The sequence below is a fragment of the Phaeobacter sp. NW0010-22 genome, from assembly GCF_040365955.1.
In the GTDB taxonomy this organism is placed as follows: Bacteria; Pseudomonadota; Alphaproteobacteria; order Rhodobacterales; family Rhodobacteraceae; genus OMPR01.
The window spans coordinates 1-109938 of record NZ_BAABWT010000011.1 but is presented as its reverse complement, the minus strand read 5'-3'; the positions used below and the strand labels follow the sequence as shown (position 1 = coordinate 109938).

Here is a 109938-nt window from a genome sequence, read left to right as displayed (position 1 = left end):
GAAGAGCTGCAAGGCGTCGCTGATTTCGCCAAACGACACGATCTGATTCTGTTGTCTGATGAGATCCACCACGATCTCGTGTACCCCGGCAACACACACTTTCCGATGCCAAATGTTGATCCCTCGATCATCGACCGGCTGCTGATGCTCACCGCGCCGTCCAAGACCTTTAACATTGCGGGTTTGCACACTGGCCAAGTGATCATCCCCGACCCTAAGCTGCGCGCCCGCTTTGCCGCGCGCATGGCTGCACTGAGCGTCGCCCCCAACTCCGTTGGCCAAGCGGCAACTGCAGCGGCCTATTCCCCCGAAGGCGCAGAATGGGTCGATGCGCAATTGGCCTATTTGGATGCGAACCGTCAGGTTTTTGATGCCGCGATCGCCAAAATTCCCGGTCTTTCGTCCATGAAACTCGAATCCACATATCTTGCGTGGGTCGATTTCACTGACACCGGGATGGAGCGCGCTGAGTTTACAGATCGCGTAGAACAAACCGCACAAGTTGCGGCCAACCACGGCACCACTTTTGGCACCGGGGGCGAAAACTTCCTGCGGTTTAACCTTGGCACGCAACGCGCTCGAATCGAGGAGGCTTGTGAACGTTTGACTGCAGCCTTTGGCGACCTGCAATAACCCGATGCTCCGGTTATTTTTCTTGGGTGTGGCACTGATCCTCGGGATTGGTGCCACATTTGCTTTGTGGGACCGTTTTGGCCCACGCCCTGCACCCCCACTCCCGGTTGATGTCAGCCAGCAGATCGATCACATCCTGATCGAAAAATCCGCACGCCGCCTGACCGCAAGCCGCAAAGGTAAACCGGTCATGTCCCTACAGATTGCGTTGGGGTTCGCTCCAAAAGGTGACAAATCGCAAGAAGGTGATGGAAAAACACCCGAAGGGATGTTCACTATAAACCGTCGCAACCCCAACAGTGCATTCCATCTGTCCTTGGGGCTGGACTACCCCTTACCCCACGACATTGCCCACGCCAAAGCGGCTGGCGTCGACCCGGGTGGCGACATTTTCATCCATGGTCAGCCCAATGTTGTTGTTGGCCTGACCTTGCCGGGGGATTGGACCGCCGGTTGCATCGCCATCAGCAATCAAGAAATGAAAACACTCTGGCAAATTACGCCCATCGGAACGGCGGTCGAGATTCTCCCCTAGCCTTCGCCAATCAACGCCACAGGCGCCATTGGATCGCGATAAAAATCCGCAGGCGCTTCGGCGGTGGCAAGTGTGCTGCGCTTGAATTCATAGCTGGTTTCGCCGCCATCTTCTTCGGAAACAACCACCAGACACTGATACAAGTGCTCTAACCCATCATAGATGTCGACCAATCCCCGCAAACGCGGTGTCTGTTCCGTTTCAACAGAGAACCCGCCGCGCCAACTGCGCAGCACAGGATATTCCCCATCCGGGGTCACCACCCGCAAACGGCTGATCTTTTTCATATTGGTCAGCCGCGCTGCATCCAAGGCATCACGAATATCTTGCGAGATATAGGTACTCATCTTTTATTCTCCGTTCGCAGGAGTCCAATCTGAGCGAGCGCGTCCTAAAATCAAGATAAGATTTTGTGACAGATCTGGTCCAAATACCGGGCGTTGCGCAGAATCCTCATGCTGCTGTGCAGCTACGCACTCAGGCTGCGCGCCCTAGGGGACTGGGATCGAATGCTTTGCCGACCTACTTTCGATGAAACCTGAAACGGAGGCACTCATGGGCTTGCTCATCGACGGACAATGGCACGATCAGTGGTACGACACGCTCACCACCGGTGGGGCATTCAAACGCAGCGCGGCACAGTTTCGAAACTGGATCACGCCGGATGGCAAACCGGGCCCATCGGGCGTTGGCGGATATGCCGCTGAAAGCGGGCGCTACCATCTTTACGTCAGCCTTGCATGTCCATGGGCACATCGCACCTTGATCTTTCGCGCCCTCAAAGATTTGGGTGATCACATTTCAGTTTCAGTCGTCCACCCGGATATGTTGGACAAAGGCTGGACCTTTGAACTGGATGAACACGGCGCGACTGGCGATGACCTGTTCGGATTTTCCCATGCCCATCAGATCTATACCAAAGCGGACCCCACCTTTACTGGCCGCGTGACCGTTCCGATTCTTTGGGACAAACAGCAAGGCACCATCGTTTCAAACGAAAGCTCTGAAATCATCCGAATGTTCAATTCTGCTTTTGATGGTCTCACTGGCAATACGCAGGACTTTTGGCCCACCGAGAGCCGCGATGCCATCGAAGAGGTAAACGACCGCGTCTATAATACCGTGAACAATGGCGTCTACAAAAGCGGGTTCGCCACCACGCAAGCCGCCTATGATGCGGGTGTTATCCCCCTGTTTGACAGCCTCGACTGGCTTGAACAGCGTCTTTCTCAGACCCGATATCTCATGGGTGATCAGATAACCGAGGCCGATTGGCGCCTGTTCACGACCCTGATCCGGTTCGACATGGTGTATCACCAGCACTTCAAATGTAACCGCAAGCGGATTATCGATTACCCAAATCTCTGGGGCTTCACCCGCGAGCTGTATCAATGGCCCGGTGTTTCAGAAACCGTTGGGATGCACCATATTGTGCGCCACTATCACTATAGCCACGACAGCATTAACCCGAATCGAATCATCCCGATCAATCCAGTTCTGGATTTTGACGAGCCACACGGGCGAAGTTAACGGCTCGCCGCGTAATGTTCGACAATCGCCGCCAGATCTTCTGGCGGCGTTTCACTTTGAACATAAGCGCAGGCATTCGGGCTGTGCGCGAAAATCGACCCATCCGAGAAAAATGTCGTGTTCGTCACAAAAATAACCCGTGCATCAGGCCTGCGGTAACTGGCAAAATCTGCAACAGCCAAAGCACTGCCATCCGCCAGAACCAAATCCAAAACAATTATTTCGAAATCAGTCCCATAGAGCGCAAGAATTGCTGCCTCTTGTGTTTGCACAAGCGATACATCCGCCCCCTGCCTTTGCAGGTGACGTTGCCACAACCCTCCCAAATCGGGGTTACTTTCTACGATCAGAACTTTCATCATGGTTAACATAGCACATTCTGTCAGTTAATTTGCAGCGCCATTTATCCCACTACGGTGATCTACCCATTAACTTAACAATTTCTTAAAACCGCCCCAAAGACCTGCGTTCTAATGCCGGAAATCCTTGTGCGTACGGCGAAAATCCGCTTGAAGCCGACAGTGTAGCTGGAGATCATCAACACATGACTGCGCAAAAAGCTGAACCACACGACATTGACCCACGTGCCCGTCGTGATCACGGCGGCGGGTTGGATCGCGCGATGGCAACCTATGGCGGGCAGCGCTCCGATTGGCTTGACCTGTCGACCGGGATCAATCCGCATCCCTATCCGGTTACGGGCCTGACCCCTGCAGATTGGGCAGAACTACCCGATCATGGTGCCTTTTCACGGCTCGTTGATGCCGCACGGTCTTTCTGGTCGGTCCCCGCCGGTGCATCGATCCTGCCCGCACCGGGCGCGTCTGCCCTGATTGCCCGAATACCAGCTCTGACCGCGACAGGAACTGTTGAAATCACCCCGCCGACCTATAACGAGCACGCAGCCGCGTTCACCGCTCAAGGCTGGCAGGTGCAACAGCACGGCCCGGCCAAGGCACGCGTTCTGGTCCACCCCAACAACCCTGATGGACGCATCTGGCAGGAAGATGATGCCAACGCTCCGCTTACAATCATCGACGAAAGCTTTTGCGACATCACACCAACCGAATCCCTGATCCACCTAGCGGATCAACCCAACACGGTGATCTTGAAGAGCTTTGGAAAATTCTGGGGGCTTGCCGGGCTGCGACTTGGGTTTGCCATTGCCCGCCCCGAACTCATTTCACGCCTGAATGACATGACAGGCCCTTGGTCCGTCTCTGGGCCAGCCCTGCGCATTGGCACGCAAGCGTTGACCGATCACGAATGGGCAACGCAAACACGCGCCCGTCTTGCCAAAGATACCGCTCGATTGGATGAGTTGCTCATATCCAGCGGCGCCTCTCTTGCGGGTGGCACCGATCTGTTTCGCCTCTATTCGGTGAACAAAGCCACCGCTTGGCAAGAAAAGCTCGCGCAACATCACATCTGGAGCCGAACCTTTCCCTACTCCGAAACCTATTTGCGGCTTGGCCTGCCACCAGAACATGACTGGGCCCGCCTTGAGAGGGCCCTATGAGCACCCCCATCCTCCTTGCTTTTGCCATGCTCCTTGATGCTGCTTTGGGCGAACCTGACTGGCTTTGGTCTCGTGTGCGCCATCCCGCAGTCCTGATGGGGGATGCGGTCCGAATTCTGGACAAGCGCCTGAACACTGGCACAAACCGGCGCCTCAAAGGGGTCGCAACTGCAATTGTGCTGAGCCTCAGCGCATTGTTCCTGGGTTGGATATTGTCTTTTCTGGGTCCCATCGCCGAAATCTTGATCTGTGCAATCTTGTTGGCTCAGCGGTCGTTGGTCCAGCATGTGCAAGACGTCGCCGACACCCTGCGGCTGTCCCTGCCAGAAGGCCGCGCCATGCTGGCCCGCATTGTAAGCCGTGACACCAGCCACATGGATCAAGGGCAGATCGCCCGTTCAGCCATAGAAAGCGCATCAGAAAACCTGTCTGACGGCGTAATCGCACCGGCTTTTTGGTTCCTGATCGGCGGCCTGCCCGGACTGTTGTTCTACAAAGCGATTAACACCGCAGACAGCATGATCGGCTATCGAAACGAAACATATTTGGAATTCGGGTGGGCTTCTGCCCGATTGGATGACCTCCTCAATTTCATTCCTGCGCGTTTAACCGGGATCATGATTGTTCTTCTGTCCAACACATGGTCCAAATGGATCGAAATCATCGAAGACGCTCAACGACACATATCCCCAAATGCAGGCTGGCCCGAGGCGGCAATGGCGCGGGCACTGGATGTCGCCCTCGCCGGTCCACGCAGCTATCATGGTGAAATTCGCCATTTGGCATGGGTCAATGAAAACGCCCGCCAAGACATTGGTCCCCGCGAAATTGAACGCGCTATTGGGATGCTGTGGCAGGTTTGGGCTTTATCCCTAGGGTTGGTTATGCTCTGGCTCGCCCTCAGCCATTTTATTTAAGTCAATATTTACGGAATTGTAACATGCGCCTTTTGCCTCTTTGTTTTGCCCTTTTGATCTCAACGCCGGCCTTTGCTCAATGCGGCGGGTCGTTTAGCAGCTTTGTCCAATCCCTCAAGACCGAGGCCGTGGCCAACGGCCACAGCAAAGCAGCCACAGATCGGTTTTTCAAAGGGGTTCGCCAAGACCCCAAAGTGCTAAATGCGGACCGTGCACAGGGTGTCTTTCAAAAACCATTTATCGAGTTTTCACGTCGCCTGATTTCACAAAACCGGATCGACCGGGGCCGCTCAATGGCCAAGAAATATGATGCCATATTCGACAAAATCGAAACCCAATATGGGATTTCACGCGGGGTGCTACTGGCATTCTGGGCCTTTGAAACAGACTATGGTTCCTTTCAAGGGGATTTTAATACCCGAAACGCACTGGTCACTTTGGCCCATGACTGCCGCCGCCCGAATTTGTTCCGCCCTCAAATTTTTGCGGCTCTGACGCTGTACGAACAGGGCAACTTTGACCCGGACCGCACAATCGGGGCATGGGCCGGCGAAATTGGCATGGTTCAGATGCTGCCAAAAGATATTCTGGAGAACGGGACAGACGGCGACGGGGACGGCAAGGTCACTCTTAAATCCTCTGCGCCTGATGCGCTCCTGTCCGGCGGCCGTATGCTGTCACATTTGGGGTGGCAGGCAGGGCAACCTTGGCTGCAAGAGGTGACTTTACCGCAAACCTTTGACTGGTCTGCTACGGGTATTGCCACCAAACGCAGCGTGTCTGAGTGGGCCGCGCTAGGTGTCAAACCACGACAGGGCAACCTTGCAGACGCGCGCTTGCCAGCATCGGTGATCGTACCACAAGGGCACAAAGGCCCTGCCTTTATCGCCTACCCCAACTTTGACGTCTATTTTGAATGGAACCAGAGCTTTGTTTATGTCCTGACAGCCGCGTACTTTGCCAATCGACTGGAAGGTGCGAAAATCTACAACGCCGGAAAACCAGATGCCGGCCTCAGCGGCGCGCAGATGAAACAACTGCAACGCAAGTTGCAGGCCCGGGGCCACGACGTGGGGAAAATCGACGGCATTCTAGGCGCGGGCACCCGTGCGGCGGTACAGGCAGAACAAGCCCGTTTGGGCCTGCCCGCAGATGCCTGGCCAACAGCCACATTGCTGAACAAACTCTAAGGGTCAGTCGGGGCGAACCGGATAGCGTTCGCCCTTTTCATTAATCAGAACCAAACGAGAGCCACTGTGCACAAATAAATCACAGCGTGTCAGACCATTTTGAAACGCCGTGCAAATACTTCCATCTTCAGCGATGTGATAGGTGCCGAACGCCGTCCCGCCCCCGTTCACAGGCGAATAGGTATAAGAATAGGACCCTCCCGCAGAATACTTAGATTGGCCGTCATCATAAAAGACCAACGTTCGGCCAGCCATATCTCTCAGTTCGGGTGCGCTTAGCAGTGTATCTCCCGCACGCAAGGTCCACTCTGCGCTCACCCCGGCTGTTGCGCTGAACAGCCAAACAAAAAATGCTAATCTCATTCCATGACCATGCCCCGGATAAGGCGCAAATAGGAATCACGTTGAGGTGACTGGCCCGCGAAATAGGTTAAGGACGCAACCCAAACTGAATGCGAATTGGGAACGTTCCTTTTCGCTCACGTGCGAACACCAACACCTGGTCATGTTCAATCGTCAGATCGCATCTATCAAACTGCTTTCGCAAACTCACACACAGCTCGCCGCGCCAACGCAATTGCATCATGCCAAATGTCAGGCCAACGCCAAATCGCTCGCGTAGTTCCGACGAAGAGACGCCACTCTTTTTGTCTTTGGAATCGGTTGGCTGAGGTTGAAGCGTGAATGTACGGTGCGGCTCTGAAACCAGATCATACCCGCCAGTCCCAACTCGCCAAAGCTTCATCTCGTCTGCCCCCGCCGAAATCGGCAAAACCAGCAAGAGAAATGAAAACAACACAGCAATCATTTCACAAGCTTAGCTGGATTTCAGCTGTCAGGCTATACTCTTGTCTCAAGCCACCATTGCCGCAGCTTTCTTGAGATCAACTGAAACCAGCTGACTCACCCCCTGTTCCTGCATAGTCACGCCGAATAAGCGATCCATACGTGCCATGGACACCGCGTGGTGCGTGATGATCAGGAAACGTGTGTCTGTTTGACGGCACATTTCATCTAACAAGTCACAAAAGCGGGTCACATTCGCATCATCCAATGGCGCGTCGACTTCGTCCAACACACAAATTGGCGCCGGGTTGGCCAAGAACACCGCAAAAATCAACGCCATCGCCGTAAGCGTCTGCTCCCCCCCGGACAACAGGCTCAGAGTTGACAGTTTTTTGCCGGGTGGCTGGCACATGATCTCAAGCCCAGCATCCAAAGGATCCTCACTCTCGATCATGACCAGGTTGGCCTCGCCACCCCCAAAAAGATGCTTGAACAACATGGCAAAGTTCGAATTGACCTGTTCAAACGCCGTCAAAAGCCGCTCGCGACCCTCGCGGTTCAGGCTGGCGATCCCATTGCGCAAGGTTTTGACCGCCTCTTCGAGATCCGCCTTTTCGGCCTCTAATTGGTCGTGCTCTTCGCGCACTTCGCGCGCGTCCTCTTCGGCCCGCAGGTTCACCGCGCCCATTGAATCCCTCTGACGCTTGTGCCGGTTGATTTCGGACTCCAATGCCTCGACCGACGGGATCTGATCTGGAGCGACCGCAAGCTGTTGCAGCAATTGCTCTGGTGACAGGTCTTGTTCTTCAGCGATCCGCTCTGATGCTCCAAGCACCATATCACGGGCGGCCTCTGCCCGTGCAGCTGCTGCTGCGCGAGCTTCGCGGGCCTCAGATGCCAACCGCTCGGCCTCGCGTTCTGTCAGCATGGTTTCACGATGCACGGCTTCGGCTGCGACCAGAGCATCTGTCGCGTCGGCCTTACGTTGCTCTGCCCCCGCGGCCTGTTCGTTCAGCTCTTCGCGTTGTTCTGAAATTTCCCCGGGCACCTGCATCGCCTCACCCAGTTCTTCTTCGGTGCTGTCTTTGCGTTCTACCAATTCAGCCGTACGCTTTTCAGCAGTTTCCAAGCGATGTCGCCAGCCACTGATATCTTTGGTCACCTCTTGCGTGCGCTTGGTACGCGCTGATCCTTCGCGACGCACTTCGTCGTGGGTCGAGCGATGGGTCAGCATTGTAATCCGCGCGGCCTCGACCGCGTGTTTGACATCTTCAACCTCTGCCCGTGCCGCATCTAATGCGCCCAGCCCAGCCAAAGCGGTTTCAGCCTCTCGCAGTTGAAGCTGTGCGGTCAAAGCATCTTCATGATGACGTTGAACTGCAAGGCTTAGAGTTTCAGCCCGCCCTTGCGATAGGTTTTTCTCTGCCTCAGCTCGACTCAGCAATCGCGCGGCCTCGGCCACCCGCTGATCTGCAGCCCGTCGCCCATCGCGGGCGCGTTTGTCCGCCTCGGTCACATCCGCCAGACGCATCGTCAACGTCTCATGCGCGGCGCGGGTCCCTTCGGCCCGAGCAGACACATGCGCCAATTCCTGTTTGAGCGTCTCAAGCCTGTTCAATTGCTCCAAACGCAACGCCGCGGCACTTGGCGCGTCTTCCGCCCAAGCGCGAAATCCATCCCACCGCCACAAATCCCCTTCAAGCGAAACCAACCGCTGTCCCGGCAACAGATGAGGCACCAAAACAGCGGCCTCATCCGCCTGTACGAGTCCGATTTGCGCAATCCGACGTCTCAATTGATCTGGGCCAGACACATGATGGCTCAGGGGACGGGAACCTTCTGGCAAAGGTTGGTCTGCATCATAGGCCGACACATCCCCCCATCCCGACGGGCCATCTGCCTCAACAAGCGGCGCGCGCAAATCATCCGCCAAAGCTGCGCCTAGAGCCTTTTCATAACCCGCGTCGACCCGCATGAGGTCCAGCACCTGACCGCCTTCAGCCGTGTCCCTTTCCACCAATTTGGCGAGCGCCGTGGTCTCAGCCCGTATCGCCCCGGCTTCTCCTTCAGCTTCGGATCTTTGCGCCCGGGCTTCGGTTTCCAGGGCCTGCGTTTCGGTCCGCAACTCATCTGCATTTGCCAACGCTTCTTCGGCCGCTTCCGCCGCCTCTATCGCCTCTTCTTCATGCTCTTGCGCAGCATCGAAAGCCACGCTTGCCTGCGCCGCGGCTTCAACTGCTGTCGCCACTGCCTCACGCGCTTTTGCTTCTTCACTTTCGGATCGAGCAAGGGTCTTTCGATGATCACCCACCAACCGTTGCGCGGACTGGTGTCGGGCCGCCAATCGCGCCACATCTTCAGTCACCTGTGACAGGTGACCTTCGCGTTCCTGCAGCACTTCGGCCGCCTCGCGGGCAGCCTCAGCCGCTTCGTCCAGACGCGCATCCTGCCCTTCGCTCGCCTTAAGCAATTCCCGGGCTTCCCATTCCAAACGCTCAATCGTTTCGCCGGCGTCGCGATTCAATCCCGCCTCTCGGTCGATGTCACGCCCCAACTGCGCAATACGGGCAGACAGTGTTTCAATCGTCTGGCGCGCCCGCGTTTCCTGGTCCCCCAAAGCATCGCGTTGCACTTGCAATCGCTGCAATACAGCGGCCGCAATGGCTTCTTCCTCGCGCAACGGCGGCAGCGCCTCTTCGGCCTTTGCCCGATCCGCGGCTGCCTGACGGCTCAATACTTCGGCTTGCATGGCTTGGCTGGTGCAGGTTTTCAAAGCAACTTCTGACGCCAATCTTACACCGTCAGCTTCTTTCCAACGACGATACAACAGCATCCCTTCGGCCTGCCGCAATTGCGTTCCGATCTCGCGATACCGCGCGGCTTGACGGGCCTGACGGGCCAATTGCCCCAATTGGGCAGCCAATTGTTCCAAAACATCGTCAACCCGTGTCAGGTTTGTCTCGGTCCCTTTCAACTTCAACTCAGCTTCGTGACGTCGCTGATACAGGCCCGAGATCCCTGCAGCTTCTTCCAAAATGCGACGGCGCGCCTTAGGTTTGGCATTAATCAGTTCAGAGATTTGCCCCTGACGCACCAACGCCGGAGAATGTGCACCTGTCGATGCATCAGCAAACAACATCTGAATATCACGTGCCCGAACGTCCTTGGAATTTGCCTTATAGGCACTGCCCACATCTCGCGTGATCCGGCGGACGATTTCCAAATTGTCACTATCGTTGAACCCCGACGGCGCCAGACGTTCCGAGTTGTCCATCAACAACGTGACTTCTGCAAAGTTGCGCGCAGGACGCGTCGCTGCCCCTGCAAAAATCACATCTTCCATGCCCCCGCCCCGCATCGCCTTGGGGCGGTTTTCTCCCATTACCCAGCGCAGCGCCTCAAGCAAATTGGACTTTCCACACCCGTTTGGACCGACAACACCCGTCAGCCCATCCGCAATGATCAAGTCAGTGGGGTCAACAAAGCTTTTGAAGCCGGTCAGTCTGAGTTTGGAGAAACGCACGTGTGAGCCTCTGTGATTCCTGAGACTCGCAAGCCTGCGCGGTGCGTTACCTGTCTGTCAACGGTGAAGACGCTTCATCTGGGGCTTTTCACTCAATATCCCACAAGATGTGGCAAAATCAGGGTCACATCGGGTCGCAGTCAATATCAGATCCATCTGACCATGCCTGTTTCTTTAGTTTGATGTCCCCGCCGATGCAATCAAACCGCAACGTGGCCGCAGGCAATGCCCAATCCCGTGATCTGGCATCGCATGACAAAACACCGGTGGTAACTGATTGATCCCCCAATACACCGACGACATCGCACCCAGAAACCTGGGCCATAGCAAACCGCGCTTTGCCCTCAATCGGTCCCAGCCGGGGCGCATATTCGCTATTGATCCGGACCGCTTCGGCCAAATCCCCGCGCACCCGAACATCAAAGAGGCTCCCGTTCACCGCAACACGTGTGACCGGGACCCCCTGAAAATGTGGGCTAGCAACGGAACACGCCGCCAACCCCAATACTGGTAACACTCTCAACATTCACCCAGCCTGACAGCAGAATCTTAACAAAGGTTTTCAGAGTTCCGCTTGACACATTCTGTATTTGGAATTTATATATATTCCATATTTTGAATACTAAAAGAGGTACTCTCAATGTCTGTGCACCGACCAGCCGATACCTACTCCCCCCTCTACTTTCTGGCCTCTCTCGGGGCTGGGGGTCTGACCGTCACTTTTTTCATGTATCTGATGTTCTGGGTCCCTCACACAGGACGACCCGTCCCCCTGCTGAGCGACATTCTGACCATTTTTGAAACCGGGCCTGTAACGCTTAAAATCGCAGCCCTCATCGCCATGCTTGGAATCGCAAGCTTTGCCATTCTCAACGTTGCTCTGCTGGTTTGGAACCTTCGCGCCTACAGCGCGTTTCGCCAGACCGAGGCGTATAACACCTTGATGCAATCCAACGGTCAAAGCGCCACGCTTGCGATGCCGCTTGCGATGGCCATGACCGTCAACGCGATGTTTATAGTTGGCCTCGTCTTTGTTCCCGGACTCTGGAGCGTTGTGGAATATCTGTTCCCCCTCGCTGTGCTTGCCTTTCTCGGTATTGGCACTCTTGCCTTGATCCAAACCGGTAATTTTCTTGGCCGCGCCCTGACCCACCCCGAGGCCTTCTCGATCGAAGGGCACAACTCCTTTGCTCAGATGATGCCCGCGTTTGCTCTGTCGATGGTGGCCGTGGGGTTGGCCGCCCCCGCCGCCATGAGCCACACCCCAGCCATCATTGGCCTGTCCCTCGTTGCGTCGACCTTTTTTGCCATCGCCGCGGTCATCTATGCGCTGTTTGCGGCGATCACCGGCCTGAACGCAATGCTGACCCACGGCACTGCGCGTGAGGCAGGTCCGACCCTGATGGTAATTATCCCAATCATGACGGTTCTGGGCATTTTGTCTCTGCGCCAAACTCATGGCTTGGACGGTCTTGGCGATGGGCACACCGCCGCCTCTGACACGTTTCTGTTCCTGACCCGCTTGCTATCAATCCAATTGGTGTTCCTGGGTCTTGGACTGGTCGTACTGCGTCGTCAGAATTACTTTGCCGATTTCGTTTTCGACTCAAAAACATCACCCGGTTCTTATGCATTGGTCTGCCCCGGTGTAGCCCTTTCAGTGCTCATCCAGTTCTGGGTGAACAAGGGTTTGGTTGGTGCCGGCCTGCTGGACAAGTTCTCGCCAACCTATTGGGCAATCACACTGATTGCGCTCGCCCTGCAGGCGGCCATGGTTACACTTGTCTTACGCCTGAACCGCCAGCACTTTGGCCGCCCCAAAGGCCATGCCGCTGTGCCAGCGGAATAGCGAAACTTGGGATAGGCCACTTAGGCCTGTCCCACCTTTGCTGCTGTGATTAGCCGTCCGAGCCGTGCCATCCCCTCAGCAATCATCGTCTCATCCGCACAGGAAAAACTAAGGCGGATCGAATTGCCGCCAGATCCATCCGCAAAAAAAGCCCGGCCCGGAACAAAGGCCACTTTCTCGGTCTGAAGCGACCGGGCAAGCAGATCAGCCCCATCCAGTTCGGCTGGCAATGTCACCCAAACGAACATGCCGCCCTCGGGCTTGGTCCACTGCACCCCCTTAGGCATAAAACGGTCCAACGCCTGCAACATCGCATCACGCCGCCGCCGATACACATCCCGCACCCCGGCGACATGGGCATCAAATCCCCCTTCGGCGACGCGGTGTATGGCCATCTGATTGATCGTGGCGGAATGCAAATCGGCGGCTTGCTTCATCAACACCAACTGTTTGATAACCGGCGTCGCAGCAACCACCCAGCCCACGCGCAGCCCCGGTGACAATGTCTTGGAAAAGCTGCCGCAATAGATCGTCCGGCACGCCTCGATTGATCCCTTCTGCGCCTGTTCCAAAGCCAGAATCGGCGGGACAGGCGCTCCGTCATAGCGCAATGATTGATAAGCCGCATCTTCAATCACGGCGCAATCCAATGCGTCCGCGAGCTGTAATACCCCCTCACGGCCCTGCCGATCTACTGTTTCCCCTGTTGGGTTGGCAAAGTCCGCTGACAGATATGCAAACTTCACCTGACCTCCAGTAGCCGCGGCCTTGCTCTGGTAATCCTCAGCGGCGCGATTGCCGTTTATGCTCAACTGGTCAAATGCCGGTTCATACGCGTTGAACGCAGCCAAGGCACCCAAATATGTAGGCCACCCAACAAGCGCTGTATCCCCGGGGGACAGAAACAGTTTGCCCAAGTAGTCCAACGCCTGCTGCGAGCCAGAGGTGATCATGATGTTATCAACCGAACAGGTCACCCCATTGCGGGCCATTTCCGAAACGATCCACTCCCGCAGCGGAAGATATCCTTCACTGACGGAATATTGCAGAGCTTGGGCGTTCCCCTCTAACGCATCCGTAAACGCCTGCCCAAAAGCTTGCGTCGGGAACAAAGCGGGATCTGGGATGCCTCCTGCAAATGACAAAATACCGGGTTGATCCAACAACTTGAGCAACTCCCGGATTTCCGACGCTTTCTGGCGTGAAACCCGGGTGGCAAAATTCTCTTCAAAACGCATGTCAGTCCTCCTGGCTTTCTAAACATGTCTCAATTCAACCTCTCTCCGCAATTAAGTCAATAATATTGACCTTTTATTGCAACAATGTGATCAGGTCATAATCTCTGACCTTTCAGCCTCTTGCGGTACCCCCCAAACTCGTGGTCATATGTTCTTACCAATATGTGCGAGCTCCACATGCCTTTCCAAAAAGTCCACCCCGAGAAGCTTTCGACCTCGGTCGTCCGTCAAATTGAGCAACTAATTCTACGGGGCATCCTGCGCCCCGGCGAACGGTTGCCCGCCGAGCGGGAACTGTCCGAACGGCTTGGCGTGTCCCGCCCAAGCCTGCGCGACGCCGTATCCGAATTGCAGGAACAAGGGTTGCTCACCGCAAAAGCAGGATCAGGGATCTTTGTGGCCGAGGTTTTGGGGTCTGCCTTTTCCCCTGCTCTGACGCGTTTGTTTCGCACCCATGATGAGGCAGTGTTTGATTACCTGTCATTTCGGCGCGACATGGAAGGATTGGCGGCAGAACGCGCGGCGCGCCTTGGGTCAGCCAGTGACCTCAAGGTGATCCAAGCCATCTTTGACAAGATGGTCGCTGCCCCCGCCAACAGCGATGAAGAGGCGCGACTGGATGCGCAATTTCACATGGCGATCATTGAGGCCGGTCATAACGTCGTCATGCTGCACATGATGCGATCCATGTTCGATTTGCTAAGCCAAGGCGTGTTCTACAATCGCAAGATCATGTTCGATCAGCGCACAACGCGCGCGGCTATTTTGGACCAACACAGAGCTATCAACGACGCCCTGCAGGCCCGCGACCCGGAGGCAGCGCGAAATTCCGTACAAAATCACCTGAGTTTCGTACAAAGCTGCCTCGCGGACCAGCAAGCAGCAGAACGCAACGAGGCCATTGCCCGTCTACGGCTAGAACATGAAACCGGGCAGTCCTAGGTCACCCGCTTGCTCAGCATCTCACGGTGCAGCAGATATAACGCTGATCCAACAATCACTACGGCTCCGGAGATCGTAAATAGGTCAGGAACTTCGTCAAAGATCACGAAGCCTAAAAGACTGGCGTAGATGAGCTGCATGTATTGGATGTTCCCGATCACGCTCGCCTCGGCCAGGCGGAGCGCCTTTACTCCGAACCACTGCCCGCCTGTAGCTATGACACCCATGGCAAGCAAAAATGAAAATCCGATCAAATCTGGTGTCTTCCAAAACCACGGCAACGGTATCGCAGCGAGAACCCCAACAAAAATCGATTGATAGGCCGGCAAAGTAGCCGTCGATTCCGTCTGCGAAAGCTTACGAACCGAAATCACCGCCACCGCAGCCCCCATCGCACCAGCAATCGGAATGAACGCATTCCAATCCGCGACTCCACCTGTTCCGGGTCGCATAATGATAACCACGCCTAAGAAGCCCGCGCAAATCGCCACCAACCTTTGTGCTCCGACGCGCTCTCTCAGGATCTGTGCTGACAACAACGCGACAAAGAACACTTGCACAAATCCCAGCGTTATCGCTGTCGTCAGCGGCAATACAGCCACCGCCCAAATCCCCGACGATAGGGCGACAAACGCCCCAACCAAACGGATAGCGTGCCAACCGGGATGATGGGTTTTTAGGCTTTCTGGAAAACTGGCAGTGATCGCTGGCAGGGCCGACATGAACACCACGATCTGGCGAAAGAACAGGATCTGCAGGACATGGTATTCCGTGACTGCGATCTTGGCCATCGCCCCAGTGACCGCGAACAACCCGGTCGCAAGTAACGCCCACAAAATCCCCCGCACGTTGTTGGACGGCGCGTTGCATGCGCCAAAACCTGAAACACCTTTGGTCATGAAGGACCCCACTTGTGGTTGGTAAATGAAACTGGTACCATGGTACCAATATGTAAGTAAAGGAGTCTCAATGCCCCCCGAACCTAAAAAGATCGAACGCGTGCAAACTGGTGTGCGCATCGAAAAGCGCGTCCTAAAAGTTCTTAAGGCGGTTGCCGAAAAGCATGACATCGGCCTCGGTGACTTGATCGAAGGCATCGTCCTACACAGTTTCGAAGGACGCCCCCCGTTTGGCGAAGACACACTTGCCTTCATTCAACAGATGCGTTTGGCCTACGGACTCGACCTGACTGCTGAAGACAGCCACACCCTTGCTGAAGAGGGCTAACCCATGTTGCTGGAATGGGATTTCTGGGTTTTTGTTGCTGCACTCAGTGTTGCCGCCTTTACCCCTGGCCCCGGATTGGCCGCCATCGTTGCCACTACGCTTGCAACCGGCGCCCGCAAGACGCTTTGGTTCTGTGCCGGAGTAATCGTTGGCGATCTGGTCTGGCTCTTGCTCTCTATCAGTGGCCTTGCCGTAATCGCTCAGAAAATCCCACTGATTTTCCAGTGCATCAAATGGGCCGGGGTTGCTTACCTGATCTATCTCGCATGGAAAATCTGGTCCTCGCCTGTAGCGATGGGAACCGGCGCCGCCATGACACGTGAAAAAAGCAACCTTGCCCGCGTGCTCGCAGGGTTCTCTGTGACAATGGGCAATCCGAAGGCGATGCTGTTTTATTTGGCGTTGCTCCCAAATCTGATCAGCCCAGAGCACATGTCGGGTCCTTTGATCCTATCGCTCTGCCTTGCGGTGGTCTGTGTTTTAGGAGGGGTCTTTGCTTTTTATATGCTGGCCGCGCAACAGGCCCGGAACAAGATGAAGAACTCAAAAACCGTACGCCGCTTTAATCGCCTGACCGCTACCGCGCTTGGGGGAGCTGCAATCTGGATCGCCGGTAAATAGTACCGAAACCAAAAAACCCGGCCACAAGGGCCGGGTTTTCTGAATTACAGGGAACACAAAGCTTAGTGCAGCTTGGTGTTCACTTCGTCGATAGCCGCATCAATCAGCTTGTTCGCTTCTGTTGCGGTCATCTGCTTGGCGATCACTTCATTGGCAGCCGCGATAGCAATGGTAATTGCTTGATCCCGGACTTCCTTCACTGCCGAAGCTTCTGCCGAAGCGATCTGGTCCTGAGCTGCGGCCAGACGGCGCGCAATTGAGGCTTCCAGTTCAACTTTTGCCTGCTCGGCCGCCAGTTTGGCGTCCTCGCCTGCAGCAGCAACAATCGCGTCTGCTTGAGTCTGCACTTCTTGCTGCTTGCGCTCATAAGAGGCCAACAGGGTCTGTGCTTCTTCACGCAGGGTGCGGGCTTCGTCCAACTCCGACTGAATTCCGGTTGCCCGGTTATCCAGAGCGCCACCAATCATGCCGGGCACTTTGAAGTAGAACAGAACGCCGATGAAGACGAAGAATGAAATCAGGACAACAAAGTCAGTGTTGCCCAGCGAAACGAATGGACCGCTTGCTGCAAGCGCGGGGCTTGCAAAACCAGCAGCCAGGATAAGGGCGAGAGTATTGCGCATGTCTCTTATCCTTTCACTCGGGCTTGAACCGCTTTTGCGACCCCTGCCTCATCTGCAGCACCACCCAACGCGGTGACGATTTCACCGGCTGTGTCAGTTGCGACAACTTTGATGCTGTCCAACGCACCGGCACGGATATCAGCAATTGCCTTTTCCGATTCAGCAGTTTTCGCAGCAATCTCAGCGTCCGCTTTGGCGATGGCTTCGTCCAGACCAACCTGGATTTCGGCACGTGCCTCGGCTGCGATACGCTGTGCTTCCGCACGGGCATCGGCAAGCGCTTTGTTGTACAGTTCTTCCGCTTCAACCGCTTTGGCCTTCAGGTCCTCAGCAGCAGCGATGTCGTTCGTGATAGTCCCCTGACGCTCGGCCAGAATGGCCCCGATACGGGGCAAAGCGACGCGCGACAGGATCAAAAAGATCACGACAAGCGTGACCACGAGCCAGAAGATCTGGTTGCCCATCCACTCTCCGCAGAGTTGGGGCATACCGACCGCGCTGCCACCTGCATCAATGCAAGAGCTCACGAAGTCATTGGTCTCAGTTGCCATGTCGGTCTCCTTGGAAACTTTGCTTACATCAGGCAGCGCATGAAGTCATGCCCTGCCTGACCGTAAGGATGTTGGTTCCCGAAGGTCTTAGACAGCGAACATCAGCAGCAGAGCGACCAGGAACGAGAAGATGCCCAGTGCTTCTGCAAACGCGATACCAATGAACAGGGTCGCTGTTTGGCTGGCGGCTGCCGATGGGTTGCGCAGAGCGCCGGCCAAGAAGTTACCAGCTACGTTACCAACACCGATAGCGGCTGCGCCGGAACCGATTGCTGCCAGGCCTGCGCCGATGTGTGCGAGATCGCCTTCCATGAGATTTCTCCTTACGATGGGAAGTTGAATAAGAAATAGTTAGAGTTCAAAACCTTAGTGCGACGGATGCAGAGCGTCCTTGAGATACACACAGGTCAGAATGGTGAACACGTAAGCCTGGATAAAGGCTACGAGAATTTCGAGACCGTACATTGCAGTGATGGCTGCGATAGATACGGGTGCGATGGCGCCAATTGCGGCGAAGCCAGCGAAAACTTTAATCACGGCGTGCCCGGCCATAACGTTACCCGCCAAACGAATGGAGTGGCTAACGGGGCGCACGAAGTACGAGATCAGTTCGATGATCGCCAGAATTGGACGCAGAGCCAAAGGCGCGCTGCCAACCCAGAACAAGCCCAGGAATGCGGCGCCGTTTTTGACAAAGCCCAGCACGGTCACGGTCAAGAAGACGGCCAGTGCGAGAACTGCTGTCACAGCAAAATGCGATGTAGTGGTGAACGACATGGGCAGCAAACCCAGAAAGTTGGCTGATACGATGAACATGAAAAGCGTCATGACATAAGGGAAATACTTCACCCCTTCTTTGCCACAGATGTCTTCCAGCATCTTGTAGATGAAGCCGTACGCCAATTCCGCGATCGACTGTGTCCGTGTAGGAACAACCGCACGCTTGGACGTGCCCAGAACCAGCAGCGCAATAATGGCTACGATGGAAAGAGCCAACCACAAGGTCACGTTGGTCGGGGTGTACCAGGCAATTGCACCGTCACCAAACAATGGCTTAACGATGAACTGATCCATCGGGTGGAATACCAGGCTGCTTCCCTCGGCGGCTGATGCGTCGCTTGCCACGTTCTAGTCCCTCTCGTCTCTCTCGGCCTCTTCGGCCAATTTCTTCTCTTGGATCTCTTGCGCGCTGCGGAGCATTGTCTTCACCCCGGCTGCAAGCCCCAGCATTACAAACAGCACCATGAAGATGGGCAGCGTTCCTAACCAAAGGTCCAGCCCGTATCCGATGCCAAAGCCGATCCCAAGACCGGCGACTAATTCAATTACCATTCTCCAGGCCAGATTGGCTTGGGAATAGTGTTCGTCAGCGCGAGGCGTCGGCTCTTGCAACTTTTTGGCCGCTGAGATCCGCGCCTCAAGCTGCGTCATGCGCTGCTTTTGGTGGTCATCAGTCAACGGACATTCCTCATGCTGTCTTGGGGATGGTGCTAAGGGTCTGGGCCCTCAGAGTCAACGACCGTAATGGCGCAACTGAAGACATTGTAACACATTGAAAATAAACGATTCTGAGACAGTCATTTTGCCACCGGTCAACCTGCCGCAGCCCCTGTTTGCGCCAACACCCCCGAATTCCCATATTCAACCAAAAGGTTGATTAACCCTCAGAGCAGGGCCAGCCCCGCAAATCAGCTGTCTCATCCAGAAACCATTCGCGAAAGGCGCGCACCGCTTTGCGACGCCTGATTTGCGTGCCCTGAACCAGTCGCATCGCGCCCTCGCGCAGGCCAATATCGAAACACGGCTCCAAACGGCCTGCCTGACAATCATTCACTGCACATTCCGCTCCGCCCAAATAGACCCCGTGCCCTTGCACAGCGGCCTCGATCGCCAGACTGGTTCCCATTCGCCACCGCTCTTCTGGAATGATGCCGTCGTTCAAACCAGCCAACCGCCCCCAGCGTTGCCAAACTTCAGACTCGCGGTCTTTGTACCGGCGGTAATTCAGCACCTCTGCCGGATCAGACCACCCCTGCGGTCGCAACCCGGGGGCCGCATACACATAGAGCGGCGTATCGCTAATCAGATCTGACGGCGCATCCAACGTTCCGCGAAACGCAAAGCGAAGGGCAAGGTCCGCCTCATACCGCTCCACATCGGCAAGGGCATCGCTGGCTTCCACCCGAACCTCGACATCGGGGAACTGATCATAAAACCGCGCCAGCCGGGGCAACAGAACCTTGCGCGCGAATAACGGCTCGCTGCTGATCGTAATTTGCCCCTCAGGGATTTCGCCCAACTCTTCGGTCGCGTCCGAGATCAGATCCAGCGCCGCAGTCACGCGCAACAGGTAACTACGGCCCGCCTGACTCAACTCCAGCCCCCGTGGCAGATCGCGAAACAAGGCAACGCCCAGACGATCCTCGAGTCCCCGCACATGGCGACTGATCGCGGAATGGCTCACCGACAGCTCCTCGGCGGCCCTGCTAAAGCTTTCGTGCCGCCCAGCCGCTTCGAAGGCGCGCAGAGCGTTAAGGGGAGGAAGAGGACGTCCCATATCATACCTGTGCTTTTTTTGCACATGACACGTTAAGCAATTGATTTTGTCAACCGCGCGCACATCACCCATATAAACATGGAAATCAAACGTAAGGAGACGCGCCATGACCATGACATCATACACAATGATACGTGTGAAAAACGAAACCATCTGGCACAAGCTGCGCGTCTTTCTTTCCAACAGGCTTTCCAACAAGCCGCGCGAATTGGGTACCGGGGACCTGCCCCCTACCGAAAAAATGGCCAACGACATTGGCCTGTCACAATTCGACCGGGATCTCAGACGCCATCAGTTCCCATCCCAGACCCAACGCCACCCCATGCTCTGAACCCTTTCGGCCAAGCGCTGAGCAGGGTAAGACGGTTCTATGTCCGATGCCCTTGATACTGTTTTTGCAGCGCTTGCCGATCCAACACGCCGCGCCATCCTCGCCATGTTGCTCGAGGATGACATGGCCGTGACCGATGTGGCTGAACCTTTTGAAATGTCGTTGGCGGCCATTTCAAAGCATCTGGTGATACTGACCCGCGCAGGGTTGATCGCTCAGGAAAAACGCGGCCGGGTGAAATGGTGCAAATTGCAACCCGACGCCATGCGCGCGGCGTCGGTCTGGATGCAGGGCTTTGGTCAATTCGAACCTGTGAACCTAGATGCGTTCGAACGGTTCTTGGAGGAAGAGCTGGATCAACCCCAGCCCTAACCAACACATCACGGGCCACCGTCAAGCGGCCCGCGACAGTATCCAAGATGCGATCAGTGCCGCTTAGTTCGTACGCTTTGCTTTGGAAGAGCGCATCACGCCGCCGTTGCCAGTCAGCCGCAGGCTATGGCCATTTTCCAACAGCTCGAAATCCGCCTTGTCCAGCTCACCTTTCCAGCCCTGCTTGGATCGCGTCAGCGCCGACGTTTCAGATCCATCCGACAACCGGCTCCAAACCATTTCAGTGCAATCTGCGTTCACAGTGAAATCGCCATAGATCCCGTGATCATTAAAGGAATAAGCGCCGCCAGCCCACGCGCAGGCTTCATCAGCAACAGCAGACGTTGTGGCAAGACCCAAGGTCATAGCAGTCAATACAAAGAGAGATTTCATAAGAGTATCCAATACAAAAGAACGACAAACTGCACAAAGCCTAGCCGATCCCTCAAACCCATCCCAGCCAAAAGACGTCTGGATTAAGCAGATGTGATCAGGTGTCCTGCACAGCCTGAGTTGCGGGTTCCCCTGCGGGCTCTAACAACATAATCAAAGCAATCACTGTCATCACAATGCCGATCAGAACCAGCCCTGTCGGCGCCCCATTGCCCAGAGCCATCTCCCAGATAATGACCCAAGTCGGTGTCAGGTAAGTATAAGCCATCACCTTGGCCGATGGCAGATGCAGCGTCGCAAACTGCAACAACACAAAGGTCGCTGCGCTGGCGAACAAAGCCACGTAAAACAGACCGATCCACACGATCATCGGCAGGTTCAGCCAATCGGTAGCCCAGATATCGTTCCAGCCGTACACAACCAAAATCAGACACCCCGCCACCATCATGCCAAAACTGAACACCACCGCAGGCTCTCCGCGGTTCAGTTTACGCACCATAGGCGTGTAGATCGCGTGGGCCGCACAGCCCCAGAAATAGATGATTTCACCCTGCCCAATTTCAAACGCGCGCAACGCCGCGAAATCTGCTCGAAAGATCACCCAGAGTGCCCCAGCCGCCCCAATCGCCAAGGCCAACGCCATCCAAGGTGTTGTGACCTGTCGCAACAAAACCCACCCAGCAATCGCCGCCATGATCGGCGTCAGCGTAAACACGGCCGCCGCACTGACTGGCGGTGCCGTTTTCAATCCCTCGAACATCAACACGAAATAGACCGCGAACAGCCCGCCCAGAATCACATAGCGCCATGGCGCGCGCGCAGCGCTGCGCGGCAACCCCGTGGTCGCCAAAGCAACGCCACCAATCACAACCGCCGCTATCGCAAACCGCGCCGCGTTCAAGGCCAACGGTGCAATCTCATTCGCGACCAAAGATCCGAGCGAAAAGCTGCCCGCGACCAATGCGGAAAAAGACAGCATCGCCAAATGGCCACGTGTTTGTGGGGTCATAGGGACCATCCTTTGGATCGTTCTTTAATGAATTTGAGAAAGGTCTGAACCTTGGTGGTGCGATGCAGATCCACATGCGTCACCAACCACAGGGTGCCTGCCCAATCCGGCTGTGGAGCCATGACCTCAACCAAATTCGCGTGACGCTCCGCCTCCCACTTGGACATGAAGCCGATGCCAGCCCCCGCCAGAACCGCCTCTTGCATGGTGAACCCGTTGGAACAGCGAAAGGTGATCGCCTCGGCAGGGACATGCGCGCGCAGCCACCGCGTAAACGGCGCGCGGCTGTTTTCATCGTCATTGCCGATGAAAAAGTGCTTGCTGAATTCTTCGAACCCATTCGGTTGCCCGTGACGGGCGATATAGTCAGCGCTCGCGTACAAGCCCACGTTATGCTCCAAAAAGGGTTGCACAACATTGTCGGGTTGATCAGGCGCAGCGCCCGCCCTGATCGCCACATGCGCCTCGCCATATTCCAAACGAAACAAGCGATCCCCAGTCAGGTAGCGTACAATCAGTCCCGGATGTTCACGTTGGAAGTCCGCCAGGGCCGACACAAGCAACGGGGCAAAAGACGCCAGCGAAGTGACCACCAGCTCGCCCGAGACATCATCCCCCTGCCCTTTGAGTCGTCCAACCAACTGACTGAATTGGTCGTCCGTGGCCTGGGCGACACGCAACAGATCCTTACCGGCCTCGGTCGGTGTGTATCCCCGCGCATGGCGCTGAAACAGTTTTACCGCCAAGCGTGCCTCGATCGCATCAATATGTCGGATCACAGTTGCATGATGCACCCCCAGAACCTCGGCAGCGCCACTGACGGTTCCCATCCGCGCGACCTGATACGCGGTCCGCACCTCATCCCAGTTGTCCATCACATCAATACCTTTGTGCAAAAATCAACACTCAATGTTGATATACGGGCGTTGTGTTCGAATTTGCAATAACCAATTCTCTGACACAGCGAAATCATAACCTCAAGGTTCCCCAATGACCCGTACCATTCTGCACATCGACACCTCTGCCCGCCGCCAGAATTCCACCACCCGTGACCTGACGGCTCAGATCGTCTCTCACCTTGCCCCGTCACGGATCATCCGTCGTGATCTGGCCACGCCGCTCCCTCTTTTGACCGAAGACTGGGTCAATGCCAACTTCACTCCAGTCGATCAGCGTGACGAAGTTCAGCGCGACCTTCTCTCGCTTTCGGACGCCTTGGTCAACGAAATCAAACAGGCCGACACCCTCGTCATCGGCCTGCCGATGTATAACTTCGGCGCCCCTGCAAGCTTTAAGGCCTGGGTCGATCTGATCGCCCGCGCCGGGGTAACATTCCAATACACTGCCGAGGGCCCCCAAGGTCTGCTGACGGGCAAGCGCGTGGTCGTGGCCATCGCAACCGGCGGTGTTCCCGTCGGATCTGATTACGATCACCTGTCCGGCTATATCCGCCAGATCATGGGCTTTATCGGATTGACGGATGTTGAATTTATCTCGGCCGAGGGCATGTCCACGGACCCTGAAACGGCCCTGACCGCTGCCAAAGCCGCCGTTGCTGCGCTGGCCGCTTAATCGAAGGCTGGCCCGCTGTTCTGCGGGTCAGCTTTTTTATTGGCTTGTGGCCTCTGGTTAGATCCAAACCACGTCACAGCCGATTTTGTCGAAAAACCGCAACACATCCACGCGTGTCATCACCACGGTGCGATCGTTGACCAATGGATGCATACAAATCACATCCGCATCCTGCGCCGCGGCATCCATGTAAAAGGTCACGCCGTTTTCGACGCCTGTGATCATCGCCAGCGGACTGACCGCACCCGGGCGGATGCCAAGGTTCTGCAGCAGCCGATCTGCCGAGCCAAACGACAGATTACCGATCCCCAGCTCTGCCCCCAGCGCCTTTAGATCAATGTCGCGACTCTGTTCCAGCGTTACCAGGTGATTGCGCTTTTTCTTATCCCGCAGGTACAGATTCTTGATCCGCAACGCCGTTTCGCCGGGCACCAGAAACTGCGCCTCAACCGCTTTGGCATCTTCGACGGTGCGTAGCGGCACGTGTTCGTGTAGCCGGTACGCCAGCCCCCACTCGTCCAAACGCGCCAACAGTGCGTCGGAGCTGATCGGCAATGTGTCTTGATATACAGAAGAGGCGTCCATGAGAGATCTCTATAGTGAAGGTCTGATCGAACTCTCGCCTACCACACCAAGCGTCAGACGCAAATTCCGAGGCTGCCCTCAACTCGTAAAAGTGTAGAATTCTTGCACATACTGAATGTAGCCATTGGTGAACATCTCGGCCTTTTCGCGCACATCTGGTCCTTTTCGCTTTATGATGCCCCATTTTTTCACCTCAAAAAAATGGGTTGTACCATCACCACGAGCGGATCCCGGAAGCTCACCCTTGGGTTTACGGAGGATTGGCTTTTCATGTGCAAAGTTGGACCCAGCTCTTGCTTTTAGGCTAATGATTGTCATCGACACCACAACAGCCACACATAGGCTCAATAAATTCATCTAAATAACTAGGTTGTACCCCACATCCTAATGTCTATGCATGGCCGCCATGTCAGGCAAGGAGCTCAGCTTGACTCATGCACGCATTCGGCGTAACTCCTGCCCAAACATCCGGAAGAATTACCCCTTCCGGTCCCTTGAGTCGTTCAGGGATCGCCCTCCACCAGCGTGTTACGCCCGTGGGGGTAAACTTGTATGGCTCTCCGGTTTGGTGCCTCTGCGCCAATCGGGACAATTGAGAACTGAACCGACGCCTCTTAAGTAGGGGACGTCATACCCCAACCCGGCTGAGGAGGCCGAAGGCATGTTTGAAAATCTATCCGAACGCCTCTCTGGCGTCTTTGATAAGCTGACAAAGCAAGGCGCGCTCTCCGAAGAGGACGTCAAAACTGCCCTGCGCGAAGTCCGTGTTGCCCTGCTTGAGGCGGACGTCTCGCTGCCGGTTGCGCGTGATTTTGTCAAAAAGGTTCAGGAACAAGCCACCGGTCAGTCCGTCACCAAATCAATCACGCCAGGTCAGCAGGTCGTCAAGATCGTGCACGATGCGCTGGTTGATGTGCTCCGCGGCGACGAAGATCCCGGTGCGCTGAAAATTGACAGCCCCCCCGCTCCGATCCTGATGGTCGGCCTGCAGGGTGGTGGTAAGACCACAACAACCGGTAAACTTGCCAAGCGTCTGAAAGAAAAAGAGGGCAAAAAGGTCCTCATGGCGTCCTTGGACGTTTATCGCCCTGCGGCGATGGATCAGCTCAAGGTGCTGGGTACACAGATCGGTGTGGATACCCTGCCGATCGTTCCCGGCCAAAAACCTGTCGACATCGCCAAACGTGCCAAACAACAGGCGTCGCTGGGTGGCTATGACGTCTACATGCTGGACACCGCCGGTCGTCTGCACATTGACGAGCTTCTGATGCAAGAGGTCGAAGATGTCCGCAACGTTGTCACCCCGCGCGAAACCCTGCTGGTGGTCGATGGCCTGACTGGTCAGGTCGCAGTCGAAGTTGCCGAAGAATTCGACAACAAAATCGGTATTTCGGGCGTTGTTCTGACCCGGATGGACGGCGACGGCCGCGGTGGTGCGGCCCTGTCCATGCGCGCCGTGACCGGCAAGCCGATCCGTTTTGTCGGTTTGGGCGAAAAGATGGACGCCATCGAAACCTTTGAACCTGATCGGATCGCCGGTCGGATCTTGGGCATGGGCGACATCGTAGCGCTGGTCGAAAAGGCGCAGGAAACCATCGAGGCCGAGCAGGCCGAAAAGATGATGAAGCGCATGATGAAGGGTCAGTTCAATATGAACGACCTGAAAATGCAGCTTGAACAGATGCAGCAGATGGGCGGCATGCAAGGCATGATGGGCATGATGCCCGGCATGGGAAAAATGGCCAAACAGGTCGAAGAGGCCGGACTGGATGACAAGGTCATCAAACGTCAGGTGGCCCTGATCCAATCCATGACCAAACGCGAACGCGCCAATCCACAATTGCTGCAGGCCAGCCGCAAAAAGCGGATCGCCAAAGGCGCTGGCATGGAAGTCAGCGACCTGAACAAGCTTCTGAAAATGCACCGCCAGATGGGCGACATGATGAAGAAGATGGGCAAAATGGGCAAAGGTGGCATGCTCAAACAAGCCATGAAGGGCATGATGGGCAAAGGCGGCGCGCCTGCTGATATGGCAAGCATGGCACAAGGCATGGACCCCAAAGCGCTGGAAGCGGCGGCAAAAGCCATGGGCGGTCGCGGCGGTCTTCCCGGGCTGGGCGGCGGCATGGGCCTGCCATCTGGCCTCAGCGGTTTCGGCAAAAAGAAGTAACATGATCCAGATCCCCACCATATCGACCCCGCGCCTGACGTTGCGCCCGCTCGAAGCCCGCGATTTTGCGAGTTTCGCGGATTTCTTTGCGTCGGACCGGTCGAAGTTTGTGGGTGGTCCCGCCACGGCCGAACAAAGCTGGCGCATGCTGGCGGGCGAGCTCGGCCATTGGCAACTGCGCGGCTATGGCCGCTGGGCAGTTGAAGAAACCGCAACCGGTAAGCTGGCTGGTGTGATCGGCCCGTGGAACCCCCATGGCTGGCCCGAACCCGAACTGGGTTGGGACCTGATGAACGGGTTCGAAGGCAAAGGCTATGCCACCGAAGCGGCCCTTGCCGCCCGTGAATACGCATATGACACCCTTGGCTGGACCACAGCGATCAGCCTTGTCGCCCCTGAAAACAACGGCTCTCGCAGCGTCGCCAAACGCATGGGCGCCACGTACGAGGGACTTTTTGACCACGAACGTCACGGTACGCTCGAAATCTGGCGCCATCCCGCGCCCGACGATTTGACCGCTGGCGGCATGGAGGCCTACGCATGATCGACCTTCAAATCCCTCTGCTCACCACCGAACGGCTTGTGCTGCGCGGCCCGGACGACAGCGATTACGAAAACATCGCCACCTTCTTTGAGGATGCGGATCGCAGCTGGGGCTTTGGTGGCCCGTTGGATCGCACCGGTGCATGGCGCTGGTTTGCCAGCATGATCGGCCACTGGGCATTGCACGGTTACGGGTTTTGGATGATCGAAACCAAAGAGGGCGACCTGGTTGGCTTTGTTGGTATCTGGTACCCCGAAGGCTGGGCTGAGCCTGAACTGGGGTGGGTCATGCTCGAATCCGGCGAAGGCAAAGGCTACGCCTACGAGGCCGCCGTCCAAATCCGCCGCTTCGCCTATGAAGTGTTGGAATTCGACACACTTTGTTCCTACATCCTGCCCGGCAACACCCGCTCGGTCGCGCTGGCCGAACGTATGGGTGCGTGGCACGAGGGAGACATCGAAAATGTCAGTCACGGTCGCGAGATGGTGTATCGCCACCCCGCAGCCAAAGACCTGCCCGGAGTCATTGTATGACGCCGGACGTGACCATCCCCACCCTTGAAACCAAGCGGTTGATCCTGCGTGGCCCCGAGCCGCAAGATTATCCAGATTTCAAAGCGACGTTTACCAGCTATCGCGCCCGTTTCATGGGTGGTCCGCTGAACGCGTATGAATCCTGGATGCTCTATGCTGCTGAAATCGGCCATTGGCAGATCCGCGGCTATGGGATGTGGATGATCCACGACAAGGTAACCGATGAAACCTACGGCATGGCCGGGGGCTGGAAACCCGCGCAATGGCCGGAGCAGGAACTCGCTTGGGTAATCTGGCCGGATGCGGCTGGTCACGGCTATGCCCTCGAGGCGGTGTCTGCCGCACGCGACTATTTTTACAGCCAACTCGGCTGGGACGGTGCGGTTAGCTACATCGACCCCAAGAACCTCGCGTCGATCCGACTGGCCGAACGTCTTGGCGCAACCAAAGACAAGACCGCGAAAACCATCGACGGCAACGACGCCGTCTATCGCCACCCCTCACCCACGCAGCTCAGTGGCTCGCAGTTGGCACATGGGATCGAAATGGAGATCGGCCATTACGCCGATCCGTTGTTCAAACCGAAAGGATGGGCCATTGACTGATTCCGTGACGCGCGCAGCTGAGCTGTTGAAAGAGCACCGCGAAAGCATCGACCGGTTGGACGCGATCCTTGTCTACACATTGGGCGAGCGCTTCAAACACACGCAGGCCGTTGGGCGCCTCAAGGCAGAACACGACCTGCCACCGTCTGACCCAGCCCGCGAAGCCTCGCAAATTGCCCGTCTCGAAGATCTGGCCAACCGTGCCGATCTGGACCCCGAATTCGCTAAAAACTTTCTGAACTTCATCATTCAGGAAGTCATCCAGCACCACAAGAAACATCAAGAATAAGACAGATGTAAGGTGGGGTTCACCCCGCCGACCAACGCCATCAAAGGAGATAACACCATGGCTATGAAAATTCGTCTCGCCCGCGGCGGTTCCAAAAAGCGCCCCTTCTATCGTATCGTTGCTGCGGACAGCCGCATGCCACGCGACGGTCGCTTCATCGAAAAGCTGGGCACCTACAACCCGCTGCTGGCAAAAGACAGCGAAGAGCGCGTGAAAATGGACATGGAACGCGTTCAGCACTGGCTGGACCACGGCGCTCAGCCAACCGAGCGTGTTGCACGTATGCTGGAAGCCGCTGGCGTCCGTGAAAAAGCTGTGCGCAACAACCCCAAGAAGGGTGCGCCAGGCAAAAAAGCCGTTGAACGTGCTGAAGAAAAAGCAGCAAAGGCCGCAGAAGCAGCCGACGCTTCTGAATAAGAAGGGCCAACTGCTTGCAGGATCAGACCTTTGGCGACGACTTTCGCACGCAGCTTGATCTGTTGATGCGGCTCCGGCGTGATGTACGCCGGTTTCGCACCGATCCGGTAGACGAGGCAGTGCTTGCGCGCTGTCTCGATGCCTTTTCCATGGCCCCCTCTGTGGGGTTGTCGGAACCTTGGCGCATTTTGCGCATCAATAGCGAAACGGCCCGCGCCGCCGCGCTTAAGAATTTCACTACCGCAAATGATCAGGCCCTGAACGGATATTCCGGTGATCAGGCCGAAACCTATAGCCGTTTAAAACTGACCGGCATGCAGGAAGCCCCTGTGCAATTGGCAATCTATTGCGATGATGGCACTGCCAAGGGGCACGGACTTGGGGCGGGTATCATGCCCGAAATGCGCCGCTATTCCGTGGTGGCTGCTGTGACGTTGTTCTGGCTGAACCTGCGCGCCCATGGCTTGGGCTTGGGTTGGGTTTCGATCATCGACCCCAAACAACTGGCCCATGACCTGGATGTCCCCAGCGACTGGCGCCTGATCGGATATTTTTGCATCGGCACGCCCGAAGCGATATCAGACACCCCTGAACTGGAGCGCGAAGGCTGGGAACACCGCCACGCCAGCCTCCCCATCGAGACCCGCTGAGGTATCCCTATGACCGAGACTCCTGAAAACGATCGCATTTGTGTTGGCGTCGTTGCTGGCTCATACGGCACTCGGGGCGAAGTGCGGATCAAATCCTACTGCGCCATCCCCGAAGACATCGAAGCCTATTCGCCGCTGACCACCGAAGACGGCCGCCAGCAAATCTCGCTGTCCCTGATCCGCGCTATAAAGAACGGGTTTTCAGCCCGACTGAGCACGGTGGAAACCAAAGAAGCCGGCGATGCCATCAAAGGGCTGCGCCTGTTCGCCAATCGCGATCAGTTGCCCCAACTGCCGGACGACGAATACTACTACACCGATCTGGTCGGGCTCGAAGTGCTGGACACCGGCGGCACCGTATTGGGTACCGTCAAATCCGTTCAGAACCACGGCGCGGCAGACCTGCTGGAACTGCAAGGCCCCAATCTCAAGGGCACGGTCTATCTTCCCTTCACGCTCGAAGCCGTACCGACGGTTGACCTGGCGGCGGGTCGTATCATCGCGGACCCACCCGAGGGGCTGTTCTGAGCCATGAATGACGAGATCAAACGCTCCGTTCCCAGCCGGTCCCATGGTCGCAAAACCATCCGCCCGACATTCAAGCCGCGCGAATTGATGACGCCAACGCCTGACTTGCATGGCGTATGGAAGGCCAAGATCCTGACCCTGTTCCCGACTGCCTTTCCCGGCGTTCTGGGCGAAAGCCTGACCGGCAAGGCGTTGCAGGATGGGCTGTGGCAGCTTGAAACCATTGACCTGCGCCGCTTTGGGCTTGGCAAACATCGCAACGTTGATGACACCCCGGCGGGGGGTGGCGCTGGCATGGTGCTGCGCGCCGACGTTCTTGGCCCCGCGATTGACCACGCGATGGACGGAATCACTGGCAACTGGCCGCTGATCTATCTGTCACCGCGCGGCAAACCGATGAACCAACAAATGATGCAGAACCTCGCCCGCGCCGACGGTGTGACCCTGCTATGTGGTCGGTTTGAGGGCGTAGATGAACGCGTCTTGCAGCATTATGGCATTCAAGAGGTTTCGCTCGGGGATTTTGTCATGACCGGCGGCGAAATCGCAGCCCAAGCCATGATCGATGCCACCGTGCGCCTGATTCCAAATGTACTGGGTAACTATGCCTCGACCGAGGAAGAAAGCTTTTCTTCCGGGCTCTTAGAGCATCCGCAATACACCCGCCCCGCAGACTGGAACGGACTGCCGATTCCCGAAGTCTTGATGTCGGGTCATCACGCTAAGATCGCTGATTGGCGCACGGAGCAATCCAAAGCCATTACCAAGGTCCGCCGTCCGGATATGTGGGATGCTTATACCAAAGCGGGTAAGCCAGAAAAATAAGGGCGCTGCGTGCGCACCAAGGCACAGGTTTACCCTTGATCCTTGCGATCAAACGCTCTACATCACCGCAAGTCTGGATTCGCTTATGCGCTCCGGGCTTTTGGTCTATTGCATCATCGTGATTCCAGTCTTCTTCGACTTCAGACTCCGCATGCACGGGCCAAGCACCAAGGAACAGACGACCTGACCTCTGGCGGGCTGCACCTGCAGGACCCGATGAAGACCAAGAGCTATCCGGCCGCATTCAATCTTCGTGGACCAACCACGAGCACAATTAGGAGAATGGCGATGAACCTGATCGCACAGCTGGAGGCGGAACAAGTTGCCGCCCTGGGGAAAGACATCCCCGACTTCAAAGCCGGTGACACCATCCGTGTTGGCTTTAAAGTAACCGAAGGCACACGTACCCGTGTTCAGAACTACGAAGGCGTCTGCATCAGCCGCAAGAACGGCCACGGCATTGCCGGTTCGTTCACAGTTCGCAAAATTTCGTTTGGCGAAGGCGTAGAGCGCGTATTCCCTCTGCACTCGACAAACATCGACAGCATCACAGTTGTCCGTCGTGGCCGCGTTCGTCGCGCCAAGCTGTACTATCTGCGCGCACGTCGTGGTAAATCCGCACGTATCGCAGAAGTCACCAACTACAAGCCCAAGTCGGGCGCTCAGGCGTAAGGATCGGCACGATGAAAAAAGACATCCACCCCGAATACCACACCATCAACGTCAAAATGACCGATGGTACCATCGTAGAGATGAAGTCGACCTGGGGCGCCGAAGGCGACCAGTTGGCTCTGGACATCGACCCCTCGGTTCACCCTGCATGGACTGGTGGCAACACCCGTCTGATGGATGCCGGTGGCCGCGTATCGAAGTTCAAAAAGAAATACGAAGGTCTGGGCTTCTAAATCACCCAAGCCGAACAAAAAACCAAAGGCTGCCTTTGCCGAGGCAGCCTTTTTTGATTTATCCCCATCCGCCCGGCACCCTGTCCTGCGGTGCACCCGAGAAAGCCAGATCCCGTGAAACAAGCCCTTGCCGATGCGCTGCAACAGCGCGGTTATGAGACCCTCACCCCCGTGCAAGAGGCGGTTGCGAACCCCGACCTCGTCGAACGCGACCTGCTGGTTTCTGCGCAAACCGGATCCGGTAAGACCGTTGCTTTTGGCTTGGCGTTGGCGCCAACCCTGTTGCGCGAAGATGAAACTTTTGGCGATGCTGGCGCCCCTCTGGCTCTGATCATTGCGCCGACGCGCGAACTTGCCCTTCAGGTGAAACGCGAATTGGCTTGGCTTTATGCCGGTGCCGGTGCGTTTCTTGCATCCTGCGTAGGTGGCATGGATATGCGTGATGAGCGCCGGGCGCTGGCCCGCGGTTCGCACATTGTCGTCGCAACGCCCGGTCGTTTACGTGACCACATCATGCGCGGCTCGATTGATCTGTCAGAAATTCGTGGCGTTGTTTTGGACGAAGCCGACGAAATGCTGGATCTCGGGTTCAGCGAAGATCTGGAATACATTCTGGGCGAATGCCCCGAAGACCGCCGCACTCTGATGTTCTCGGCAACCGTGCCGCGCGGCATTGCTAGCCTGGCACAGAAATACCAGAAAGACGCCGAACGCGTCACCACAGTTGCTGAAAGCAAACAGCACAGCGATATCGAATACCGCATGATGAGCGTCGCGCCTCATGACGCCGAAAACGCGATCATCAACGTGCTGCGCTATTACGAGGCGCCAAACGCCATCGTCTTTGCCAACACCCGTGCGATGGTGGCCCGCCTGACAACCCGTCTATCCAACCGCGGCTTCCCCGTTGTGTCCCTGTCCGGTGAATTGACCCAATCAGAAAGGACCAACGCCCTGCAGGCCATGCGCGATGGACGTGCCCGGATCTGTGTCGCCACCGACGTGGCCGCACGTGGGATCGATTTGCCCGGTCTTGATCTGGTGATCCACGCCGAATTGCCCTCGAACCACGAAACCCTGCTGCACCGATCCGGCCGGACAGGTCGTGCGGGTCGCAAAGGCGTCAGCGCCCTGATCGTGCCACCCAAGGCACGCTCCAAAGCCCAGCGTATCTTGCGGTTTGCCAAGCTGACCGCCGAAATGTGCAATGCCCCCTCGGCAGAAGAAGTCAAAGAGCGCGATGAAGCCCGCATGCTGGCCGACCCAGCATGGCAAGAGGCCGTGACCGAATCCGAACAGTCGCCCGTACAGAAGCTGACTGAACAGTTCAGCATCGAACAAATCGCGGCAGCCTACCTGCGTCTTTACCATCAGCGTCATTCGCCCCCTGAAGAGCTAAGCGCGGCTGATGCCGGGAAAGCACAAAAACCACGGGCAGCCTTTGGGCCAAGCGTCTGGTTCTCGATCACGGGCGGCCATGCTGCCGGTGCAGAACCCCGCCGCTATCTTCCCATGATCTGCAAAGCAGGCGACCTAACCAAAGACGACATCGGCGCCATCCGGGTTCAGCAGAACGAAACCTATGTCGAATTGAAGCAAGAGGCCGTCGCTGGCTTTTTGGCCAATCTCGACGGCAAGACCGAGTTGGAACCCGGCGCCGTTCTGTCCCAACTGGACAAAGCGCCTGAAATCAGCCACTCGCCACGCCCGAAATTCCAAGACAAACGCGGTGATCGCCCTGACCGGGGCCCACGACCCGATCGCGGAGATCGCAAAGATCGAGGCGATCGCGGCCCCCGCAAGGAACGCAGCGAGTGGAAAGACAAAGGCCCACGCGACGACACCCGCAAGCCGTCCCATGCGAAACCGGAACGTCCCGCGCCCTCTTCTGCTCCGATTGACTGGAATGATGCGCCGGAACCACGGCAGAAAAAACCCAAGTCAACTGGCCCCAAAAAGGGCAGTGCCGCTCCGTATAAGAAAAAAGCTGACGCACCATACAAGAAACGCGAAAAGCAGGCTGATGGGTCAGGACCAGACATCGTTGCGGAACCCTACAAAAAGCGGGCCGGAAAACCCGGTGCCAAGCCCTATGCGGGTAAATCTACAGCAGGCAAACCTTCTGGCGGCAAGCCCAAAGGCCCACCACCGCCAGCAGGCAAATCCAGCAGCAAAAAGAACAAAGCCCGCGCATCAAACACCAGCCAGCGTTTCAACCCGAATGCGGGTGGCGATGCCAAGCCACGTCGTCCCAAACGCCCTTGATCCCTCTCTCTTGACCAGATTGGAGTGCATCTGACCTCAGATTGCGCTCCAACCCGGTCAAGGACGCTTTTCATAGTCCGCAACACTACATATAGTGGCACCAACAAAAGCGTAGCAAAGTACGCGGGACAAGGGACTAGACATGGCGCATATCATTGTCGTCGGAAACGAAAAGGGCGGCGCGGGTAAATCCACCGTCTCGATGCACGTTGCAACGGCGTTGTCGCGCCTTGGGTATCGCGTCAACACACTCGATCTGGATTTACGCCAAAGAACATTGGGCCGGTATTCCGAAAACCGTGCATCCTTTTTGGCCAAAGCCGGGATTCAACTGGCAACCCCCATCACCCACGATTTGCCAGAAATCGACCCAGCCGACCTGAAGCCGGGCGAAAACATCTATGACCACCGCCTGTCGGCTGCAGTCTCGACCTTGGAAACGAACAGCGATTTCATTCTGATCGATTGCCCTGGGTCTCATACACGTCTCAGCCAGGTTGCGCACTCTCTCGCGGACACCTTGATCACGCCACTCAACGACAGCTTCGTGGATTTCGACCTGCTGGCGCGGATCGACGCCCACGGGGAAAAAATTCTTGGCCCCTCTGTGTACTCAGAAATGGTCTGGAACGCGCGTCAACTGCGGGCCCAGGCCGGACTGAAACCGATTGACTGGATCGTTGTACGCAACCGCGTTGGTACACAGCGGATGGTGAACAAAGAAAAAATGCAGCGTGCGATTGAAATGCTATCGAACCGCATTGGGTTCCGCATCGCCCCGGGTTTCAGCGAACGGGTTATCTTTCGAGAACTGTTCCCACGCGGCCTGACGCTGCTGGACCTGAAAGATATCGGTGTCAAACAACTCAACATTTCAAACGTCGCCGCCCGTCAAGAGCTGCGCGACATGATGAAAGCGCTAAACCTGCCCGGCGTTGAGATCGACTTTTAGGCACCCAAAGGCTCCCGCCAATCGTCGATGTTTTGCAATACATCTCCTCTTGTTGGGCGTGGCCCGGGCTTGGCTTTGCCAAGCCCGGGCCACGCCCTTTCCTGCCATCCGCAGGATGCAAGGCCAAAGGCCGCGCAGTTTGGAAAGCTAAACCAGTTCAGTTTGCCTCATAAACAGTGAACAGCTCTTGCGGCTCAGAAACGCCACGCAGCATATATCGACCCAAGCTTACCAAGTCATGCGAGGTTTCCCCTGCCATTTTCACGACATGCTCGGAGAGAATGAGGCTCTGTCCAACCGAGCGATGCATTCCCGACAAACGCACCGTTAAATTCACCGCGGGACCAATAACCGTAAAGTCCAACCGGTTTTCCGCACCTATGTTGCCGTAGAGGATCTCTCCCGCGTGCAGAGCAATCGTGATGCCTGTTGTTGTTTCCCCACGCGCCGCGCGCGCTTGGTTTTTGGTGTCCATTTCGCGACGCAATTCGGTCATCGCATTCAAGCCAGCCGCAACAGATTCCGACAGAGACGCCAGATTGAACATGGCCAGAATCCCATCCCCCATAAATTTGAGGATATTGCCACCGTGTCCCTGAATGACACTCACCGCCAAGCCGAAATAATCATTCAGCATTGCGATCAGCTCTGGCCCTGGTGTGCGCTCGGTCAGGCTGGTAAATTCTTTGAGATCGAAATAGCACAGTACCGCATCGACCTGCTGCAAGGATCCTCGCTGGATCTCGCCGGACAACACCCGCCGCCCTGCGTCGCGCCCCAGATACACGGCCAATAGATCCCCTGCCACCTGCCTGTTTGCAGCCGCCTTTAACGCCAGCGCCAAGGCCCGCAGTGTTTCTTTGATCATACGCAGATCGGTATCTGAAAAACCTTCGGGCCCGTCGCTGGTCCAAGACATCAATACCCCTTCGGGCACGTTGGTCGGATCCAACGGATCCAGAGTTTTTCCATCCAGAACCACGCCCGCAACGAAATAGTCCGTTGCACCCTGCTCTTTCAGTGCATTCAAGATCGGAAACCGGCTTGGTGCTTCAAGATCAAGAAGCCGCACACGCATTTCGCGCTGATCTGTTTCCAACAGATAATGAAACGGGCTGTTTAACCAGCCTTCGTCTGGCGATTCACTGTAGGCATATTGTTCGCGACTGATGCCTTCTGAGCGATACCAATCAAACCCCAGGCCCCCGTATTTGGGGTGAAAGGCGCTTTGCGCAACGCTGAGCCGATAAAGCGGCACACCCAGTTTAACCAGCTCTGCACAATAGCCCTGCAACAGGTCTTCTTGGCCAAGCCCCTCCAGACCCCGATCCAGCAACCAAGAGGTTAAGACAGCCGACGTTGCCCCAGCCTGGGCATGAACGATGGTTTCGTGTGTCATGTGTCTCTCCATTTCAATCGGGCGATCAGATCGGATACCTAACAGCCAGCGTTCGTTAATCCATGCCAGCAAGTCGCGTTAGCATTACACGCAACAGCGCCGCGTCTTCGTCGCTAAATTGCGCTGCAAGCTGCGCGTCGTAAGTCTCGGCAATTCCGCGAAGCTCCCGATAGGCGGTCTGCCCGGCAGGGGTCAACGCCAAACGCTCGGATCTGCGGTCTTGCTCATCACGAGTGCGTGTCAGGAACCGGCGTTGTCCCAATTTGGCAACAGCGCGGCTGATCTTGGTCTTGTGAATGCGCGCCCGGTCGCTAACCTGTTTTGCTGTCATTTCCCCGTAATTGCCCAGATGGAACAGCACGCGCCACTCGTTGCGCAGCATCCCATAACGATTCTTATAGACCTGCTGAAACTCCAGAGAACTCTCTTCTGCAGCCCGATTTAGCAGGAACGGCAAGAAATTTCGCAAATCGAAATCATCTTTTTCTGTCATTTTCGCGTCTCCTCTCCTTGTTAGTTACAAAATCAACTATTATTCGACAACCAACAAACGGAGGAACGCGCGATGAATCGTCCGACAGACGCCCATAATTTCACCCAAGCCAACACAATTGCTGGCACAACAGACGGCTATATGCCCGGTTTCGGAAACGACTTTGAAACCGAAGCGCTCCCCGGAGCGCTGCCTCAAGGCATGAACTCGCCACAGAAATGTAACTATGGCCTGTATGGCGAACAACTCAGCGGTACGGCCTTTACTGCGCCCAGCCATCAGAACGAGCGGACATGGTGCTATCGCATCCGCCCGTCGGTGAAGCATTCACACCGCTATACCAAGATCGACCTGCCCTACTGGAAATCCGCGCCCAACGTTGATCCCGATGTGATCAGCCTTGGCCAATATCGCTGGGATCCGGTTCCCCATTCGGACCAATCGCTGACGTGGCTGACGGGCATGTACTCCATGACCACGGCCGGCGACGTAAATACGCAGGTAGGCATGGCCACGCATATTTACCTGGTCACTGAATCGATGGTGGACAGCTATTTCTTCTCTGCTGACTCTGAGCTTTTGGTGGTCCCCCAAGAAGGCCGCCTGCGGTTCTGCACCGAATTGGGTATCATCGACGTTGAACCCCAAGAGATCGCCGTAATCCCACGGGGTCTGGTCTACCGTGTCGAAGTGCTCGAAGGGCCTGCACGCGGCTTTGTGTGTGAAAACTACGGACAGAAATTCGAACTGCCCGGCCGGGGCCCAATCGGGGCCAACTGCATGGCCAATCCACGTGATTTCAAGGCGCCCGTAGCGGCGTTCGAAGACCGCGAGGTTCCCTCCACCGTGACCATCAAATGGTGCGGGCAGTTTCACGAGACCAAGATCGGACATTCGCCGCTGGACGTGGTCGCATGGCACGGCAACTACGCGCCGATGAAATACGACCTGCGCACCTATTGTCCTGTCGGCGCGATCCTGTTCGATCACCCCGATCCCTCGATCTTTACCGTTCTGACCGCCCCCTCTGGCCAACCTGGCACCGCCAACATCGATTTTGTGCTGTTCCGCGAACGCTGGATGGTGGCCGAGGACACCTTCCGCCCACCGTGGTATCACAAGAACATCATGTCTGAACTGATGGGCAACATCTACGGCCAATACGACGCCAAGCCCAAGGGCTTTATCCCCGGCGGCATGAGCCTGCACAACATGATGCTACCCCACGGCCCGGATAAAAACGCGTTCGAGGGTGCAAGCAATTCCAACCTCGGCCCTGAAAAACTGGACAACACGATGTCCTTCATGTTCGAAACCCGCTTCCCGCAGCATTTAACCGCATTCGCGGCCAATGAAGCGCCGTTGCAGGATGACTATATCGACTGCTGGGATGACATCGAAAAGAAATTCGACGGAACCCCCGGCAAGAAATAATCGGTTGCGGTGGGGTACACTCCCACCCTACCCAAACCTCGTAGGGTGGTTTTGAGCCACCGCACCGCACGAAGGAAACGCGCATGTCTCTGATGAAATCCTGGGTGGCTTCGGCCAACGACGCCAACCACCCGTTCCCGCTGAACAACCTGCCCTATGGCGTATTTTCGACCGACGGCACCGATCCACGTTGTGGCGTTGCGATTGGTGACATGATCCTCGATATGGAAGCCGTCGAAGGTGAAGGTCTGGTCCAACTGGCCGACTACCCGCTCTTCGACGTGCCGTTCTGGAACGAGATGATGGAACAGGGCCCTGCTGTCTGGGCGGCTCTGCGCGACCGTCTGACCGCCCTGCTGGCCGATGGGTCTGCGGATCAAGCCAAGGTCGAGCCATTCCTGGTTGCCGCTGCTGACGTAGAATTGCACCTGCCGATGGTTGTCGCTGAATACACCGACTTCTATGCCGGAATGCAGCACGCCAAAAACATGGGCGCGATCCTGCGCGGATCACCTGATCTGCCTGCCAACTGGCTGCACATCCCGATCGGTTACAACGGACGTGCCTCTTCGGTGGTTGTGTCTGGCACTGACATTCACCGCCCCAACGGTCAGACCAAGGCCCCAGATGCGGACATGCCATCCTTTGGCCCGACCAAGCGTCTGGACATTGAGCTGGAAATGGGCGCCATCGTTGGCACCGGATCCGAGTTTGGTCAGCCGATCACCGTTGACGAAGCCGATGCGATGATCTTTGGCTACGTGCTGCTGAACGACTGGTCCGCCCGTGACATCCAAGGCTGGGAATATCAGCCCCTCGGCCCATTCCAAGGCAAGGCGTTCGGCACCTCAATCAGCCCGTGGATCGTCACTGCCGCTGCGCTGGATTCCTTCCGCGCGCCAACACCCCCGCGCGAAAAAGAGCTGCTGCCCTACCTGAATGGATCCAAAGACGGTCTGTATGACATCGAACTTGAGGTGCTGATGCAGCCCGAAGGCGCAGCCAAGGCCACATCCGTATCCAAAACCAACTACAACCGGATGTATTATTCGGCAGCGGAACAGCTGTGCCACCACGCCATTGGCGGCTGCGAAATGACCACCGGCGATCTACTGGGGTCGGGTACAATCTCTGGCGCGGATCGCTCTGAATACGGCTCGTTGATGGAGCTCAGCTGGGCCGGTCGCGAACCCTTTACCCTCGACACAGGCGAAACACGTGGCTTCATCGAAGACGGCGATACCCTGACCCTGCGCGGCAACGCGCGTGGCGACGGGTTCACCATCGGCTTTGGTGATTGCACCGGGAAAATCCTGCCTGCCGTAACCTGGCCCGCCAAGGACTGATACCATGAGCACCCGCCCCACATACGTCGGATACATCGCGATGAGCCTTGATGGCTTTATCGCGGATGCCAGCGGCAGCGTTGAATGGCTCGATCCATTTAACGAAGCCTTGGCATCAGATGGCACAGACGGCGGATATGGCGATTTCATCGGCCCCGTCGAAGCGCTGATCATGGGGCGGCCCACCTATCAACAGGTCATGGGCTGGGGCTGGCCGTACGCGGCCCGCCCGGGTTACGTCCTGACCCGCGACAAGACCCTGACTGGTGACCATATCGCTGCGGCTGGCGACATCGACACCCTGCGCGCTGCGATCGAAACCGCTGGACACACCCGGATCTGGGTCATGGGCGGCGGCGAAACCCAACGCGCGGCGATTGACGCCGGTCTGTTTGACACGCTGCGGGTCTTTGTCATGCCAACACTACTTGGCAACGGCCTGCCGTGTTTTGCGCCCGGCGCACAGCACAACCTGACACTCACTGCATCGGCCCAAAAACCGGGCGGCATTCTGCAAATCGACTACGACATCATCAAGGATTGATCTCATGGCCAAAGCATTCGCGTCCCAAGGGGACATGACCGAAAAGAAAATCACATTCGACGAAATCGGTAAGGGTCTCTATGCCTTCACCGCCGAAGGCGACCCCAACTCAGGCGTGATCATCGGCGACGACAGCGTCATGATCGTCGAGGCACAGGCGACGCCCCGTCTGGCCAACAAAGTGATTGAATGTGTGCGGTCTGTCACCGACAAGCCCATCAGCCACGTTGTTCTGACCCACTACCACGCCGTGCGCGTGTTGGGTGCCAGCGCCTTTGGGGCGCAGCAAACCATCATGTCAAACGCGGCCTACAACATGGTTCTGGAACGCGGACAAGAGGACTGGGACAGCGAATTCCAACGCTTCCCCCGCCTGTTCGAAGGCTATGAGAGCATCCCCGGCCTGACATACCCCACCACTACGTTTAGCGATGAGATGACCGTTTTCCTTGGCAAGCGTCGTGTGAACATCAAGCAGATCGGTCGCGCTCACACGGCAGGTGACGCGGTGATCCACGTGCCGGATGAAAACGTCATGTTCACAGGTGATATCGTCGAAGATCACTCAGCCTGCTATTGTGGCGACGGCCACTTTGCCGACTGGGGTCAGACACTGGATAATATCAAAGCCTATGACGTGGATGCAATTGCACCCGGTCGCGGCGGTGCATTGATCGGCAAAGAGGCCGTGGAACGCGCCATCGAAAGCACCCGTGATTTCGTTCAAAGCACCTATCTGCCTGCTGCCAAAGTGGCTGCACGTGGTGGATCTCTGAAAGAAGCTTGGGACGCCGTTCGCGCAGAATGCGACCCTAAGTTTGCGGATTACGCGATCTACGAACACTGCCTGCCTTTCAACGTTGCGCGCGCCTATGACGAAGCCCGCGGCATCGCTCATCCCCGTATCTGGACCGCTCAGCGCGATCTGGACATGTGGGCCGACCTGCAAGGTTAAGCTACGCTGGTCGCCTTGTGCGCTTTGTTTTAGATCAGCGCACAAGGCTCAGCCACGAATTAAATTGAAATTCTAGGGCACCACTCGAGGCAGTGGTTTCGAAACGTGCGCCCGAAATTTGGAGGAGATCACCCATGTTTGACGATAGATATACGCTGGCTTACAAACTCTATCCCTACGAACGCTCGGCAGATCAAGACGCGGATACCCCTGTACGCCATCCCGTTGTAGTGATGGGCGGTGGTCCCATCGGCATCGCGACAGCGCTGGACCTTGGCCTGCAAGGCATCCCCGTTGTTGTGCTGGACGATCACGAAGGCGTCGGCATGGGCAGCCGGGCGATTTGTTTCGCCAAACGGTGTCTCGAAATCGCGGACCGTTATGGCTGCGGTGAACCCATGCTGGACAAGGGCGTGGTCTGGAACGTGGGCAAGGTTTTCCACAAAGACGACAAAGTTTTCGAATTCAATCTGCTCCCCGAAGAAGGCCACAAATACCCCGCCTTCATCAACATGCAGCAACCCTATTACGAGTCTTTCCAGATCGAACGCCTGCGCGAGATTCAGGCCAAAGGCGCCCCGGTCGAAATTCGTGGCAAGAACCGTATCGACAATGTCGAAGTCAAAGACGACCACGTTGTCCTGACCGTTTCGACCCCCGAAGGCCCCTATACAATCGAAGCGGATTGGCTGGTTGGATGTGACGGCGCATCCTCGCCGCTGCGCACCATGATGGATCTCGAATTCACTGGCAAAGTGTTTCAGGACAGCTTCCTGATTGCAGACATCAAGATGAAGGGCGACAGCCAATTCCCAACCGAGCGTTGGTTCTGGTTCGAACCCACCCATGGCCAAGGTGCATCCACCCTGCTGCACAAACAGCCCGATGACGTCTGGCGTGTCGATTTCCAGATCGGGTGGGATGTGGATCGCAAGGAAGAAATGAAAGAGGAAAACATCCGGGCCCGTCTGGATGCCTTCTTGGGCAAAGATGTCGACTACGACATGGTTTGGTCCTCAATCTACACCTTCCAATGCAAGCGCATGGAAAACTTCCGCCATGGGCGCGTGTTCTTTGCAGGCGACGCCGCACATCAGGTTTCGCCATTTGGTGCACGTGGGGCCAACTCGGGCATGCAGGACATCGACAATCTGGGCTGGAAACTGGGCCTTGTGATCAATGGCAAAGCCCCTGACAGCTTGCTGGACACCTACAATACCGAACGCGTCCACGGTGCCGATGAAAACATCATGAATTCGACCCGGTCGACCGATTTCATCACGCCAAAATCGCCCATGTCCCGCTTGCTGCGAGACTCGGTTCTGGCGCTGTCCGAACATTACGAATTCGCCCGTCCAATGGTGAATTCCGGCCGTCTGTCGGTGCCCTGTTGCTATGATGGATCATCGCTGAATTCTGCGGACGCCCTGGATGCGCCGGCCCGTACCCGTCCGGGTTCGCCTTGTCCCGACGTGCCTCTGGGTGATGAATTTCTGCTCTCGAAACTCGGCAACGACTTCATTTTGCTGACAATCGATGTCGACGCACCCGACGAAATCGAAGAAGCCGGGATCACCGTTAAACGTCTGGCCCTGTCAACAAAAGACGACCCCACGCTGTTGCTGAAAGAGCGTTACCTAGGCGAGGCCGAAACCGGCGTTTACCTGATCCGTCCGGATCAGCACGTCGCCGCACGTCGTCCCAACTTTGATGAGAACCAAATCCGCGCTGCAATTCGCCGCGCCACAGGCAAGGAATAAGAGCAATGTCCGACTTGATCCTGACCCCGAACATTAATGGCGTAGATGATTTTTATGCCGAACTGATTGCCACCCACGAGGGCCTGTCCGATGCGGACAGCCAGGCGCTGAACGCGCGCCTCATTTTGGTGCTGGCCAACCACATTGGAGACCGCGCGATCCTGACCCAGGCGCTGACAGCTGTCACGCCAAAAGAGGAGAACTAAAAGATGAAAATCGAACAAATCCACCACGTTGCTTATCGCTGCAAGGATGCGAAAGAGACGGTCGAGTGGTACAACCAGATGCTCAAGATGGACTTTGTTCTGGCCATCGCCGAGGACCACGTGCCCTCGACCCACGAACCCGATCCCTACATGCATATCTTTATGGACGCGGGCAACGGCAACGTATTGGCGTTCTTTGAACTGCCCACCAAACCAGAGATGGGCCGCGACCTCAACACTCCGATCTGGGTTCAGCATATTGCGTTCAAGGTCAAAGATCGCGACACCCTGATTGAATTCAAAGAGCACCTCGAGGCTAATGGCGTCGAAGTGCTGGGCGTCACCGATCACTCGATCTTCCACTCGATTTATTTCTTTGATCCCAATGGCCACCGCGTAGAACTGGCCTGCCCCGATCCAAAAGAAGAGGCGATGTTGGCCAAGCTCGACGCCGTGAAGTGGGACATGCTCGAAGAATGGTCTCGTACCAAAAAGGCCCCAAAGCATGCAGAATGGATGCACTCAAAAGAACTGAGTGACGTCTGATCCCAACCCGGTGCATAGTTGCACCTGAGACCCTTCAAGCAACCGGCGTAGGTCGGTTGCTTTTTATTTGAACGGAGCCCCTAATGAGCGAAACGATCCTATTTGATTACTGGCGGTCTTCGGCCAGTTACCGGCTGCGCATCGCGCTTAATATGGCCGGGGTTGCGTATCAATCTATCAACGTGGATTTGGTCAAAGGGGACCAGAAGTCGCCCGAGCATTTGGCCCGCAATCCCCAAGGGTTCGTTCCGGTGCTGGAAATTGACGGATTGCGCCTGACCCAATCTCTGGCCATCCTCGACTATCTGGATCAAACCCGTGATCTGAACCTGCTGCCCAATGACCCCGCCGCACGCGTCCAAGCCCAAGCTTTGGCCCATGCCATCGCGGTTGACCTGCACCCGGTCTGCAACCTGCAGGTCGCCAAACACGCCACCCAAATCAGCGGCGGCGCAGATGGGATGCCCGGCGACTGGATGACCCACTTTATCCGCCCCGGCATGCAGGCGTTTGAGACGCTGTTGGGTGCCTATGATCAGACCCCATTTTGCACTGGAAACGCCCCTGGACTGGCCGACATTTGCCTGATGCCACAGATCTACAATGCCCGTCGTTGGGGTGCTGATATCAGCGATTTACCCCGCGTACTGGCAGTGGAATCAGCCTGTGCTGCCCATCCTGCCTTTGCCGCCGCGCACCCGGATCAATGCCAACCTACCCCTACGTAACGTTGGGGAACTTCACCCAAATCGTTAAGATCACCGCCAAAGCTCCTCTCTGGCGATAGCAAACGCATGCTACGCTCCTCCCTGCTCCGGCTCTCTTTTGCTGGACCATTGGGAGGAGAAAACATTGAAGACAGCATTATTGACAGGCCTCGCCTGCGCCATCAGCTTTGCCACCAGCGGCTGGGCTGCCGATTGTAACACATCCAAATGGGGCGCCGATGATGAAATCGGGTCCGCAAACTTGATCAGCCCTGAAAACACGCTCAAGGCTGCGCAGTTGATCAAACAGGGCAAATCCATGCCACTGGGCATCGTGATTGACTCCAATACACCCGCCTTTCCACCGCGTTCTTTAAGCCTGCAAGTGGTCCAGCCCAGCCAGCAAGGCGGTCAAAAACTCAATGCGTTTGGCTATCCCGGCAACTACAACGATGACCTGCTGCAAACATGGGTCGGCATCGGCAGCCAGATCGACGGCCTCGGGCATCTGGGTGAAAAGGGTTTCTATTACAACTGCTCAGATGAGAAAGAGATCTCTGCAATCACCGGCCTGACCAAGCTGGGTGTTCATAACGTGCCCCCTCTGGTTGGCCGCGCTGTGATCCTCGACATGGCGAAACACTTCGGAAAACCCGCGCTTGCTGCTGGTGAACACTTTGGCGAAGCTGATATCAAGGCCGCTGCTGAGGCCCAAGGCGTCACCATGGGCGAAGGCGACATCATCCTGTTCCACACCGGCTGGACAGACGCGATGTTGAAAGATGATCCCAAGGCATGGGTGTCCGGCGAGCCCGGCATCAACAACGAAGGGTCCCGTTACATCGCCTCGCTCAATCCGATGGCCGTTGGCGCAGACACTTGGGGGGTTGAACCCGTCCCCGCCGCCGAAGGGGACGGCGTGTTCTATGGTCACGTGATCTTTTTGAAAGAAAACGGCATTTACCTGCTGGAAACCATGAACACTGGTCCGCTGGTGGCCGAAGGTGTGAACGAATTCATGTTCGTCCTCGGTCAGGCCCGTATCCGCGGCACCGTGCAGATGATCATCAACCCGGTCGCTCTGTATTAATTCGTACCCCCGCGCAGATCTTACTGTGCGGGGGCTTTGCAAATCCTGAGCTTTTAACAGCAGGTTGCTTATTCCGTCCCGTAAGTCCGATTCTCGGCATCCGTCACGCGAATTTTATTCGGGAACTTAATGGTCGTCTTGCTCGTCTCGAATTCGGGGCGCCATTTATTATTCGTCGCCCAACACGGGACCTGAACGCCCTTCAGAACTTTCAGATCCGCCGGGTAATACGTCCGAAACAGCGGTGCTTTGAACTTTGCGCGCAACCGCTTTGCTTCCGCTGTGTTAATGTTTTGCAAGCGTGGCATAGCGCCCAACCCGCCCTTGATCGTACGGGAACCGGCTTTGACTTTTGCATGGTGCTTGAAACCAGAGTGGCCCAATCGCCCAAAATAGGCCGCACAGACAACAGTCCGCCCGTTTTTCTCAAAAACACTGTGGGCAGTGACAACGTTGTAAAACTCAACTCCGCCAACCTTAGTAGGTTTCCCTTTGCCTTCGATCTTAAAGCTGCCATCAATCAACTGCGCTGGCTCTGCGTTCAGCGCCCCTACACCTAACAGCGCTGCCAGTGAAACTGCCGACGACACAACTTTTACGATTTTCATTCACTTCCCATTTTCCGCAAATACCATGTGCTACGGATTGTATTACTTGAATGCTATCAGCGGTCTATTTCCTAAATTTATCAATGCGCTTTCTCAACCTTAAAGTGACTTAAATAGAGGCCATATGCCATTTTGTAGCAGCGCACATCAGCTGTGAAACTATGGGGACTTGGTTCTAGTGTGCTTCGTGATAGCTTCACCCGGTATGACAGGAGACCCCGAAATGCCCGAGATCCGCGGCTATCACGCCCATGTCTATTTTGATGCCGAAACCGTTGAAACCGCCCGTACAGTTTGCGCCGAGTCCGCGCGCCTGTTCGATGTCACAATGGGGCGCGTCCACGAACGCAATGTCGGTCCGCACCCCCGTTGGAGCTGCCAGTTGGGTTTTGCCCCCGAGGTCTTTGATCAAGTGATCCCCTGGCTGATGATGAACCGTCAGGGGCTTACCATCTTTACCCATCCCGACACCGGCGAACACCTGCAAGATCATCGGGATCGCGCGCTATGGATGGGTGAGCTGTTAGAACTTGAACTGTCCATTTTCAACGACGCCTAACCTCCCCGGTCAAATTCCGACCCTGATGTCGCAGGTTGCGTTGGCACACAGAAAATACTGTGCCTAACCTATGCCCAACGCTGCCTTTCAGGATCGGAGACCACGCCTTGGCCAGACAGTACAGCTTTCCCAACAACCACTGGGATTGGCCCGTCAAACTTACCCATCACCATGCCGTGCGCGCAGGCAACCTGATCTTTACCGGCGGTCAGGTGGATCTTGATCCAAAGGGCACCGTGCGCAACATCGGGGATCTCGAAACCCAATGTCAAAATTCCATGGTCTATATGGAGCGGCTGTTCGATGATCTCGGCGTTGATTTCAACGATCTGGTGCGCCTCGTGGTCTATTTCGTTGGGGATGCGCAAGACGAGGCCTTTCTGTTGGATCTGCTGGCCCAGATCATCGGCCCCACGGCCCGCCCGGTGATCAATATGATCCCGATGCCTGAGCTCTGCTATCCCGACATGCTAACCGAAATCGAAGGCGTCGCCGTGCGATCCTCCAACGGGGACGTCTTCGAAAGACAGTGCCGCACCCTACCCGACCTGCCCCCGCTACCAGCCGCGTTTTCGCATCTGGTTCAGGCTGGAGATATGATCTTTACCAGCGATATCTCAGCGCGCAATTCAGATGGCACCGTGGCCCATCCCAACGATCCTGCCGCCCAAAACTCAGCTTACGATGGATCGGCTGGAACAGGTTCTCGCACTCTCCGGCGCTGGACTGGATGATGTGGTGAAACTGACGACCTGCACCACCGGCGATGAAACAATCAAGGGCTGGGCAACGGCCGCCGCCCTGCGCGCCGACCGCTTTACACGCAACAGCCCTGTGGTGACCGATCTGCCATTGGCCCAAAGCCCAGCGCCCGGTCAAGCAACCAAACTCGCTGCCACCGCCATATTAGGGTCAGAGCCCGCGCGCCATACCAGCCCGGATGGCCATTGGACGTGGTCGCAATCCATGCCCTATGCCCATGGCACCTGCACCGGCGATGTAATCCATATTGGCGGTCAGGTGGCTCGCAGCGAAACATCCAAAGTTCTAACACCCGATGATATGGTCGCACAGACCCGCACCGCGATGGCCAACATTGCGCAAATCCTTGCCCAATACGATGCAACACTGGATGACGTGGTCAAAGTCACAACCTTTTACCAAGGGAACGCCTCGGCAGAGGCCTTGCATGAAAACCTGCTGGTGCGCTCAAACTCCTATACCGCGCCCGGTCCTGCGACGACAGGCATCCCCGTCCCCCACCTGGAACGCAAAGGTCTGGTGATCAAGATCGAGGTCATCGCCGTCCTGGATCTTGATCACCATAACCCCAAGCGTCATGGCCCCAGCCCACAGCGGGGCCATTTGCCGATTAAAGTGCGCGTGCCTGATCGCGCAGAACAAACTTCTGGATCTTGCCGGTCGATGTCTTGGGGAGACTGCCAAACACAACCGTTCTGGGTGCCTTGAAGTGGGCCATGTGATCGCGGCAAAACGCAATCATCTCTGCCTCGGTCGCGTCTTTTCCCGGCTTTAGTTCGACAAAGGCACAAGGTGTTTCGCCCCATTTGTCATCCGGGCGTGCTACAACCGCCGCCTCCATCACGGAGGGGTGTTTGTACAGGACATCTTCGATCTCAACAGACGAGATATTTTCACCCCCCGAAATGATGATATCCTTGGACCGATCCTTGAGCGCGATATAGCCATCCGGGTGCATAACCCCCAAATCACCACTGGCAAACCATCCGCCCTTAAACGCCTTATCCGTGGCTTCGGGATTTTTCAGATACCCCTTCATCACGATATTGCCCTGCATGAAAATCTCGCCCATGGTTTCGCCATCCGACGGAACAGGTTCTAACGTTTCAGGATCGGCGACCATCAGACCGGACAGGGCCACGTATTTCACACCCTGACGCACCTTCAGCGCCGCGCGATCTTCGGGCCCCTTGTCGTTCCACTCATCCTTCCAGGCACAGACAACCGAGGGACCATAAGTTTCGGTCAACCCATAGACATGCGTGACCTCGATCCCCATGGATTCCATGTTCTCGATCACCGCAGCCGGAGGCGGTGCACCCGCGGTCATGACCTTGATTTCGTGATCAAAATCCTTCAGCTCATCAGGCGCATTGGCCAACATGTTCAACACAATCGGGGCGCCACAAAAATGGGTGACCTTCTCGTCGCGAAACGCCTGATAAATCGGTTCGGCCCGTACCGCACGCAAACACACCGACACCCCCGCATTCGCCGCCATGGCCCAAGGGAAACACCAGCCGTTGCAATGGAACATCGGCAAGGTCCACAGATAGGTGGAATGCTGCGGCATCCCCCATGTCAGGATATTCGAGGTCGCATTCAAGGCCGCCCCCCGATGGTGATACACCACCCCCTTGGGATTCCCTGTCGTCCCCGAGGTATAGTTCAGTGTAATCGCATCCCACTCATCAACGGGCAGTGACCAATGATAGTCAGGATCCCCCGCCTCTAGCAGCGCGTCATAAGTCAGCGACCCCACCGGATCCCCGCCATCAAAACTGGGATCGACAATGTCGATCACCAGCAAGTCCGGGCGATCCACCTGTGTCAGCGCCTCGCGCACAACGCTGGAAAACTCAGGATCTACCAACAAGACCTTGGCTTCGGCATGTTGCAGAATAAAGGCAATGATCGGCGCATCCAGCCGGGTGTTTATCGCGTTCAGCACCGCACCAAGCATCGGAATCCCAAAGTGGGCCTCGTAGAGTTCGGGAATATTGGCCGCGATGATCGACACGGTATCGCCCCGCCCCACACCATGTCCCGCTAGCGCACTCGCTAACTGACGGCACCGCGCATAGGTTTCACCCCATGTATACCGGCGCGTGCCATACACCACCGAAGGGTAGTCGGGATAAACCGCAGCAGCCCGTTCAAGATAGCTGAGCGGTGACAGCGCGGTATGATTGGCTCGTGTCTGGTCGAGATGCTGTTCGTAGATTCCCGGCGTTGTCATCGCTATCCCTTTTCTGTCGCGTTGACGGGGATAATGGCCAGAACCAAACGCCGAGAAAAGACAAAGATGATGTCCGGCGCAATTATCGCACCCCCGGCCTCAAGCGCCTAAAGTTTTGTCAGCGCTCGCCCCGCCGCTGTCAGATTCCCAACCCGATCAATCAATCCCGCTCGCGGGTTGAAACCCCGGTCAAAGGTCTCAAAGGTGTCCAACATCAACGAAACCAATGGAAACGCATCTCGGTTGCGCATCAATTCTAGCACGCCCTCTTCGATGTATTCCTCGTCAAAATTGGCGGTTTCAGGGTTGCCCGTCATCAATTGAACAGCCGCCGCGCCCTGAATACCGCGCTTGGCAAATTCAGCCTGCATTCCGCCAATTTTGCCTACCCAGTCTGCCCGCCACGCCACCGCAAAAATGGGTCGCAACGGCAAGGCGGTATCCGCAAGCGCATCCAGTACTTCAGCGCGATTGGCATAGCGATAGCCGGTCCAAACATTGTGCGAGAACATCCGCCCCACAATCACCTCATCCGCCGACGATCCGGGACGGCTGACATAAATCGGCACATCCGTAACCTTTAGAAACGCTTTGGCGATGGCTTTGACGCGGGTCAGGTCCTCGTCCACTTGAACAATCTCAAGCGCCGACAACACATGCGCATTGTCTGCAATCAGTTGCAATACTGCCGCCGAGGGCATCGAGGTGGTGAACATATGGAACCTAATGCCCGTGCTGGCAAAATCCTGCACCCGACGACGGCCTTCCGCATGGGCCAGATCCACCAAGGGCGTGCGCACGGTCTCAATCCCCATCTGCCACAACCGCAACAACGGATAATCGTTACGCGCCCGCTTGCGCCCAAATTCCTCTTTCGCCCCGCTGTAGGGCAAATCCCGGCTCTGATACCAAGCATGGCGCATAAATGGCGTCAGCTCGGTTTTGGCCGCAGGCTTACGCAGGCTTAGATCCACAACGGCCGAGGATTCCGCCCCACCGGTGGGTAAAAACCGCAGCTTGTGCCCATCCTCGTAAACATCAATCAACGTGACGCCGAATTTGCCCAGATCATTGCGTCCGAAATCCGTGTCCGGTGCAACGTTATAAAGCTCTGAGTAGTCCTGTCGCACAAAGCTGGTCGATGGCAGGCAGTAATATTTCGTATCTTCCACCCGGTTGAAAAAGAACTGATGCACGTGCCCGGACAGCACCGCCTCGATCTTATGTATGCGTGCAATTTCAATCACCCGCGACCGCCCCGGTTCGCCATAATTGTCGTAATGTTCGTCTTCATCCGGCGTATCAATGAACGGCGGATAATGGGTGAACAGAAAAACGCGCTGTTCAGTCTGCACGATCTTTTCCAACCATGCGAACTGTTCTTCTTCGGCCGGCAAACCCGAATTCACGATCGACGCGTTGATCATCACAAACCGGCAGTCGCCATGATCCACATGATGCCACTGGGCACCAAAGTGGTCCGAATACCGCGCCGCAGTTTGCTGCGTCACCACGTTGGCAGGCGAGGCCTCTAACGGTTTGTCGCCAATATCGTGATTTCCGGGAACAAAATGTAACGTAGGATGCAACCCCGACAAGATCCGCTGCGCCTCTTCACAGGCAGCGTCATACTCTTCCATATGCGGCAACGCATGCACCATGTCGCCCAGATGGATCGTCAAAACCGGGTTTTGCGCATGTATCAGATCAACCGCAACCGCAGCCCGATCATTGGCTTTTGCATTCACAGAATACGGCGAAGACAGATCCCCGTCAGGCGCGCGCATATGCGTGTCTGCAATCACAGCCAAAGTAAAAAGCGGTTCGCTCACGACAATTGCCCCCTGTCCGTGCCCCAACATTGCGCAATCAGCACATCAGCTGAAACGCCGCGTACTCTGCACCAATGCCCTAGGTCTCTTGAGAGGGGCGCATTTGGAAACGTGCCTTAGCAGCCCTCCAAGGTCAAAGGCAATGTCCAGCACCCAAAAGGGACAATTCAGCCCCAAACACACATCTCACCACAAAAAAATCCGGGACGCGAACGCCCCGGCAAGTCTTTCGTGAGTGGTGGTCTTTTTATCTTATGTCTGGATCAACCTTTGCCTTTCCATGGCACCAGGAATTTTTCAGCCCAGCGCATCAGCATGTCGATGCTAAAGCCAATGATCCCGATCAGGATGATCCCCATGATCACGATATCCGTGTTCTGGAACTTGGAGGCCGTTACGATCATCTTACCTGCGCCCTTTTCAGCCGCCACAAGTTCCGCAGCCACAACCGTGCCCCAACAGACGCCCATCGCAACACGTGCACCGGTAAAGATCTCGGGCAATGAGTTCGGAACGATGACATACCGCATGATCTGGCGCTTGTTCGCGCCCAATGAGTAGGCCGCGTGCACCTTCGAGATCTTGACACCTGACACCCCTGACCGAGAGGCGATCGCCATAATCCAGAGCGCCGCAAGGAACAGCAGGATGATCTTGCCGCTTTCACCGATACCGGCCCAAATGATCACCAGCGGGATCAAAGCAAGTGGCGGTACAGGACGCATGAATTCCACGATCGGATCAAACCAGCCGCGTGCCCAATCGCTCAAGCCCATGGCATAGCCCAGTGGAATACCCACCAGCGCACCAAAGAAGAACCCGACAATCACACGCATGAGCGAGTAACCAAGGTGTTCCCACAGGGTCGACCCCTGATAACCTTGATTGGCAATTTCAATGGTCCGCTTGACCACCGCTTCGGGAGACGGCAACCAGATCGGCTCCATCTGCCAGCCTTTGTTTGGCACAAAGTTTGGCGTCCCTTTGTCGGACAAAGTCACCTTGCCATCGCCAACCGAAACAGAATCACCCGGCGCAATCGGCTGACCGTCAATCGCAACGATTTTAGCGCCGTCTTTTTTGGTGATTTCGTCGTTCTTGTCGACAGGGATCAACTTGCTTCGCCACGCTATCATGTTCAGCGCATCGTCTTTGGCAAATCCATCACCCAACGCGGCCTCGATCGCATCCGGTTTCTCATCTGCGGGATGCACACGCACGTGCACCGTGGCGTCATCCTTGGTGCCATCCGGCGCCTGCGCAGTGTAGGTGAACGTGGTGTCTCCGATAAACGGCCCCGGCGCGTGCATGAAGCTTGGCATCAGGCTGGATCCGGTAAAGGCCCCCCACAGAACAAAAATAGTGACGATCGAAACGATTGACGCCGCCCGGTTCGATTGAACCGCACTTTCGTCGCCGAACGTCACCGTCTTGAGCGATGTATAGTCCTGAACCGCCGTCTTTTGCGCGATGAATCGCACTGTATAAAAGGCGCCGACAAAGATCGCGATATATACGAAAAATGGGATCAGGCTGGTCATGATGCGTCCTCCGTGCGGCCCATGATCTCTTCTTCCATGTTCCAGATCATGTTCAGGATCTCTTCACGGGTCGGAGCATAATCAGGGTGTTTCTTGACCTCACGCAGATCTGCGCCAACGCCCATGTCCGCGAACGGCAGTCGGTATTCTTTGTGAATGCGGCCCGGACGGGGCGCCATAACGATCAGGCGTTCGCCCAACAACAATGCTTCTTCGACCGAGTGTGTGATCAAGATGATGGTCTTACCCGTCTCTTTCCACAGCTTCAGCACCAGAGATTGCATCTTTTCACGGGTCAGCGCGTCCAAGGCCCCCAACGGCTCATCCATCAAGATGACGTCCGGGTCATTGGCCAGACACCGCGCCAGCGCAACACGCTGCTGCATCCCGCCAGACAGCTCATAAACCGCCTTTTCCTTAAAGTCCTGCAAGCCGACAACATCCAACAGATGGTCGACGATTTCGGCTTTTTCCGCGTTTGGCATACCCTTCATCTTGGGGCCAAAGCCAACGTTGTCGCGCACACTCATCCATTCGAACAACGCGCCCTGCTGGAACACCATTCCGCGTTCCGCATCCGGGCCCTGAACCGTATGTCCGTTCATCACGATCTGCCCCTCGGTGGGGGCTAAAAAGCCTGCCAAAATATTCAAAAGCGTGGTTTTCCCACAGCCCGAAGGCCCCAGCACGCTCAACAGCTCACCTTCTTTCAGGTGCAGTGAAACATCTTTCAACGCTTGAACTGATCCACCATTTGGCAGGTCAAAGCGCATAGAGATGCTCTCGATAGATAATCCGGACATGATTCCCCTTCCAGATAGGTCCTGCTTTTCGTTTGGCCTCTATCGGCAAAAACAGCCCCATTTCGGGGCCGGAAAACAGGTTATGTGGCGGGCAGTTTCATCTGCCCGCCGCTGCGTTTAAGTCCTGGATTACATACCTTTGGCGGCCATGAGCGGCGCGGTGCTTACCGCATTTTCATAGCTGTCCAGTGCAGAATCGATGCTGCCCGCTTCGACGAACACATCCGCAACACCTTTCATGAAGCCCTGCGTGCCACCGCCGAGCCATTTGGCCGACAGCTGTTCATCAATGCTTGGGAACCCAAAGGTCGCGATCGTGGCTTTGGCATCTTCCAGATCCATACCAGCGTCTTTGGCAATAACCGGCAGCATTTCGTCCATGTGGTCGCCACTGTTCCACATCGCATTTGCGTCTGCGGTGACTTTCAGGAATTTCGCCAGCAATTCGCCTTCTTCAGCGACAAACGCAGCAGGGGCCGTTGTGGCATCAAACACCAGCAGACCCAGCTCTTCTTTTTCTGCGCCAGTCAACAGGATGTTGCCGTGCTCTTTCATGCGACGCAGTGCGCCACCCCAACCACAGGCCATATCGATGGAGCCCTGCGCCAATGCCGCGGCACTTTCGGCTGGTGCCATGTCAACGATTTCCAGGCTACCCAGATCTACACCGAAATGCGCCATCTGACCCAGGAAACCGTAATGCGCCGCTGTACCCAGCGGAACAGCGACCTTTTTACCCGCCAGTTCACCGGCTGATTCTTTGTCGATTTCCAGCGCGCTGCTAACAACGCAGTTGTCGTTCTCGGAATAGCTCACAGCGACATCAACCACTTGAATGTCCTGTCCGGCACTTGCCGCAACAACAAACGGTGGAATGCCCTGACTGACGGAAATCTGAACATCGCCCGACGCCATCGCCGCGCTCATGGCTGTGCCGGTGTCAAAGCTGACCCAGTTCACCTTGACGCCCATTTCCTTGTCATAGGTGCCTTTTACCTTTGCGTATTCAAATGGCATCGGCCATTCGAGGAAATAGGCAACGGTGATTTCGCCATCCGCAGCCATTGCCGGCGCAGCGCCCGCGATCATGGCCACGCCAGCGACGGCACCCATCAGCTTTGATTTAATTGTCATTCGTAGTCTCCCTGTTGCCCGCCGGTTTTCAGCGGATCGGATGTATTGGGCGGTCGTCCGCCTCTGGTATGATTTTCGCAAGCGCCGCCGTGAGGAGTCAGCGCCCGACTCTGATCCGAGCCGATATTCCCTTATCAATCAACGGTTTTTCTTCACTTTCGCCAAAACTTGAAGATGGTGAACTGAATCTTTCAAAAACCCAAACATTACTTTTCCGAGGTTTTTCAGGCAAATAATGCTTCAAAGGACCCGTCGCAGAATTTGCTCAGATTATCTCTGGCTATATGTCGATCCATAACTGGCCCTATCCGAGTGCACTATTTTTCAGCCCTTCTGGACATTAGAAGCAGGTTCAGGTTGAGGTATGTGCAATCCGAGCCAAAGCGCCCCATTCCAACCAGAAAGGACCTGTCATGGACGGCACGTTCAATGAAAATGATATCTCACGCGTAGTCGAAGCAGACCGCGCCCATATCTGGCACCACCTGTTGCAGCATAAGCCCCTTGAAGCCAATGATCCCCGCATCATCGTCGAAGGCAAAGGCATGCGCGTCTGGGACCAAAAGGGCAAAGAGCACCTGGATGCTGTGTCCGGCGGTGTCTGGACCGTTAACGTTGGCTACGGCCGCGAATCAATCGCCAAGGCGGTCTATAACCAGCTGATTAAAATGAACTATTTCGCTCAATCGGCGGGCTCGATCCCCGGCTCGATCTTTGCGGAAATGCTGATCGACAAGATGCCGGGCATGAACCGCGTCTATTACACAAACTCTGGGTCCGAGGCGAACGAGAAGGTGTTCAAACTGGTTCGTCAGATCGCGCACAAGCGCTATGGCGGCAAGAAAACCAAGATCCTATATCGGGATCGCGATTATCACGGCTCGACTCTGGCAACCATGTCAGCCGGTGGTCAGGACGAGCGTAACGCACAATACGGTCCCTTTGCGCCCGGATTCATCCGCGTTCCGCACTGCATGGAATACCGCAAACACGAGCTGGGTCACGAAGATCTGTCCGGCGAAGCCTTTGGTCACGCTGCTGCAGACGCCATCGAAGAGGTGATTCTGCGCGAAGGTCCGGAAACCGTTGGCGCGCTGTGCCTCGAACCGGTCACCGCAGGCGGTGGTGTGATCGAAGCCCCCACCGGCTATTGGGAACGTGTTCAGGAAATCTGTAAAAAGTACGACGTCCTGCTTCACATCGACGAAGTTGTTTGTGGCGTTGGCCGCACCGGCACTTGGTTTGGCTATCAGCAGTACGGCATCAAGCCGGATTTCGTGACCATGGCCAAAGGTGTAGCCTCTGGGTATGCCGCGATTGCCTGCATGGTCACCACCGATGCAGTCTTTGACCTGTTCAAAGACAATACCGATGACCCGCTGAACTACTTCCGCGACATCTCGACCTTTGGTGGTTGCACCGCAGGTCCCGCTGCTGCGATCGAGAACATGCGCATCATTCAGGACGAAAACCTGCTTGATAACTGTAACGCCATGGGCGAGCACATGATGGGCAACCTCCACGCGCTGATGGAAAAGCACAAAGTTGTCGGCGATGTGCGCGGCAAAGGCTTGTTCCTCGGTGCCGAACTGGTCGCAGACCGGTCCACCAAAGAACCCGTTGACGAAAAACTGGCGCAGGCGGTTGTTGCCGACTGTATGAACCAGGGCGTCATTATTGGTGTGACCAACCGGTCGATTCCGGGCAAGAACAACACCCTGTGTTTCTCACCTGCTCTGATCGCCACCGCAGACGACATCGACCAGATCACCGATGCTGTTGATGGTGCGCTGGGTCGCGTGTTCGGCTAACCGATTACGCCCACCCTCTGCCTCTCCCCGGCAAGGTGGGTGTATACTCAAGACCGGCGCGCCCACCGCGCCGGTCTTTTTTGTTCTAAATCACATCGCTGCGGTGGCTTCGATTTCGAACAACAACCCGGGAATCGCCAATCGGTCCACACCCAGCAAAGTCATTGGAGGCGCTGCTTGAAACGGCCCGAACCGCACTCCAAGCACTTCAAAGTGTTTCAGCGCCTCATCCACATCGGTCACAAAGATCCCAAGCCGGATAACATTGCGCAGTGTCATGTCCGCGCCAGCCAGCACAGCCTCCAGATTATCAAGGGCAAGGCAGATCTGGGCGCGCATATCACCGGGATGCTGCGGAAGCCCTTTCCCATCAACCGCGGTTTGACCCGCACAGATCAATTGCCGCGTCGCCCCTTCGATGATTTCAGCCTGATTATAGCCAAGTTTCTGGGACCAATCCCATGGGTTTACGGCTGTACGTTGCATTGTCTCGCCTCCTTGTTGAGATAGCTACAGACCGCTTAACTTAAAAAGGTGCCAAAATTTGGCACCGTATATGCTACGCTGAACAGATGAATATTCGTCTCCGTCATGATGCCATCGCACGCACCCTGCGCCGCAATGGAACGTCCACAATTGATGAACTCGCCCAAGAGGTCGGCGTATCCAGACGCACAATCCTGCGCGATATCAGCGCTCTACGTGATCAGGGGTTCGTGATCCACTCAGAAAGCGGACGCGGCGGCGGCCTGCATCTTGATCCCCAATCGGTCCAAACCACGGCACGCTTGTCCGTGGCCGAGGTGTTTGCCCTTCTGATCAGCGTGTCCGCCATGCGCGCAGCCCAGAACCTCCCCTTTTCTGATCTCGCTGACGCCGGGCTGGCCAAGATTGAAAAGGCGTTGCCCTCAGACAAAGTACGCGACCTGCGCCGCTTCCTTGATTGCCTGCACATTGGGCAACTCTCACCACATCAGGACATTTCAGATCTCGGACCGATTGATCCGGCCCTCCTGCCTGCATTCGAAACCGCATTCTTGCAACAGCACCACCTGCGGTTTCAATACCGCGACGCGAAAGGCGCACAAACTAGCCGTCAGATCGAACCTCAGGCCATGCTGATCCTGTCCCCCCTTTGGTATCTGGTTGCCTGGGATCCAGCACGCGATGATTTTCGACACTTTCGAATGGATCGGGTCAGCCTCCCTGAAATGGTCGAAGGCACCTCATTCCGACGCAGATATGTTCCCTTCCAAAAAGATGTCTGCCCGTTTCGTGAAAGACTTAAATAATCAAAGGCTAAGCCCCTCAATCATTGAACCGCACTGTTTGAATGCCTCTTACAGCGGACGGTGCGGTCAGATTGGACTGTTCAAAAAGATAAAAACCGGACCTTTATGAGGTTCAAGTTCTCGCCGATAACCGGGTAAAACATCAAACCGAAAGGACCAACCAATGTGGGCCACTCCCGTTTCCCTGTCTGGGCAACATTGCTCTCTCTTGCCCCTCTCGCACAATCATGCTGATGGCTTGAGCGCGGCCTCTGCCAGCGGTGACTTGCACCGCCTCTGGTACACAAGCATCCCAGCCCCTGATCAGGTCGAAGCCGAAATCGATCGGCGCCTGTCACTGCAAGAAACCGGCAGCATGATTCCCTTTACCGCTTGCGACGCCTCCGGGCGCCCGGTTGGTATGACCACATATATGAACATAGACCACGCCAACCGCCGGTTGGAGATTGGCTCCACTTGGTACGGGAAATCAGCACAACGCACGCCCCTCAACACCGAATGCAAACTGCTGTTGCTACGCCATGCCTTTGAAACTCTAGATGCGATTTCTGTTGAATTCCGCACCCATTTCATCAACCACCAAAGCCGTAGGGCTATTGAACGGCTGGGTGCAAAACTCGATGGTGTCCTGCGATCGCACATGATCATGGGCAATGGCACCATTCGCGATACAGCCGTCTATTCCATCATTGCCAGCGAATGGCCAACCGTGCAGGCCAACCTGCAATGGCAACTGGAAAAGCCACGGGACTAAGCCCTATTCGGGGTCATCGCAAAGCTGTGATCCCGAAAACCGACATTTTGTGCTATACTTATACATGTGTTGCAGGCCGGTCTGGCCGCACACCCCCTCGCCGGACCCCGACCTGCGACGCACACAGCCGTCAGCGAAGGGGAAAGACATGGCAAAAACGATCGGAAATCCGCTCAGCTGGGTCGCCCAGAATATCGAGGCCTCCAGCGACCACATCAGCGAGTCCGTCACGCATCTGGGCAGCGACACCGTCCGAGAGCTTCCACACATTCAAACGCTCACGATCGATGACCTGTTCGCCGCCCTGCGCGCCGGGTATCAGGACTTTCTGGCCTCGCGCGCCGATGCGATCTTTATCGCCTTGATCTACCCCATCGCTGGCCTTGTCCTGTTCAGCCTTGGCAGCCGGATGGAGATGGCCCCCTTGCTGGCCCCTCTGATGATGGGCTTTGCCCTCATTGGCCCAGTTGCCGCGGTGGGGCTATATGAGATCAGCCGCCGCCTCGAACAAGGACAAGACGTCCACTGGCTGCACGCTTTCGGCGTCTTCCGCGCGCCATCGTACGGCGCGATCCTCGCCCTTGGGTTCTATCTGACAGCGCTGTTCCTTGTGTGGATGATGACCGCGCACAATCTGTTCATGCAGACCCTTGGGCCCGAAACGCCAGCGTCATTCAGCAGCTTCGTCACCCAAACTCTGACCACCCCTGAAGGCTGGACAATGATCATTGTCGGCACGGCTGTGGGCGGGCTGTTTGCCCTGATCGCACTGGCCATCAGCGTGATCAGCTTCCCACTTCTATTGGATAGACAGGTCGGTGTGCCCGTCGCAGTGGTCACATCGATCCGCGTTCTGCGTCACAACCCGATGGTCATTTTGACATGGGGGGCCATGGTCGCCGGACTGCTTGTTCTCGGGGCCATTCCCATGCTGCTCGGTCTCATCGTTGTGATGCCGGTGCTTGGTCACGCAACTTGGCACCTCTACCGTCGCGCGATCGCGTAACCCTTTGGCTCTTGCCACGTCCGCGCGCGTCGGCCCTGTATGGGTCGGCGCGCGCCTGCGATCTGAATTAGCCGTTCACCTTCATCACGATCTTGCCAATATGGGCCGAGCGTTCCATCCGCGCGTGCGCCGCTGCCGCCTCAGACAGATCAAATTCACTGTCCATCACTGGCGTAACCTTGCCCGCTTCAACCAAGGGCCAGACCGCCTCAAGCAAGTCCTGCGCAATCGCCGCTTTCGCCAGATCACTCTGCGGACGCAGCGTGCTGCCCGTCAGGGTTAACCGCTTGACCATCATCATGGCAAAGTTCACCTCGACCACCGGCCCCTGCAGGAACGCGATTTGCACCAGCCGACCATCCAAATTCAGGGTCTTGATGTTGCGCGGAATGTAATCCCCACCCACCATATCCAGGATAAGATCGGCCCCGCCTTCGCCCTTCATCACCTTAACGAAATCCTCGTCCCGGTAGTTGATCGCGCGCTCAGCCCCCAAGCCCAGACAGGCCTGGCATTTTTCATCCGACCCAGCGGTCACAAATACCCGCGCCCCAAAAGCATGCGCAAGTTGAATCGCTGTCGTCCCGATCCCACTAGATCCTCCATGGACCAGGAACCGCTCGCCCGCTTTCAACCCACCGCGCGTGAACACATTCGACCAGACCGTAAAGAACGTCTCTGGCAAGCAGGCCGCTTCTTTCATCCCAATGCCCGCAGGCACCGGCAAGCAATGCGCCGCAGGGGTCATCACGTAATCCGCATATCCCCCACCCGGCAACAAAGCGCAGACCCTGTCGCCCACGACCAGATTATCGACACCCGCGCCAATCGCCACAACCTCGCCCGAGCATTCCAACCCCGGCAGATCGCTGGCACCGGGGGGCGGATCATAGGCCCCGGCACGCTGTAACGCATCCGGACGATTCACCCCGGCATAGGCCACCTTCAGCACAACCTGACCATGTCCCGCCTGTGGAACAGGGCGCTCACACAGACGCAAAACCTCAGGGCCGCCCGGCTCGCTGATCTCAACAGCGCGCATCTTTTCACTCATCAGGGTTCTCCAGACCATTCAGCCGCCCAGCGGCCTTGCAAAAATAACTTAAACTTTAGCGCCGTGCGCCAAACGACCCCGGCATATCAGACCGCCGCTCGGGTGCCTTGAGCCGCTCCATCAGGAACGCAGGCCCAGCCATCAACGGCTTCAGCAAAGGGTTCTCACGCGCCTGCGCTTTGAACTTCTCAAACGCCATCACGTTTTCAATACGCCGGTCCAGAAACTCCCACGTCGCCGCATGATCCGGGCTGTCATCGCCCAACCAATACAGCACGGTTGAGGAATACACCCCGGCCAAGGTCGCCCGCTTGGAATACCAATTGCCGTCTCGCGACGTATCGCCTAGCGCCTCCCAGATGGCATCGCACGTGCCCCAGATCGCTTTGGCCCCATCCGCCGCATAGGTTGGCAACGCAAACAGAGTCGTGCCCCGCCGCACCAGTTCTTTGTCCTCAATCGTCTCCAGCCGGAACCGCACCGCCGCCGCGATTCGCTCGCTATAGCGCAGTGCGCTCAGATCCGTATCCGCCAACCGGCCCAACATCTTTTGATCCCCCGCCAGATGATAAGCCAACGCCAGATCCACCCCACCGCGCGGACAGATCGCACGCGCCATCACCGGGTCGAGCCCAGAATCAGCCACTGCCGCGTCAAACGTCGCCTCAGACCAGCCATCAAAGGGCACATGCAGACACGCCGCCTCGACCAGCTGCGCCTTTGCATCCATGAATCCTTGGGTCATTTTCTCTACTCCCGACTGCTCTGTCCTGTACTAGACAAGTTCCAGACGCTTTGCTATATGGCCACTTCCTGCAAATCCTTGCAACTCTATCTAGAAAGGTGGTGAAAACCACATGCAGGTTAGTGTTCGTGACAACAATGTCGATCAGGCGCTCCGTGCCCTGAAGAAAAAGCTGCAGCGCGAAGGCGTGTTCCGCGAAATGAAGCTCAAGCAACATTTCGAGAAGCCGTCCGAGAAAAAAGCGCGTGAGAAAGCTGAAGCGATCCGTCGTGCCCGTAAGCTCGCACGTAAGAAAGCACAGCGCGAAGGTATGCTCTAAGCAAACCGTAGCTGTTTTCAGACGCTATTTGACGACCCCCGAGGCCCAGCCGCGGGGGTTTGTCGTTTCTGGGGTGTCCCGATTCCCAACTCCCCGTCCTGACATCGCCACCCGGACAGATCTTGCTGATTTGCCCAATGCCGCTCGGCTCTTTCCAGCCACGTGGCAGGTTCGCCGTTTTCCGGTACTGATTCCCGCTTACGCAAACGCAACCAACAGGCGACGGCCTGCCCGAATACACACCTAAACTTACGCGCTATTCTCGTTGTCCCCCCGCCCCCTCTATGCCGAACGAACGGATTTTTCCAACCGCTCATCCTACAGGAGACGCACATGTCACAAGCCAGCGCACTCGAACAGCAAATGCTTGAATTAATTAACAATGAACGCACATCACGGGGTCTTGAACCGGTCCAATTGGAATTGCGATTGAACGACGCGTCCGAGGATCACAGCCAATGGATGCTGCAACAGGATGTGTTCTCTCACACCGGTGAAAACGGATCAAACCCCGGCGAGCGGATAGAGCAAGCTCAGTTTGAGTTTTCGGGCAATGCAACTTGGGCCGAAAACATCGCATGGCAAAGCGAACGCGGCGCGCCGGGTCTTGAGGATGATGTAATCGACCTGCACAACGGGTTGATGGACAGCCCCGGCCACCGGGCCAACATTCTCAACCCCGATGTCACCGTGATTGGGATCGGCATCGAAACCGGCGATTACCAAGGGTACGAGGCGGTGATGGTCACGCAAAACTTTGCCCGCACCAGCGCGCCCCTGCAATTGGATCAAGGCGCGACACCGCCAACCGCCCCAACAGAACTGCCCGAAACCAGCGACAACTCCACCCCGCCGGAAACGCCCGATACCACGCGCCCTGAAACACCTGCCGTCACACCTGTCGTCGCCCCGCAGCCGGCCGATAACACAGCAACACCAGAGCCAGATCCAACACCAGAAGAGCCGCCAACGACAGGCCCTAATATTCAAGACCTCTTTACCTGTTGGGAGGACGAACAATTCACCTTTGAATGGACCAGCACCGTCTCAACAGATCAAAACACCAATCCTTGGTCATCCCCTACTGATTTTGCCGTCTTCTTCCAGAATGCTCGTGGGCCACAGGACACCGCCCCCACGACCCCAACAGAATGGGTCGACACCGCAGCAATGGACGGCATGTTCATCTGCCAACCGCTCCAAGACACCACGTTCGAAGCCTTCTGTTTCTAAGCCGCAACTCCACTCACACACCATCAGCCAAGCGCGCCCTCGCGCTTGGCCTCTCTCCCGATTGCTACAGCCCAAACACCCGCTGCGCATTGCCGCCAAGAAACAGCGCTTGTTTGTCCTCGGCCAACTCCAACTTATCCAACCCCTTCAGCGCCTGTGCAGGCGGCATCATTGGATAGTTGGTGCCAAACAGCACCTTGGCCGCGCCGTGCCCCTTCATGAACCGGACCAACTCTGGCGGATACCGCCCCGCCGTATAAGCCGAGGTATCGATATGGACGTTCTCGTGTTTGGTCGCGACGGCCACCGCCTCTTCGGTCCACGGATAGCCAATATGCCCGCCCACAATCACCAGTTCGGGGAAATCCAACGCCACTTGATCCAGATACAGGGGCCGCCCTACCTCGGATGGCATCAATGGACCGGTATGGCCGATCTGGGTGCAAAACGGCACGCCTTCCTCAACACAAGCGGTAAACACCGGATAGAACCGGCGATCCGTCGGCGGCACCTCCCACAACCAAGGCAACACCCGGATTGCTTTGAAACCGCGGTCTTGAACACACCGCCGCACCTCGCGCACCGCCTCCATCGGTTTGGATATGTCTACGGACCCTACCCCGACAAACCGATCCGGCGCCTCGGCGACAAAGCCCTCAACCTCAGCATTTGAGATCATCGAATTGCGCGGCGCTTCCCACGCGCTGATCAGCATCTTGTCCACGCCTGCCTGATCCATCAACGCCACCGTGGTCGATACAGGCAAATCTTCGGTCGGGGCCGGTGTTTTGGTCCAACGGCGCAACGAGTCAAACATCGGGTCTTGGGCATGGCGCAAAGTGGGGTGTTGACCCCAAGCATCAATAATCATGGTAACGGCGGGCTCCTGATGGCATAAAACACTCTAGAGATTAACTCTAGAGCATTACTCTAGATTCAAAACATCAGGACGCCTAGCCATGACCGCGACCACCAAGGACCTCATCAGACAGACTGCCCTGACGTTATTTGATGAAAACGGGGTCAGCAGCACGTCGGTGGCGCAAATCAGAACTCAGGCGGGGGTATCAAACGGCAGCTTCTTTCACGCCTATAAAAACCGCGATGCCCTCTGTGCCGATCTATTCCTGACTAGCCTGTACAGTTATCACGCCGCCCTGCTGCACCGCCTGCCCGATACGGCTGCTGACGGCATCGCCACCCTGGTCACTGCACATCTGGAATGGGTCGCAACCTCAGGCCCCCAAGGACGGTTCCTGTTTGAACACGCGCGCTCCGAATGGCTCAGCACCATCCGGGACGCGCAAGTGGTCGAAAACGCCAAACTGGCCCAGCACATCGAAACATGGCGCGCGCCCCTAATCGCGGCGGGTCACCTGCACCCCATGCCCAGCCCTATGTTTTTCGCTCAACTTATCGGCCCCGCACAAATCTATTGCCGCGCATGGCTCTCTGGGCGCAGCACTGAGGACCCCCGCGCCGCCGCCCCGGCGCTGATCACATGCGCCCAGCGCGTGTTGCTCCTCAATCCAGCGAATTAACCCCAACGCACCGGCATCTGCAACGGACCCCGGAACGCCCAACCGCCAAATTCAGCCGCGCCATCCAGCCGCAAATCAGGAAACCGCTCAAACAACAGCGGCAACGCCACATCCCCGATCAACGCCTTGGCCGCCCACGCCCCCGCACAGAAATGCGGCCCAGCGCCAAAGGAAATCGCCGCCGAACTGTCTTGCATCAAATCAAAGGCATCGGGGTTCGCAAACACCGCTTCATCCCGATTGCCCGACCCGAACATCAGAAACACCCGCTCCTCAGGTTTCAACGTAACGCCGTGCAACTCATACTGTTGCGCCACCCGTCGCGGTGACATCCCAATCGGAGACATCCACCGCGCGTATTCCTCAAACGCTTGCCGCCACGTTGCCTGCCCGGCCCGCACTAACTCCAATTGATCCGGATTTTGCAACAAGGCCCAGACCGTTCCGGCTATCGCGTCTCGCGGCTCATTCTGCCCGCCCGAAATCGCCAGCTTAATATTTGCCCGCACCTGCGCGTCTTCCATGCCTTCCTGCCGCTGCACCGACAACAACGACTGATCCGGCGCCGCATCCACAAACAGGATCATCTCATCAATGTGACGATCAATCGACGCGGTGCAATCATGGCACCGGGCTTCGACCTCAGGATCACCTGCGTAATTCGCACAGCCATCAATCATACCCTGACTGACCCGATCCATTTCTACCGCCGACATCTGCGTCAAACCCGTCATCGCCTTCAATGCCTCAGCCGACACCGGCAACGCATAGTCCCGCACCAGATCGCAACGGCCCTGCCCAATGAGCCCCGCCAACACCTGCTCCGTCGCGGCGCGAAACTGGTCCGTCCAAACCCGCTGCACCGTCTTCGGCGACACGGTGGGAAAGATCGCCTTACGCTCAGCCAGATGGTCCGCGCCATCTTTGCGCATCATGTTCTGCCCCATCAACACGGTCATCAACCCACCGGGCTGGTCCGAGGAAAACACCTCGGTCTTCTTTTCCTGCTCAAAAATATCCTGCCGCCGCACAATCAGGGTCGCCCCCAATTGCGGCACAAACACCACCGGCGCCATCGCCCGCATCCGCTTGAGATCAGGGTAGGGATCGCGCCAGAACACCTGTGGGTCGATCTCGTAAACCATGGCATCCGACATTTCATGCCTCCTTACGTGTTGACATGACAACACGTAATCACAGGCTGTGTTGTCATGTCAACACGCTGCAGTTACGCTGTACCAAACCTGCGCCAGAGGCCCCCCATGACCGACCTCACCGATGACCTGTTCCTGATCCATCCCAACGACAGCACCACCAGCCCCGCGGCACCCACGCTCGACTTTACTCGCACGCCCACGGTTCTGCTGACCTTTGCCGGCAACCGCTTCACCCGCAGCGCGACCAAGGATTATCTGGAAAAGTTCGGGATCGGTGTAATGGACTGGCGTGTGTTGGTCATGCTGACCCGCGAACCCGGCAGCTCGGTCTCGCACGCGGCTCAAACCATGGGCATAGACAAGGCCGCCGTCAGCCGTGCCTTGCAACGCATGAAAAAGGCCGGGCTGGTCACATCCGAAACCCTGCTGAAAGATGACCGGCGCAAGGATTGGACGCTGACACCCTTCGGTCATGACCTGCACGCCCGCATCCTTGAGCGGGCATTGGAGCGCCAACGCCACTTGTTGTCGGGCTTCGACCCATCCGAGGTCGAAGCCTTTACCGGCTACCTGCGCCGCTTCCTTGAAAACCTGGAAACGCTCAATGCCTCAGATCAATAGATCTTGGGCACATACAGCTCATCGGGCAGAACCTGACGCTCGTATTCGGGGTTATAATTCCGATCAGGCAACGAAACCTTCTCGCTGGGCACGTCCTCATACGGGATTTGCGACAACAAGTGTTCGATGCAATTCAACCGCTCGCGTTTCTTGTCGTTGCCCTCAACAATATACCACGGGGCCTCAGGGATGTTGGTGCGCGCAAACATCTCTTCCTTGGCTTTGGTGTACTGCTCCCAGCGAATGCGGCTCTCCAGATCCATCGGTGACAGCTTCCACTGCTTCATCGGATCGTGAATACGCATCAGGAATCGCAACTGCTGCTCTTCGTCGGTGATCGAGAACCAGTATTTCAAAACGATCGTGCCCGAGCGCACCAGCATCCGCTCAAATTCCGGCACATCTCGGAAAAACGATTCAACCTGATCCTCGGTCGCAAAACCCATCACCCGCTCAACTCCGGCGCGGTTGTACCAAGACCGATCAAACAAAACGATTTCCCCCCCCGCAGGAAGGTAAGGCACATAGCGTTGAAAATACCACTGGCTCTGCTCCCGCCGCGATGGTGCTGGCAGGGCAACCACACGCGCAATCCGGGGATTGAGCCGCTGGGTGATCCGTTTGATCACGCCACCCTTGCCCGCTGAATCGCGCCCCTCCATCAGGATCACGACCTTTTGGCCGGTGTGCTGCACCCAATCCTGTAGCTTGATCAGCTCGGCCTGCAGCCGCAGCAAATTGCGGAAATAGACCTTGCGATCCAACATTTCGGGGTGCTGCCCGCGATAGATCTTGCGGATCTCCATCGACAACATCGGCTCGCTGAACTCAATCTCGAAATCCTCGTCCAGCGTGTCTTCCAGTTCGGCTTCCAGCCAATCTTTGCTCGGTGCGTCGGAGTCATAGGTCAAGTGCGCGTTCCTTCTCGTCAAATGCGTCTACCCGTTACCGGGCCTGTGTAAACGTTTGATGTCAGCCTGAAATGAGGTGACATCTGCTTTGGGCGGTCAGCCAGCGCCGAAATACGACGGATAGGGCAGATCAATTTCTGCCTCGGACCTCAAATACGCACCCATTCTGTGCGGCCCCAGAGACCACGTATGATGGTACGCAAACGACACCAGCACAACCGCCTTTTCATCGCACGCCAGCGTTCTGAAAACATTGACCCTGATCAACAGATTTCACGATCCTTCGGGGGTCTCACCCGGGGCGTTAACTTTTGCCTTAGACCGGCAGGGCGGTGGTTTTGAAAACGGTGCGCAATGCAAACGAGCTCTGCATCTGCGCCACCCCCGGCAACCGTGCCAAATGCTGCCGGTGAATGCGTGCGAAATCTTCGGTGTTTTCCGCGACTACCTTCAGAATATAGTCCGCGGTTCCCGCCATCAGATGGCATTCCAAAACATCTGGAATCCGCGCCACTGCACGTTCAAAAGCGTCTAAAACTTCGTCCGCCTGCCCCTGCAGTGTGATCTCAACAAACACCGTTGTTGGCACCCCCATCTTGCGCGCATCCAGCAGCGCAACATAGTCGCGAATGTAGCCATCCGCCTCTAATCGCTGAACCCGTCGATGGCAGGCCGAGGGTGATAGATTCGCCTTTTCAGACAGGTCCGCATTGGACATTCGACCCGTTTTTTGCAGGGCAGCCAATATCCGACGATCCGTTGCATCCAACGCCATGGGCGCACATCCTTTGCAAGAATTTTCAATTTCTTCGAATATTATCCCAATAAAGTACAGAATGGCGAGGGGGGTTTCACATTAATTGCGACCAGCATCTGCTCATAATTTAGGCAGATTGTGAACGGAGGACGCGCAATGAAAATCGGTTGCCCCAAGGAAATCAAACCCCAGGAATTCCGGGTCGGCATGACCCCCAACGCAGCGCGCGAAGCGATCGCGCATGGGCATGAGGTCATCATCGAAACCAACGCCGGGTCAGGATCCGGCTTCGACGACACCGCTTATACGGACGCAGGTGCGCAAATCATCGCAACCGCAGCCGAGGTATTTGCAACGGCCGACATGATCGTAAAGGTCAAAGAACCCCAGGCGGGCGAGCGTAAAATGCTGCGCGAAGGCCAGCTGTTGTTCACCTATTTGCACCTGGCACCCGACCCTGATCAAACCCACGATCTGCTGGCCTCCGGCTGTACAGCCATCGCCTATGAAACCGTCACCGACCGCAACGGCGGCCTGCCCCTACTGGCCCCCATGTCCGAAGTCGCCGGTCGCCTCGCACCACAAGTCGGTGCTTGGACCTTGCAAAAAGCCAACGGTGGCCGCGGCGTTCTGATGGGCGGTGTACCCGGTGTTTCTCCAGCCAAAGTCGCTGTGATTGGCGGCGGTGTCGTTGGGACTCACGCTGCCCGCGTTGCGGCTGGTATGGGCGCAGACGTCACAGTTTTGGACCGTTCTCTATCACGCATGCGCTATTTGGATGATGTTTTTGGCAGTGTTTTCAAAACATCTTATGCAAGTGCCGGCAACACAGCTGAACTGGTCACCGAAGCGGACATGGTTATTGGCGCGGTTCTCATCCCTGGCGCTGCAGCTCCTAAATTGGTGACCCGCGATCAGCTCTCCACGATGAAGCCCGGCGCTGCAATCGTTGATGTAGCCATTGACCAAGGTGGTTGCTTTGAAACCTCGCACGCCACCACACATCAGGACCCGATCTATGACGTAGATGGTATCATGCACTATTGTGTTGCCAACATGCCTGGCGCCGTTGCGCGCACGTCGACCATCGCATTGGGCAATGCCACCATGCCGTTCCTGTTGGCTTTGGCTGACAAAGGGTGGAAGAAGGCCTGCCAAGATGACCCGCATTTGCTTGCTGGTCTGAATGTTCATGCCGGCCAATTGACCTACGAAGCCGTTGGCGTTGCGCTTGGCCTGGACACAGTCTCAGCTGAAGCTCTCGTAAACGCATAGCTACAGCAGGGCCCTCCCGCCCCAGAACGCACACCCGCGACGCGGATGTGCATCAGTGTTGGGCATAGCGCCGCGTGGGACACGCGGCGCGGCACCGCATCTCGCAAACGTTGCTACTAGAACGCAACAGCGCCGCGCGGAACGCGCGGCGCTTGGCCCAACGAAAGAAAGAGCACCTTGGGTGCTTTCTCTTTGGACGGGAGGCTTACCCTTCTTTGTGGATTTCCACCGAATGCGGATAGGGGATCGAAATACCTTTTGCATCAAAGGCTTCTTTGACCGCCTTGGTCATTTCGAACTTCAGATCCCAATAGTCAGCGGCAGCACACCAGAGCCGTGCGGTGAGATCGACAGAGCTGTCACCAAGATTAGTGACGCGCACCCAGGGTTCCGGGTCTTTGTGGACCCGCTCATCTGCTGCAGCGATCTCCAGAATAACGGCCATCGCAGCATCCGCGCTGTCACCATAGTCAATACCAAAAACCAGATCGACACGACGGGTTTCATGCGCAGAATAGTTGGTGATGATCGAGCCCCAAGACTGCCCGTTGGGGACAATAATCTGCACATTGTCTGGCGTTACCAGTTCAGTCGTAAACAGGTTGAGATCCTTTACCGTGCCCGATGTGCCGCCAATATCAACAAATTGTCCCAATTTATACGGGCGGAAGACAACCAACATGACACCAGCTGCCAGATCACTCAGCGTACCTTGTAACGCCAAACCAATCGCCAGCGATGCCGCACCCAGAATTGCCACGATGCTTGTCGCTTGAATTCCGAAAATCCCCAACACCGCGACCAACACAATCGCCAAGACAACCCATTTGACCATGCTGGCCAAAAAGTTCCCCAGCGTCGGGTCTATCTGTGGGGTGGCATTGATCCGTCGCCGCACCAATCCACCAATCATGCCTGCAGCGATCCAACCAACAATCAATACCACCAAGGCTTTGATTGCGTTCATCAAGACCGGGGCCATTGCTCCAGTCTCCATCATAAGTTCGTCCACGCGCGTCTCCTATTTCACACTGAATGGTAAGCTGCGCTGTGCCAGCGCATCTGCCTAGCCGAAACCATCGTGCAAATCCGCCCTTTGGTCTAGGTTTTAGTGTCGCGACTGTTCCCCGGACTGTTCATCAAAACACAGGCCCTGCTTAAACCGCGCACAGGCTCCCCCCTATGAACTGATCAGCAATTCCTTACCTTGAGTTCAGCCCAATCAAAGGAACGCGCAATGACCGATTTATCACAATTTCCGATTTCACGCAGATGGCCCGCAAACGACCCCAGCGTTCTCCAACTGTACTCATTCCCCACGCCAAATGGGGTAAAGGCGTCAATCATGCTGGAAGAAGTCGGCCTGCCCTATGAGGCCCACAAGGTCACTCTGTCAGATGTCGATGTGAAAAGCCCCGAATTCCTATCCCTGAACCCCAACAATAAGATCCCCGCGATTATCGACCCCAATGGACCGGATGGAGCCCCCATCGGGATATTCGAAAGTGGCGCTATTCTGCTCTATTTGGGCGAAAAATCCGGACAGTTGATCGGCACAACAGCACGGGAAAAAACCGAAATCACCCAATGGTTGATGTTCCAAATGGGCGGATTGGGCCCCATGCTGGGCCAACTCGGGTTTTTCTACAAATTCGCAGGTGCTGAGATTGAAGACCCCCGCCCGCGTGATCGCTACATTGGCGAAGCAAAGCGATTGCTCGCTGTTCTTGAAGGGCAACTGGCAGATCGTGACTGGATCGCCGGAGAATACTCCATTGCCGATATTGCCATCGGCCCTTGGCTGCGCGGTATCGACTTCTATGGTGCACAAGATGTGCTGGGGTGGGACAACCACCCCAACGTCATTGCATATCTTGATCGCTTTCTCGCACGCCCTGCCGTTCAACGTGGCCTGACGATTCCAGCGCGCGATTAACCCGGAAGCGCGCCAGTCAAAACGTATCGCAAGATTTCCACGACCTGCCGCGGCTCTTCGGCGACTGCCAGTGCCGCGGCATGCACCTCTTTCAGCGCATGTTGATGCTCAGGTGGATTCAGCACGATAATTGATTTACCCAAGGCTGCGGCATATCCCGCATCAAAAGCTGCGTTCCACTGCTTGTACTTTTCGCCAAATCGAACAACCACGACATCCGCATCGGTCAAACCTTTGCGGGTGCGGATCGCATTGACCATCGCCCCTTTGTGGTCATGCCAGTATTTGTTCGGCTCTTGCCCAAGGATGTTCACTCCGCAATCGTCGCTCGCATCATGATCTGTAACCGGGCTGTTGAACGACACATCCAACTCTTTGGCCCCTTCAACGATCTGCTCACGCCAGTCTGAGTGGATTTCTCCTGACAGATATACTTTGAGTGTCATTGCACTTTTCCTCTCTTACGTATCCGTGATGCTGATGGGACGAGACATTTGTATCCGGATATCATCCTGCTGGGTCACGACCCACCCCAATCGGGTGTAAAGCGCCACATTTGAGGGCATAGCAGCATGGGTGGCAAGTCGAATGTGGTGCGCGCCAGCAAGCTTTGCAGCGTCCACACAGGTCCCGATCAAACGCTTGCCCAAACCTAGCCCTGAGAAACCTGGATGCACCGCGACATTGGCCAAATGCCAAATGTCATCTGCAGCAACAACAATCAAACAGCCAACAATGCGCTGACTCGATTCCAAAACCCAAACAAGATTGTTCTGAATATCATCGCCGACGCCCTCAGAAACAGCAGGCAATTTCAACCCTGCGCTCAGATACGGGGCATAGGCCGCGTCGATACAGCGAACGATCCCCGCCGCGTCATCCAAAACAGCACGGCGGAGGATCACACTCATAACATTAGCCGCGCAGAACGCCGCCAGTGGCTTTGGCGACTTTTTCAACGATCTTTGCGCTAACGGCTTCGATGTCTTTTTCTTTCAACGTTTTGTCCGTTGGTTGCAGACGTACGGTGATGGCCAGCGATTTCTTGTCTTCGCCAAGGCTGCCCCCAATGAATTCATCGAAAACACGCACGTTTTCGATCAAAGCTTTGTCCGCCCCAACAGCGGCATTGATCAAGGTCAACGCATCGACCTTCGCATCGACAACAAAGGCGAAATCCCGTTCAACGGCTTGCAAGTCACGCAATTCAAGCGCGCCACGCGACGCCCCGGATTTACGCGGCATAGGAACCTCGTCCGGCCAAATGGTAAAGGCCATAGCCGGGCCTTTGATATCCATTGCGCTCAGCACGCGGGGGTGCAGTTCACCAAAGACACCCATCACCTTTTTTGGGCCAAGGCAGATCTTGCCATGACGTCCCGGATGCCACCAATCCTGCGCACCGCGCAAGATCTGCACTTTGGCAGGGGCACCAATCGCCGCCAGAACGGCCTCGGCATCAGCTTTGGCATCATAGAGATCAACGGGCCGCGATGCACCATGCACATCCTTGGGTCCAGTCCGACCAACCAACAGGCCCGAGATCAGGTTATGCTGCTCACCGGGCTCACCACCGTGGAATGCAGGGCCAACCTCGAACAGAGCCAGATCCATATAGCCACGCGCCTGATTCCGGGCCGCAGCCTGCAACAATCCGGGCAGCAAAGCCGGGCGCATATGTGACATGTCCGAACTGATCGGGTTTGCCAGCATTGTCGCGTCATCCCCACCACCGAACAAAGCAGCGCTGGTCTGATCAATGAAGGAATACGTGACGCATTCATTATAACCCAACGCGGCACAGGTCCGACGCGCAGACACATGACGACGCTGCTGCGGGGTCATCACTGGCTTTGGAATACCATCTGTCAAGCGCGGCAGCGGTTTACCTTCCAGCTTGGTCAGGGATGCAATGCGCGCAACCTCTTCAACCAGATCGGCCTCACCCATAACATCAGGACGCCAGCTGGGCACATGCGCCATGTTCCCTTCCAGACGGAAGCCAAGGCGTGTCAGCGTCTGACGCTGCTCGCTTTCGGGGATATCCATCCCGACCAGAGACCGCACCCGCTCGGCGTCCAACTTGAACGCACGGGCATGGTCAGGCGCTTTGCCAGCCTCGACAACTGCAGAGGCTTCACCGCCACAAATATCCAAGATCATCTGAGTGGCCTGCTCAAGCCCTTCAAGCGTGTATTGCGGATCTACGCCCCGCTCAAACCGATAGCGTGCATCCGAATTGATCTTGAGCGTACGACCGGCGAACGCGATCTGAACATTGTCCCAGAATGCACTTTCAAGGAACACGTTGACCGTTTCCTCGGTACAGCCGGTGTCTGTTCCACCCATGATACCCGCGATGCTCTCCGCACCGCTGTCATCCGAAATCACCATCATGCCGGGCTGCAAAGTGTATTCTTTGTCATCCAGCGCCGTCAGGGTTTCACCCCCTGTCGCGCGATGAACCCGCAGATTTCCGGCCACCTTGTCCGCATCAAACACATGCAAAGGCCGGTTGTGATCATAGGTCATGTAGTTGGTGATATCCACCAACGCAGAAATCGGACGCAGCCCAATCGCCATCAACTGATCCTGCAGCCACTGCGGGCTGGGACCATTGCGAACACCCCGGATCACACGACCCGTGAAATGTGGGCAGCCATCAAGCGTATCTTCGTCAATCGACACTTTGATTGGGCTTTCGAATTCACCCTGCACCGGGGTGTAATCCCGGTCTTTGAGAACCCCCAAACCCCGGGCGGCCAGATCCCGCGCGATCCCCTGCACACCCAATGCGTCAGGGCGATTTGGCGTGATCGCGATGTCAATCATGGTGTCGACTTTGGCCGGGTCATTTTCCACCAGCCAGTCCACAAACCGATCCCCGACCTCACCTGACGGCAGTTCGATGATCCCATCATGTTCTTCGGACAGCTCCAGCTCACGCTCGGACGCCATCATGCCATAGCTTTCGACGCCCCGGATTTTGCCGACACCGATGGTGATATCCAGTCCAGGAACATACATGCCCGGCTTGCACACAACGACGGTGATCCCTTCGCGGGCATTTGGCGCACCACAGATGATCTGCATTTCGCCTTCATCCGTGTCCACCTTGCACACCCGCAGCTTGTCCGCATCGGGGTGTTTCTCGGCATGCTTGACATAGCCCAAGGTAAAATCCTTGAGACGGTCAGCCGGGTTCGAAATTTCTTCGACTTCGAGGCCCAGATCGGTCAGGGTCTCGGCGATCTCATCCACCGATGCATCAGTGTCGAGGTGATCTTTCAGCCAGGAGAGGGTGAATTTCATTGCGTAAAGTCCGCCGCTTGATCTTTGGTCAAAGGAGGCTTTAGCGGATCAGGCGCGCCGAGGAAAGGGCGCTCACCCTTTGCTGTAGAAATACCGGGCTTCTGTGTCCTTCTCGGAACGCGCGCGCGCCCGCACCTCTAAGGATACTGCGGTTTGCGCCCAGCGAGCTCATCCAATTGCCAGCCAATCCAACCATGCGGAATAAAATGGCCACCCGGATGCGTATCAAGGGTAACTTGTCCCTGTGCGCAGCCGGTCCATTCTATACGGGACAGCGTCAAAAAGGGCACCACGCTCCAATCTCCAAGCGGACTGGCGGTAGTGCACCCATATTTCTGACGCCACAAGGAAACCGGATAGGTCGGGTCGCCGCTTGGCCCAAATGGGAAATCCATCACCGTATCGTCCAGACCGTGCACATGGCGTACTTCGCGAGGGGCTTGCGCGCAGTTTTCCGATTGCCGCAACGTGCCAGAGATCGCCAACAAGGCCGCCACATGCTGCCCGCTTTCGCAGACATACCGCCACGCCATCGCACCGCCATACGAATAGCCCGACACGAAGACACGGCTCGGATCAATCGGGTACCGCGCCGCCACATCGGCCAAAACCGCGTTGGCAAAGGCCACATCGTCGGTGTCCGAGCTCCAAAAATTCCAGCTTTTGCCCAGCCCATTTGGCGCTACCAACAGAACCCCACGCGACCGCGACGCCCCCGCAATCCGTTCGTGGCGCACAACAAGATCGCCCTGCCGCGCCCATCCATGGAAATGCAACAGTACTGGCAGCGGTGTTGTCCCGTCCCAATCATCGGGTTCGAGTACATGATAAGACCGATCGCCCAACTCACACGCGGTTTGATTATGGCAATTCCCCGATTTCCACGGCCCCATTGCCGCAACAGAGGACGCCCACAGGAAGGCCACAAAAACGGATATCACAGATTGAATCATGGGCCTGACCCTAGCCACATCGCCCTTGATGTCACCTCACATTCCTGTGGGGATGCGTGAAGTTAATCCTCCGTGACCACAGTGTTTTTCACACCCTCAGCCCCAGCGAAAACCGCAAGAATGCGTACGATACCATCGCCCGTGTTGGTCCCGCTATGGGGTGAGCGAAACGCCTCGACCAACGCATCGCCTTTGCGATAGGTCTTAGAACCCGCCGCGCCGTAATCCACCGTGATTTCCCCGTCGAGGATATATGCCATCAGTGGGACGTCGTGTTCATGCAATCCCGTCACCTGCCCCGGCTGCATCGTCACAATTGCCATGGTGATCTGCGGCGTGCCTGTGGCGTATTCCAGCGGCTCGCCAAGGATCGACGTGCTGGTTTGCAGCAGGACATCCACCGGCGGATAGGTGTCTTTGGCGTGGGCCGTGGAAACGAGGGCAATCAGAACGGCGGCAAGCAAATATTTCAATGTAGTACCTCAGAGCATGAAAGATTTTCGAAAAGATGCCCGGCCGCGCCCCAACAGTCAAAGCGGCACCATCGTCGGGCCGCGGGATGGCGATCCAACAGTCGCACGAAGTGCTTTATGCCTGCCAAGTCAGTCTGTCATAAGATGGAGAATATGCCGTATCAAAATCACCAGCCGGTGCGGGAGGTCTGGCGATAGCCTTCCCAAGACTCTCAGCTTTCGAGAGCAAAATTCAGTTCACCTAACTAAAACTGCTGCGATCGAATTGCATTAATGAGTTTTTGCTGTTGCTGCTTTAGTCCTGCTTCTCTTTTGGACATCACTCGATTCATCGCTTCCGCCAGGTCTGAAACTATTACGTCGCCGTGTTTATCACGGCCTTTCAAAGCCATTATTAACTCCGGAAAATACGCCCAAACATATTCCTTCATGTCCTGAGCTTCGATTAGGATAGACTCGGGCACCAGCAAAGCCAGTTCTGCAAACGCTTTTTGAATTTGCCTTTTAGCTGAGAATATTTCGTCGATATCTTTGTTTACTTCATTAGCGCTACGAGTCTTGAGAGGTCGCAATTTCTCCCCCACTTCTAGCGTCAAATTGACGAAGTTTACACAGGCATGGCGCTGTTCTCTTATTTGCTCCGCTTTTCGATCCAGATTCTTTTGCTTCGCGTAGGCTACCGTTGCGATTTTGTACGCTGCAAAGGCACCAATACCTGCTGCTAGCAGAGGGAAAAGTGGTTCAATAGCTGACACAATCGCAGACAGAGCCTTATAATCACGGCAAATATTCTCGCATGCCGTGATCATTTCAGAGCCATTCAACGCGACAAGCCACCGTGCAGGTTTGGCATATCCAGCGATTGGAACCCGTAATGACGCAACCAGCGCAGGTCGCTGTCAAAGAAGGCGCGCAGATCGGGGATGCCGTATTTCAGCATCGCCAGGCGGTCGATACCGATGCCAAAGGCAAAGCCCTGATACACATCCGGATCGATGCCACCAGCAGCAATCACCTTGGGGTGCACCATGCCAGAGCCGAGGATTTCGAGCCAATCGTCGCCTTCACCGATCTTGAGCGTACCACCCTCCCACGAACAGCGAATGTCGACTTCGGCCGACGGCTCGGTGAAGGGGAAATGCGAGGCGCGGAACCGGAGCTCAACATCATCAACCTCAAAGAACGCTTTTACAAACTCTTCCAGCACCCATTTCAGGTTCGCCATCGAGATGTTCTTGTCCAGCGCCAGACCTTCGACCTGATGGAACATCGGCGTGTGGGTCTGATCATAGTCGGCTCGGTACACGCCGCCCGGACAGATAATGCGGATCGGGGCGCCCATCTTTTCCATCGACCGGATCTGAACCGGCGAGGTGTGGGTGCGCAGCACGTGCGGTGGACGATCGTCGCCCTCGGCACGGTGCATATAGAATGTGTCCATTTCCGCCCGCGCGGGGTGGTGGCCGGGAATGTTCAGCGCGTCGAAGTTGTACCAATCGGTATCAATCCGCGGTCCTTCGGCCACCGAAAACCCCAGTTCGGCAAAGATCGCGGTCAGCTCTTCGCTGGCCTGACTGATCGGGTGCAGAGAGCCCTGACGGCTGGGCCGCGTCGGCAGCGTGACATCTAGCCATTCAGTGCGCAGACGCTCGTCCAGCGCCGCATCTGCAAGACCGGCTTTTTTCGCTGCAAGTGCAGAATTGATTTCATCTTTCAGCGCGTTCAGCGCCGGACCGGCAACCTGCCGCTCTTCGGGGGTCATTTTGCCGAGTTCCCGCATCTTCAGCGCGACCTCACCCTTTTTACCTACGGCCGCAAGGCGGATCGCCTCGAGCGCAGATTCATCGCCTGCATCGGCGATTTGACCCAGATATTTTACCTTAAGATCGTCCATGACGGTCCCCTGATCACGTGTTCCCGCCCTGCTATCACAGCGCCACGCGAAAGCAAGGGGCGCACCGCATTGCAGAGGCCAACCGCGACACCTATGCCGCAGACTGTGCCTCTTAGGCGACGTTCAGCAACCCGGCTGCGTATCCACCGTACACCGGCCGCACCGCTGCCCCATAGGTACCCGATGCGTGGCACAACTCAGGAAACAGTGCAAATATTTCATCCGCTGTTTCTTGCTCCATATGGCTCAGCGCTTCTGCCCCGGGGTAAAAGCTCTCACTCGCCACCCCTTGGGTATGTACGATCTGATGCGCGTCAAAGAGAACATGCACATAGCGCAGCGTATCCATGGGCGCCGCGCAAATGGTGCGGTGATTGATAAGTGATTTGGCCGGAACCAACACTTCTGGCTCTCCAAACAACAGCTCAGCCTGCCACCCTTGAACCAAAACGCGATGGAGCGGTGAAACAAGCAGGTCGCAATGCGCGCCCAGCGTTCCTTCGTTGATCCGCACGGGCGTGAACTGTCCCCGCCCCTTTACGGCGCGGGACCCAACCCAACGCACAGGTTGCGGTCCATTGTCTTGAGTTAGAACCAAATCTCCGGGCGATAAACCTTCGACTCTGCGCGGACCTGAAACGGTATCAATCAAGGTCCCCGCCGTAAAACAAGCAACGCCAGTGTCCCCCGGCGAGACCGTTCCATACGTAAGTTCGGTTGGGTTGGGTTGATTAAATTGCAGAGTTGTCGTGGTCGAATTGGGCCCGACCAGCACCGGAAGGTTGACTGATGTTGCCCCATCGGCGGCTCCACCTACCGCAACGATGTTCTGCGTCCCACCGCCAATGTCATAGAAATCTTCAACGGTATTGGTTGCCGTATTGGTCAATGCATAGGCTTCGTAATTATTGCTGCCACCGCCATCAGGATCTGTTAGCCGAATGTCAAAAAAATCAGCCGAGATCACATAATTCACCTCACCATTATCAGGATCAACAGTCACCTGAACCCAAGGGTGGTCCAACGTGACCTCTATCCCGACGTTGCCATTGGCCTGATAGAACGAAACCGTGAAATTGGCCGGGTCATCTGATGGCCCCAGAGACACCTCAAGGAATTCAGACACACCAGAGCTGTTGGCATAAGCATTTGAATAATGAAGTTCGCTGATACGGGCCATAAACGCACCTAAACCTTACCGTTTTGAGAAAACCTGTGTCGCCTTAAAACATGTTCAAATTGTGGAACCGATGGACCATCAATCAGGCAGATCAGCCGGTACAGGGCTTGCAAGCCCTTACCCCCTGCTGCAGGTTCACGCGTGACACACATAAGGATCAGCGAATGTCTCCGACTGCCCCATCGCGCCCCTGGCTGGTTCTTATCGGATTGGCGTTAGGCGTGTGCGTTACCAACGGGTTTGCACGATTTGCTTACGGGCTAATTCTACCCGCGATGAAAGAAACGCTAAATTGGAGCTATGCCCAAGCCGGCTGGCTAAACACGGCCAACGCCCTTGGCTATGTTGCAGGTGCCGTGATGACCATGGCGTTGATACGCCGGGTATCTCCTTCGCGCTTGTTCAGTATCGGCGTTCTGACAACATCGATCAGCCTGTTTGCAACAGGCCTGGACGAAAGTTTGGTCGCCCAAAGCCTATGGCGGATTTTGGCGGGGCTGTTTGGTGCGATGTCCTTTGTCACGGGCGGGGCACTGGCGGCCTCATTGTTTCAGGATCGCCCACATCACAATGCCTTGGCGATTGCATTTTATTTCGGCGCCGGCGGCGGATTAGGTATCATTCTATGCGGCGCGACGATTCCAATGATGCTGGATCTTTTGGGGCCGCAAAGTTGGACATGGGCTTGGATAGGCATTGGACTGGTCAGTTTCTCTTTTTGCCCACTAAGCGTCTGGGCTGCCGAACAACTCCGCCCACCGACCGGTAAGGCGCCGCCAAAGGCGCGGACACCGATTGCTCGGATGCTGGGGGAAATTGGCGGCTACGCTGGGTTTGGCTTGGGCTATATTGTGTATCTGACATTCCTTGTGGCCTGGATGAAGGAACGCGATGCAAGCGTGGCTATGATTTCACTCACCTGGGTGGCCTTGGGGATCAGCATCACGGTGTCTCCCTTTGTATGGCGCAACATCTTTGCCCGCTTTGCCTCTGGCCTGCCTTTGGCCATGATCCTGACAGGCATCGCCACGGGGTCTGCCCTGCCTATCTTGATCCCCAACACGTTTGGCCTGATGCTCTCTGCGCTGATTTTTGGACTGTCCGTTTTCATGGCGCCGGGTGCGGTCACAAATTTCACCCGACAGAACTTGCCGCAGAGCAGCTGGACCAGTGTCATCAGCTTTTACACCGTGGTTTTTTCAATTTCACAGACCATTGGCCCAATCGGGGCAGGTTGGTTCGGCGATTGGACCGGGGATATTGGCAACAGCCTGCTAGCGGCCTCTGCCTTGTTAATGATTGGTGCTGTTTGTGCTATTTCACAACGCCCCCTAACAGATAGATGATCCACAAAAAAACCGCCCGGAAAATCCGAGCGGTTTCTCTATTCTCTGACTCTCGGGTGAGAGGGCTTAGGCCGCCAGAGCAGCCTGTGCCTGTGCAACGATCGCACCGAACGCGTCGGGCTCGTGTACAGCAAGGTCAGCCAGAACCTTACGGTCCACTTCAATACCGGCCAAGGTCAGACCATTGATGAAACGGCTGTATGTCAGTGCTTCGTCGTGCGAACGCACAGCAGCGTTGATCCGCTGGATCCACAACGCGCGGAAATTCCGCTTACGCTGCTTCCGGTCACGGGTCGCGTACTGGTTCGCTTTGTCAACGGCCTGCGTCGCGACCTTGAAGGTGCTCTTGCGGCGGCCGTAGTAACCTTTGGCGGCTTTGATGATTTTCTTGTGACGGGCGTGGGTAACCACACCACCTTTAACGCGGGACATACTGGTATCTCCTCTTAACGGTCGTAGGGCATGAAGCCCTTGACGATTTTAGCGTCGGGGGCGGAAAGGGTAGTGGTTCCACGTGCATCACGGATGAATTTCTTCGTCCGTTTAATCATGCCGTGACGTTTGCCGGCCTGGCCACCAAGGACCTTACCTGTCGCAGTAATTTTGAAGCGCTTTTTAGCACTCGATTTTGTCTTCATCTTGGGCATTTCCGTCTCCTTATTTCGGGTTCGGTACGGGACGCGACTCGGCATGCCACTTCGGCCGGTCGCGCAATCAGAAGCGCCGTTTACGCATAACTGGGAATACTGGCAAGGGGGTTAGCGAATAATTCGTGCCACAACGTTAAAAAAAACGTCAGGCACTTCAGCTAACTGATACCCACCGGGGTTTGTCTGGACTGCATAAATTATCAATCCACCGGCAATCAACAGCGTAAGAATGGATGCCCTGGGCGCACGATCAGTACTAAATGCAGCCAGCATAGAAGGTATGGATAGCAAGACCAGAACAAGCCCCACAATCAGAGCGATATCAGTATCCATACCCACTTACCCCTATCTGTCAGAGATTAGCTTATCCCGGATCAGTGTTATAAATCAAACGCTCATCACAAGGCGCAATCCGCAGGATATTGGTCGTCCCCGGCACATTGAACGGTACACCGGCGGTGATCACGATCTGATCGGTTTCCGTGGCGAAGCCATCCGCGCGCGCAGCGCGTGCTGCATTCACAACCGCGCCTTTAAAGCGGGTTAATTCTGGCGTCATCACACAATGGCACCCCCAACTCAGGCACAACCGCCGGGCGGTTCCGGTCAAGGACGTCATCGCGATAATCGGCACCCCCGGACGTTCCCGCGCGGTCAACAGGGCCGTGATGCCGCTTTGCGTAAAGCAACAAATCGCTTTGATATCTGTCTTTTCTGCAATTTCACGTGCGGCTGCGACGATCCCATCGGCGATTGTGGTCCCTTTTGCGGTGCGCGATGCGGCGATGATCTGGGCATACGTCGGATCGGCTTCGACTTCGATCGCAACCTGATTCATTGTTCCCACGGCTTCCAGAGGGTAGCTGCCCGCCGCAGATTCCGCGCTCAGCATGATGGCATCTGTTCCCTCATAGATCGCGGTGGCGACATCTGACACCTCTGCACGGGTCGGCATCGGGCTTTCGATCATGCTCTCGAGCATTTGCGTCGCGACTATAACAGGCTTGGCAGCCGCCCGGCACTTACGCACCAACCGCTTTTGGATCGGCGGCACCGCAGAGACCGGCAACTCAACACCCAGATCTCCTCGCGCAACCATAATGCCATCCGATGCGTCCAAAATATCCTCGAACGCATCAACCGCCGAAGGTTTTTCGATTTTTGACAGGATCGCCGCACGCCCGTCAGCCAACGCACGCGCTTCAAAGACATCCTTAGCCCGCTGCACAAAGGACAAGGCCAGCCAATCGACACCCAACTGACACACAAACTCCAGATCCGAGCGGTCTTTTTCAGACAACGCGGCCAAAGGCAAAACAACATCCGGAACATTCACGCCTTTGCGATTGGATATTGCCCCACCGATTTCCACACGGCATTCCGCGAAATCTTCACCACAGGCTTCAACCTCAAGCCGGATCTTACCATCATTGACCAATAGACGTGAGCCAACCTCTAGAGCCTGAAAAATCTCAGGATGAGGCAGGCAAACGCGCGCAACATCTCCGGGGGTTGGATCCAAATCCAGCCGAAATTTTGCACCTTCGACCAAATCTTCTACTTCATTGGCAAAGACCCCGACCCGCAACTTTGGCCCCTGTAAATCCGCAAGGATGGCAATCGGGCTATCCATATCTTTTTCAACCTGACGGATGATACGGTGCTTTTCGCGGATTTCATCCTGCGATCCATGGCTCATATTCAACCGGAAGACATCGGCCCCTGCTTCGTGCAACGCGCGGATCATGTCATAGGTTTCTGACGCGGGACCCAAGGTGGCCACAATCTTGACTTTGCGAAGACGCCGCATGGCTCTGCTCTCCTGAAATTTGTTCTTGTTACCTAGAAATGATCCGCGAGCGAACACTCGTAATTCCCATTCCTCGATAACTGCCTTACACCTATGAACAAAGAGATGACAGGCACATGACTTATAACCCATTTTTCATTCATGGCGAAAACCGCCCTGCCCGCTGGCTGATCACTTGTGATCATGCGACCAATATGGTTCCCCCCTTTGTGAACAATGGCGATCTTGGCTTGCCGCGCGAAGACATGGAACGCCACATTGCATACGATGTCGGCGCTTATGGTGTCGCGCAACATCTTGGCGAAGTTTTGAATGCGCCCGTCGTGGCGTCCAACTTTTCGCGCCTTGTGATCGATCCGAACCGGGGCGAAGATGATCCAACATTGTTGATGAAGCTCTACGACGGCACCATCATTCCCGGCAATCGCACCGCCGATGCGATCGAACGCGAAAAGCGATTGCAACAATGCTATCGCCCCTACCACGAACAATTGGCCCGCATGACGGCGTTACCCCATACCGTGGTGATTTCGATGCACAGCTTCACAAGGCAACTCCGGGGGCGCCCCCCGCGTCCGTGGGAAATTGGTATTTTGTTCACCCCAGACGAGCGGTTTTCCCGTCCCCTGATTGACCGGCTGAACGCCGAAAGTGGCCTCTGCGTTGGTGAAAATGAACCCTATACAGGCGTTCTGCCTGGGGATGCGATCGACACTCATTGCACCAACCACGGGCGCCCAAATGCCTTGATCGAAATCCGCAATGATCTTATCGCGGACACCCCCGGACAAAGGGCCTGGGCCGAAAGACTTGCGCCAATTTTGCAAGATTCGTTGGCGACTTCTGGGGTTTGACAAGACCTTAACATTTCGTCTTGAATCCCCTTAGTTTCGCTGCGGAAATCTTGCAGGAACGTGCCCAGAACCCCATGTTAGTCATGACAGAAACCTACCCTTGAAAGGAGCATGTCATGACTGTTGAAACTCTGACTACTGTCTTTGGTTGGATGGCGGTATTGAATCTCGGTTACTTAATGCTGGCCACTGCAGTTCTCTTTTTCATGCAGAATTGGGTGGTTGGCATCCATGCCAACTGGTTCAAACTTGAACCAGAGGCGGTGAGGGCAGAACATTACCGCTTCTTGGCCAACTACAAAATCGTCACTTTGGTTTTTGCCGTGATCCCATATTTGGCTTTGAAGCTGATCTAGCGTTCAAGGAAGATGCGCCCCTCGCAGCCGCAATTTCCCTCGTTTCATTGTAACTGCAGGCGGGGCTTGGTACCTAGCGAGAGGGACGCATAACACTTTTTCCGGAGCCAGACGCATGGATCAGCAAACCGAAATCGAAATTCAGGCCGCCGCTTTTCGCCGCTTGCAAAAGCACCTGATGGAAGATCGCACAGACGCACAGAACATTGACATGATGAACTTGGCCGGGTTTTGCCGGAACTGTCTGGCCCGCTGGTATCAAGAGGCCGCAAACGAACGCGGCATTGAGATGAACAAAAACCAAGCTCGCGAAGCCTATTATGGCATGACCATGGATGAGTGGAAGGCAAACTATCAAACCGATGCAAGCCCGGAAAAACAAGCAGCCTTCAAGGTCGCTTTTGAGGAAAACGTGACTAAGAAGGGCTGAACACCACGCCTTTGGCGGCCAGATTTGCAAATTTGGCCGCATCCACACCCAATTCCGCCAGTACAGATCGGCTGTCAGCCCCATGCGCCCGCGGTAGCGTTTTCAACTCTGGCCCACCATGATCATAGGTGAACCCGGCCACTGCAAACCGCTCCTCACCAACGGTCTGAACCACCTTGCGCGCTTGATAATGCGGCTCTTGCAGTGCCTCATCTATGCCTCGCACACGCGCAGCCGGTACATGATGCGCGTTCAGGTGGTCCTCCCATTCTGCAGCGGTGCGGTTCAGCATAACACGCTCCAAACGTGCAGCATCAGCCATCCTCCTCGAACCAACTTCCGCGCGCGGTGTTGCCAGAATCTCTGCGGCGGTCGCGTCGTCCCCCACGGCAGCCATCAAGTTCGCCATCTGTGCATTGGTGAACGCGCCGATCATCAGTTGACCATCTGATGTCTCAAATGTGCGATATCCGGCCAATTCCAAATCATGGTTACCATCCGACCTTGGCACGTCCCCTGTCGCGAGGGTCGCAGCAGTGTACGAGTTCATCAGCATCAAGGCCGCATCGGCCATTGCCACATCAACGCGCCGTCCCAACCCCGTCTGAGCCCGCCCAAACAAGGCTGCCGAGATTGCCAGCGCAGCCTGCACACCTGTGCCATAATCAATGACCGCGGGCCCAATCCGGAGCGGGCCCTGCCCCACATCCCCATTGGTCGACATAATCCCACTAAAGGCTTGAATAACGTTGTCATAGGCAGGATGCGCGGCTTTAGGGCTTACCTGACCAAATCCGCTGATGGCACAATAAATCAGATCGGGCTTCAAAGCAGAAAGCCGTTCATAATCCAAACCCAATGCCTCGACCGCCTGCGCGGTATAATTTTGAACCAACACATCCGCCGTAGCGATGAGCCGGTCAAACAAGGCACGGCCCTCTTCGGATTTCAGATCCAATGCGAGTGTCTTTTTTCCACCCCCCTAAGCTTGAAAAGACAAGCCCATGCCAGCCGCATTCAGATCTGCATCGGCGCCCTCAATGCGTGTCATATCAGGGCGATCCACAGGTTCTATCTTGATCACTTCAGCCCCAAGCACGCCAAGCTGATAAGCACAAAACGGACCGGCAAAAACATGAGTTAGATCTAAGACCCGCAAGCCTTCGAATGGTTGCATGAAACGTCCTCCCTCAGGGAACTCTATTCATGCAGGCCAAGTGTGATGGTCTGATATCGTCAAACTGAGGTCGGTTTTGTTGGGTTGGAATTTCCGGCGAAACTACATCGCAGCAGTGCCAGAAAAACTTGGGGCGCGCCAAACGGCACGCCCCACGTCATGAAAATCATAAGTATGAATTAGATGGCAGCCTTGAGGCTTTCATCCAGATAAATTTCGCGCAGACGCGTGGCAATTGGGCCCGGCGTACCATCGCCCAGCACAACGCCATCAATCTCCACCACCGGCATCACAAAGGCAGACGCCGAAGTGGTAAAGGCTTCGTCTGCTTCTTTGGCTTCATCAATTGTGAACAGGCGCTCTTCAACTTCCATCTGCGCCTCTTCCGCCATGCGCAAAACCGCCTTGCGGGTGATGCCATGCAAAATATCGGTGGACAGCGGGCGAGTGACGATTTTGCCGTTCTTGACGAAATAGGCATTGTTGCTGGTGCCTTCGGTCACGTGACCATCTTCGATCAACCACGCATCATCTGCTCCGGCCGCTTTGGCCATCATCTTACCCATGGATGGATAAAGCAGCTGCACCGTTTTGATGTCGCGACGACCCCAGCGAATGTCCTCGATCGAGATGATCTTGGCGCCCTTTTTCGCGGCGGGACTATCAGCCAAGCCCGGCTTGTTCTGAGTGAACATCACGATGGTCGGCTTGGTGGTCTCAGGGTCCGGGAAGATGAAATCACGGTCGCCATCGGACCCGCGTGTGATCTGAAGATAAATCAAACCTTCCGTAATCTCGTTCACACGCACCAATTCGCGGTGGATTTCAAGCAACTCTTCTTTGGTGCAGGCGGCACGCATGTCCAACTCAGTCAACGAGCGCTCCAAACGAACAGCGTGGCCATCAAAATCAATCAGCTTGCCGTCCAGTACCGAGGTCACTTCGTAGACGCCGTCGGCCATCAAAAACCCACGGTCAAAGATCGAAACGGTGGCTTCGGTTTCCGGCAGGTATTGGCCGTTTACATAAACTGTGCGCATTGTGCGTCTCCTATCCCCAAAGGGCTGCAACCGGCGGATGCACACCCTTGTCATCAAATGTCAAAGCGTTGTCGCGGTCTTCGGCCAACAACAGCGGCCCGTCAAGATCCACCACCGACGCACCCTGCGCCACCAAAGTCGCGGGGGCCATCGCCAAAGACGACCCGACCATGCAACCGACCATCACGTCATAACCTTCGGCCAGAGCCGCATCCCGCAGGCGCAGCGCCTCGGTCAAGCCACCCGTTTTGTCCAGCTTGATATTGACCACATCGTATTTACCTTTGAGCTTGGGCAAGCTGGTGCGGTCATGGCAACTTTCGTCGGCGCAGACGGGCACTGGACGATCCATCCCCAGCAAAGCTTCGTCCTCGCCCGCAGGCAAGGGTTGTTCCACCAACGTCACACCCAGACGCACCAGATGCGGCGCCAGATCGGCGTAAACCGCCGCGGACCACCCCTCGTTTGCGTCTACGATGATGGTTGAATCTGGTGCACCTGCACGCACGGCCTCAAGCCGGGGCATATCATCCGCAGTACCCAGTTTAATTTTCAACAAGGGTCGAAACGCGTTCTCCGCGGCCTGCGCCTGCATCTTTTCCGGTGTATCCAGTGACAGGGTATATGCGGTGATTTCCGGCCCTGGTGAGTCCAGCCCGGCCAGCTCCCAGACTGATTTACCTGCCCGCTTGGCCTCTAGATCCCACAATGCACAATCCACGGCATTGCGGGCTGCCCCTGCAGGCAGCAAATCCATCAATGTATCGCGATCAAAAGCCTCGGGCAGAGCATTGATTTCTGCCTCAACCGATTCGAGCGTTTCATGGTATCGCGCATAGGGCACACATTCGCCCCACCCCTGATATTCGCCATCCGTAATCCGCACCGTCAGCACTTTGGCTTCGGTCCGCGATCCGCGCGAGATGGTGAACACCTGCGCCAGTTTAAAAACATCCCGAGTGACTTCTACCTGCACGCGCCCCATCCTTTTCTTATCACAGTTACGGCCGCCGAAGGTGGGAAGCCCTCCTTCGGCGTGCCGCTTAGATCACATTGCAGCCAGCGCATCCACCAGCTTGGCCGAGCCAAACCGGAACGGATCAGTTGCGGGCAGACCCATGTCCGCCTCGACTTTAGCCAAGTAGGCCTTGGCTTCGTCTTCGCCCATGTGCTGTGTGTTCACCGATACACCAACCACCTGACACGCAGGGTTTGCAACTTTGGCCAGATTCAGTGCGGTATCGCGCAGCGCTTCAAGCGAAGGCTGCTGATAACCCGGCAGGCCACGCATATGGTCGCGCGTGGGTTCATGGCTCAGGATCAGCGCATCCGGCTGCCCGCCGTGAATCAGCGCCATGGTCACACCGGAATACGACACATGGAACAACGAGCCCTGACCTTCGATCAAGTCCCAGTGATCTTCGTCATTGTCAGGTGTCAGCCATTCGACCGAACCCGCCATGAAGTCCGCAATTACCGCATCCAGAGGCACACCATCGCCGGTGATCAGGATGCCGGTTTGACCCGTCGCACGGAAGGTCGACTTCATTCCGCGATCCCGCATCTCTGCGTCCATGGCCAATGCAGTATACATCTTGCCCACCGAACAGTCGGTTCCAACAGCCAAGCACCGCTTGCCTTTGCGCTTAACGCCATTGGCGATCGGGTAGTCGACTTCGGGGACACGCACATCGTGCAGTTTCTGCCCAGTGGCTTCGGCCACAGCAACCAGATCGGGCTCATCGCGCAGCAGATTATGCAGGCCAGAAGCTAGGTCAAAACCTTCTTCTAGTGCCATCACGAGCACTTTCTTCCACTCTTGACTGATCACGCCGCCACGGTTGGCAACGCCAATCACCAGCGTTTTTGCACCAGCTTCACGCGCTTCAACCAATCCCATGTCCTTAAGACCCAGATCGGCCTTGCAATTGTCCATGCGGAACTGGCCCACGGCATTTTCTGGACGCCAGTCTTTGATGCCCTGTGCCACTTTGGCTGCGAGTTGGTCGGGCGCATCGCCCAGGAACAACAGATACGGTGTCTCGATCATAGCAATGCACTCCTATACTTGATTCCGGCGTACATTATTGCAGCATCAAGACGAGCGTTTCTCATTTTCAGCTCAAGAATCATCGCGCGACACAAGAAATCACTGAAAATTGGTAACTTGACGCAAATATTTCCCGGCATTCCCCTCAAGTTCGTGGTTCTTTGCGTGAACAGGTGGACTTGCCGAAAATGCTGCACCGGCAATGCTGCATGTGCAAATCCACCTTGCGCTGGCGCGCGTAATTTAATACCTCATTCCCTAGGAAAATCGCAATTTCATTACCCTTGAAAGGTGCCCGCATGAGCTTTCGTATCCAGCCCGCCGCCCCGGCCCGTCCCAACCGCTGCCAATTGTTTGGCCCAGGATCGAACACAAAACTGTTCCCGAAAATGGCAGCTTCTGCAGCGGATGTGATCAACCTTGATCTTGAGGACTCTGTCGCACCTTCGGATAAAGACAGCGCGCGCGCCAATATCATCGAGGCGCTAAACACCATCGACTGGGGCAATAAATACATGTCTGTCCGGATCAACGGACTGGATACCCCTTACTGGTACCGCGACGTTGTTGATGTTCTTGAGCAGGCGGGTGACCGCATTGACCAGATCATGATCCCAAAAGTTGGCTGTGCCGCGGATGTCTATGCCGTTGACGCGCTTGTCACCGCAATTGAGCGCGCCAAAGGCCGCACCAAGCCGATCTCGTTCGAAGTCATCATCGAATCCGCAGCCGGGTTGGCGCATGTCGAAGAAATCGCAGCATCATCGCCCCGCATGCAGGCCATGAGCTTGGGTGCGGCTGACTTTGCAGCCTCAATGGGTATGCAAACCACCGGCATCGGCGGCACGCAGGAAAACTACTACATGCTGCGCGACGGTGAAAAGCACTGGTCCGACCCATGGCATTGGGCTCAAGCTGCAATCGTGGCAGCGTGCCGGACTCACGGCGTTCTGCCCGTTGATGGTCCTTTTGGCGACTTCTCTGATGACGAAGGCTACATCGCACAAGCCAAGCGCTCTGCGACATTGGGCATGGTCGGCAAATGGGCCATCCACCCCACGCAGATCGCGCTGGCAAACACAGTTTTCACCCCTTCCGAAGAGGCCGTAGCCGAAGCGCGCGAAATCCTTGCAGCGATGGAAACTGCCAAAGCCAACGGCGAAGGTGCAACTGTTTACAAAGGTCGCCTGGTCGACATCGCCTCCATCAAACAGGCCGAAGTCATCGTTGCGCAATCTGAACTGATCGCTGCAGGCTGACGCCCCTGACTCATTTCAAAATAAAGGGGCGTCCTTCGGGCGCCCCTTTTGCGTTATAGGTATCTCATGACTGATGATCTGACTTTGTTTCACACCGCATCCGTGCATCGCACCACATTCACTAGAATCGCTGCCCGCATCGCTCCGGGGGTGCAACTCACACATGTGGTGCGCCCTGATTGGTTAGAGCGCGCGCAAGGCGGAATAGATGCAACGTTGTCCGCCGAAATTCAGCACCTTATCGCACAATCCCCCAACGCGCTTTGCAGCTGCACGACCATTGGGGAAGAAGCCGCATTGGCCGGTGCTTTGCGCATTGATCAGCCAATGATGGATTTGGCGGCAAGCACCGGCGGGCCCGTCCTGATGGCCTATTGTTTGGATAGCACGTTAGAGCCGTCCCGCGCTTTGTTGACCCAAGCCTTCACAGCGGCGGACAAACCCGCAGCAATCCAGCCGCTGCCCCTGACGGACCTGTGGCCGCTTTTTGCTTCGGGTCAAACGGATCAGTTTGCACAGCAGATTGCCCAGCGGATAGACGCAGCGGTTGAGCAGCACCCCACTGTAACCTGTGTGGTACTGGCTCAAGCATCAATGGCCGCTGCGGCGCAACACACAACAGCCAATGTTCGGGTTCTATCTTCGCCGGAACTGGCCCTGCGCGCGGGGCTAGGCCTGCCGCTCAAATAAAAGCGGGGCCTCGCGGCCCCGTCTTTCACATCAGTTAGTGACCAAAAATGTTGTTCGGCGCCCATCTTAGCTTGGACCCTTTTTTGCCAACCTTCATCATCAGACAAGAGCCACCATATTTTTGGAAATAGATCATTTTCAGATCATACCAGCCTGCTTTGGGCACTTCGACCTCAATCCGTTGGTTGGCGTCACACCCTTGGCGCCCCGTAAAATAGCCGACAGACTGTCCGCTAATCCGGGCATCAATGCCATCGTTCGACCAGGTTTCGATCTGATAAACCCCAGCTTGATCAAACCGGATATACCCGCGAATGTCCGCAACCACATTATAGGGCTTTGGATAGGTCAACACAGGCTGACCCTTATCCGTTTCCCGATAATCAAGCCCGCGCAACGGCTTACCTCGCTTGGTGCCAGACAACATCTGCTTGGCTGAATCAAGCGATTGAATTTTGGCAGGCGGCTCACCGCCCCAAGCATATTTAACCGACAGGCCCGCTTTGGGGCTCGAAGGTTGCGGGCTGGCCGGTTTCAATTTCAACGGTGCAGCCGCCACCGCCGTTGCACACAACAACGACAAACCGACAAGCGCTCCAGTCCAGATGGCTTTCATCTTTATCTCCCTGTTTTTGGCGTCACTGTCGGCTTGTGCCAATCTTTTGCGACGAAATCGCGACAAGCTTAGGCAGCAAAACTCTATGCTACAAGGGTCAAGACGTTCACTTTTTCCCTGTTACGCCCGCAAATCCTTTGGCGAGCCCAGCACAACGTACGAGGTGATCGAGTTGACATGCGGCAATGTCCCCAACACTTCGGTGTGAAAAATCTTATAACTTTGCAGATCCGCACATTCGACCCGCAACAGATATTCGATGGTCCCCGTGGTGTTGTGACACTCCACAACCTCCGAAGATTGCTGCAATGCCCGTTCAAACCCCTCCTGCGCCGCCTTGCTGTGTTCCCCTAGCCCAACCCCAAGATAGGCTACAAATCCAACCCCGTTTGCGACGGGGTCCAACACAGCCCGATAGCCACTGATCACTCCGTGGCGTTCTAATTCCTGAACCCGACGCAAACAGGCCGAGGGGGACAGACCCACCCGTTCGGCAAGGTCCAAATTGCTGATCCGGCCATCACGGGTTAACTCGCGCAATATCCGGCGGTTTATTCCATCCATCTTCGCCATATGTTGCAGGAAAATATCTATTTTGCAAAAAAATGCAATTTCATTTGGTACTCAGACAACGATTAATAACATCATGATACTAAGCACCTTACCCGCCCTCATAACTTTCGCCTTTGTGTCCTCGATCACGCCGGGGCCGAATAACCTGATGCTTATGGCTTCGGGCGCTAATTTCGGCTTTCGCCGGACCGTTCCGCATATGTTGGGAATCGGGCTGGGCTTCACTTTCATGGCGCTGGTGGTAGGTGCCGGGCTTATCCAGATTTTCAACGCCTTCCCCATCACCTACACCGCACTAAAAACCGCATCTGTGGTCTACTTGCTGTATCTGGCCTGGAAAATTGCCAACGCAGCCCCCGTTCACGAACAGGATGCCACAGGCACCCCGATGACCTTTTTGCAGGCGGCAGCGTTCCAATGGGTGAACCCAAAGGCCTGGACGATGGCGCTGACAGCTATCTCGGCTTATGCGCCAAACCAAAGCTATTCAGGCATTTTGCTTGTTGCCTTGGTGTTTGGTGCTGTGAATTTGCCCTCAGTCAGCGTTTGGACGGTACTGGGGCAGCAAATGGCGCGGATCCTCACGAACCCGCGCCGCATGGTTCTGTTCAATTGGACCATGGCAACACTTTTAGTCCTGTCTCTCTATCCCATTCTCTGGCCGAAATAGATCAGAAACACACCTTAGGCCAACGGCAAGCAGAGCTCAGTGATCAATTCATCAGGTGCCGTGTCACGAGGGTTGTTCAGACTGATTTCGTAACATGGCCTGTCTGCTGGCTCCTCCCCCGACGCGGGTAGCCACTGACCAAACAAAGTTCCATAGGCGGCCGCGATACCAGCATAGGGGCCTTTGTAGGTCATAACGGCGGTCCGCCCCCCTTCGATCTCGAACAGGTCCATTCCTTCGGGAATCTGTTCGCCACGCCATTCTGCGCCAGCGAAACTGGTCAAATCGGCTTCGGGGGTCACTTCTGGGTTATCAAGATACACTCCGATCACATTCCCCACTTGGGGCCACAACCCGCGAGATTGGCACATAGCGCCGAATTTTTCAAAACTCTGGCCAATTTCATAATACGGCCCCTTGTGGCGCAGCACGGCAAGGCTTCGTTTGGGTTCAACTCTAACTTCAATCGGGTGCATCGGAAAACTCTCTTGATCAGGTTTGAGTAGAGGCGCACGCAGACGCCCAGCTTTGCGAAACGGATCAGGGCGTTGGCCATACCCTTCGCCAAAGGCGCGGGAAAAACTGCCAACATTTGGATACCCACATTTAAGGGCGACTTGGTCCAGTGGCCAATCCGTTTGAACCAACCACACCGCAGCACGGTTCAAACGCATGCGCCGCACTGTTTGGGCGCAGGTTTCCCCTGTCATCGCCCGAAACACCCGGTGCCAATGGAATCGGGACATCGCCGCCTCATCCGCAAGCCGATCCAGTGATAAATCCCCAGCCGGGTTGTCGTGAATGTAACTCAGCACACGCAAAAGACGGTCTTCGTAATTGGTCGTCATCGGTCCTTAACCCTGTCAATTTCACACCTTCAGAGATGGCATGATCACAATGCACAAATCTTGCTGAGTTGCATCTGGCGCAACCTGAGGTCATATAACCCCCAAACACCGCTTTGAGAGGCGTCATGACTCAGTATCTGGATTTCGAAAAACCGCTGGCCGAGATTGAAGGCAAGGCAGAAGAGCTGCGCGCACTCGCGCGGGCCAACGAAGAGATGGATGTGGCTGATGAAGCCGCCGCTCTTGATGCCAAGGCAGCAACTCTGCTGGACGATCTCTACAAAGATCTGACCCCATGGCGCAAATGCCAAGTAGCCCGTCACCCAGAGCGCCCGCATTGCAAAGATTACATCAAGGCGTTGTTCACCGAATACACCCCGCTCGCCGGGGATCGGAACTTCGCTGACGATCTGGCCGTCATGGGCGGTTTGGCGAGGTTCAACGGTGAACCTGTCATGGTGATTGGTCATGAAAAAGGTAGCGATACAAAGTCGCGCATCCGCCATAATTTCGGCATGGCGCGCCCCGAAGGGTATCGCAAAGGCGTACGCCTGATGGAAATGGCCGGCCGTTTTGGCCTTCCCGTTCTCACCATTGTGGACACCACTGGCGCCTATGCTGGCAAAGGGGCCGAAGAGCGCGGTCAATCCGAAGCAATTGCCCGGTCCACAGAAATGTCTCTGCAGATTGGCGTCCCAGTCGTGTCGGTGATCATTGGTGAAGGCGGATCTGGTGGCGCTGTGGCTTTTGCATCCTCCAACCGGATCGCAATGCTGGAACATTCGGTTTATTCCGTGATCTCTCCCGAAGGCTGCGCTTCGATCCTGTGGAAAGATTCAGGAAAAATGCGCGAAGCCGCCGAAGCACTGCGCCTGACGGCCCAAGATGTTCACAAACTGGGCGTCGTAGATCGTGTTATCCCAGAACCCAAGGGCGGCGCCCACCGGGACACTGAGGCAACCATTGCATCAGTTGGCAAAGCGTTCGCAGAAATGCTGGATGACCTGAAAGATCTCGATGCCAAAAGTCTAATCAATGACCGGCGTCAGAAATTCCTGGATCTCGGCACCAAGGGTCTGACGGCCTAATACGAAAACGGGGCGTGTCTTCACGCCCCGCTCTCCAAACCTCTACATCACCGCAAGCGCTGTAACAAAGCTTGTGATGGCGTGCCGGTTACAGGCAAACCTTGGCTGCGCTCATACCCGCTGATTGCACCGATGGACTTGGGGCCAATAACACCGTCTGCTCCACCGGTATCAAACCCTGCTTTGGTCAGCCGCTCTTGCAATTCCTTGCGATCATTCAGCGTCAGGCCATTTTTGTCGGGGCCAAAGGGCGTTTTGAGCGGCCCGCCACCTGCGATACGATCCGCCAAATGCCCGACGCCCAGCGCATAGCTGTCTGAGTTATTGTACCGCTTAATCACCTGGAAATTACGGAACACAGCAAACTTTGGTCCTGGCACCTGTGGTTGAAGAACCGAAACAGGCGTTGCAGAGCTTGCTGCGGCCGACCCGACCTCGCCGCCCCATGTTTGTCCTCGCACCCAGCCGGACCGCTTCAAATATGCGGCTGCCGACGCCAATGCATCCGTTGGATCATCAGACCAGATATCACGCCGTCCATCGCCCGTGAAATCGACTGCATAAGCAAGATACGAAGTCGGAATAAACTGGGTGTGCCCCATCGCCCCGGCCCAACTGCCAGTCATATTGGCCGGTGTGGTATCCCCGTTTTGTAAGATCTTCAGCGCCGCAATGAGCTGTTTCTCAAAAAACACGCCGCGCCGCCCGTCATACGCAAGTGTCGAAAGGGCAGAAATCACCGGAATATCGCCGCGTCGCGCGCCATAACGGCTTTCCAAACCCCAAATGGCCAGAACGATCTGCTTTGGAACACCATACTCAGCTTCGATCCGCGACAACAAAGAACCGTATTTCTGCAACATCTGTTTGCCCGTCGCGATCCGTTCATCCGACGCGGCAATCGCAAGATAGTCTTCGAGCGTGCGTTTGAACTCGGTCTGGTTGCCGTCCCGCTTGATCACAATCGGCAGGTATCCAGCCCCGCGAAAGGCGCGATCAATTGTGGATTGTGAAATCCCCTGCCCAACGGCACGTGTTTTGAACCCTGCAACCCAAGTATCCCACCCGGAATTGGGTACGGCCTGCACGCGCGGCTTGGGCGCTGATACGGGGGCGCTGCCTCCGCCACAGGCCGACAACATCAATGCACTTAGCCCGACTGAAAATCCACGTCTGTCAATCATAACGAAATCACCTGCTCATTGTTTTGCAGGTAGGATACCGCGATCAGCCGCGCCAAACCAGAAGACGTTTCTCCATTTGCCCTACGATCCAGCTGATCAGCACGCCCAAGGCTGACAAAACCACGACACCGGCAAACAACCGCTCAAGATCATACAGTGACCCCGCCTGCAGAATGTATGCACCGATCCCGTATTCAGCGCCCAACATCTCGGCAGCGACCAGCAAGATGATACCGATTGCCAGCGACACACGAAGACCAGACAAGATACCAGGCAATGCCCCAGGCAGCACAATCTTTCGTACGATCGACCACCAGCTGAGGTTAAAGCTCTGCCCCATACGGATCAATCCACGATCCACATTGTCCACAGCGCCATAGGTTGACACAACCGTCGGCGTAAAGGTGCCAAGCGCGATCAGGGCATATTTCGACCCTTCATCGATCCCAAACCAGATCACGAATAAAGGTAGCAATGCAATTTTGGGGATCGGGAACATAGCAGCGACTAACGGAACCAATCCTGCGCGCACGTATGAAAACAGGCCGATCATGACCCCAACGCCTATACCAACGCTTATTCCTAGCGCTGCACCGACAACAAGCCGGGTCAGCGACGGAACCAAATGGGTCCACAACATCCCAGACTGAGCTAAGCCAGCCAGTGTCGCCCCCACATCAGACGGCCGCGGCAACGTCAGGTTAGATATCCACCCAGCCCGCGTGCCCCACTCAATTACGAGCAACAACACCACGAACACCACCAGCCCCGCGCCACGCTTGGCCTCGGGTCTGAATCCGCCTCCTCGAAACCGGACCAGTTGCTCAGACATTCAACAGCTCCTGATCTGCGGCCAAGGCCTCCTCGCGCATCAGATCCCATAGGCGTTTTTGCAAGGCCTCCAGTTGGGGATCTCCGGTGCGGCGTTCTGTAAGTGGGCGATCAATTTCAATGACCTCTCGAATGCAACCCGGACGACGAGACAGAACCGCGATCCGATGCCCCAACCGCACAGCCTCGGCCAAATTGTGGGTAACGTAGACTCCAGTAAAAGGCTGGCGCACCCATAGCCCAACCAAGTCATCCATCAGCAATTCGCGCGTTTGCGCATCTAATGCCGACAAGGGTTCATCCAACAACATTACCGCCGGGTTCACCGCTAAAGCCCGCGCGATGGCAACCCGCTGTTTCATCCCGCCTGACAGTTGCCGTGGCAAAGCATCGCGAAAGTCGCTCAGCTTTGTCCGCGCCAGTACATCAGTTATGATACGGTCAATTTCACTGCCCTTGAGCCCATGATCTTCGAGCACCAGCGAGATATTTCCCGCGACGGTCCGCCATGGCAACAATGCGAAATCCTGAAAGACAAACGTCAGCGGGTTGAGGCACCCTTGGGGCACCTCGCCAACCTGCGTGACCTGGCCCTGATCCGGGCGTTCCAACCCACCGATCATCCGCAATAGGGTCGATTTTCCACATCCTGACGGCCCGATCACGCACAGGATCTCTCCGTCAGGAATATGCAAAGAAATATCATCCAGCACCAGCATGTCGCCATACCGGTGCGTGATTTTGTTAAGAGACAGGTCCATAGGTGACCTAGATCACCGGCGCATAAGATGGATCGACCAGAACATCGCTGGTAATGCTGTCCTTGATCAAACCCTCTGACTTCATCCAGCCCAGCTGATCTTGGACCGACTCCATGTTGAGGCCAGCATTCTTGTTGATCCGCATCGCGCCATTGCGAATGGATTTCTCGGCCTTTTCGTATGGCCTGTCTGCATAAACGTATTTGTGGATCAGCTTAACCATCTCGGTCGCACCGTCATCCCCGGCTGTTTTGTCCACCAGTGCCGCATTGAAATCATCGGCACCTTTGGAAAAGGCCCGCAGGAAAGCTTCGGTTTTGGCTCGTTCGTTGGCGGCATTGGCCGCCGAGGTAAAGACTGTGGTGACCTGATAGTTCGGGATGTAGTCCGCAACATTACCGATGATCTGAACCGCACCAGCCCCTGCCAAACCTTTAGCAATATGGGGGACAATCGACCAAGCATCCACTTGCCCGGATTTCAACGCGCCGATAATCGCACCCACTTTTTGCAGCGGCTTGTACTTGACTGCGACGCCTTCGGCTTCGGCAATCTTTGAGCCCATGTAATGGAACGACGACCCAACCTGCGTGACGGCATAGTTTTTCCCCGCCAAGGCCGCTGGGCTTGTCAGGCCTGCTTCAAAAGCAGCGTTTGAGGCGAGAATTTTTTGGCCATCAATGCCTTTCTCTTCGCTCAGCGCACCGCCGATTACTTTAGTGGCACCCTTTTCGGCCAAGCTGACCAGCCCGCCCGATATCGCGGTGACTGCATAATCTGCATCACCCGATGCGATCGCAACAGCCATCGGTTGGGCGGCTTGGAAAAACTTGAATTCAACATCCAACCCTTCGGCTGCGAAATACCCGCGCTCAAACGCCACAAAGGATGCGGCGTGGCTGGTAAACCGCAATGCGCCAACAGTCATCTTTTCATTGGCCAATGCAGGTGAGCCCAACATCGGTAATGCTGCTGCGCCGCCAACCAGTCCCAACGCGCCGCGTCGTGTAAAGGTGTTCATGATATCTCTCCCCGTCAAATTTCCGTATCACATTAAGACTTTGTTTTTTCCCGACGCAATGCCGGAATTGGCGTTTAAGCGTTCGCCCCCGCTTTGTGCGGTCTCAGGGCTTCGATCCCCTAGCTTACCAACAACCGCAAACCCTGCGTCACATCCGAGCGCACTGCCAGCCGCAGCCCCGGCTCATCACCGGCCTTGAGCGCGGCGATAATCAACTTGTGGTAATGCGGCGGTTCCGTCCGGCGCAAGCGCCCGTAAAGGGCACGCATGGTCGGGCCCAATTGCAACCAAACCGTTTCCGCCATGGCCAGCATCGCCGGGGCTTGGGCCCTCAGGTAAAGTGTACGATGGAACTCAAGATTTGTACGAATGTATCCCACTGCGTCCCGCTTAGTCACCATTTCAGCCACGTTCATGTTGATCGTTTGCAACCTGTCGATCAAGGCCATATGGGCCCGTGGCAAAGCCCGGCTGGATAGTTCGACCTCAAGCAACGCGCGCAAAGCAGCCAGTTCTTCGATCCGGTCATTGGACAACTCTGGCGTCGAAACCCGCCCGGACGAGGATAGAAACAGCGCCCCTTCGGCAACCAAACGGCGCACGGCTTCGCGCGCAGGGGTCATCGAGACGTCAAATTCTTTACCAATCCCACGTAACGTTAGCGCGGCACCCGGTGCAATTTCACCATGCATGATCCGAGTTCGAAGAGTGCGATACACCCGATCATGGGCTGCTGTGGTTTGATCTGCTGAGCGAGAATTGAGCATACTTCCTTGTGATCACAAAAAGGGAAGCCGTCAACAGACCCTTTATTCGAACCTGTACTGATGCAACGTACTGCCCTGACTTCGTAACCAGCGTCTTGGACCAGAATACGGGCCGTGGATCCGCTCAACCTGTGCCCAAAATTTCTCAGAATGGTTCATTTCGGCCAGATGCGCGACCTCATGCGCGGCCACATACTGCAACACCCCTGGCGGTGCGAGGATCAACCGCCAGGAAAACATCAGCGCACCCTGCGATGAACAGGACCCCCACCGGGATCTGGTATCGCGCAGAGTGACCTTGGTGTACGATTTGCCTAACACATCAGCGTAATGATCCGCTGCATCTACAAGACGATCTCTGGCGCGCTCTTTCAGGAACCGTTCGAGACGGCGCGCAACGGCATCTTCGGGAACGGCAACCTCGTCCACATCTAAAACAACCCGCCGCCCCTGCGCCGGAACAACATGGCGCAGATGCCCCTCAATCGGAATCTCGCTCCCAAGTGCCACAACAAAGCTGCTAACCTGATTCTGCAAATGCGATCTGATCCAATCCGCTTTCTCATGCGCAAATTTCAGGGCTTCGCTTTCAGAGACTCCTTTGGGCACGGTCAGGGTTACGCGCCCATCCAGCTGCGACACACGCAAACTGATCCGTAACGCGCGCGCGGAACGTCGCAGCGTCAAAGGCACCGAAGGTTGCCCTGGTAGGTCGTATTGCCCCATCTTTACGGCTCCTGTACGCTAAAGGCTTTGACAGTTCCCACGTCATATGGCACGTGACCTGAATCGTCGATACGACTCACCAGATATCAAGGGGGTTTCACATGCCCAAGGAAGAATGGGGTGTAAAGCGCGTTTGCCCCACCACCGGCAAGCGTTTTTACGACCTGAACAAAGACCCGATCGTCAGCCCCTATACCGGCGAGATCGTGGAAATGAATCTCGGCAAGAGCCGGATGATCGCTGCTGACGCAGAGGATGCCGCAACGCTGAAAGCAAAACAGAACATCGACGAAGATGACGTCGTGCTGGATGATGACGATGACACCGTTGACGTCGATCTGGGCGATGATGTTCTGGACGACGATGATGACAGCGATACCGTTCCTTTGGAAGAAATTGCTGACGTCGCATCGGAAGATGACGATTCCTAAGATTGCTCCGAGAGCGGCCTGAAAACTGCTCTCGGAACCACTGCCTTGCAAAGAGATTTGTAAGGGAATGGATGCCCAAAAAGATTTTTCATTTGAACAAACTTTTTGGCTTGCCATCCAGCGCGGCGTTTCATAAATGTCCGCTCACCGCAGACGCGGTACTCTGGTTTAGGGGCCTTAGCTCAGTTGGGAGAGCGCTTGCATGGCATGCAAGAGGTCAGGGGTTCGACTCCCCTAGGCTCCACCAAACCACTTCCTCTCTTATGAATTTGATATGTGTTTGTGATCTACGAACACGATTGCCCAAAGCATTCGGGTGTTGGAGTTTCTGCAATAGCATAGGCCTGTCCGCCCTCCCCGTCAGGGCGCCTGTGTCGCGCCCAAATATGCCTTTAGCCCGGCGGGTGGGTTCTCCAACAGCGCCCGTGTGGGCATCGGGGCGCTCACTCGCCCCTCGTCCACAACAGCGGTCCCAGTCGCGATACGTGCGGCGTCTTGGGGGTCATGACTGACCATCACCACATGCATTCCCGTTTCGGCGCTAATCTCGGCAACCAAGTCCAACATTTCTTGTTTCAAGGCAGGACCAAGGGCTGCAAAAGGCTCATCCAACAGCATCAAAGGACGCGCTTGCAACAAGACCCGCGCCAAGGCCACCCGGCTCTGTTGGCCCCCAGACAAAGCGCCGGGTTTGCGCGTTTCGTATCCAACCAAACCAACACGCGACAAAGCCTGTTTCATCTGCGCGCTTTGCTTGGCATTTGGCCGCCGGTGCGTCAACGCCAGCGCCAGATTTTCCCACACCGTCAAGTGTGGGAACAGGTTATTGTCCTGAAACAGCATGCTCACGGGGCGTTGTGATGGGGGCAGTTTTGAAATATCGCGCCCGTTCCACAAAACACATCCCTGCGACGGCGCGACGAACCCTGCGATCAGGTTTAACAGGGTGGATTTGCCAGCCCCCGATGGCCCGATCAATGCCGTTATAGGGTCATTAAAAGACACATCCGCCGCCAAAGAAAAGGGGCCTTGTGCCAACGTGATCTGGTCAAGTGTCAGCATTCACCCGCCCTCCTTTATCAAACAGCCAAAATGCCCCAAGGCTCAGGGCCAACAGCAGCAAAGCAGCCCCTCTTGCGGACTCCATCTGATAGCTTCCCATCAACCTATAGATCTGCAAAGGCAGTGTGGCGGTGTCGCCATCGGCAAACAGTGTGATAACACCAAGATCACCCATGGAAAGCGCCGCCGTCAGGCCAGCTGCAAACCCCAAGGGGCGTCTGAGACGCGGTAGATACACAATACGCCACAGCGCCCAGCCAGACAGCCCCAGAGAGGCGCTGAGGCGCGCAAAATCAGCTTTAGCCCCGTCCAACCCCGGTCTGAGGATGCGCAGAACAAACGGCAACGCCATCAGCGCATTGACCAACATCGTCACGACCAAGGCCACGCTCGCCGGGCGCACAAACGGTTGCAGCAACAAAAAGAAGCCTGTGCCCAATACCAGCCCCGACACAGAGACGCCCAACAATGCGGCCGCCTCTCCTGCTCGGGACAGCAACGGTAGCGCCAAGGTCAACGTTAACGCCGTCGCGCCAAGTGCCAACAGAACTGACCGACCAGCGGCAAGCCAAACCTCGGGCGGCAATGTAAATAACCCAGGAACCCCGGCCCAAGCGACGGAGGCCAACGGCAGCAACAAAAAGCCAGCAGCCAGAGTAATCCAACCCGTGTCTGCGACCTTTGCCGAGCGGGATATGCCATCCCAACGGGCCACCTGCCGATCCAACCCCGCGCCGAACCCGTCACGCGGGGCAAGCCGCAAGGCAACCAGTCCGGCAGCCAGCCCAAGGAGCAGCTGCATCATGGCAAGCGTTGCGGCCTTACTAAGATCAAAATCAAATCGGAACGCTTGATAAATAGCCAGCTCGACAGTGGTCGCACGTGGCCCGCCCCCAAGGGTCAGAGCCACCGCAAACGACCCAAGGCAAATCACAAAGATCACCACAAACGCACCAGGGCATAGCCTGCGCAGCATGGGCCATTCTAACACCTGCCAAACTGGGGCATTCAGGGTCGCCGCAAGACGAAACCGTTCTGCGGGTATCGACAACCACCCTTGCAGCAAAAGCCGCACAGCAAGAGGCAGATTGAAAAAGACGTGCGCCAGTATCACCCCATGATATCCGTAGATATCCAAGCGGGTCAGACCCAGTGGCACAATCAGTTGATTGATCACTCCCTTGCCACCGAACACCGACAACAGACCAAGGATGGCAACGATCACAGGCAGAATAAAGGGTGCACCCATCAGCGCAATCAGGGCACTGCGTCCGGGAAAAGCGCGACGCGCCAGCGCACGCGCAACCGGAATAGCGAGAACCACGCTTAGCAACGCAGACAAAGCCGCCTGCCAAAGCGTAAAGCGCAGGGCGGCCCAATCAGCAGGACCAAGTCCCCCGAATCCGCCCCCACGCCAGAGCACAGCCGTAACGGGGATCAGAACCATCCCCGCAACAACCAGTGCCGCGCTTACTGAGACAGCGCGCGACGCCATGCCTCGATCGCCTCATTGCGAACTGCTGCGGCTTCGTCTTCGCTATAGAACAGAACCTTTTCCGGCACTGGCAGCGCTTTGAACCCTTCGGGCCATTTGTCGTCGGCCAAAGCCGCTGGGAAAGACCAGTTTGACGTAGGGATCATGGTCTGGAACTCTTCGCTCAGAATGAACGCCATGAACTGGTCCGCCAGATCGGATTGATCCGAATTTTTCAATTTTGCCGCAGATTCCACCATGAAATAGTGACCTTCATCAAAGATCGCTGCCGATTTGGTCAGGTCCTCTTCTGCGATGATGTGGTACGCTGGAGAAGTCGTATAGCTAAGCACCATGTCCGCCTCACCATCGGTGAACATGCCATAGCTTTCCGACCAGCCTTTGGTCACTGTGACGATCTTGGGTGCCAATTTGGCCCATGCCTCTTCCGATTTCTCGCCATACACTTGCTGCACCCACAGAACCAACGCCAAGCCCGAGATCGAGCTGCGTGGATCCTGAAGCACCAGGCGCAAATCGTCGGGTGCATTCAGCAGAGCATCAAAACTGGTCGGAGCATCTGTGATCTTGGTGTTGTCATAGATGAATGCGGTGTGGCTGTAGTTGAACGGCACAAAGGTGTCATCGTTCCACTCAATCGGCAAAGTCAAAGCCGAAGTGTCCAAGCCGTGTGGGGCGAATAGTCCGCTTTCACGGGCCTTTTTGGTGATGTCCGAGTTAAAACCAATGGCGACGTCCGCTTCGGTATTGGCGCCCTCTAACAACAAACGCGGCAACAACTCGCCGGTTTTGTATTCCAGATCGCAGCCACAGCGTTCTTCAAACGCAGCCTCGATGCCGGGACCAGGGCCCCACTCAGAGGCAAAATAGTCAGGTGCATAAACTGTCAGGACGGGTGTCTCTGCCGCTGCCGCGCTGGCAAGCATCAGACCCGCAACAAAAGGAAGGGCCTTCATGGCGATCTCCATAGGTTGTGGGCGGAGTTGGCGCACCGAACGCGATGCAGACCTTCCCTCCGCCGGTTCTAGCCGGTTCAGGTTCAACGGGTTCACAAGACGCATCTCAGCCAAGCAGGCACCCCGAGGTTCTGCCGCTATAATTCACGTAAACGCTTAAAACAAGGGGGTTCCACCCCAAAACAGCCGAGGCACAGATTGCAAAACTTCGTTCAGAACTCTCGATTCTGTTCAGTTTGAAAGGAGTGCGTTCCGCCGCATTCTTGATTGTCGGTCTTAGTCGCTGCGCTCGAGTTCTTCCAGAAGCGCCAGGTTAACGGCCACCCCTTCGGATTGCGCCTTGGCTCGCATCTTCAGACGCCCATCACCTGGCACGCGTGCGCCCGGTTCCGCATCAATCTGTCCAACGATTTGGGATACCTGCGCCAGAAAACTGGGGTTGCCCCATTTGGCGGGGTCAATCGCAATGAGTGTGACACCTGGCTTGATATTCAGCGCTCCAAACGCTTGTTTTTCCTCGGTTTCAACGGACAAACACCCCCCCGCCAGAGCGGCTGCCAGAATCTCGACCATCAATGCGATTCCGGTGCCTTTATGTTCGGCAAAGGGCAACAAACTCAGCGTTTCATTGATTTCTGAGGCATCCGTTGTCACGTTTCCTGCTCGATCCAAGCCCCCCGGATAAGGTAAATCATGCCCTTCAGCGGCTGCCAATTTAATGTCCATTAACGCAACAACGGATGACGCCTGATCCCAGACAATCGGTTCAGCCCCCTCACGTGGACAGGCAAAGGACATTGGGTTTGTACCAAAAACAGGTGTCTTCCCCCCATGCGGGACTATCAAGGCCAATGAATTTACCACGCAAATCGCAATAAGCCCTTGGCGCGCCAAGGCTTCGGTTTCAAACCGCAAAGCCGCGAGATGATGCGTATTGGCGCAGGTGAACCCCGCAATCCCCGCGTCGCGGGCCATTTCAATCAGTTGAGGACGGGCCAGCTCTGATGCGATCTGAAAAAATCCATTGTCCCCATCCCCGCGCAGCACCCCAGCGGCCAGACGTTCGATTTTGGGCTTTGCAGCACCGTTGGCATATCCCGATTGAAAGCTCTGCACATAGCGCGGCAACATAGCCAACCCATGACTACGCGGCCCATCCCGTTCAGATTGCATAACAAGATCCGCCAAGATGTCACTGCCCACACCATCCATCCCAGCCGAAACCAGAACCGTCTTGGCCAAATTCCGGATCTCATCCAGCGAGAGGGTTTTTGTTGAAATGTCAGCCATCGTTCGGATCCCTTTTATCTGCCTAAGCAACAGGCAATCCAAGCGCTTCAAAGTCAATCTTGTTCCTTAAGGTTTAGGACCACATTTTTAGGCCTCTTGGCTCAGCCATCTAAGTCTGTGGCTTTTATTAGATCTCGCGCAGCAACTGATCTGGAAATTCAGCACAAAGTGTAGCTTTCGCACCAAAGCCCTGTCTTCAATTCAGACCTCGAACAGATTTACCTCGCACCGCAGTCCCCAGCTGTGGTTCAGTTCCCCCAGACACCCGTTTCCAGCAGTCACCCAACGAGGTATTTCAGATCCATGGCTCGATTGTCCCCATATCAAGACATTCCCGCTCACGGTTTCTGGCGCAGCGCCGTTGTCGAACAACGACCAGAAACTTTGGATCACTTGCACAAACCTAAATTTGACCTGTCGCCAGACACGGCTATCATGACGGCCGGCAGTTGCTTTGCACAACATATCCATCGGCGCTTAACCAAGTCTGGTTGGAATGTACTGCAAGTTGAGCGCTTACCAGATCAAATCCCTAAGTCAGTGCGCCAACAATACGGCTATGATCAGTTTTCCGCACGATACGGGAATATCTATACTGCGCGACAGCTCAGAGAGTTAATCGCGGATGCCTTTGCAGAAACCCCTTCTGAGCCTTTGATTTGGGAACGTGAAGGTCGTTTTTTTGATGCCTTGCGACCAGCAGTCGAACCAGATGGTTTGAAATTCGCATCCGATGTCAAACGTAGCCGTCAGGATCACCTGCAGTCGGTACGAGGATTACTCAACCAAACCAAGGTCATGGTGTTCACTCTCGGGTTGACCGAGGCATGGCTGGACAATGCCACAGGCCGCGCATTGCCGACGGCACCCGGAACCATAGCTGGCACCATAGAGACCAACCCGGCGACCTTTCACAACTTTTCTTACCCCGAAATTCTGGAAGATCTAAAACAAACCCAGAGCATCCTAAAGCATCAGAACTTGGACATTCAAATCTTGCTCACGGTTTCTCCGGTTCCACTGGTGGCCACGGCGTCCGGACATCATGTCGGGCCTGCTTCTACATACTCAAAATCCGTACTGCGTGCTGTCTGTGGTACCCTACAAGACAGCGACCCTGATTTTGACTATTTCCCCTCGTACGAAATCATCACAACACCGGTTGTAGGAGGGCCGTTCTTTGCCCGCAATCTAAGGGACCCCTCATCCGAGGGGGTAGATACTGTTTTCGGGGTATTTTCCCTGGCCTACGAAGGGGCAGACCCACCTTTAGTTCAATCAAAAGCAGTGCCAGAACAGCAGAAATCTTCCGAAGATGTCCAATGCGAAGAGATCCTGCTGGAGACATTCCGAAAATGACCCGTATCGCGATTTTGGGAAACTCTCACATTGCCGCCTACAAAGCTGCGCTGCCGCTGATCAAAAGCAAGTTTCCTGATGCGGTCGTGACCCTATACGGCGTCAACAATGCGGACTTTCACGCCAAATCCCTAGGTCATTCTGACCCGTTGCGGGTGCGATCCCAAGAAGATGCGCAATCCGGTGGTATGATTGATATAAAAGGTCCGGTGGAATTAGACCTAAGCGCGTTTGATCGTGTCTTACTTGCGTCGCATGGTTTCTACCTGCCTTCATACTATTCCATCTTAGCAACACATGATGTTCTCGACCTCACAACGGCAGGCCATTCGAAATCCATATCGCTTGCGGCTTTGACCAAGGCTATGCAACTGCGAACCACGGCTTACCGCAAGAAATTGCAACAGTTCTACAACCCCGACAGCCGATTTGTGATCGTTCAAATGCCATTTCCCGCGCAGCAATCTGTACAGAATATACCAGATATTGCGGGCACAGCTCAGCAACCTGACGCGGATCGCCTGATGGCACTGTTCAACACGATTGTGTCCGAAGAGTTGAAGCAATCAAATCTTAACTATGCTCCGGTCCCGTCCCGGATGATTGCAGCCCCATTTTTATCTCTTGCTCAATTCGCCAGGGCGAATGATCTTTCTACAAAGCCTGAGGCGTCCGACTTCACACATATGAATGCGGGTTATGCTTTGGAAACCCTGTCTGACCTGCTTGTTCCCCAATCGCCCCTTTAGCCCGGTAGACACGGCCAAACATCCACGATTTGTCCCTCGCGAACAGTGGTGACAGTGCCGAATTGCGACAAGACGGCTTCGCTTTGACTGGGGTGTAATAGGGCAATGTCGCCCGCCACCACATCCCATCCAGAGGGGCAGGACCATACCTCTTGGTTAGAGGAGCGACCAAATATCTTGGAATAGGTTGCCTGAGGCGGGAATACCGGGCGTGCTTTGTAATACCCGCCCTGGATCGCAAGATCGAAAGTCTTAGACCACCTGTCGGGTAAAAACTCTAAACCCGGAATCGGATTTTTGTGCATAACTTTCAGCACCGGTGTTGCGATGAACAACGCGGGTTTAAAATCATCGCGATTTTTCGACATAAAGTCTGTTGGTTGCACTAAAATCGAACCGAACGAGATATCGTTGACGTCCCCACCCGCACGATACCGGTCAAAGGTCAAACTCCCGCCTGCGTTAACGCACCCATCCCTAACAAACGACGAGGCACGGGTAATTCTGGAATCACAAGCCGCTGAAGCACGTGCTTTCAGTACCGACGGCAGTTTGGGGAGATGCGCCTCATAACACATCACGCCACTCACCTCTAAACCCGGTAGCGACCGCGCCTGCTCCATAGCTTCGTGCACAGACGCAGGATCAAAACCACCCCGATGGAGCCCGACATCCACCTCGAACGAAAGACGCAAACGCACACCGAACTCTTGCGCAAGGGCGGAATACTCCGCCACACGCGTTTCACTGTCCACCAACCACTGAATGCGAGGTGCGTCCGCGATAAAGTCCGACAGGATACGCCGTGCTGCTGACACCAAAAAAGGGCGGCCCACCAAATGGTCCGCCTCAACATCCGCACTTAGCAATGCAGCCATCATCGGTTCGGAAAACGTCATATAGCTGTTGATGGGCAAAGCCCGCTGCACGTACTGGAGCAATGGAAAGCAAGGCAGCGATTTTGCCACCAAACGCCAGTTTAATGCAGGGTCGGCATGTCTCTGAATGGCTTCGATATTGGCATCAAGTCTATCCAGATCCACAACAACCGTTGCAGCATCGACTCCTTGGGATTTAAGACCCTCTGAAAGCTGGCTTAGAAACGGATCGTGTGTCATGCGCCCGCCGTTCCATCCAAGAGTCGCGCCACAGCAGGAGATAGCAACCTGCCGGTTGGATCAAACGTCTGACGAATGTATGCAAATTTCTCAAAATCTGGGTAAAGATCTACCAGATCATTTTGAGTCAGCGAATGCAGCTTTCCCCAGTGTGGACGTCCCCCAGCGGCTTTGAAGATCGTTTCTATGTCCTCAAAAAAGGCCTCTTGCGGCTCCTCTGGGACAGAGTGAATAGCGATCGAGATGCGACCCTCGCCTTGAAAAGGAGACAGATATGCCCTGTCCCCTGCAGAACGGCGGATCTCAATTGGGAAAAAGATGTCTGGATACTTGGCCTCGGTCCTCGAGATGACTTCGTTCAGCGCGTCTTGCGCGACTTCAATGGGAAGATGGTATTCCATCTCAATAAAGCGAACATCACGTTGACTACACAAAACCTTCCAACTTTCACCGACATAGTCTTCGTCCGATTGCGCCAGTGTCAGTAGCTTAAGCAGCAGGGAACGTAGCGAAGGATGCAATCGCCCCAGTGAACGCGCAAGACGCAATGCTTTGACAGCTAAGTTGTCCAAATCTATAGGGGGTTTGGTTTCTGTCAGATCAGTTAAATTATGACGAATCTCAACGGCTTTGCCCGTGTGTGGTATGTAGAAGAATTCAAAGTTTCGATTGTCCTCCCAATGCTGCATCATGCCGTTCAATGTGTCCGTCACCGATGCAAGCCTGACTTGCCTGTGCAGATTGTATTTTGGAACAAGAGAGACATGGGCCTCTAGCAAAAGACCAATCGTTCCAAGCGAGACTTGCACGGCTTCCAAAAGGCCCGGCGTTTCATGTGAGCCCGTCTCAACAACATCGCCCGCAACAGTCATGAAACGGGCCGCAAGCAACTCTGCAGACAGGCAAGGCAACGTCGCCCCTGTCCCGTGTGTCGCCGTCGAAACCGCCCCCGCTAGAGTTTGCGTGTTTATGTCTCCCAGATTCCGAAACGCCAGGCCATGTTCCCCGAGCGCTGGTGACAACTGTCGAAGCGAAACATTCATATTGACCCAAGCAGAGGATTCAAACGGCTGCAAAACAACCCTCTCATCCAAACCACTCATATCCAGAATGCCATCCGCTCCGGCGATCAAGGGTGTAAAGGAATGGCCCGATCCCACGGCCCGCAAGACGTTGCCGCTCTGCAAATCACGTCGCAATTCATCAAGAGTTCTAGGTACACTTGCTGTCAGAGACGATTGTTGGTTTCCAGCCCAATTTTGCCACATGCATCTTGCCTCCAAGTTAGGAAAGAGTGGCAAAGACATCAGTCCCTTACAAGCGCGACGTCGCGACAGGAACAAGAATTGGATAAATGGGAGAA

General features: G+C 56.0%; 123 protein-coding genes, 1 tRNA gene, 1 pseudogene and 1 riboswitch (1 of these 126 only partly in view). Of the genes and pseudogenes, 60 read left to right on the top strand and 65 right to left on the bottom strand.

Annotated elements, in window-relative coordinates; all coding sequences use genetic code 11:
- Window positions 1-633: the 3' portion of a MalY/PatB family protein gene (locus tag ABWV33_RS20730; RefSeq protein WP_353333506.1), read on the top strand. Its footprint begins 540 nt before the window's first position; the window shows 633 of its 1173 coding nt (coding positions 541-1173); the start codon falls outside the window, past its left edge; its stop codon occupies window positions 631-633.
- Window positions 634-637: 4 nt separating this feature from the next.
- Window positions 638-1168 carry a L,D-transpeptidase family protein gene (locus tag ABWV33_RS20725; protein WP_353333504.1) on the top strand — a complete coding sequence of 177 codons (531 nt, stop codon included), beginning with the start codon at window positions 638-640 and terminating at the stop codon, window positions 1166-1168.
- Here the strand turns inward: ABWV33_RS20725 and ABWV33_RS20720 are convergent.
- Entirely contained in the window at window positions 1165-1515 is a 351-nt protein-coding gene (locus ABWV33_RS20720; protein ID WP_113825668.1) for a hypothetical protein, read from the bottom strand. The genes ABWV33_RS20725 and ABWV33_RS20720 overlap by 4 nt on opposite strands.
- Window positions 1516-1723: 208 nt before the next feature.
- Between ABWV33_RS20720 and ABWV33_RS20715 the strand changes: the two genes are divergently transcribed.
- A complete protein-coding gene (locus ABWV33_RS20715; protein ID WP_113825667.1) occupies window positions 1724-2698 on the top strand; it encodes a glutathione S-transferase family protein in 975 nt (324 codons plus the stop codon).
- Here the strand turns inward: ABWV33_RS20715 and ABWV33_RS20710 are convergent.
- Window positions 2695-3057, bottom strand: coding sequence for a response regulator transcription factor (locus tag ABWV33_RS20710; RefSeq protein WP_353333563.1), 363 nt, complete (start codon window positions 3055-3057; stop codon window positions 2695-2697). The genes ABWV33_RS20715 and ABWV33_RS20710 overlap by 4 nt on opposite strands.
- 185 nt (window positions 3058-3242) lie before the next feature.
- On the opposite strand from ABWV33_RS20710, the gene cobD reads away from it, so the two are divergent.
- The 3 genes from cobD to ABWV33_RS20695 are packed head-to-tail and all read left to right on the top strand — an operon-like array spanning window position 3243 to window position 6324.
- Window positions 3243-4217: a threonine-phosphate decarboxylase CobD gene (gene cobD / locus ABWV33_RS20705; RefSeq protein WP_353333502.1), complete on the top strand. Its 975-nt coding sequence runs from the start codon at window positions 3243-3245 to the stop codon at window positions 4215-4217.
- Window positions 4214-5134, top strand: a complete 921-nt coding sequence (gene cbiB / locus ABWV33_RS20700; RefSeq protein ID WP_353333500.1) for an adenosylcobinamide-phosphate synthase CbiB — start codon at window positions 4214-4216, stop codon at window positions 5132-5134. Before cobD ends, cbiB begins: the two co-directional genes overlap by 4 nt.
- A 23-nt stretch (window positions 5135-5157) precedes the next feature.
- Window positions 5158-6324, top strand: a complete 1167-nt coding sequence (locus ABWV33_RS20695; protein WP_353333498.1) for a lytic murein transglycosylase — start codon at window positions 5158-5160, stop codon at window positions 6322-6324.
- Window positions 6325-6327: 3 nt separating this feature from the next.
- On the opposite strand, the gene ABWV33_RS20690 is transcribed toward ABWV33_RS20695, so the two are convergent.
- The 4 genes from ABWV33_RS20690 to ABWV33_RS20675 form a co-directional block, all read right to left on the bottom strand.
- Window positions 6328-6687, bottom strand: a complete 360-nt coding sequence (locus tag ABWV33_RS20690; protein WP_353333496.1) for a hypothetical protein — start codon at window positions 6685-6687, stop codon at window positions 6328-6330.
- Window positions 6688-6754: 67 nt separating this feature from the next.
- On the bottom strand, window positions 6755-7120 hold the full coding sequence (locus ABWV33_RS20685) for a hypothetical protein (protein ID WP_353333494.1): 366 nt from the start codon (window positions 7118-7120) through the stop codon (window positions 6755-6757).
- A gap of 57 nt (window positions 7121-7177) precedes the next feature.
- Window positions 7178-10633 (bottom strand): chromosome segregation SMC family protein, encoded by a 3456-nt coding sequence (locus tag ABWV33_RS20680; protein ID WP_353333492.1) that lies wholly within the window; start codon window positions 10631-10633, stop codon window positions 7178-7180.
- A gap of 124 nt (window positions 10634-10757) precedes the next feature.
- Entirely contained in the window at window positions 10758-11159 is a 402-nt protein-coding gene (locus ABWV33_RS20675; RefSeq protein ID WP_353333490.1) for a hypothetical protein, read from the bottom strand.
- 114 nt (window positions 11160-11273) lie between these two features.
- Here ABWV33_RS20675 and ABWV33_RS20670 point away from each other — a divergent pair, with 114 nt between their 5' ends.
- Complete coding sequence (locus ABWV33_RS20670) at window positions 11274-12482, top strand: TsoY family (seleno)protein (protein WP_353333488.1); 1209 nt, start codon at window positions 11274-11276, stop codon at window positions 12480-12482.
- Window positions 12483-12502: 20 nt separating this feature from the next.
- Here ABWV33_RS20670 and ABWV33_RS20665 read toward each other — a convergent pair whose 3' ends face one another.
- The gene (locus ABWV33_RS20665) at window positions 12503-13720 is read right to left on the bottom strand and encodes an aminotransferase-like domain-containing protein (protein ID WP_353333486.1); all 1218 of its coding nucleotides are present in this window, start codon (window positions 13718-13720) and stop codon (window positions 12503-12505) included.
- Window positions 13721-13897: 177 nt separating this feature from the next.
- Between ABWV33_RS20665 and ABWV33_RS20660 the strand changes: the two genes are divergently transcribed.
- On the top strand, window positions 13898-14662 hold the full coding sequence (locus ABWV33_RS20660; protein WP_113825658.1) for a FadR/GntR family transcriptional regulator: 765 nt from the start codon (window positions 13898-13900) through the stop codon (window positions 14660-14662).
- Here the strand turns inward: ABWV33_RS20660 and ABWV33_RS20655 are convergent.
- Complete coding sequence (locus tag ABWV33_RS20655) at window positions 14659-15561, bottom strand: DMT family transporter (protein ID WP_353333484.1); 903 nt, start codon at window positions 15559-15561, stop codon at window positions 14659-14661. The genes ABWV33_RS20660 and ABWV33_RS20655 overlap by 4 nt on opposite strands.
- A 70-nt stretch (window positions 15562-15631) precedes the next feature.
- Here ABWV33_RS20655 and ABWV33_RS20650 point away from each other — a divergent pair, with 70 nt between their 5' ends.
- Both ABWV33_RS20650 and ABWV33_RS20645 read left to right on the top strand, forming a co-directional pair.
- On the top strand, window positions 15632-15889 hold the full coding sequence (locus ABWV33_RS20650) for a hypothetical protein (protein ID WP_251134275.1): 258 nt from the start codon (window positions 15632-15634) through the stop codon (window positions 15887-15889).
- A gap of 3 nt (window positions 15890-15892) precedes the next feature.
- Window positions 15893-16510, top strand: coding sequence for a LysE family translocator (locus tag ABWV33_RS20645; protein ID WP_215193612.1), 618 nt, complete (start codon window positions 15893-15895; stop codon window positions 16508-16510).
- A gap of 62 nt (window positions 16511-16572) precedes the next feature.
- On the opposite strand, the gene ABWV33_RS20640 is transcribed toward ABWV33_RS20645, so the two are convergent.
- From ABWV33_RS20640 to ABWV33_RS20615, 6 genes are all read right to left on the bottom strand, one after another.
- Window positions 16573-17133, bottom strand: coding sequence for a F0F1 ATP synthase subunit B (locus ABWV33_RS20640; protein WP_353333481.1), 561 nt, complete (start codon window positions 17131-17133; stop codon window positions 16573-16575).
- A gap of 5 nt (window positions 17134-17138) precedes the next feature.
- The gene (locus tag ABWV33_RS20635; RefSeq protein ID WP_113825653.1) at window positions 17139-17684 is read right to left on the bottom strand and encodes a F0F1 ATP synthase subunit B'; all 546 of its coding nucleotides are present in this window, start codon (window positions 17682-17684) and stop codon (window positions 17139-17141) included.
- A gap of 87 nt (window positions 17685-17771) precedes the next feature.
- Entirely contained in the window at window positions 17772-17996 is a 225-nt protein-coding gene (locus ABWV33_RS20630) for a F0F1 ATP synthase subunit C (RefSeq protein ID WP_089892297.1), read from the bottom strand.
- Between the two features lie 54 nt (window positions 17997-18050).
- Window positions 18051-18809: a F0F1 ATP synthase subunit A gene (locus ABWV33_RS20625; protein ID WP_121998113.1), complete on the bottom strand. Its 759-nt coding sequence runs from the start codon at window positions 18807-18809 to the stop codon at window positions 18051-18053.
- Between the two features lie 3 nt (window positions 18810-18812).
- Window positions 18813-19142: an AtpZ/AtpI family protein gene (locus ABWV33_RS20620; RefSeq protein ID WP_113825651.1), complete on the bottom strand. Its 330-nt coding sequence runs from the start codon at window positions 19140-19142 to the stop codon at window positions 18813-18815.
- A gap of 199 nt (window positions 19143-19341) precedes the next feature.
- Window positions 19342-20241 (bottom strand): LysR family transcriptional regulator, encoded by a 900-nt coding sequence (locus ABWV33_RS20615; protein WP_353333478.1) that lies wholly within the window; start codon window positions 20239-20241, stop codon window positions 19342-19344.
- 106 nt (window positions 20242-20347) lie between these two features.
- On the opposite strand from ABWV33_RS20615, the gene ABWV33_RS20610 reads away from it, so the two are divergent.
- Both ABWV33_RS20610 and ABWV33_RS20605 read left to right on the top strand, forming a co-directional pair.
- Window positions 20348-20572 carry a hypothetical protein gene (locus ABWV33_RS20610; protein WP_162930660.1) on the top strand — a complete coding sequence of 75 codons (225 nt, stop codon included), beginning with the start codon at window positions 20348-20350 and terminating at the stop codon, window positions 20570-20572.
- Window positions 20573-20611: 39 nt separating this feature from the next.
- The gene (locus ABWV33_RS20605) at window positions 20612-20944 is read left to right on the top strand and encodes an ArsR/SmtB family transcription factor (protein ID WP_113825649.1); all 333 of its coding nucleotides are present in this window, start codon (window positions 20612-20614) and stop codon (window positions 20942-20944) included.
- Window positions 20945-21007: 63 nt separating this feature from the next.
- Here the strand turns inward: ABWV33_RS20605 and ABWV33_RS20600 are convergent, their stop codons facing one another.
- The 3 genes from ABWV33_RS20600 to ABWV33_RS20590 form a co-directional block, all read right to left on the bottom strand.
- Window positions 21008-21337: a hypothetical protein gene (locus ABWV33_RS20600; RefSeq protein WP_113825648.1), complete on the bottom strand. Its 330-nt coding sequence runs from the start codon at window positions 21335-21337 to the stop codon at window positions 21008-21010.
- Window positions 21338-21434: 97 nt separating this feature from the next.
- Window positions 21435-22346 carry a DMT family transporter gene (locus ABWV33_RS20595; protein WP_113825647.1) on the bottom strand — a complete coding sequence of 304 codons (912 nt, stop codon included), beginning with the start codon at window positions 22344-22346 and terminating at the stop codon, window positions 21435-21437.
- Window positions 22343-23221 carry a LysR family transcriptional regulator gene (locus tag ABWV33_RS20590; RefSeq protein ID WP_113825646.1) on the bottom strand — a complete coding sequence of 293 codons (879 nt, stop codon included), beginning with the start codon at window positions 23219-23221 and terminating at the stop codon, window positions 22343-22345. Before ABWV33_RS20590 ends, ABWV33_RS20595 begins: the two co-directional genes overlap by 4 nt.
- Before the next feature lie 115 nt (window positions 23222-23336).
- Between ABWV33_RS20590 and ABWV33_RS20585 the strand changes: the two genes are divergently transcribed.
- On the top strand, window positions 23337-23918 hold the full coding sequence (locus ABWV33_RS20585; protein WP_113825645.1) for an FMN-dependent NADH-azoreductase: 582 nt from the start codon (window positions 23337-23339) through the stop codon (window positions 23916-23918).
- Between the two features lie 57 nt (window positions 23919-23975).
- Here ABWV33_RS20585 and ABWV33_RS20580 read toward each other — a convergent pair whose 3' ends face one another.
- The gene (locus ABWV33_RS20580) at window positions 23976-24503 is read right to left on the bottom strand and encodes a prolyl-tRNA synthetase associated domain-containing protein (protein ID WP_353333474.1); all 528 of its coding nucleotides are present in this window, start codon (window positions 24501-24503) and stop codon (window positions 23976-23978) included.
- Window positions 24504-25164: 661 nt separating this feature from the next.
- Here ABWV33_RS20580 and ffh point away from each other — a divergent pair.
- The 13 genes from ffh to ABWV33_RS20515 all read left to right on the top strand — a co-directional run bounded on the left by ffh (window position 25165) and on the right by ABWV33_RS20515 (window position 35186).
- Complete coding sequence (ffh, locus tag ABWV33_RS20575) at window positions 25165-26673, top strand: signal recognition particle protein (RefSeq protein ID WP_353333472.1); 1509 nt, start codon at window positions 25165-25167, stop codon at window positions 26671-26673.
- A gap of 1 nt (window position 26674) precedes the next feature.
- Window positions 26675-27217 carry a GNAT family N-acetyltransferase gene (locus ABWV33_RS20570; protein WP_353333470.1) on the top strand — a complete coding sequence of 181 codons (543 nt, stop codon included), beginning with the start codon at window positions 26675-26677 and terminating at the stop codon, window positions 27215-27217.
- Window positions 27214-27750, top strand: coding sequence for a GNAT family N-acetyltransferase (locus ABWV33_RS20565; RefSeq protein WP_113825641.1), 537 nt, complete (start codon window positions 27214-27216; stop codon window positions 27748-27750). Before ABWV33_RS20570 ends, ABWV33_RS20565 begins: the two co-directional genes overlap by 4 nt.
- Entirely contained in the window at window positions 27747-28355 is a 609-nt protein-coding gene (locus ABWV33_RS20560; protein ID WP_164621778.1) for a GNAT family N-acetyltransferase, read from the top strand. Before ABWV33_RS20565 ends, ABWV33_RS20560 begins: the two co-directional genes overlap by 4 nt.
- Window positions 28348-28644, top strand: coding sequence for a chorismate mutase (locus ABWV33_RS20555; protein ID WP_113825639.1), 297 nt, complete (start codon window positions 28348-28350; stop codon window positions 28642-28644). The genes ABWV33_RS20560 and ABWV33_RS20555 overlap by 8 nt, the downstream gene beginning before the upstream one ends.
- Before the next feature lie 57 nt (window positions 28645-28701).
- Window positions 28702-29061, top strand: coding sequence for a 30S ribosomal protein S16 (gene rpsP, locus ABWV33_RS20550; RefSeq protein WP_113825638.1), 360 nt, complete (start codon window positions 28702-28704; stop codon window positions 29059-29061).
- 14 nt (window positions 29062-29075) lie between these two features.
- Window positions 29076-29711, top strand: a complete 636-nt coding sequence (bluB, locus tag ABWV33_RS20545; RefSeq protein ID WP_113825637.1) for a 5,6-dimethylbenzimidazole synthase — start codon at window positions 29076-29078, stop codon at window positions 29709-29711.
- 9 nt (window positions 29712-29720) lie between these two features.
- Window positions 29721-30239 carry a ribosome maturation factor RimM gene (gene rimM, locus ABWV33_RS20540; protein WP_113825636.1) on the top strand — a complete coding sequence of 173 codons (519 nt, stop codon included), beginning with the start codon at window positions 29721-29723 and terminating at the stop codon, window positions 30237-30239.
- A gap of 3 nt (window positions 30240-30242) precedes the next feature.
- On the top strand, window positions 30243-31064 hold the full coding sequence (gene trmD, locus ABWV33_RS20535; RefSeq protein WP_353333466.1) for a tRNA (guanosine(37)-N1)-methyltransferase TrmD: 822 nt from the start codon (window positions 30243-30245) through the stop codon (window positions 31062-31064).
- 288 nt (window positions 31065-31352) lie between these two features.
- Entirely contained in the window at window positions 31353-31736 is a 384-nt protein-coding gene (gene rplS / locus ABWV33_RS20530; protein ID WP_113825634.1) for a 50S ribosomal protein L19, read from the top strand.
- A gap of 11 nt (window positions 31737-31747) precedes the next feature.
- Complete coding sequence (gene rpmE / locus ABWV33_RS20525; protein ID WP_113825633.1) at window positions 31748-31969, top strand: 50S ribosomal protein L31; 222 nt, start codon at window positions 31748-31750, stop codon at window positions 31967-31969.
- A gap of 114 nt (window positions 31970-32083) precedes the next feature.
- Complete coding sequence (locus ABWV33_RS20520) at window positions 32084-34234, top strand: DEAD/DEAH box helicase (protein WP_113825632.1); 2151 nt, start codon at window positions 32084-32086, stop codon at window positions 34232-34234.
- Between the two features lie 142 nt (window positions 34235-34376).
- Window positions 34377-35186, top strand: coding sequence for a division plane positioning ATPase MipZ (locus ABWV33_RS20515; protein ID WP_113825631.1), 810 nt, complete (start codon window positions 34377-34379; stop codon window positions 35184-35186).
- 157 nt (window positions 35187-35343) lie between these two features.
- Here the strand turns inward: ABWV33_RS20515 and ABWV33_RS20510 are convergent, their stop codons facing one another.
- Both ABWV33_RS20510 and ABWV33_RS20505 read right to left on the bottom strand, forming a co-directional pair.
- Window positions 35344-36585 (bottom strand): adenylate/guanylate cyclase domain-containing protein, encoded by a 1242-nt coding sequence (locus ABWV33_RS20510; protein ID WP_121998100.1) that lies wholly within the window; start codon window positions 36583-36585, stop codon window positions 35344-35346.
- Window positions 36586-36640: 55 nt separating this feature from the next.
- On the bottom strand, window positions 36641-37078 hold the full coding sequence (locus tag ABWV33_RS20505) for a MarR family winged helix-turn-helix transcriptional regulator (protein WP_353333462.1): 438 nt from the start codon (window positions 37076-37078) through the stop codon (window positions 36641-36643).
- 72 nt (window positions 37079-37150) lie between these two features.
- Here ABWV33_RS20505 and hmgA point away from each other — a divergent pair, with 72 nt between their 5' ends.
- From hmgA to ABWV33_RS20460, 9 genes are all read left to right on the top strand, one after another.
- Window positions 37151-38512, top strand: a complete 1362-nt coding sequence (hmgA, locus tag ABWV33_RS20500) for a homogentisate 1,2-dioxygenase (RefSeq protein WP_353333460.1) — start codon at window positions 37151-37153, stop codon at window positions 38510-38512.
- A gap of 83 nt (window positions 38513-38595) precedes the next feature.
- On the top strand, window positions 38596-39858 hold the full coding sequence (fahA, locus tag ABWV33_RS20495) for a fumarylacetoacetase (protein ID WP_353333458.1): 1263 nt from the start codon (window positions 38596-38598) through the stop codon (window positions 39856-39858).
- 4 nt (window positions 39859-39862) lie between these two features.
- Entirely contained in the window at window positions 39863-40402 is a 540-nt protein-coding gene (locus ABWV33_RS20490) for a dihydrofolate reductase family protein (protein ID WP_353333456.1), read from the top strand.
- Window positions 40403-40406: 4 nt separating this feature from the next.
- Entirely contained in the window at window positions 40407-41357 is a 951-nt protein-coding gene (locus ABWV33_RS20485; RefSeq protein WP_113825625.1) for an MBL fold metallo-hydrolase, read from the top strand.
- 134 nt (window positions 41358-41491) lie between these two features.
- Entirely contained in the window at window positions 41492-43117 is a 1626-nt protein-coding gene (locus ABWV33_RS20480; protein WP_113825624.1) for an FAD-dependent oxidoreductase, read from the top strand.
- Window positions 43118-43122: 5 nt separating this feature from the next.
- On the top strand, window positions 43123-43323 hold the full coding sequence (locus tag ABWV33_RS20475; RefSeq protein WP_113825623.1) for a DUF2783 domain-containing protein: 201 nt from the start codon (window positions 43123-43125) through the stop codon (window positions 43321-43323).
- Between the two features lie 3 nt (window positions 43324-43326).
- Window positions 43327-43869: a VOC family protein gene (locus ABWV33_RS20470; RefSeq protein WP_164621793.1), complete on the top strand. Its 543-nt coding sequence runs from the start codon at window positions 43327-43329 to the stop codon at window positions 43867-43869.
- 83 nt (window positions 43870-43952) lie between these two features.
- Window positions 43953-44597 carry a maleylacetoacetate isomerase gene (maiA, locus tag ABWV33_RS20465; protein ID WP_353333453.1) on the top strand — a complete coding sequence of 215 codons (645 nt, stop codon included), beginning with the start codon at window positions 43953-43955 and terminating at the stop codon, window positions 44595-44597.
- Window positions 44598-44721: 124 nt separating this feature from the next.
- Window positions 44722-45666, top strand: coding sequence for a cyclase family protein (locus tag ABWV33_RS20460; protein WP_113825620.1), 945 nt, complete (start codon window positions 44722-44724; stop codon window positions 45664-45666).
- A gap of 68 nt (window positions 45667-45734) precedes the next feature.
- On the opposite strand, the gene ABWV33_RS20455 is transcribed toward ABWV33_RS20460, so the two are convergent.
- Window positions 45735-46274, bottom strand: coding sequence for a hypothetical protein (locus ABWV33_RS20455; RefSeq protein WP_353333451.1), 540 nt, complete (start codon window positions 46272-46274; stop codon window positions 45735-45737).
- 223 nt (window positions 46275-46497) lie between these two features.
- Between ABWV33_RS20455 and ABWV33_RS20450 the strand changes: the two genes are divergently transcribed.
- From ABWV33_RS20450 to ABWV33_RS20440, 3 genes are all read left to right on the top strand, one after another.
- Window positions 46498-46833, top strand: a complete 336-nt coding sequence (locus tag ABWV33_RS20450) for a DOPA 4,5-dioxygenase family protein (protein ID WP_113825618.1) — start codon at window positions 46498-46500, stop codon at window positions 46831-46833.
- Between the two features lie 107 nt (window positions 46834-46940).
- Entirely contained in the window at window positions 46941-47567 is a 627-nt protein-coding gene (locus ABWV33_RS20445) for a RidA family protein (RefSeq protein ID WP_353333448.1), read from the top strand.
- The gene (locus ABWV33_RS20440; protein WP_353333446.1) at window positions 47467-48303 is read left to right on the top strand and encodes a Rid family hydrolase; all 837 of its coding nucleotides are present in this window, start codon (window positions 47467-47469) and stop codon (window positions 48301-48303) included. The genes ABWV33_RS20445 and ABWV33_RS20440 overlap by 101 nt, the downstream gene beginning before the upstream one ends.
- On the opposite strand, the gene ABWV33_RS20435 is transcribed toward ABWV33_RS20440, so the two are convergent.
- From ABWV33_RS20435 to ABWV33_RS20415, 5 genes are all read right to left on the bottom strand, one after another.
- Window positions 48206-49834: an acyl-CoA synthetase gene (locus ABWV33_RS20435; RefSeq protein ID WP_353333444.1), complete on the bottom strand. Its 1629-nt coding sequence runs from the start codon at window positions 49832-49834 to the stop codon at window positions 48206-48208. The genes ABWV33_RS20440 and ABWV33_RS20435 overlap by 98 nt on opposite strands.
- A 107-nt stretch (window positions 49835-49941) precedes the next feature.
- Window positions 49942-51666 carry a metallophosphoesterase family protein gene (locus ABWV33_RS20430; RefSeq protein ID WP_353333442.1) on the bottom strand — a complete coding sequence of 575 codons (1725 nt, stop codon included), beginning with the start codon at window positions 51664-51666 and terminating at the stop codon, window positions 49942-49944.
- A gap of 263 nt (window positions 51667-51929) precedes the next feature.
- Window positions 51930-53198, bottom strand: a complete 1269-nt coding sequence (locus ABWV33_RS20425) for an ABC transporter permease (RefSeq protein ID WP_353333561.1) — start codon at window positions 53196-53198, stop codon at window positions 51930-51932.
- 5 nt (window positions 53199-53203) lie between these two features.
- Complete coding sequence (locus ABWV33_RS20420; RefSeq protein WP_113825614.1) at window positions 53204-54010, bottom strand: taurine ABC transporter ATP-binding protein; 807 nt, start codon at window positions 54008-54010, stop codon at window positions 53204-53206.
- Window positions 54011-54139: 129 nt separating this feature from the next.
- Entirely contained in the window at window positions 54140-55144 is a 1005-nt protein-coding gene (locus ABWV33_RS20415; protein ID WP_353333440.1) for a taurine ABC transporter substrate-binding protein, read from the bottom strand.
- Between the two features lie 413 nt (window positions 55145-55557).
- Between ABWV33_RS20415 and ABWV33_RS20410 the strand changes: the two genes are divergently transcribed.
- Window positions 55558-56955 (top strand): aminotransferase family protein, encoded by a 1398-nt coding sequence (locus tag ABWV33_RS20410; RefSeq protein ID WP_113825612.1) that lies wholly within the window; start codon window positions 55558-55560, stop codon window positions 56953-56955.
- A 90-nt stretch (window positions 56956-57045) separates the two neighbouring features.
- On the opposite strand, the gene ABWV33_RS20405 is transcribed toward ABWV33_RS20410, so the two are convergent.
- Window positions 57046-57441 carry a RidA family protein gene (locus ABWV33_RS20405; RefSeq protein ID WP_353333438.1) on the bottom strand — a complete coding sequence of 132 codons (396 nt, stop codon included), beginning with the start codon at window positions 57439-57441 and terminating at the stop codon, window positions 57046-57048.
- 86 nt (window positions 57442-57527) lie between these two features.
- Between ABWV33_RS20405 and ABWV33_RS20400 the strand changes: the two genes are divergently transcribed.
- The 3 genes from ABWV33_RS20400 (at window position 57528) to ABWV33_RS20390 (ending at window position 60007) form a co-directional block, all read left to right on the top strand.
- On the top strand, window positions 57528-58247 hold the full coding sequence (locus tag ABWV33_RS20400) for a helix-turn-helix transcriptional regulator (protein ID WP_353333436.1): 720 nt from the start codon (window positions 57528-57530) through the stop codon (window positions 58245-58247).
- Window positions 58248-58410: 163 nt separating this feature from the next.
- Window positions 58411-59001, top strand: coding sequence for a GNAT family N-acetyltransferase (locus ABWV33_RS20395; RefSeq protein ID WP_353333434.1), 591 nt, complete (start codon window positions 58411-58413; stop codon window positions 58999-59001).
- Window positions 59002-59149: 148 nt separating this feature from the next.
- The gene (locus ABWV33_RS20390) at window positions 59150-60007 is read left to right on the top strand and encodes a DUF2189 domain-containing protein (RefSeq protein ID WP_353333432.1); all 858 of its coding nucleotides are present in this window, start codon (window positions 59150-59152) and stop codon (window positions 60005-60007) included.
- A 67-nt stretch (window positions 60008-60074) separates the two neighbouring features.
- Here the strand turns inward: ABWV33_RS20390 and ABWV33_RS20385 are convergent, their stop codons facing one another.
- Together ABWV33_RS20385 and ABWV33_RS20380 are read right to left on the bottom strand one after the other, a co-directional pair.
- On the bottom strand, window positions 60075-61061 hold the full coding sequence (locus tag ABWV33_RS20385; RefSeq protein ID WP_353333430.1) for an NAD(P)H-quinone oxidoreductase: 987 nt from the start codon (window positions 61059-61061) through the stop codon (window positions 60075-60077).
- Window positions 61062-61116: 55 nt separating this feature from the next.
- Window positions 61117-61806, bottom strand: coding sequence for a COQ9 family protein (locus tag ABWV33_RS20380; RefSeq protein WP_353333428.1), 690 nt, complete (start codon window positions 61804-61806; stop codon window positions 61117-61119).
- A gap of 112 nt (window positions 61807-61918) precedes the next feature.
- Between ABWV33_RS20380 and rpsU the strand changes: the two genes are divergently transcribed.
- Both rpsU and ABWV33_RS20370 read left to right on the top strand, forming a co-directional pair.
- Window positions 61919-62125 carry a 30S ribosomal protein S21 gene (rpsU, locus tag ABWV33_RS20375; protein ID WP_008207378.1) on the top strand — a complete coding sequence of 69 codons (207 nt, stop codon included), beginning with the start codon at window positions 61919-61921 and terminating at the stop codon, window positions 62123-62125.
- Window positions 62126-62458: 333 nt separating this feature from the next.
- On the top strand, window positions 62459-63358 hold the full coding sequence (locus ABWV33_RS20370; RefSeq protein WP_353333426.1) for a CAP domain-containing protein: 900 nt from the start codon (window positions 62459-62461) through the stop codon (window positions 63356-63358).
- A 64-nt stretch (window positions 63359-63422) separates the two neighbouring features.
- On the opposite strand, the gene ABWV33_RS20365 is transcribed toward ABWV33_RS20370, so the two are convergent.
- Complete coding sequence (locus ABWV33_RS20365) at window positions 63423-64229, bottom strand: amidohydrolase family protein (protein ID WP_353333424.1); 807 nt, start codon at window positions 64227-64229, stop codon at window positions 63423-63425.
- Between the two features lie 88 nt (window positions 64230-64317).
- On the opposite strand from ABWV33_RS20365, the gene ABWV33_RS20360 reads away from it, so the two are divergent.
- Window positions 64318-64899, top strand: coding sequence for a TetR/AcrR family transcriptional regulator (locus tag ABWV33_RS20360; protein ID WP_353333422.1), 582 nt, complete (start codon window positions 64318-64320; stop codon window positions 64897-64899).
- Here the strand turns inward: ABWV33_RS20360 and ABWV33_RS20355 are convergent.
- Window positions 64896-66056: a cytochrome P450 gene (locus ABWV33_RS20355; protein ID WP_353333420.1), complete on the bottom strand. Its 1161-nt coding sequence runs from the start codon at window positions 66054-66056 to the stop codon at window positions 64896-64898. The two genes, ABWV33_RS20360 and ABWV33_RS20355, sit on opposite strands and share 4 nt — an antisense overlap.
- A gap of 105 nt (window positions 66057-66161) precedes the next feature.
- Between ABWV33_RS20355 and ABWV33_RS20350 the strand changes: the two genes are divergently transcribed.
- Window positions 66162-66677: a MarR family winged helix-turn-helix transcriptional regulator gene (locus tag ABWV33_RS20350; RefSeq protein ID WP_353333418.1), complete on the top strand. Its 516-nt coding sequence runs from the start codon at window positions 66162-66164 to the stop codon at window positions 66675-66677.
- On the opposite strand, the gene ppk2 is transcribed toward ABWV33_RS20350, so the two are convergent.
- Together ppk2 and ABWV33_RS20340 are read right to left on the bottom strand one after the other, a co-directional pair.
- Window positions 66671-67588 carry a polyphosphate kinase 2 gene (ppk2, locus tag ABWV33_RS20345; protein WP_113825601.1) on the bottom strand — a complete coding sequence of 306 codons (918 nt, stop codon included), beginning with the start codon at window positions 67586-67588 and terminating at the stop codon, window positions 66671-66673. The two genes, ABWV33_RS20350 and ppk2, sit on opposite strands and share 7 nt — an antisense overlap.
- A gap of 316 nt (window positions 67589-67904) precedes the next feature.
- Window positions 67905-68363 carry an Lrp/AsnC family transcriptional regulator gene (locus tag ABWV33_RS20340; protein ID WP_113825600.1) on the bottom strand — a complete coding sequence of 153 codons (459 nt, stop codon included), beginning with the start codon at window positions 68361-68363 and terminating at the stop codon, window positions 67905-67907.
- Between the two features lie 138 nt (window positions 68364-68501).
- Between ABWV33_RS20340 and ald the strand changes: the two genes are divergently transcribed.
- Window positions 68502-69620, top strand: coding sequence for an alanine dehydrogenase (gene ald, locus ABWV33_RS20335; RefSeq protein WP_353333416.1), 1119 nt, complete (start codon window positions 68502-68504; stop codon window positions 69618-69620).
- 205 nt (window positions 69621-69825) lie between these two features.
- Here ald and ABWV33_RS20330 read toward each other — a convergent pair whose 3' ends face one another.
- Window positions 69826-70620: a mechanosensitive ion channel family protein gene (locus tag ABWV33_RS20330; protein ID WP_502930928.1), complete on the bottom strand. Its 795-nt coding sequence runs from the start codon at window positions 70618-70620 to the stop codon at window positions 69826-69828.
- A gap of 237 nt (window positions 70621-70857) precedes the next feature.
- Here ABWV33_RS20330 and ABWV33_RS20325 point away from each other — a divergent pair, with 237 nt between their 5' ends.
- Window positions 70858-71556 (top strand): glutathione S-transferase family protein, encoded by a 699-nt coding sequence (locus ABWV33_RS20325; protein ID WP_353333413.1) that lies wholly within the window; start codon window positions 70858-70860, stop codon window positions 71554-71556.
- On the opposite strand, the gene ABWV33_RS20320 is transcribed toward ABWV33_RS20325, so the two are convergent.
- The 8 genes from ABWV33_RS20320 to ABWV33_RS20285 all read right to left on the bottom strand — a co-directional run bounded on the left by ABWV33_RS20320 (window position 71553) and on the right by ABWV33_RS20285 (window position 79368).
- Window positions 71553-72002, bottom strand: coding sequence for a YtoQ family protein (locus ABWV33_RS20320; RefSeq protein ID WP_113825596.1), 450 nt, complete (start codon window positions 72000-72002; stop codon window positions 71553-71555). The genes ABWV33_RS20325 and ABWV33_RS20320 overlap by 4 nt on opposite strands.
- A 15-nt stretch (window positions 72003-72017) precedes the next feature.
- Window positions 72018-72467, bottom strand: coding sequence for a GNAT family N-acetyltransferase (locus tag ABWV33_RS20315; RefSeq protein WP_353333411.1), 450 nt, complete (start codon window positions 72465-72467; stop codon window positions 72018-72020).
- 4 nt (window positions 72468-72471) lie between these two features.
- The gene (pheT, locus tag ABWV33_RS20310) at window positions 72472-74868 is read right to left on the bottom strand and encodes a phenylalanine--tRNA ligase subunit beta (RefSeq protein WP_353333409.1); all 2397 of its coding nucleotides are present in this window, start codon (window positions 74866-74868) and stop codon (window positions 72472-72474) included.
- A gap of 137 nt (window positions 74869-75005) precedes the next feature.
- Window positions 75006-75821, bottom strand: a complete 816-nt coding sequence (locus tag ABWV33_RS20305; RefSeq protein ID WP_353333407.1) for a CE1 family esterase — start codon at window positions 75819-75821, stop codon at window positions 75006-75008.
- Window positions 75822-75883: 62 nt separating this feature from the next.
- Window positions 75884-76294, bottom strand: a complete 411-nt coding sequence (locus ABWV33_RS20300) for a cupin domain-containing protein (protein ID WP_353333405.1) — start codon at window positions 76292-76294, stop codon at window positions 75884-75886.
- A gap of 245 nt (window positions 76295-76539) precedes the next feature.
- Window positions 76540-77103 carry a hypothetical protein gene (locus ABWV33_RS20295; protein WP_353333403.1) on the bottom strand — a complete coding sequence of 188 codons (564 nt, stop codon included), beginning with the start codon at window positions 77101-77103 and terminating at the stop codon, window positions 76540-76542.
- Between the two features lie 11 nt (window positions 77104-77114).
- Complete coding sequence (pheS, locus tag ABWV33_RS20290; protein WP_353333401.1) at window positions 77115-78188, bottom strand: phenylalanine--tRNA ligase subunit alpha; 1074 nt, start codon at window positions 78186-78188, stop codon at window positions 77115-77117.
- A 112-nt stretch (window positions 78189-78300) separates the two neighbouring features.
- On the bottom strand, window positions 78301-79368 hold the full coding sequence (locus ABWV33_RS20285; RefSeq protein ID WP_353333399.1) for a Hint domain-containing protein: 1068 nt from the start codon (window positions 79366-79368) through the stop codon (window positions 78301-78303).
- Window positions 79369-79532: 164 nt separating this feature from the next.
- Between ABWV33_RS20285 and ABWV33_RS20280 the strand changes: the two genes are divergently transcribed.
- Entirely contained in the window at window positions 79533-80714 is a 1182-nt protein-coding gene (locus ABWV33_RS20280; protein ID WP_353333397.1) for a YbfB/YjiJ family MFS transporter, read from the top strand.
- A 66-nt stretch (window positions 80715-80780) separates the two neighbouring features.
- Here the strand turns inward: ABWV33_RS20280 and rplT are convergent, their stop codons facing one another.
- The 4 genes from rplT to pyk form a co-directional block, all read right to left on the bottom strand.
- Entirely contained in the window at window positions 80781-81146 is a 366-nt protein-coding gene (rplT, locus tag ABWV33_RS20275; protein WP_113825587.1) for a 50S ribosomal protein L20, read from the bottom strand.
- Window positions 81147-81160: 14 nt separating this feature from the next.
- Window positions 81161-81361 (bottom strand): 50S ribosomal protein L35, encoded by a 201-nt coding sequence (gene rpmI, locus ABWV33_RS20270; RefSeq protein ID WP_113825586.1) that lies wholly within the window; start codon window positions 81359-81361, stop codon window positions 81161-81163.
- A gap of 111 nt (window positions 81362-81472) precedes the next feature.
- Window positions 81473-81697, bottom strand: a complete 225-nt coding sequence (locus ABWV33_RS20265; RefSeq protein ID WP_113825585.1) for a hypothetical protein — start codon at window positions 81695-81697, stop codon at window positions 81473-81475.
- A gap of 31 nt (window positions 81698-81728) precedes the next feature.
- Entirely contained in the window at window positions 81729-83174 is a 1446-nt protein-coding gene (pyk, locus tag ABWV33_RS20260; RefSeq protein WP_353333394.1) for a pyruvate kinase, read from the bottom strand.
- A 116-nt stretch (window positions 83175-83290) separates the two neighbouring features.
- Between pyk and ABWV33_RS20255 the strand changes: the two genes are divergently transcribed.
- From ABWV33_RS20255 to ABWV33_RS20245, 3 genes are all read left to right on the top strand, one after another.
- On the top strand, window positions 83291-84028 hold the full coding sequence (locus ABWV33_RS20255; protein WP_353333392.1) for an N-formylglutamate amidohydrolase: 738 nt from the start codon (window positions 83291-83293) through the stop codon (window positions 84026-84028).
- A gap of 116 nt (window positions 84029-84144) precedes the next feature.
- Window positions 84145-84384 (top strand): DUF6868 family protein, encoded by a 240-nt coding sequence (locus ABWV33_RS20250; RefSeq protein ID WP_113825582.1) that lies wholly within the window; start codon window positions 84145-84147, stop codon window positions 84382-84384.
- 115 nt (window positions 84385-84499) lie between these two features.
- Window positions 84500-84814, top strand: coding sequence for a DUF1244 domain-containing protein (locus ABWV33_RS20245; protein ID WP_353333390.1), 315 nt, complete (start codon window positions 84500-84502; stop codon window positions 84812-84814).
- Here the strand turns inward: ABWV33_RS20245 and ABWV33_RS20240 are convergent.
- From ABWV33_RS20240 to dgcN, 4 genes and pseudogenes are all read right to left on the bottom strand, one after another.
- Window positions 84801-85991: pseudogene (locus ABWV33_RS20240) on the bottom strand (CaiB/BaiF CoA transferase family protein). The gene ABWV33_RS20245 and the pseudogene ABWV33_RS20240 overlap by 14 nt on opposite strands.
- A gap of 179 nt (window positions 85992-86170) precedes the next feature.
- Complete coding sequence (locus ABWV33_RS20235) at window positions 86171-87031, bottom strand: D-amino-acid transaminase (protein ID WP_353333388.1); 861 nt, start codon at window positions 87029-87031, stop codon at window positions 86171-86173.
- Window positions 87032-87041: 10 nt separating this feature from the next.
- Window positions 87042-88007: an N-acetyl-D-Glu racemase DgcA gene (gene dgcA, locus ABWV33_RS20230; RefSeq protein WP_353333386.1), complete on the bottom strand. Its 966-nt coding sequence runs from the start codon at window positions 88005-88007 to the stop codon at window positions 87042-87044.
- A gap of 72 nt (window positions 88008-88079) precedes the next feature.
- The gene (gene dgcN, locus ABWV33_RS20225; RefSeq protein ID WP_113825577.1) at window positions 88080-89081 is read right to left on the bottom strand and encodes an N-acetyltransferase DgcN; all 1002 of its coding nucleotides are present in this window, start codon (window positions 89079-89081) and stop codon (window positions 88080-88082) included.
- Between the two features lie 299 nt (window positions 89082-89380).
- Between dgcN and ABWV33_RS20220 the strand changes: the two genes are divergently transcribed.
- Both ABWV33_RS20220 and ABWV33_RS20215 read left to right on the top strand, forming a co-directional pair.
- On the top strand, window positions 89381-90340 hold the full coding sequence (locus ABWV33_RS20220) for an L-malyl-CoA/beta-methylmalyl-CoA lyase (protein ID WP_353333384.1): 960 nt from the start codon (window positions 89381-89383) through the stop codon (window positions 90338-90340).
- A gap of 66 nt (window positions 90341-90406) precedes the next feature.
- Window positions 90407-91030 (top strand): hypothetical protein, encoded by a 624-nt coding sequence (locus ABWV33_RS20215; protein ID WP_353333382.1) that lies wholly within the window; start codon window positions 90407-90409, stop codon window positions 91028-91030.
- Window positions 91031-91064: 34 nt separating this feature from the next.
- On the opposite strand, the gene ABWV33_RS20210 is transcribed toward ABWV33_RS20215, so the two are convergent.
- Window positions 91065-91646, bottom strand: coding sequence for a PA14 domain-containing protein (locus ABWV33_RS20210; RefSeq protein WP_353333380.1), 582 nt, complete (start codon window positions 91644-91646; stop codon window positions 91065-91067).
- 120 nt (window positions 91647-91766) lie between these two features.
- Entirely contained in the window at window positions 91767-92219 is a 453-nt protein-coding gene (locus ABWV33_RS20205; RefSeq protein ID WP_353333378.1) for an Lrp/AsnC family transcriptional regulator, read from the bottom strand.
- A gap of 73 nt (window positions 92220-92292) precedes the next feature.
- Here ABWV33_RS20205 and ABWV33_RS20200 point away from each other — a divergent pair, with 73 nt between their 5' ends.
- Window positions 92293-92889, top strand: coding sequence for a LysE family translocator (locus ABWV33_RS20200; RefSeq protein ID WP_353333376.1), 597 nt, complete (start codon window positions 92293-92295; stop codon window positions 92887-92889).
- 14 nt (window positions 92890-92903) lie between these two features.
- Here the strand turns inward: ABWV33_RS20200 and ABWV33_RS20195 are convergent, their stop codons facing one another.
- Window positions 92904-93737 carry an AraC family transcriptional regulator gene (locus ABWV33_RS20195; protein WP_353333374.1) on the bottom strand — a complete coding sequence of 278 codons (834 nt, stop codon included), beginning with the start codon at window positions 93735-93737 and terminating at the stop codon, window positions 92904-92906.
- A 125-nt stretch (window positions 93738-93862) separates the two neighbouring features.
- Between ABWV33_RS20195 and ABWV33_RS20190 the strand changes: the two genes are divergently transcribed.
- A complete protein-coding gene (locus ABWV33_RS20190) occupies window positions 93863-94825 on the top strand; it encodes an acetyl-CoA carboxylase carboxyltransferase subunit alpha (RefSeq protein WP_353333372.1) in 963 nt (320 codons plus the stop codon).
- A gap of 47 nt (window positions 94826-94872) precedes the next feature.
- Here ABWV33_RS20190 and ABWV33_RS20185 read toward each other — a convergent pair whose 3' ends face one another.
- From ABWV33_RS20185 to ABWV33_RS20160, 6 genes are all read right to left on the bottom strand, one after another.
- A complete protein-coding gene (locus ABWV33_RS20185) occupies window positions 94873-96009 on the bottom strand; it encodes a lytic murein transglycosylase (RefSeq protein ID WP_113825570.1) in 1137 nt (378 codons plus the stop codon).
- Window positions 96010-96052: 43 nt separating this feature from the next.
- On the bottom strand, window positions 96053-96841 hold the full coding sequence (locus ABWV33_RS20180) for an ABC transporter permease (RefSeq protein ID WP_164621864.1): 789 nt from the start codon (window positions 96839-96841) through the stop codon (window positions 96053-96055).
- A complete protein-coding gene (locus tag ABWV33_RS20175; protein WP_353333369.1) occupies window positions 96834-97601 on the bottom strand; it encodes an ABC transporter ATP-binding protein in 768 nt (255 codons plus the stop codon). Before ABWV33_RS20175 ends, ABWV33_RS20180 begins: the two co-directional genes overlap by 8 nt.
- Before the next feature lie 7 nt (window positions 97602-97608).
- Window positions 97609-98622, bottom strand: coding sequence for an ABC transporter substrate-binding protein (locus ABWV33_RS20170; RefSeq protein WP_353333367.1), 1014 nt, complete (start codon window positions 98620-98622; stop codon window positions 97609-97611).
- A 119-nt stretch (window positions 98623-98741) separates the two neighbouring features.
- On the bottom strand, window positions 98742-99389 hold the full coding sequence (locus ABWV33_RS20165) for a GntR family transcriptional regulator (RefSeq protein WP_113825566.1): 648 nt from the start codon (window positions 99387-99389) through the stop codon (window positions 98742-98744).
- 42 nt (window positions 99390-99431) lie between these two features.
- A complete protein-coding gene (locus ABWV33_RS20160) occupies window positions 99432-100115 on the bottom strand; it encodes a M48 family metallopeptidase (RefSeq protein WP_353333365.1) in 684 nt (227 codons plus the stop codon).
- 101 nt (window positions 100116-100216) lie between these two features.
- Here ABWV33_RS20160 and ABWV33_RS20155 point away from each other — a divergent pair, with 101 nt between their 5' ends.
- Both ABWV33_RS20155 and ABWV33_RS20150 read left to right on the top strand, forming a co-directional pair.
- Window positions 100217-100546 (top strand): TIGR02300 family protein, encoded by a 330-nt coding sequence (locus tag ABWV33_RS20155; protein WP_113825564.1) that lies wholly within the window; start codon window positions 100217-100219, stop codon window positions 100544-100546.
- 171 nt (window positions 100547-100717) lie between these two features.
- Window positions 100718-100793: transfer RNA gene (locus tag ABWV33_RS20150), tRNA-Ala, on the top strand.
- A 113-nt stretch (window positions 100794-100906) separates the two neighbouring features.
- Here ABWV33_RS20150 and ABWV33_RS20145 read toward each other — a convergent pair.
- The 4 genes from ABWV33_RS20145 to ABWV33_RS20130 form a co-directional block, all read right to left on the bottom strand.
- Window positions 100907-101608, bottom strand: coding sequence for a thiamine ABC transporter ATP-binding protein (locus ABWV33_RS20145; protein ID WP_353333363.1), 702 nt, complete (start codon window positions 101606-101608; stop codon window positions 100907-100909).
- On the bottom strand, window positions 101595-103103 hold the full coding sequence (locus ABWV33_RS20140) for a thiamine/thiamine pyrophosphate ABC transporter permease ThiP (protein WP_353333361.1): 1509 nt from the start codon (window positions 103101-103103) through the stop codon (window positions 101595-101597). The genes ABWV33_RS20145 and ABWV33_RS20140 overlap by 14 nt, the downstream gene beginning before the upstream one ends.
- Window positions 103079-104059, bottom strand: a complete 981-nt coding sequence (locus ABWV33_RS20135; protein ID WP_353333359.1) for a thiamine ABC transporter substrate-binding protein — start codon at window positions 104057-104059, stop codon at window positions 103079-103081. The genes ABWV33_RS20140 and ABWV33_RS20135 overlap by 25 nt, the downstream gene beginning before the upstream one ends.
- Window positions 104060-104096: 37 nt before the next feature.
- Window positions 104097-104195: riboswitch (TPP riboswitch) on the bottom strand.
- Between the two features lie 140 nt (window positions 104196-104335).
- Complete coding sequence (locus ABWV33_RS20130; RefSeq protein WP_353333357.1) at window positions 104336-105349, bottom strand: Ldh family oxidoreductase; 1014 nt, start codon at window positions 105347-105349, stop codon at window positions 104336-104338.
- A 303-nt stretch (window positions 105350-105652) separates the two neighbouring features.
- Here ABWV33_RS20130 and ABWV33_RS20125 point away from each other — a divergent pair, with 303 nt between their 5' ends.
- Both ABWV33_RS20125 and ABWV33_RS20120 read left to right on the top strand, forming a co-directional pair.
- The gene (locus ABWV33_RS20125) at window positions 105653-106708 is read left to right on the top strand and encodes a GSCFA domain-containing protein (protein ID WP_353333355.1); all 1056 of its coding nucleotides are present in this window, start codon (window positions 105653-105655) and stop codon (window positions 106706-106708) included.
- Window positions 106705-107457 carry a hypothetical protein gene (locus ABWV33_RS20120; RefSeq protein ID WP_353333353.1) on the top strand — a complete coding sequence of 251 codons (753 nt, stop codon included), beginning with the start codon at window positions 106705-106707 and terminating at the stop codon, window positions 107455-107457. Before ABWV33_RS20125 ends, ABWV33_RS20120 begins: the two co-directional genes overlap by 4 nt.
- Here ABWV33_RS20120 and ABWV33_RS20115 read toward each other — a convergent pair.
- On the bottom strand, window positions 107454-108575 hold the full coding sequence (locus ABWV33_RS20115) for an alanine racemase (protein WP_353333351.1): 1122 nt from the start codon (window positions 108573-108575) through the stop codon (window positions 107454-107456). The two genes, ABWV33_RS20120 and ABWV33_RS20115, sit on opposite strands and share 4 nt — an antisense overlap.
- Complete coding sequence (locus tag ABWV33_RS20110) at window positions 108572-109843, bottom strand: D-arabinono-1,4-lactone oxidase (protein WP_353333349.1); 1272 nt, start codon at window positions 109841-109843, stop codon at window positions 108572-108574. The genes ABWV33_RS20115 and ABWV33_RS20110 overlap by 4 nt, the downstream gene beginning before the upstream one ends.
- Window positions 109844-109938: the final 95 nt, after the last annotated feature.

Excerpts from the sequence above, each read along its gene's own strand:
- ABWV33_RS20340 (WP_113825600.1), bottom strand. The coding sequence starts at position 68,363 with ATGGCGTTGGATGCAACGGATCGTCGGATATTGGCTGCCCTGCAAAAA.
- ABWV33_RS20490 (WP_353333456.1), top strand. The coding sequence starts at position 39,863 with ATGAGCACCCGCCCCACATACGTCGGATACATCGCGATGAGCCTTGAT.
- ABWV33_RS20160 (WP_353333365.1), bottom strand. The coding sequence starts at position 100,115 with ATGGGGCAATACGACCTACCAGGGCAACCTTCGGTGCCTTTGACGCTG.
- ABWV33_RS20690 (WP_353333496.1), bottom strand. The coding sequence starts at position 6,687 with ATGAGATTAGCATTTTTTGTTTGGCTGTTCAGCGCAACAGCCGGGGTG.
- ald (WP_353333416.1), top strand. The coding sequence starts at position 68,502 with ATGAAAATCGGTTGCCCCAAGGAAATCAAACCCCAGGAATTCCGGGTC.
- ABWV33_RS20280 (WP_353333397.1), top strand. The coding sequence starts at position 79,533 with ATGTCTCCGACTGCCCCATCGCGCCCCTGGCTGGTTCTTATCGGATTG.
- ABWV33_RS20570 (WP_353333470.1), top strand. The coding sequence starts at position 26,675 with ATGATCCAGATCCCCACCATATCGACCCCGCGCCTGACGTTGCGCCCG.
- ABWV33_RS20515 (WP_113825631.1), top strand. The coding sequence starts at position 34,377 with ATGGCGCATATCATTGTCGTCGGAAACGAAAAGGGCGGCGCGGGTAAA.
- ABWV33_RS20450 (WP_113825618.1), top strand. The coding sequence starts at position 46,498 with ATGCCCGAGATCCGCGGCTATCACGCCCATGTCTATTTTGATGCCGAA.
- ABWV33_RS20475 (WP_113825623.1), top strand. The coding sequence starts at position 43,123 with ATGTCCGACTTGATCCTGACCCCGAACATTAATGGCGTAGATGATTTT.
- ABWV33_RS20265 (WP_113825585.1), bottom strand. The coding sequence starts at position 81,697 with ATGGATACTGATATCGCTCTGATTGTGGGGCTTGTTCTGGTCTTGCTA.
- ABWV33_RS20415 (WP_353333440.1), bottom strand. The coding sequence starts at position 55,144 with ATGACAATTAAATCAAAGCTGATGGGTGCCGTCGCTGGCGTGGCCATG.
- ABWV33_RS20140 (WP_353333361.1), bottom strand. The coding sequence starts at position 103,103 with ATGGCGTCGCGCGCTGTCTCAGTAAGCGCGGCACTGGTTGTTGCGGGG.
- ABWV33_RS20350 (WP_353333418.1), top strand. The coding sequence starts at position 66,162 with ATGACCGACCTCACCGATGACCTGTTCCTGATCCATCCCAACGACAGC.
- ABWV33_RS20600 (WP_113825648.1), bottom strand. The coding sequence starts at position 21,337 with ATGAAATCTCTCTTTGTATTGACTGCTATGACCTTGGGTCTTGCCACA.
- ABWV33_RS20605 (WP_113825649.1), top strand. The coding sequence starts at position 20,612 with ATGTCCGATGCCCTTGATACTGTTTTTGCAGCGCTTGCCGATCCAACA.
- ABWV33_RS20710 (WP_353333563.1), bottom strand. The coding sequence starts at position 3,057 with ATGAAAGTTCTGATCGTAGAAAGTAACCCCGATTTGGGAGGGTTGTGG.
- ABWV33_RS20220 (WP_353333384.1), top strand. The coding sequence starts at position 89,381 with ATGAGCTTTCGTATCCAGCCCGCCGCCCCGGCCCGTCCCAACCGCTGC.
- ABWV33_RS20120 (WP_353333353.1), top strand. The coding sequence starts at position 106,705 with ATGACCCGTATCGCGATTTTGGGAAACTCTCACATTGCCGCCTACAAA.
- ABWV33_RS20190 (WP_353333372.1), top strand. The coding sequence starts at position 93,863 with ATGACTCAGTATCTGGATTTCGAAAAACCGCTGGCCGAGATTGAAGGC.
- rimM (WP_113825636.1), top strand. The coding sequence starts at position 29,721 with ATGACCGAGACTCCTGAAAACGATCGCATTTGTGTTGGCGTCGTTGCT.
- rplS (WP_113825634.1), top strand. The coding sequence starts at position 31,353 with ATGAACCTGATCGCACAGCTGGAGGCGGAACAAGTTGCCGCCCTGGGG.
- ABWV33_RS20195 (WP_353333374.1), bottom strand. The coding sequence starts at position 93,737 with ATGACGACCAATTACGAAGACCGTCTTTTGCGTGTGCTGAGTTACATT.
- cbiB (WP_353333500.1), top strand. The coding sequence starts at position 4,214 with ATGAGCACCCCCATCCTCCTTGCTTTTGCCATGCTCCTTGATGCTGCT.
- ABWV33_RS20390 (WP_353333432.1), top strand. The coding sequence starts at position 59,150 with ATGGCAAAAACGATCGGAAATCCGCTCAGCTGGGTCGCCCAGAATATC.
- ABWV33_RS20615 (WP_353333478.1), bottom strand. The coding sequence starts at position 20,241 with ATGGGACGTCCTCTTCCTCCCCTTAACGCTCTGCGCGCCTTCGAAGCG.
- fahA (WP_353333458.1), top strand. The coding sequence starts at position 38,596 with ATGTCTCTGATGAAATCCTGGGTGGCTTCGGCCAACGACGCCAACCAC.
- ABWV33_RS20645 (WP_215193612.1), top strand. The coding sequence starts at position 15,893 with ATGTTGCTGGAATGGGATTTCTGGGTTTTTGTTGCTGCACTCAGTGTT.
- ABWV33_RS20325 (WP_353333413.1), top strand. The coding sequence starts at position 70,858 with ATGACCGATTTATCACAATTTCCGATTTCACGCAGATGGCCCGCAAAC.
- ABWV33_RS20135 (WP_353333359.1), bottom strand. The coding sequence starts at position 104,059 with ATGAAGGCCCTTCCTTTTGTTGCGGGTCTGATGCTTGCCAGCGCGGCA.
- ABWV33_RS20595 (WP_113825647.1), bottom strand. The coding sequence starts at position 22,346 with ATGACCCCACAAACACGTGGCCATTTGGCGATGCTGTCTTTTTCCGCA.
- maiA (WP_353333453.1), top strand. The coding sequence starts at position 43,953 with ATGAGCGAAACGATCCTATTTGATTACTGGCGGTCTTCGGCCAGTTAC.
- ABWV33_RS20455 (WP_353333451.1), bottom strand. The coding sequence starts at position 46,274 with ATGAAAATCGTAAAAGTTGTGTCGTCGGCAGTTTCACTGGCAGCGCTG.
- ABWV33_RS20660 (WP_113825658.1), top strand. The coding sequence starts at position 13,898 with ATGCCTTTCCAAAAAGTCCACCCCGAGAAGCTTTCGACCTCGGTCGTC.
- ABWV33_RS20640 (WP_353333481.1), bottom strand. The coding sequence starts at position 17,133 with ATGCGCAATACTCTCGCCCTTATCCTGGCTGCTGGTTTTGCAAGCCCC.
- rpsU (WP_008207378.1), top strand. The coding sequence starts at position 61,919 with ATGCAGGTTAGTGTTCGTGACAACAATGTCGATCAGGCGCTCCGTGCC.
- pheS (WP_353333401.1), bottom strand. The coding sequence starts at position 78,188 with ATGGACGATCTTAAGGTAAAATATCTGGGTCAAATCGCCGATGCAGGC.
- ABWV33_RS20630 (WP_089892297.1), bottom strand. The coding sequence starts at position 17,996 with ATGGAAGGCGATCTCGCACACATCGGCGCAGGCCTGGCAGCAATCGGT.
- ABWV33_RS20470 (WP_164621793.1), top strand. The coding sequence starts at position 43,327 with ATGAAAATCGAACAAATCCACCACGTTGCTTATCGCTGCAAGGATGCG.
- ABWV33_RS20125 (WP_353333355.1), top strand. The coding sequence starts at position 105,653 with ATGGCTCGATTGTCCCCATATCAAGACATTCCCGCTCACGGTTTCTGG.
- ABWV33_RS20360 (WP_353333422.1), top strand. The coding sequence starts at position 64,318 with ATGACCGCGACCACCAAGGACCTCATCAGACAGACTGCCCTGACGTTA.
- ABWV33_RS20250 (WP_113825582.1), top strand. The coding sequence starts at position 84,145 with ATGACTGTTGAAACTCTGACTACTGTCTTTGGTTGGATGGCGGTATTG.
- trmD (WP_353333466.1), top strand. The coding sequence starts at position 30,243 with ATGAATGACGAGATCAAACGCTCCGTTCCCAGCCGGTCCCATGGTCGC.
- ABWV33_RS20245 (WP_353333390.1), top strand. The coding sequence starts at position 84,500 with ATGGATCAGCAAACCGAAATCGAAATTCAGGCCGCCGCTTTTCGCCGC.
- ABWV33_RS20410 (WP_113825612.1), top strand. The coding sequence starts at position 55,558 with ATGGACGGCACGTTCAATGAAAATGATATCTCACGCGTAGTCGAAGCA.
- ABWV33_RS20200 (WP_353333376.1), top strand. The coding sequence starts at position 92,293 with ATGATACTAAGCACCTTACCCGCCCTCATAACTTTCGCCTTTGTGTCC.
- ABWV33_RS20380 (WP_353333428.1), bottom strand. The coding sequence starts at position 61,806 with ATGACCCAAGGATTCATGGATGCAAAGGCGCAGCTGGTCGAGGCGGCG.
- ABWV33_RS20385 (WP_353333430.1), bottom strand. The coding sequence starts at position 61,061 with ATGAGTGAAAAGATGCGCGCTGTTGAGATCAGCGAGCCGGGCGGCCCT.
- ABWV33_RS20305 (WP_353333407.1), bottom strand. The coding sequence starts at position 75,821 with ATGATTCAATCTGTGATATCCGTTTTTGTGGCCTTCCTGTGGGCGTCC.
- ABWV33_RS20695 (WP_353333498.1), top strand. The coding sequence starts at position 5,158 with ATGCGCCTTTTGCCTCTTTGTTTTGCCCTTTTGATCTCAACGCCGGCC.
- ABWV33_RS20720 (WP_113825668.1), bottom strand. The coding sequence starts at position 1,515 with ATGAGTACCTATATCTCGCAAGATATTCGTGATGCCTTGGATGCAGCG.
- rpsP (WP_113825638.1), top strand. The coding sequence starts at position 28,702 with ATGGCTATGAAAATTCGTCTCGCCCGCGGCGGTTCCAAAAAGCGCCCC.
- ABWV33_RS20365 (WP_353333424.1), bottom strand. The coding sequence starts at position 64,229 with ATGATTATTGATGCTTGGGGTCAACACCCCACTTTGCGCCATGCCCAA.
- ABWV33_RS20480 (WP_113825624.1), top strand. The coding sequence starts at position 41,492 with ATGTTTGACGATAGATATACGCTGGCTTACAAACTCTATCCCTACGAA.
- ABWV33_RS20210 (WP_353333380.1), bottom strand. The coding sequence starts at position 91,646 with ATGAAAGCCATCTGGACTGGAGCGCTTGTCGGTTTGTCGTTGTTGTGT.
- ABWV33_RS20205 (WP_353333378.1), bottom strand. The coding sequence starts at position 92,219 with ATGGCGAAGATGGATGGAATAAACCGCCGGATATTGCGCGAGTTAACC.
- ABWV33_RS20670 (WP_353333488.1), top strand. The coding sequence starts at position 11,274 with ATGTCTGTGCACCGACCAGCCGATACCTACTCCCCCCTCTACTTTCTG.
- rpmE (WP_113825633.1), top strand. The coding sequence starts at position 31,748 with ATGAAAAAAGACATCCACCCCGAATACCACACCATCAACGTCAAAATG.
- ABWV33_RS20115 (WP_353333351.1), bottom strand. The coding sequence starts at position 108,575 with ATGACACACGATCCGTTTCTAAGCCAGCTTTCAGAGGGTCTTAAATCC.
- ABWV33_RS20355 (WP_353333420.1), bottom strand. The coding sequence starts at position 66,056 with ATGTCGGATGCCATGGTTTACGAGATCGACCCACAGGTGTTCTGGCGC.
- ABWV33_RS20215 (WP_353333382.1), top strand. The coding sequence starts at position 90,407 with ATGACTGATGATCTGACTTTGTTTCACACCGCATCCGTGCATCGCACC.
- ABWV33_RS20145 (WP_353333363.1), bottom strand. The coding sequence starts at position 101,608 with ATGCTGACACTTGACCAGATCACGTTGGCACAAGGCCCCTTTTCTTTG.
- ABWV33_RS20255 (WP_353333392.1), top strand. The coding sequence starts at position 83,291 with ATGACTTATAACCCATTTTTCATTCATGGCGAAAACCGCCCTGCCCGC.
- ABWV33_RS20435 (WP_353333444.1), bottom strand. The coding sequence starts at position 49,834 with ATGACAACGCCGGGAATCTACGAACAGCATCTCGACCAGACACGAGCC.
- hmgA (WP_353333460.1), top strand. The coding sequence starts at position 37,151 with ATGAATCGTCCGACAGACGCCCATAATTTCACCCAAGCCAACACAATT.
- ABWV33_RS20655 (WP_353333484.1), bottom strand. The coding sequence starts at position 15,561 with ATGACCAAAGGTGTTTCAGGTTTTGGCGCATGCAACGCGCCGTCCAAC.
- ABWV33_RS20400 (WP_353333436.1), top strand. The coding sequence starts at position 57,528 with ATGAATATTCGTCTCCGTCATGATGCCATCGCACGCACCCTGCGCCGC.
- rpmI (WP_113825586.1), bottom strand. The coding sequence starts at position 81,361 with ATGCCCAAGATGAAGACAAAATCGAGTGCTAAAAAGCGCTTCAAAATT.
- ABWV33_RS20175 (WP_353333369.1), bottom strand. The coding sequence starts at position 97,601 with ATGGACCTGTCTCTTAACAAAATCACGCACCGGTATGGCGACATGCTG.
- ABWV33_RS20110 (WP_353333349.1), bottom strand. The coding sequence starts at position 109,843 with ATGTGGCAAAATTGGGCTGGAAACCAACAATCGTCTCTGACAGCAAGT.
- ABWV33_RS20675 (WP_353333490.1), bottom strand. The coding sequence starts at position 11,159 with ATGTTGAGAGTGTTACCAGTATTGGGGTTGGCGGCGTGTTCCGTTGCT.
- dgcN (WP_113825577.1), bottom strand. The coding sequence starts at position 89,081 with ATGATCGAGACACCGTATCTGTTGTTCCTGGGCGATGCGCCCGACCAA.
- ABWV33_RS20395 (WP_353333434.1), top strand. The coding sequence starts at position 58,411 with ATGTGGGCCACTCCCGTTTCCCTGTCTGGGCAACATTGCTCTCTCTTG.
- pheT (WP_353333409.1), bottom strand. The coding sequence starts at position 74,868 with ATGAAATTCACCCTCTCCTGGCTGAAAGATCACCTCGACACTGATGCA.
- ABWV33_RS20725 (WP_353333504.1), top strand. The coding sequence starts at position 638 with ATGCTCCGGTTATTTTTCTTGGGTGTGGCACTGATCCTCGGGATTGGT.
- ABWV33_RS20650 (WP_251134275.1), top strand. The coding sequence starts at position 15,632 with ATGCCCCCCGAACCTAAAAAGATCGAACGCGTGCAAACTGGTGTGCGC.
- ABWV33_RS20610 (WP_162930660.1), top strand. The coding sequence starts at position 20,348 with ATGACCATGACATCATACACAATGATACGTGTGAAAAACGAAACCATC.
- pyk (WP_353333394.1), bottom strand. The coding sequence starts at position 83,174 with ATGCGGCGTCTTCGCAAAGTCAAGATTGTGGCCACCTTGGGTCCCGCG.
- cobD (WP_353333502.1), top strand. The coding sequence starts at position 3,243 with ATGACTGCGCAAAAAGCTGAACCACACGACATTGACCCACGTGCCCGT.
- ffh (WP_353333472.1), top strand. The coding sequence starts at position 25,165 with ATGTTTGAAAATCTATCCGAACGCCTCTCTGGCGTCTTTGATAAGCTG.
- ABWV33_RS20285 (WP_353333399.1), bottom strand. The coding sequence starts at position 79,368 with ATGGCCCGTATCAGCGAACTTCATTATTCAAATGCTTATGCCAACAGC.
- ABWV33_RS20585 (WP_113825645.1), top strand. The coding sequence starts at position 23,337 with ATGACCCGTACCATTCTGCACATCGACACCTCTGCCCGCCGCCAGAAT.
- ABWV33_RS20370 (WP_353333426.1), top strand. The coding sequence starts at position 62,459 with ATGTCACAAGCCAGCGCACTCGAACAGCAAATGCTTGAATTAATTAAC.
- ABWV33_RS20510 (WP_121998100.1), bottom strand. The coding sequence starts at position 36,585 with ATGACACACGAAACCATCGTTCATGCCCAGGCTGGGGCAACGTCGGCT.
- ABWV33_RS20440 (WP_353333446.1), top strand. The coding sequence starts at position 47,467 with ATGGCACCGTGGCCCATCCCAACGATCCTGCCGCCCAAAACTCAGCTT.
- ABWV33_RS20330 (WP_502930928.1), bottom strand. The coding sequence starts at position 70,620 with ATGATGGAGACTGGAGCAATGGCCCCGGTCTTGATGAACGCAATCAAA.
- ABWV33_RS20485 (WP_113825625.1), top strand. The coding sequence starts at position 40,407 with ATGGCCAAAGCATTCGCGTCCCAAGGGGACATGACCGAAAAGAAAATC.
- ABWV33_RS20170 (WP_353333367.1), bottom strand. The coding sequence starts at position 98,622 with ATGAACACCTTTACACGACGCGGCGCGTTGGGACTGGTTGGCGGCGCA.
- ABWV33_RS20185 (WP_113825570.1), bottom strand. The coding sequence starts at position 96,009 with ATGATTGACAGACGTGGATTTTCAGTCGGGCTAAGTGCATTGATGTTG.
- ABWV33_RS20635 (WP_113825653.1), bottom strand. The coding sequence starts at position 17,684 with ATGGCAACTGAGACCAATGACTTCGTGAGCTCTTGCATTGATGCAGGT.
- ABWV33_RS20580 (WP_353333474.1), bottom strand. The coding sequence starts at position 24,503 with ATGGACGCCTCTTCTGTATATCAAGACACATTGCCGATCAGCTCCGAC.
- ABWV33_RS20420 (WP_113825614.1), bottom strand. The coding sequence starts at position 54,010 with ATGTCCGGATTATCTATCGAGAGCATCTCTATGCGCTTTGACCTGCCA.
- ABWV33_RS20565 (WP_113825641.1), top strand. The coding sequence starts at position 27,214 with ATGATCGACCTTCAAATCCCTCTGCTCACCACCGAACGGCTTGTGCTG.
- ABWV33_RS20130 (WP_353333357.1), bottom strand. The coding sequence starts at position 105,349 with ATGGCTGACATTTCAACAAAAACCCTCTCGCTGGATGAGATCCGGAAT.
- ABWV33_RS20560 (WP_164621778.1), top strand. The coding sequence starts at position 27,747 with ATGACGCCGGACGTGACCATCCCCACCCTTGAAACCAAGCGGTTGATC.
- ABWV33_RS20235 (WP_353333388.1), bottom strand. The coding sequence starts at position 87,031 with ATGCGCACAGTTTATGTAAACGGCCAATACCTGCCGGAAACCGAAGCC.
- ABWV33_RS20295 (WP_353333403.1), bottom strand. The coding sequence starts at position 77,103 with ATGATCACGGCATGCGAGAATATTTGCCGTGATTATAAGGCTCTGTCT.
- ABWV33_RS20165 (WP_113825566.1), bottom strand. The coding sequence starts at position 99,389 with ATGCTCAATTCTCGCTCAGCAGATCAAACCACAGCAGCCCATGATCGG.
- ABWV33_RS20715 (WP_113825667.1), top strand. The coding sequence starts at position 1,724 with ATGGGCTTGCTCATCGACGGACAATGGCACGATCAGTGGTACGACACG.
- ABWV33_RS20665 (WP_353333486.1), bottom strand. The coding sequence starts at position 13,720 with ATGCGTTTTGAAGAGAATTTTGCCACCCGGGTTTCACGCCAGAAAGCG.
- ABWV33_RS20590 (WP_113825646.1), bottom strand. The coding sequence starts at position 23,221 with ATGGACAACTGGGATGAGGTGCGGACCGCGTATCAGGTCGCGCGGATG.
- rplT (WP_113825587.1), bottom strand. The coding sequence starts at position 81,146 with ATGTCCCGCGTTAAAGGTGGTGTGGTTACCCACGCCCGTCACAAGAAA.
- ABWV33_RS20155 (WP_113825564.1), top strand. The coding sequence starts at position 100,217 with ATGCCCAAGGAAGAATGGGGTGTAAAGCGCGTTTGCCCCACCACCGGC.
- ABWV33_RS20405 (WP_353333438.1), bottom strand. The coding sequence starts at position 57,441 with ATGCAACGTACAGCCGTAAACCCATGGGATTGGTCCCAGAAACTTGGC.
- ABWV33_RS20315 (WP_353333411.1), bottom strand. The coding sequence starts at position 72,467 with ATGAGTGTGATCCTCCGCCGTGCTGTTTTGGATGACGCGGCGGGGATC.
- ABWV33_RS20180 (WP_164621864.1), bottom strand. The coding sequence starts at position 96,841 with ATGTCTGAGCAACTGGTCCGGTTTCGAGGAGGCGGATTCAGACCCGAG.
- ABWV33_RS20320 (WP_113825596.1), bottom strand. The coding sequence starts at position 72,002 with ATGACACTCAAAGTATATCTGTCAGGAGAAATCCACTCAGACTGGCGT.
- ABWV33_RS20505 (WP_353333462.1), bottom strand. The coding sequence starts at position 37,078 with ATGACAGAAAAAGATGATTTCGATTTGCGAAATTTCTTGCCGTTCCTG.